The sequence below is a fragment of the Dyella thiooxydans genome (assembly GCF_001641285.1).
In the GTDB taxonomy this organism is placed as follows: Bacteria; Pseudomonadota; Gammaproteobacteria; order Xanthomonadales; family Rhodanobacteraceae; genus Dyella_A; species Dyella_A thiooxydans.
The window spans coordinates 2,312,739-2,426,604 of sequence record NZ_CP014841.1 but is presented as its reverse complement, the minus strand read 5'-3'; the positions used below and the strand labels follow the sequence as shown (position 1 = coordinate 2,426,604).

Annotated in this window: 99 protein-coding genes, 1 tRNA gene and 1 riboswitch (2 of these 101 only partly in view); of the genes, 61 read left to right on the top strand and 39 right to left on the bottom strand. The window is 68.4% G+C overall.

Annotation, left to right across the window (positions count from 1 at the left end):
- From ATSB10_RS11100 to ATSB10_RS11085, 4 genes are all read right to left on the bottom strand, one after another.
- Positions 1 to 1,244, bottom strand: partial view of an LPS-assembly protein LptD gene (locus ATSB10_RS11100; protein WP_063672832.1) — the 5' portion only. Its footprint begins 1,177 nt before the window's first position; the window shows 1,244 of its 2,421 coding nt (coding positions 1-1,244); it begins with the start codon at positions 1,242 to 1,244; the stop codon falls past the left edge of the window.
- A gap of 122 nt (positions 1,245 to 1,366) precedes the next feature.
- Positions 1,367 to 2,287, bottom strand: coding sequence for a histone deacetylase family protein (locus ATSB10_RS11095; RefSeq protein ID WP_063672829.1), 921 nt, complete (start codon positions 2,285 to 2,287; stop codon positions 1,367 to 1,369).
- A 6-nt stretch (positions 2,288 to 2,293) separates the two neighbouring features.
- Positions 2,294 to 2,872 carry a cob(I)yrinic acid a,c-diamide adenosyltransferase gene (locus ATSB10_RS11090; protein WP_063672826.1) on the bottom strand — a complete coding sequence of 193 codons (579 nt, stop codon included), beginning with the start codon at positions 2,870 to 2,872 and terminating at the stop codon, positions 2,294 to 2,296.
- 7 nt (positions 2,873 to 2,879) lie between these two features.
- A complete protein-coding gene (locus tag ATSB10_RS11085) occupies positions 2,880 to 3,473 on the bottom strand; it encodes a hypothetical protein (protein WP_157469196.1) in 594 nt (197 codons plus the stop codon).
- Between the two features lie 130 nt (positions 3,474 to 3,603).
- Here ATSB10_RS11085 and ubiH point away from each other — a divergent pair, with 130 nt between their 5' ends.
- Genes ubiH through ATSB10_RS11070 form a run of 3 tightly spaced genes read left to right on the top strand, consistent with a single transcriptional unit; the run spans position 3,604 to position 6,855 of the window.
- Positions 3,604 to 4,827: a 2-octaprenyl-6-methoxyphenyl hydroxylase gene (ubiH, locus tag ATSB10_RS11080; protein ID WP_063672823.1), complete on the top strand. Its 1,224-nt coding sequence runs from the start codon at positions 3,604 to 3,606 to the stop codon at positions 4,825 to 4,827.
- A complete protein-coding gene (locus tag ATSB10_RS11075; protein WP_063672820.1) occupies positions 4,824 to 6,038 on the top strand; it encodes a UbiH/UbiF/VisC/COQ6 family ubiquinone biosynthesis hydroxylase in 1,215 nt (404 codons plus the stop codon). Before ubiH ends, ATSB10_RS11075 begins: the two co-directional genes overlap by 4 nt.
- A gap of 28 nt (positions 6,039 to 6,066) precedes the next feature.
- A complete protein-coding gene (locus ATSB10_RS11070; protein ID WP_063672817.1) occupies positions 6,067 to 6,855 on the top strand; it encodes a dienelactone hydrolase family protein in 789 nt (262 codons plus the stop codon).
- 42 nt (positions 6,856 to 6,897) lie between these two features.
- Here the strand turns inward: ATSB10_RS11070 and ATSB10_RS11065 are convergent, their stop codons facing one another.
- The 4 genes from ATSB10_RS11065 to ATSB10_RS11050 form a co-directional block, all read right to left on the bottom strand.
- Positions 6,898 to 9,336: a GH92 family glycosyl hydrolase gene (locus tag ATSB10_RS11065; protein ID WP_063672814.1), complete on the bottom strand. Its 2,439-nt coding sequence runs from the start codon at positions 9,334 to 9,336 to the stop codon at positions 6,898 to 6,900.
- A 37-nt stretch (positions 9,337 to 9,373) separates the two neighbouring features.
- Entirely contained in the window at positions 9,374 to 10,816 is a 1,443-nt protein-coding gene (locus tag ATSB10_RS11060; RefSeq protein ID WP_063672811.1) for a glycoside hydrolase family 125 protein, read from the bottom strand.
- Complete coding sequence (locus ATSB10_RS11055; RefSeq protein ID WP_169816714.1) at positions 10,813 to 13,479, bottom strand: beta-mannosidase; 2,667 nt, start codon at positions 13,477 to 13,479, stop codon at positions 10,813 to 10,815. The genes ATSB10_RS11060 and ATSB10_RS11055 overlap by 4 nt, the downstream gene beginning before the upstream one ends.
- Positions 13,480 to 13,583: 104 nt before the next feature.
- Entirely contained in the window at positions 13,584 to 14,576 is a 993-nt protein-coding gene (locus ATSB10_RS11050) for a polyprenyl synthetase family protein (RefSeq protein WP_063674451.1), read from the bottom strand.
- A 145-nt stretch (positions 14,577 to 14,721) separates the two neighbouring features.
- Between ATSB10_RS11050 and ATSB10_RS11045 the strand changes: the two genes are divergently transcribed.
- Both ATSB10_RS11045 and ATSB10_RS11040 read left to right on the top strand, forming a co-directional pair.
- Positions 14,722 to 15,948 (top strand): MFS transporter, encoded by a 1,227-nt coding sequence (locus ATSB10_RS11045; RefSeq protein ID WP_063672809.1) that lies wholly within the window; start codon positions 14,722 to 14,724, stop codon positions 15,946 to 15,948.
- A gap of 40 nt (positions 15,949 to 15,988) precedes the next feature.
- Positions 15,989 to 16,960: a DedA family protein/thiosulfate sulfurtransferase GlpE gene (locus ATSB10_RS11040; RefSeq protein ID WP_063672807.1), complete on the top strand. Its 972-nt coding sequence runs from the start codon at positions 15,989 to 15,991 to the stop codon at positions 16,958 to 16,960.
- Between the two features lie 9 nt (positions 16,961 to 16,969).
- On the opposite strand, the gene ATSB10_RS11035 is transcribed toward ATSB10_RS11040, so the two are convergent.
- On the bottom strand, positions 16,970 to 17,782 hold the full coding sequence (locus ATSB10_RS11035; protein ID WP_157469194.1) for a hypothetical protein: 813 nt from the start codon (positions 17,780 to 17,782) through the stop codon (positions 16,970 to 16,972).
- A gap of 241 nt (positions 17,783 to 18,023) precedes the next feature.
- Between ATSB10_RS11035 and ssb the strand changes: the two genes are divergently transcribed.
- Entirely contained in the window at positions 18,024 to 18,572 is a 549-nt protein-coding gene (gene ssb / locus ATSB10_RS11030; protein WP_063672805.1) for a single-stranded DNA-binding protein, read from the top strand.
- A gap of 70 nt (positions 18,573 to 18,642) precedes the next feature.
- On the opposite strand, the gene ATSB10_RS11025 is transcribed toward ssb, so the two are convergent.
- The 10 genes from ATSB10_RS11025 to ATSB10_RS10980 all read right to left on the bottom strand — a co-directional run bounded on the left by ATSB10_RS11025 (position 18,643) and on the right by ATSB10_RS10980 (position 32,541).
- Positions 18,643 to 19,956: an ABC transporter permease gene (locus ATSB10_RS11025; RefSeq protein ID WP_063672802.1), complete on the bottom strand. Its 1,314-nt coding sequence runs from the start codon at positions 19,954 to 19,956 to the stop codon at positions 18,643 to 18,645.
- Complete coding sequence (locus ATSB10_RS11020) at positions 19,953 to 20,909, bottom strand: ABC transporter ATP-binding protein (protein WP_063672799.1); 957 nt, start codon at positions 20,907 to 20,909, stop codon at positions 19,953 to 19,955. Before ATSB10_RS11020 ends, ATSB10_RS11025 begins: the two co-directional genes overlap by 4 nt.
- Positions 20,910 to 21,156: 247 nt before the next feature.
- Positions 21,157 to 21,783 carry a phosphatase PAP2 family protein gene (locus tag ATSB10_RS11015; protein ID WP_063672796.1) on the bottom strand — a complete coding sequence of 209 codons (627 nt, stop codon included), beginning with the start codon at positions 21,781 to 21,783 and terminating at the stop codon, positions 21,157 to 21,159.
- 124 nt (positions 21,784 to 21,907) lie between these two features.
- A complete protein-coding gene (locus tag ATSB10_RS11010) occupies positions 21,908 to 22,987 on the bottom strand; it encodes an oxidoreductase (protein ID WP_063674449.1) in 1,080 nt (359 codons plus the stop codon).
- Positions 22,988 to 23,324: 337 nt separating this feature from the next.
- On the bottom strand, positions 23,325 to 25,304 hold the full coding sequence (locus ATSB10_RS11005) for a M1 family metallopeptidase (protein ID WP_063672793.1): 1,980 nt from the start codon (positions 25,302 to 25,304) through the stop codon (positions 23,325 to 23,327).
- Positions 25,305 to 25,393: 89 nt separating this feature from the next.
- Positions 25,394 to 27,787: a GH92 family glycosyl hydrolase gene (locus tag ATSB10_RS11000; protein WP_063672790.1), complete on the bottom strand. Its 2,394-nt coding sequence runs from the start codon at positions 27,785 to 27,787 to the stop codon at positions 25,394 to 25,396.
- Between the two features lie 139 nt (positions 27,788 to 27,926).
- The gene (locus ATSB10_RS10995) at positions 27,927 to 29,141 is read right to left on the bottom strand and encodes an AGE family epimerase/isomerase (RefSeq protein WP_063672787.1); all 1,215 of its coding nucleotides are present in this window, start codon (positions 29,139 to 29,141) and stop codon (positions 27,927 to 27,929) included.
- Entirely contained in the window at positions 29,138 to 30,115 is a 978-nt protein-coding gene (locus ATSB10_RS10990; RefSeq protein WP_063672784.1) for a carbohydrate kinase family protein, read from the bottom strand. Before ATSB10_RS10990 ends, ATSB10_RS10995 begins: the two co-directional genes overlap by 4 nt.
- A 10-nt stretch (positions 30,116 to 30,125) precedes the next feature.
- Positions 30,126 to 31,436, bottom strand: coding sequence for an L-fucose:H+ symporter permease (gene fucP / locus ATSB10_RS10985; protein ID WP_063672783.1), 1,311 nt, complete (start codon positions 31,434 to 31,436; stop codon positions 30,126 to 30,128).
- Between the two features lie 49 nt (positions 31,437 to 31,485).
- On the bottom strand, positions 31,486 to 32,541 hold the full coding sequence (locus ATSB10_RS10980) for a LacI family DNA-binding transcriptional regulator (protein ID WP_063672781.1): 1,056 nt from the start codon (positions 32,539 to 32,541) through the stop codon (positions 31,486 to 31,488).
- A gap of 133 nt (positions 32,542 to 32,674) precedes the next feature.
- Here ATSB10_RS10980 and ATSB10_RS10975 point away from each other — a divergent pair, with 133 nt between their 5' ends.
- The 4 genes from ATSB10_RS10975 (at position 32,675) to ATSB10_RS10960 (ending at position 38,943) form a co-directional block, all read left to right on the top strand.
- Positions 32,675 to 34,990 carry a GH92 family glycosyl hydrolase gene (locus tag ATSB10_RS10975; RefSeq protein ID WP_063672780.1) on the top strand — a complete coding sequence of 772 codons (2,316 nt, stop codon included), beginning with the start codon at positions 32,675 to 32,677 and terminating at the stop codon, positions 34,988 to 34,990.
- 88 nt (positions 34,991 to 35,078) lie between these two features.
- A complete protein-coding gene (locus ATSB10_RS10970) occupies positions 35,079 to 36,872 on the top strand; it encodes a sensor histidine kinase (RefSeq protein WP_063674448.1) in 1,794 nt (597 codons plus the stop codon).
- On the top strand, positions 36,869 to 37,315 hold the full coding sequence (locus ATSB10_RS10965) for a response regulator (RefSeq protein ID WP_063672779.1): 447 nt from the start codon (positions 36,869 to 36,871) through the stop codon (positions 37,313 to 37,315). The genes ATSB10_RS10970 and ATSB10_RS10965 overlap by 4 nt, the downstream gene beginning before the upstream one ends.
- A gap of 68 nt (positions 37,316 to 37,383) precedes the next feature.
- Positions 37,384 to 38,943 carry a response regulator gene (locus ATSB10_RS10960; RefSeq protein ID WP_063672778.1) on the top strand — a complete coding sequence of 520 codons (1,560 nt, stop codon included), beginning with the start codon at positions 37,384 to 37,386 and terminating at the stop codon, positions 38,941 to 38,943.
- Positions 38,944 to 38,982: 39 nt separating this feature from the next.
- On the opposite strand, the gene ATSB10_RS10955 is transcribed toward ATSB10_RS10960, so the two are convergent.
- The 5 genes from ATSB10_RS10955 to pgmB all read right to left on the bottom strand — a co-directional run bounded on the left by ATSB10_RS10955 (position 38,983) and on the right by pgmB (position 48,616).
- A complete protein-coding gene (locus ATSB10_RS10955; protein WP_063672776.1) occupies positions 38,983 to 40,392 on the bottom strand; it encodes a sigma-54-dependent transcriptional regulator in 1,410 nt (469 codons plus the stop codon).
- Positions 40,393 to 40,464: 72 nt separating this feature from the next.
- Positions 40,465 to 41,469 (bottom strand): alpha/beta hydrolase, encoded by a 1,005-nt coding sequence (locus ATSB10_RS10950; protein ID WP_236886405.1) that lies wholly within the window; start codon positions 41,467 to 41,469, stop codon positions 40,465 to 40,467.
- A 165-nt stretch (positions 41,470 to 41,634) separates the two neighbouring features.
- Positions 41,635 to 42,900 carry an MFS transporter gene (locus tag ATSB10_RS10945; RefSeq protein ID WP_063672772.1) on the bottom strand — a complete coding sequence of 422 codons (1,266 nt, stop codon included), beginning with the start codon at positions 42,898 to 42,900 and terminating at the stop codon, positions 41,635 to 41,637.
- Positions 42,901 to 42,986: 86 nt separating this feature from the next.
- Positions 42,987 to 45,506 carry a TonB-dependent receptor gene (locus ATSB10_RS10940; RefSeq protein ID WP_063672770.1) on the bottom strand — a complete coding sequence of 840 codons (2,520 nt, stop codon included), beginning with the start codon at positions 45,504 to 45,506 and terminating at the stop codon, positions 42,987 to 42,989.
- A gap of 68 nt (positions 45,507 to 45,574) precedes the next feature.
- Positions 45,575 to 48,616: a beta-phosphoglucomutase gene (gene pgmB / locus ATSB10_RS10935; RefSeq protein WP_063672768.1), complete on the bottom strand. Its 3,042-nt coding sequence runs from the start codon at positions 48,614 to 48,616 to the stop codon at positions 45,575 to 45,577.
- Between the two features lie 364 nt (positions 48,617 to 48,980).
- Here pgmB and ATSB10_RS10930 point away from each other — a divergent pair, with 364 nt between their 5' ends.
- Positions 48,981 to 49,940, top strand: coding sequence for a LacI family DNA-binding transcriptional regulator (locus ATSB10_RS10930; RefSeq protein WP_063672766.1), 960 nt, complete (start codon positions 48,981 to 48,983; stop codon positions 49,938 to 49,940).
- On the opposite strand, the gene ATSB10_RS10925 is transcribed toward ATSB10_RS10930, so the two are convergent.
- Positions 49,933 to 51,570, bottom strand: a complete 1,638-nt coding sequence (locus ATSB10_RS10925; RefSeq protein ID WP_063672764.1) for a sensor histidine kinase — start codon at positions 51,568 to 51,570, stop codon at positions 49,933 to 49,935. The genes ATSB10_RS10930 and ATSB10_RS10925 overlap by 8 nt on opposite strands.
- Positions 51,571 to 51,896: 326 nt before the next feature.
- On the opposite strand from ATSB10_RS10925, the gene sucC reads away from it, so the two are divergent.
- Positions 51,897 to 53,060, top strand: a complete 1,164-nt coding sequence (gene sucC / locus ATSB10_RS10920; protein ID WP_063672762.1) for an ADP-forming succinate--CoA ligase subunit beta — start codon at positions 51,897 to 51,899, stop codon at positions 53,058 to 53,060.
- Between the two features lie 14 nt (positions 53,061 to 53,074).
- Complete coding sequence (gene sucD, locus ATSB10_RS10915; protein WP_063672760.1) at positions 53,075 to 53,947, top strand: succinate--CoA ligase subunit alpha; 873 nt, start codon at positions 53,075 to 53,077, stop codon at positions 53,945 to 53,947.
- Positions 53,948 to 54,140: 193 nt separating this feature from the next.
- Here the strand turns inward: sucD and ATSB10_RS10910 are convergent, their stop codons facing one another.
- The gene (locus tag ATSB10_RS10910) at positions 54,141 to 54,965 is read right to left on the bottom strand and encodes an outer membrane protein assembly factor BamD (RefSeq protein WP_063672758.1); all 825 of its coding nucleotides are present in this window, start codon (positions 54,963 to 54,965) and stop codon (positions 54,141 to 54,143) included.
- 71 nt (positions 54,966 to 55,036) lie between these two features.
- On the opposite strand from ATSB10_RS10910, the gene rluD reads away from it, so the two are divergent.
- Both rluD and pgeF read left to right on the top strand, forming a co-directional pair.
- Positions 55,037 to 56,017, top strand: coding sequence for a 23S rRNA pseudouridine(1911/1915/1917) synthase RluD (gene rluD / locus ATSB10_RS10905; protein WP_063672756.1), 981 nt, complete (start codon positions 55,037 to 55,039; stop codon positions 56,015 to 56,017).
- Complete coding sequence (gene pgeF, locus ATSB10_RS10900) at positions 56,004 to 56,780, top strand: peptidoglycan editing factor PgeF (RefSeq protein ID WP_063672754.1); 777 nt, start codon at positions 56,004 to 56,006, stop codon at positions 56,778 to 56,780. Before rluD ends, pgeF begins: the two co-directional genes overlap by 14 nt.
- A 3-nt stretch (positions 56,781 to 56,783) precedes the next feature.
- On the opposite strand, the gene otsA is transcribed toward pgeF, so the two are convergent.
- From otsA to otsB, 3 genes are read right to left on the bottom strand one after another with little or no spacing between them, the layout of a single operon-like run.
- Positions 56,784 to 58,163: an alpha,alpha-trehalose-phosphate synthase (UDP-forming) gene (otsA, locus tag ATSB10_RS10895; RefSeq protein WP_063672752.1), complete on the bottom strand. Its 1,380-nt coding sequence runs from the start codon at positions 58,161 to 58,163 to the stop codon at positions 56,784 to 56,786.
- Positions 58,160 to 59,965 (bottom strand): glycoside hydrolase family 15 protein, encoded by a 1,806-nt coding sequence (locus ATSB10_RS10890; RefSeq protein WP_063672750.1) that lies wholly within the window; start codon positions 59,963 to 59,965, stop codon positions 58,160 to 58,162. Before ATSB10_RS10890 ends, otsA begins: the two co-directional genes overlap by 4 nt.
- Positions 59,925 to 60,746, bottom strand: coding sequence for a trehalose-phosphatase (otsB, locus tag ATSB10_RS10885; RefSeq protein ID WP_063672748.1), 822 nt, complete (start codon positions 60,744 to 60,746; stop codon positions 59,925 to 59,927). The genes ATSB10_RS10890 and otsB overlap by 41 nt, the downstream gene beginning before the upstream one ends.
- Before the next feature lie 127 nt (positions 60,747 to 60,873).
- Here otsB and clpB point away from each other — a divergent pair, with 127 nt between their 5' ends.
- Positions 60,874 to 63,462, top strand: coding sequence for an ATP-dependent chaperone ClpB (gene clpB / locus ATSB10_RS10880; RefSeq protein ID WP_205631047.1), 2,589 nt, complete (start codon positions 60,874 to 60,876; stop codon positions 63,460 to 63,462).
- Positions 63,463 to 63,531: 69 nt separating this feature from the next.
- Here the strand turns inward: clpB and ATSB10_RS10875 are convergent, their stop codons facing one another.
- Positions 63,532 to 65,937 carry a TonB-dependent receptor plug domain-containing protein gene (locus tag ATSB10_RS10875; RefSeq protein ID WP_063672746.1) on the bottom strand — a complete coding sequence of 802 codons (2,406 nt, stop codon included), beginning with the start codon at positions 65,935 to 65,937 and terminating at the stop codon, positions 63,532 to 63,534.
- A gap of 256 nt (positions 65,938 to 66,193) precedes the next feature.
- Here ATSB10_RS10875 and ATSB10_RS10870 point away from each other — a divergent pair, with 256 nt between their 5' ends.
- The 21 genes from ATSB10_RS10870 (at position 66,194) to ATSB10_RS10770 (ending at position 83,329) form a co-directional block, all read left to right on the top strand.
- Positions 66,194 to 66,466 carry an FmdB family zinc ribbon protein gene (locus ATSB10_RS10870; protein WP_063672744.1) on the top strand — a complete coding sequence of 91 codons (273 nt, stop codon included), beginning with the start codon at positions 66,194 to 66,196 and terminating at the stop codon, positions 66,464 to 66,466.
- Positions 66,467 to 66,533: 67 nt separating this feature from the next.
- Positions 66,534 to 67,124 (top strand): DUF3011 domain-containing protein, encoded by a 591-nt coding sequence (locus ATSB10_RS10865; RefSeq protein ID WP_063672743.1) that lies wholly within the window; start codon positions 66,534 to 66,536, stop codon positions 67,122 to 67,124.
- A 119-nt stretch (positions 67,125 to 67,243) separates the two neighbouring features.
- Positions 67,244 to 69,010, top strand: coding sequence for an aspartate--tRNA ligase (gene aspS, locus ATSB10_RS10860; protein WP_063672742.1), 1,767 nt, complete (start codon positions 67,244 to 67,246; stop codon positions 69,008 to 69,010).
- A gap of 97 nt (positions 69,011 to 69,107) precedes the next feature.
- Entirely contained in the window at positions 69,108 to 69,755 is a 648-nt protein-coding gene (locus ATSB10_RS10855) for an esterase/lipase family protein (RefSeq protein WP_063672740.1), read from the top strand.
- Positions 69,756 to 69,836: 81 nt separating this feature from the next.
- The gene (locus tag ATSB10_RS10850) at positions 69,837 to 70,571 is read left to right on the top strand and encodes a YebC/PmpR family DNA-binding transcriptional regulator (RefSeq protein ID WP_063674446.1); all 735 of its coding nucleotides are present in this window, start codon (positions 69,837 to 69,839) and stop codon (positions 70,569 to 70,571) included.
- A 40-nt stretch (positions 70,572 to 70,611) separates the two neighbouring features.
- Entirely contained in the window at positions 70,612 to 71,133 is a 522-nt protein-coding gene (gene ruvC / locus ATSB10_RS10845; protein WP_063674445.1) for a crossover junction endodeoxyribonuclease RuvC, read from the top strand.
- Entirely contained in the window at positions 71,130 to 71,726 is a 597-nt protein-coding gene (gene ruvA, locus ATSB10_RS10840) for a Holliday junction branch migration protein RuvA (RefSeq protein WP_063672738.1), read from the top strand. The genes ruvC and ruvA overlap by 4 nt, the downstream gene beginning before the upstream one ends.
- 15 nt (positions 71,727 to 71,741) lie before the next feature.
- Positions 71,742 to 73,658, top strand: coding sequence for a potassium transporter Kup (locus ATSB10_RS10835; protein WP_236886404.1), 1,917 nt, complete (start codon positions 71,742 to 71,744; stop codon positions 73,656 to 73,658).
- A 137-nt stretch (positions 73,659 to 73,795) separates the two neighbouring features.
- Entirely contained in the window at positions 73,796 to 74,842 is a 1,047-nt protein-coding gene (ruvB, locus tag ATSB10_RS10830) for a Holliday junction branch migration DNA helicase RuvB (protein ID WP_063672736.1), read from the top strand.
- Between the two features lie 44 nt (positions 74,843 to 74,886).
- Positions 74,887 to 75,288, top strand: coding sequence for a tol-pal system-associated acyl-CoA thioesterase (gene ybgC, locus ATSB10_RS10825; RefSeq protein WP_063672734.1), 402 nt, complete (start codon positions 74,887 to 74,889; stop codon positions 75,286 to 75,288).
- A gap of 33 nt (positions 75,289 to 75,321) precedes the next feature.
- The gene (gene tolQ, locus ATSB10_RS10820) at positions 75,322 to 76,008 is read left to right on the top strand and encodes a protein TolQ (RefSeq protein ID WP_063672732.1); all 687 of its coding nucleotides are present in this window, start codon (positions 75,322 to 75,324) and stop codon (positions 76,006 to 76,008) included.
- Positions 76,009 to 76,021: 13 nt separating this feature from the next.
- A complete protein-coding gene (tolR, locus tag ATSB10_RS10815) occupies positions 76,022 to 76,471 on the top strand; it encodes a protein TolR (protein ID WP_063672730.1) in 450 nt (149 codons plus the stop codon).
- The gene (gene tolA, locus ATSB10_RS10810) at positions 76,458 to 77,399 is read left to right on the top strand and encodes a cell envelope integrity protein TolA (RefSeq protein WP_063672728.1); all 942 of its coding nucleotides are present in this window, start codon (positions 76,458 to 76,460) and stop codon (positions 77,397 to 77,399) included. The genes tolR and tolA overlap by 14 nt, the downstream gene beginning before the upstream one ends.
- 8 nt (positions 77,400 to 77,407) lie before the next feature.
- Positions 77,408 to 78,724 (top strand): Tol-Pal system beta propeller repeat protein TolB, encoded by a 1,317-nt coding sequence (gene tolB / locus ATSB10_RS10805; RefSeq protein ID WP_063672726.1) that lies wholly within the window; start codon positions 77,408 to 77,410, stop codon positions 78,722 to 78,724.
- Between the two features lie 254 nt (positions 78,725 to 78,978).
- Positions 78,979 to 79,488 carry a peptidoglycan-associated lipoprotein Pal gene (gene pal, locus ATSB10_RS10800; RefSeq protein WP_017461508.1) on the top strand — a complete coding sequence of 170 codons (510 nt, stop codon included), beginning with the start codon at positions 78,979 to 78,981 and terminating at the stop codon, positions 79,486 to 79,488.
- Positions 79,488 to 80,342, top strand: coding sequence for a tol-pal system protein YbgF (ybgF, locus tag ATSB10_RS10795; protein ID WP_205631046.1), 855 nt, complete (start codon positions 79,488 to 79,490; stop codon positions 80,340 to 80,342). The genes pal and ybgF overlap by 1 nt, the downstream gene beginning before the upstream one ends.
- A 31-nt stretch (positions 80,343 to 80,373) precedes the next feature.
- A complete protein-coding gene (queE, locus tag ATSB10_RS10790; RefSeq protein WP_063674442.1) occupies positions 80,374 to 81,045 on the top strand; it encodes a 7-carboxy-7-deazaguanine synthase QueE in 672 nt (223 codons plus the stop codon).
- Positions 81,046 to 81,135: 90 nt separating this feature from the next.
- Positions 81,136 to 81,819 (top strand): 7-cyano-7-deazaguanine synthase QueC, encoded by a 684-nt coding sequence (queC, locus tag ATSB10_RS10785; RefSeq protein WP_063672724.1) that lies wholly within the window; start codon positions 81,136 to 81,138, stop codon positions 81,817 to 81,819.
- A 75-nt stretch (positions 81,820 to 81,894) separates the two neighbouring features.
- Positions 81,895 to 81,970 (top strand) — tRNA-Lys (locus ATSB10_RS10780).
- A gap of 21 nt (positions 81,971 to 81,991) precedes the next feature.
- Entirely contained in the window at positions 81,992 to 82,756 is a 765-nt protein-coding gene (locus tag ATSB10_RS10775) for an HAD family hydrolase (protein WP_205631045.1), read from the top strand.
- 9 nt (positions 82,757 to 82,765) lie between these two features.
- Positions 82,766 to 83,329, top strand: a complete 564-nt coding sequence (locus ATSB10_RS10770) for a GNAT family N-acetyltransferase (protein WP_063672720.1) — start codon at positions 82,766 to 82,768, stop codon at positions 83,327 to 83,329.
- Positions 83,330 to 83,331: 2 nt separating this feature from the next.
- Here ATSB10_RS10770 and ATSB10_RS10765 read toward each other — a convergent pair whose 3' ends face one another.
- The 3 genes from ATSB10_RS10765 to ATSB10_RS10755 all read right to left on the bottom strand — a co-directional run bounded on the left by ATSB10_RS10765 (position 83,332) and on the right by ATSB10_RS10755 (position 86,280).
- A complete protein-coding gene (locus ATSB10_RS10765; RefSeq protein ID WP_063672718.1) occupies positions 83,332 to 83,838 on the bottom strand; it encodes a DUF2127 domain-containing protein in 507 nt (168 codons plus the stop codon).
- 139 nt (positions 83,839 to 83,977) lie between these two features.
- Positions 83,978 to 84,205, bottom strand: a complete 228-nt coding sequence (locus ATSB10_RS10760) for a YbdD/YjiX family protein (RefSeq protein WP_063672717.1) — start codon at positions 84,203 to 84,205, stop codon at positions 83,978 to 83,980.
- Positions 84,202 to 86,280, bottom strand: a complete 2,079-nt coding sequence (locus tag ATSB10_RS10755; RefSeq protein ID WP_063672715.1) for a carbon starvation CstA family protein — start codon at positions 86,278 to 86,280, stop codon at positions 84,202 to 84,204. The genes ATSB10_RS10760 and ATSB10_RS10755 overlap by 4 nt, the downstream gene beginning before the upstream one ends.
- Positions 86,281 to 86,448: 168 nt before the next feature.
- On the opposite strand from ATSB10_RS10755, the gene ATSB10_RS10750 reads away from it, so the two are divergent.
- From ATSB10_RS10750 to ATSB10_RS10720, 7 genes are all read left to right on the top strand, one after another.
- Entirely contained in the window at positions 86,449 to 87,267 is an 819-nt protein-coding gene (locus tag ATSB10_RS10750) for a DUF4197 domain-containing protein (RefSeq protein ID WP_063672713.1), read from the top strand.
- A gap of 76 nt (positions 87,268 to 87,343) precedes the next feature.
- Complete coding sequence (gene def, locus ATSB10_RS10745) at positions 87,344 to 87,880, top strand: peptide deformylase (RefSeq protein ID WP_063672711.1); 537 nt, start codon at positions 87,344 to 87,346, stop codon at positions 87,878 to 87,880.
- Between the two features lies 1 nt (position 87,881).
- The gene (locus ATSB10_RS10740) at positions 87,882 to 88,163 is read left to right on the top strand and encodes a DUF427 domain-containing protein (protein WP_063672709.1); all 282 of its coding nucleotides are present in this window, start codon (positions 87,882 to 87,884) and stop codon (positions 88,161 to 88,163) included.
- Between the two features lie 76 nt (positions 88,164 to 88,239).
- Entirely contained in the window at positions 88,240 to 88,992 is a 753-nt protein-coding gene (locus ATSB10_RS10735; RefSeq protein WP_063672707.1) for a queuosine precursor transporter, read from the top strand.
- Positions 88,989 to 90,095, top strand: coding sequence for an acyltransferase family protein (locus ATSB10_RS10730; RefSeq protein WP_063672705.1), 1,107 nt, complete (start codon positions 88,989 to 88,991; stop codon positions 90,093 to 90,095). Before ATSB10_RS10735 ends, ATSB10_RS10730 begins: the two co-directional genes overlap by 4 nt.
- Before the next feature lie 215 nt (positions 90,096 to 90,310).
- The gene (locus ATSB10_RS10725; RefSeq protein ID WP_017461522.1) at positions 90,311 to 90,688 is read left to right on the top strand and encodes a hypothetical protein; all 378 of its coding nucleotides are present in this window, start codon (positions 90,311 to 90,313) and stop codon (positions 90,686 to 90,688) included.
- Positions 90,689 to 91,294: 606 nt separating this feature from the next.
- Complete coding sequence (locus ATSB10_RS10720) at positions 91,295 to 92,320, top strand: hypothetical protein (RefSeq protein WP_083966185.1); 1,026 nt, start codon at positions 91,295 to 91,297, stop codon at positions 92,318 to 92,320.
- A gap of 114 nt (positions 92,321 to 92,434) precedes the next feature.
- Here the strand turns inward: ATSB10_RS10720 and pyrF are convergent, their stop codons facing one another.
- Genes pyrF through ettA form a run of 3 tightly spaced genes read right to left on the bottom strand, consistent with a single transcriptional unit; the run spans position 92,435 to position 95,418 of the window.
- Positions 92,435 to 93,250 carry an orotidine-5'-phosphate decarboxylase gene (gene pyrF / locus ATSB10_RS10715; RefSeq protein ID WP_063672701.1) on the bottom strand — a complete coding sequence of 272 codons (816 nt, stop codon included), beginning with the start codon at positions 93,248 to 93,250 and terminating at the stop codon, positions 92,435 to 92,437.
- Positions 93,251 to 93,278: 28 nt separating this feature from the next.
- Entirely contained in the window at positions 93,279 to 93,755 is a 477-nt protein-coding gene (locus tag ATSB10_RS10710) for a cupin domain-containing protein (protein ID WP_063672700.1), read from the bottom strand.
- A gap of 4 nt (positions 93,756 to 93,759) precedes the next feature.
- Entirely contained in the window at positions 93,760 to 95,418 is a 1,659-nt protein-coding gene (gene ettA / locus ATSB10_RS10705; protein WP_063672699.1) for an energy-dependent translational throttle protein EttA, read from the bottom strand.
- Positions 95,419 to 95,729: 311 nt separating this feature from the next.
- Between ettA and ATSB10_RS10700 the strand changes: the two genes are divergently transcribed.
- The 5 genes from ATSB10_RS10700 to ATSB10_RS10680 all read left to right on the top strand — a co-directional run bounded on the left by ATSB10_RS10700 (position 95,730) and on the right by ATSB10_RS10680 (position 100,586).
- The gene (locus tag ATSB10_RS10700; RefSeq protein ID WP_236886403.1) at positions 95,730 to 96,464 is read left to right on the top strand and encodes a DUF817 domain-containing protein; all 735 of its coding nucleotides are present in this window, start codon (positions 95,730 to 95,732) and stop codon (positions 96,462 to 96,464) included.
- Positions 96,465 to 96,531: 67 nt separating this feature from the next.
- On the top strand, positions 96,532 to 97,800 hold the full coding sequence (gene glyA / locus ATSB10_RS10695) for a serine hydroxymethyltransferase (protein WP_063672697.1): 1,269 nt from the start codon (positions 96,532 to 96,534) through the stop codon (positions 97,798 to 97,800).
- Between the two features lie 96 nt (positions 97,801 to 97,896).
- On the top strand, positions 97,897 to 98,424 hold the full coding sequence (gene nrdR / locus ATSB10_RS10690) for a transcriptional regulator NrdR (protein ID WP_063672695.1): 528 nt from the start codon (positions 97,897 to 97,899) through the stop codon (positions 98,422 to 98,424).
- Positions 98,425 to 98,472: 48 nt separating this feature from the next.
- On the top strand, positions 98,473 to 99,567 hold the full coding sequence (gene ribD, locus ATSB10_RS10685) for a bifunctional diaminohydroxyphosphoribosylaminopyrimidine deaminase/5-amino-6-(5-phosphoribosylamino)uracil reductase RibD (protein ID WP_083966184.1): 1,095 nt from the start codon (positions 98,473 to 98,475) through the stop codon (positions 99,565 to 99,567).
- Complete coding sequence (locus tag ATSB10_RS10680; protein ID WP_083966183.1) at positions 99,564 to 100,586, top strand: Gfo/Idh/MocA family protein; 1,023 nt, start codon at positions 99,564 to 99,566, stop codon at positions 100,584 to 100,586. Before ribD ends, ATSB10_RS10680 begins: the two co-directional genes overlap by 4 nt.
- 42 nt (positions 100,587 to 100,628) lie before the next feature.
- On the opposite strand, the gene ATSB10_RS10675 is transcribed toward ATSB10_RS10680, so the two are convergent.
- Positions 100,629 to 101,639 carry a zinc-dependent alcohol dehydrogenase family protein gene (locus ATSB10_RS10675; protein ID WP_063672693.1) on the bottom strand — a complete coding sequence of 337 codons (1,011 nt, stop codon included), beginning with the start codon at positions 101,637 to 101,639 and terminating at the stop codon, positions 100,629 to 100,631.
- Between the two features lie 104 nt (positions 101,640 to 101,743).
- On the opposite strand from ATSB10_RS10675, the gene ATSB10_RS10670 reads away from it, so the two are divergent.
- From ATSB10_RS10670 to ATSB10_RS10625, 10 genes are all read left to right on the top strand, one after another.
- Positions 101,744 to 102,640 carry a LysR family transcriptional regulator gene (locus ATSB10_RS10670; protein WP_236886402.1) on the top strand — a complete coding sequence of 299 codons (897 nt, stop codon included), beginning with the start codon at positions 101,744 to 101,746 and terminating at the stop codon, positions 102,638 to 102,640.
- 94 nt (positions 102,641 to 102,734) lie between these two features.
- Positions 102,735 to 102,883: riboswitch (FMN riboswitch) on the top strand.
- A gap of 77 nt (positions 102,884 to 102,960) precedes the next feature.
- Entirely contained in the window at positions 102,961 to 103,602 is a 642-nt protein-coding gene (locus ATSB10_RS10665; protein WP_063672690.1) for a riboflavin synthase, read from the top strand.
- A 150-nt stretch (positions 103,603 to 103,752) separates the two neighbouring features.
- Complete coding sequence (gene ribBA / locus ATSB10_RS10660) at positions 103,753 to 104,844, top strand: bifunctional 3,4-dihydroxy-2-butanone-4-phosphate synthase/GTP cyclohydrolase II (protein WP_063672688.1); 1,092 nt, start codon at positions 103,753 to 103,755, stop codon at positions 104,842 to 104,844.
- Positions 104,845 to 105,013: 169 nt separating this feature from the next.
- Positions 105,014 to 105,925, top strand: a complete 912-nt coding sequence (locus ATSB10_RS10655; RefSeq protein WP_063672686.1) for an LD-carboxypeptidase — start codon at positions 105,014 to 105,016, stop codon at positions 105,923 to 105,925.
- 84 nt (positions 105,926 to 106,009) lie between these two features.
- Positions 106,010 to 106,471, top strand: a complete 462-nt coding sequence (ribH, locus tag ATSB10_RS10650; RefSeq protein WP_063672684.1) for a 6,7-dimethyl-8-ribityllumazine synthase — start codon at positions 106,010 to 106,012, stop codon at positions 106,469 to 106,471.
- The gene (nusB, locus tag ATSB10_RS10645; RefSeq protein ID WP_063672682.1) at positions 106,471 to 106,917 is read left to right on the top strand and encodes a transcription antitermination factor NusB; all 447 of its coding nucleotides are present in this window, start codon (positions 106,471 to 106,473) and stop codon (positions 106,915 to 106,917) included. The genes ribH and nusB overlap by 1 nt, the downstream gene beginning before the upstream one ends.
- Positions 106,917 to 107,486: a GNAT family N-acetyltransferase gene (locus ATSB10_RS10640; protein ID WP_063672681.1), complete on the top strand. Its 570-nt coding sequence runs from the start codon at positions 106,917 to 106,919 to the stop codon at positions 107,484 to 107,486. Before nusB ends, ATSB10_RS10640 begins: the two co-directional genes overlap by 1 nt.
- The gene (gene thiL, locus ATSB10_RS10635; protein WP_063672680.1) at positions 107,486 to 108,478 is read left to right on the top strand and encodes a thiamine-phosphate kinase; all 993 of its coding nucleotides are present in this window, start codon (positions 107,486 to 107,488) and stop codon (positions 108,476 to 108,478) included. The genes ATSB10_RS10640 and thiL overlap by 1 nt, the downstream gene beginning before the upstream one ends.
- Entirely contained in the window at positions 108,475 to 108,999 is a 525-nt protein-coding gene (locus tag ATSB10_RS10630; protein WP_063672679.1) for a phosphatidylglycerophosphatase A family protein, read from the top strand. The genes thiL and ATSB10_RS10630 overlap by 4 nt, the downstream gene beginning before the upstream one ends.
- 50 nt (positions 109,000 to 109,049) lie before the next feature.
- Positions 109,050 to 110,018, top strand: coding sequence for a potassium channel beta subunit family protein (locus tag ATSB10_RS10625; protein ID WP_063672678.1), 969 nt, complete (start codon positions 109,050 to 109,052; stop codon positions 110,016 to 110,018).
- Positions 110,019 to 110,038: 20 nt separating this feature from the next.
- Here ATSB10_RS10625 and ATSB10_RS10620 read toward each other — a convergent pair whose 3' ends face one another.
- Both ATSB10_RS10620 and proC read right to left on the bottom strand, forming a co-directional pair.
- On the bottom strand, positions 110,039 to 110,614 hold the full coding sequence (locus tag ATSB10_RS10620; RefSeq protein ID WP_063672677.1) for a YggT family protein: 576 nt from the start codon (positions 110,612 to 110,614) through the stop codon (positions 110,039 to 110,041).
- Between the two features lie 16 nt (positions 110,615 to 110,630).
- Positions 110,631 to 111,449 (bottom strand): pyrroline-5-carboxylate reductase, encoded by an 819-nt coding sequence (proC, locus tag ATSB10_RS10615; protein WP_063672675.1) that lies wholly within the window; start codon positions 111,447 to 111,449, stop codon positions 110,631 to 110,633.
- 264 nt (positions 111,450 to 111,713) lie between these two features.
- Here proC and ATSB10_RS10610 point away from each other — a divergent pair, with 264 nt between their 5' ends.
- On the top strand, positions 111,714 to 112,751 hold the full coding sequence (locus ATSB10_RS10610; protein ID WP_063672673.1) for a type IV pilus twitching motility protein PilT: 1,038 nt from the start codon (positions 111,714 to 111,716) through the stop codon (positions 112,749 to 112,751).
- Between the two features lie 93 nt (positions 112,752 to 112,844).
- On the top strand, positions 112,845 to 113,866 hold the 5' portion of the coding sequence (locus tag ATSB10_RS10605; protein ID WP_017461545.1) for a PilT/PilU family type 4a pilus ATPase. 145 nt of this gene lie beyond the right edge of the window; the window shows 1,022 of its 1,167 coding nt (coding positions 1-1,022); it begins with the start codon at positions 112,845 to 112,847; its stop codon lies beyond the right edge, outside the window.

The window sequence follows — 113,866 nt, the reverse complement described above, 5'->3', positions numbered from 1 at the left end:
TTCAGATAGGGGTCGGTGTTCTGGTAGGCATCCACGCCCAGCGAGGCGCTCCACCAGTTCCCCGATCCGAGAACGTAGGCGTTGGAGGGGATGAAGTTGGTTGCGTTGGTGTAGAGGTCGTTGCTGAAGTCCCGCAGGTAGTTCTTGTCCGACACCCGATTCACGCTGGTGGTGAATACCCAGCCCGGCCACAGGCGGGTGGTGTCGCCGAACTTGTACAGGTAGCGCTGCTTGCCTTGCGTGATCAGTTTCGAGTCCGTCAGGTTCGGGCCATGATCCTTGGGCACGTACTCGAAATCGAGGTGCCCGGTCGTCCCCGGCAGCAGATATCGGAACTGCCCGGCCAGCATCGCTCCGCGCTTGGTGTAGATGCGTGGTTCCAGCGTCGCGTCGTAGTTCGGCGCCAGGTTGAGGTAGTACGGCACGCTGACCATGACGCCGGAGTGGCTGGAGTTGCCGAAAGTTGGAGCGAGGAAGCCGCTCTTGCGTCGGTTGTCGATCGGGAAGCTCAGATAAGGCAGATAGAAGAACGGCACGTTGGCGAAACGCATCACGGCGTTGTGCGCCACACCGACGCCGGTGTCGCGGTTCAAGGTGAGCCGCGAGGCGCTGAACTCCCACAGCCGGTGACCGACATCGCAGGTCGAGTAGGTCACGTCCCGGTAATTGCTGTGCTCGGCGTCGGTCATGACCGCCTTCTTCGCGACTCCGTTGCCGCGCGACTGCAGCAACTGGTAGGTGACGTTGTCGGCGACCCCACGCTTGGCCGTGTTGTTGCCTTTGATGTGGTCGGCGGACAGCAGCTCGCCGGCTTCCTGGTAGCGCACGTTGCCGCGGGCGTCGTAATCGGTGGTCTGGTCGTTGTAGTCGACGCGGTCGGCACGCAGCAGCTGATCGGCGCGCTGCATGCGGACCTCGCCGGTGAACCGGTAGACCGACTGGTTGGAACTGTCCGCGCGCTCGGCGTGGATATCCGTGTTGGCGGTGTCGCGCCCGGAGCTGTCCAGCGGCAGCGTCGGGTCGTAGAACGACAGCAGCGCGTTGGGGCGGCACATCGCGTAGCTGATCGGGCGGGCCGGACAGAGGAACGAGCCGAGCGGGCAGCTGACCTCTTCCGGAGCGCGCATGTTGCCGGGAATCGGCGTCTGGCCGGTGGCAGCGTCCGCCTCGAGCGGTGCGCCGAGCAGGGCGAGGGCGGCAGCGACCGCCAGCAGGCGGCGCGGAGGCAACGGGCGCGGCGTCATCGTCACGATGGCAGTCTTTAGGCGGAAATGACCCGTTAAGCTAGCAGAAACGTCCCGCAGCCGGCAGGCTCGAAGGCGTCGAAAGGGTCTGCGGATTCAGTCGCAGGCCGCCTTTGCCGAGCTCAGTAGAGCAGCGCCTCGACGTGCGCGGCGGCGCTCGCGGCCAACGCACGCAGGTCGTATCCGCCTTCGAGGCTGGACACCAGCCGGCCGCCGGCATGCGCACGGGCCAGTTCGACCAGCTGGTGGGTGATCCACGCGTAGTCCTCGGTGCCCAGTCGCAGGTCCGCGAGCGGGTCGTCACGGTGCGCGTCGAAGCCGGCCGAGACCAGTACCAGCTGCGGCTTGAAGGCGTGCATGCGTGGCAGCAGGTCGTGATGCCAGGTCTCGCGAAACTCCATCGAGCCGGCGCCAGCCGGTAGCGGCGCGTTGAGGATGTTGCCGACGCCGTGTTCGTGCGCGAAGCCGGTCTCCGGATACAGCGGCGACTGGTGGCTGGAGACGAACATCACCCGCGGTTCGCGCTCGAAGATGTCCTGCGTGCCGTTGCCGTGGTGCACGTCGAAGTCGGCGATCAGGACGCGCTGCAGGCCATGGGCAACGACGGCATGCGCGGCCGCCACGGCGATCGAATTGAACAGGCAGAAACCCATCGCCTCGCCGGACGTCGCGTGGTGGCCCGGCGGGCGCACGGCGCAGAACGCACGCGGCACCTGGCCGGAAAGCACTGCGTCCACTGCGGCACAGGTGGCGCCGGCGGCGCGCAGGGCAGCCTCATCGGAGCCGGGCGACATCCAGGTGTCCGGGTCGAGCTGGACCCGCCCTTCTTGCGGTGCGCTGCCCAACACGCGGTCGACGTGCGCGGCGTCGTGAACGCGCAACAGCTGCTCGCGGCTGGCGCGGGGCGCCTCCACGCGGTCTACCGTCGCGAAGCGGTCGGCGTCCAGCGCCTGCAGTACGGCCTTGAGGCGTAGCGGCGACTCGGCATGCCCCGGGCAGGGGTCGTGTCGCAGACAGCTCTCATGGGTATACAGGCGCAGCATGCGCGCTCAATCGTGCGAGGACGCGGAGGGTTTGCGGCGGCGCTCGTGCTGCCACAGCACCTCGCCGTGGCCACTGGCGCGGGCCAGCACCCGGCACAGCACGAAAAGCAGGTCGGAGAGCCGGTTGAGATAGCGCGACGCCTGCGGGCGGATGCTTTCCTCACGGCCCAGCGCCACCACTTCGCGCTCGGCACGGCGGCAGACGGTGCGGGCCAGGTGGCAGCACGAGGCCGCCATGCCGCCGCCGGGCAGGATGAAATCCTTCAGCGGCGGCAGCGGGTCGTTGAAACGGTCCAGCACCTGCTCCAGGCGGGTGATGTCCTGGTCGTCGATCATCGCCATGCCCGGGATGCACAGTTCGCCGCCGAGGTCGAACAGCTCGTGCTGCGTCTGGGTCAGCGCCTCGGCGATGTCCTCGGGTACGCCGTCACAGGCGAGCACCATGCCGATCGTGCTGTTGAGCTCGTCGACGGTGCCGTAGGCGGCGACGCGCAGCGAGTCCTTCGGGACGCGCGAACCATCGCCGAGCCCGGTGCTGCCGTCGTCGCCGGTGCGGGTGTAGATCTTCGAGAGGCGGTTGCCCATCGCGGCGTCAGCCGGCCAGCTTGGTCCGCGAGCTGTCGGCGGTGCGCGCCAGCAGGCTCACCAGCACGTGGAACACCGCGCCGATCGCCACGTACATCGCCGTGGTGGTGAGGAACGGCAGGTACCAGTCGCCCAGGTTGGCGAACCAGCCATTGAGGCTGCGTGCGGCGACGGTGACCGGCGACAGCCAGTAGAAGCTGCCGTTGGACAGCAGGTAGCACACGCCCTCGCTGACCAGCAGCGCCAGCGCGGTCAGGCCCAGGGTGGAGACGCGCAGGCCGGCCTGGTGGCGGGCCAGCCAGCTGCCGCCCAGCCACAGCGCGAAGTAGGACGGCACCAGGAACCAGTAGCCGGCCGAGACGCAGTAATGGCTCCAGAAGCTCAGGCCCTGGCTGGTGATGGCGAAGAAGTCGACCAGCACGGCCAGCGCCATCAGCAGCGGGAACGCCCAGCGTGCGGAACCGCGCAGCCAGAAGCCGGCGAGGAAGAACACGCCCCAGGACGCATCCGGGATCGCGTCGAAATGGTGCAGGCGCGTGGCGGCCATCACCAGGGCAAGAAGACTGAAGATGCCGAGGCGCTGGGTCTGCGTCATGGCCATGTAAGGGCTCCTGGGAATGCGGCGAAAATCGACCCCCTAGTCTAGTCGGCCGTCCGTCGCTTGGCGACCCGGACCGCCGCGACGCGCCGCCGCTGCGGGAACCGCGGGCCGGGCGCGTATCATCTGGCGGATGAACCTGAACGACCCGGCCGCTCCGCGCGGCGTCCTCATCGTCGGCGGCGGCCTGGTCGGCGCCAGTCTGGCGATCGCGCTCGATGCCGCCGGCGTGCCGGCCACCCTGCTCGATGCCGCGCCGCCGCGCCGTGTCGCCCCGGCCAGCTACGACGAACGCAACCTGGCGCTGGCCCGCGCCACCGTCAACGGCTTGCGCGCCCTGGGCGTGTGGCCGCATGCCGAGGGGCGCGCCACGCCGATCGCCCGCATCCAGGTCAGTCGTGCCGGCGAGTTCGGCACCGCCCGGCTGGACGCCGCCCGCCACGGCGTGGACGCGCTGGGCTGGACTCTGCCGGCCCGCGAGCTGGGCGAGGCGCTGGAGCGCCGGCTGGACAGCTGCCGTCAGCTGGTCCGCATGGCGCCGGCCACGCTCGAGGCGCTGGAGACGGTCGACGGCGGCTGGCGGGCCATCGTGCGCACGGCCGAAGGGGCGCAGACGCTGGATGCCGCCCTGGTGGTCGGCGCCGACGGCACCGAGTCCTTCGTGCGCGAGCGGCTGGGTATTGCCGCCGAGCGCCACGACTACGGCCAGAGCCTGTTCGTCTGCACCATCACGCCGGAGCGCGACCCGGCCGGTCGTGCCTTCGAGCGCTTCGGCGACGACGGCCCGATCGCCCTGCTGCCGCTGGCCGAACGCCGCGCCGGCCTGGTGCTGACCGTGCCGGCCGAGCAGGCGGACGCGATTGCCGCGCTGGACGATGCGGCCTATGCGGAGCTCGCCCAGCAGCGCTTCGGCGGCAAGCTGGGGCGACTGTCCCGGCCCGGCCGGCGCCAGCCCTGGGCGATCCGCCGCGTGGCGGCGACGCGGTTGACCGGCCCGCGCGCGGTGCTGGTCGGCAACGCGGCGCAGACGGTGCATCCGATCGGCGCGCAGGGTTTCAACCTGGGCCTGCGCGACGCGCTGACCCTGGCCGAGCTGGTTGCCGAAGCGGCCGATCCCGGCGCGACGGCATTGCTGGAGACGTACGCTGCGCGCCGCGCGCCGGACCGCGAAGGCACCATGACGATGAGCCACGGCCTGGTGCAACTGGCCTGCCTGCCGCAGCCGCTGCTGGCGCCGTTCCGCTCGCTGGCCCTGCTGGCCTACGACCGCGTGCCGCCGCTGCAGCGCCTGCTGGCGCGGCACGGCATGGGTTTCCGTGGTGAGCCGCCGCGCGCGGTGCGGGAGCCGCTGCCATGAGCCGGATGATCGGACGGGAGGAAGGCGCGCGTCGCCGCGGTCCCGCGCTGGACGTGGTGGTGGTGGGTGGCGGCATGGTCGGTGCGGCCACCGCGCTGGCGCTGGGCCGGGCCGGTTTCGCCACCGCCCTGGTCGAGTCGCGCGAGCCCGCGCCGTGGCAGCGCGAACACGAGGTCGACCTGCGCGTGGTCGGCCTGGCCGCCTCCTCGATCCGCCTGCTGGACGAGCTGGGCGTGTGGCCGGCGATCCGCGAAGCACGCGCCTGCGCCTACGAGCGCATGCACGTGTGGGACGCCGCCAGCGGCGCGGCGATCGATTTCGACGCCGGCCGCGAAGGGCTGGCGGCGCTGGGCTACATCGTCGAGAACGCGCTGGTGCAGTCGACGCTGTGGCAGGCGCTGGATGGCGCCGGCGTGCAGCGCGTGTGCCCGGCCGAGGTGGCCGGTTTCGAGGCGCGCGAGGACCGCATCGACGTCGCGCTGGCCGACGGCCGCTCGCTGGCCGCACGCCTGCTGGTCGCCGCCGACGGCGCCGGCTCGCCGCTGCGTACGCTGGCCGGCATCGATACCCGCGGACGCGACTACGCCCAGCGTGGCGTGGTCGCCCACGTGACGACCGAGCAGCCGCATGAGTTCACTGCCTGGCAGCGCTTCCTGCCCGGCGGCCCGCTGGCCCTGTTGCCGCTGGCCGACGGGCGCAGTTCGATCGTCTGGTCGCTGCCCGAGGACGAAGCGGCACGCGCGCTGGCGCTGGACGAAGCAGCCTTCTGCGGCGAGCTGGGCGTGGCGATCGACTTCCGCCTCGGCCGCATCACCGGCAGCAGTGCGCGTGCGGCCTTCCCGCTGCGCCTGCAGCTGGCCGAACGCTACGACGCGCCACGCTTCGTGCTGCTGGGCGACGCGGCGCATGCGGTGCACCCGCTGGCCGGGCAGGGGGTGAACCTCGGCCTGCGCGATGTGATCGAGCTGCGCGACACCCTGCGCGATGCGCGCAGCGCCGGTCGTGACATCGCCGCGCCGCACGTGCTGCGTCGCTACGCGCGTCGCCGGCGCAGCGCCGACACGCTGGATGCCCTGGGCTTCGATACGCTGGGTCGCATCTACGCCTGGCAGGCGCCGCCGCTGGTCGCCGCCCGTGCCCTGGGCGTGCGGCTGATCGACCGTTTCGCTCCGCTCAAGCAGCGGCTGGCCGACCACGCCGCCGGCCGCTGAGTCATCCCTTCCGTCACGGAGTCGTCCCATGCGCCTGCTTCGCTTCGCCTCGCTGCTGCTGCTCACGCTCGGTCCGGTGGTCGCCCACGCGGCGATGGTGCACAGGACGGTGACCTGGACCCGCGAGGGCACCACCTTCAAGAGCGTGCTGGTCTACGACGACGCCATCGCGGCCAAGCGCCCCGGCCTGGTGATGGTGCCGAACTGGTACGGCGTGAACGCGATGGCCGTGAAGAAGGCCGAGATGATCGCCGGCAAGCGCTACGTGATCCTGGTCACCGACCTGTACGGCGAGGGCGTGCGTCCGACCAGCAACGCCGAAGCCGAAGTCGCGACCAAGCCGCTGTATACCCACCGTGCGCTGCTGCGCGAGCGCATGAACGAGGCGCTGGCGCAGCTGAAGGCGCAGGCCAAGGACGCGCCGATCGACCTGAAGCACCTGGCCGCGATCGGCTTCTGCTTCGGCGGTGCGGCGGTGCTCGACCTGGCGCGCAGCGGCGCCGACGTGGCGGCGGTGGTGTCGTTCCACGGTGATCTCACCACCGACAACCCCGCGCTGGCCAAGCAGATCAAGGCCCGCGTGCTGGCGATGAACGGCGCCGACGACACCTGGACCATGAAGGACGCCGATGCCTTCATGAACGAGATGCGCGGCAGCCCGGCCGACTGGCAGTTCGTGGTGCTCGGCCATGCCGTGCACTGCTTCACCGAGACCGACCAGCACAGCCCCGGCTGCATGTACGACGCGGCCGCCGCCGCGCGCAGCTACCGCCTGATGCACGACTGGCTGGACCACGCGTTCGCCGGTACGGATTGAGCGGAAGCTAGAAAGAAGGCGGGCCGAAGCCCGCCTTTTTTCTTACACCGTCATCGACGGCGGGCGGTCCTTCGCGTCGCGGCCGAAGGCCGGGTTCGGCGTGCGTCCCATGGTGAACACCAGGGTGCCACCCTTCGCCAGCTCGGCGTGGCTGATCCAGCTGCGCGTCCACGGCTGGCCATTCCAGGTCACCGATTGGATGTACGGCGCGTCCTGACCGTTGCTCCTGGTCTCGATCACCAGGGTGCGCTCGCCGCCGAGGGCGAGTTCGGCACGGTCCAGCAGCGGGCTGCCGAACACGTAGTTCGTGCTGACCGGGTCCACTGCGTACAGGCCGAGCGCGCCGAGCACGTACCAGGCGCTCATCTGGCCGCAGTCCTCGTTGCCGGCCAGGCCGTCTGGTGCGGCGCGGTACATGGTGTCCAGCAGCATGCGCACACGCGACTGCGTCTTGTGGTGCACGCCGGCGTAGGCGTAGAGATAGGCCACGTGGTGGCTGGGCTCGTTGCCGTGGGCGTACTGGCCGACCATGCCGGCGATGTCCGGCGGGGCGTTGCCGGACAGCGAGGGCGGCGCGTTGAACAGGCCGTCCAGCTTGGCCTCGAACGCCTTGTCGCCGCCGAACAGCGTCATGTAGTCGGCCAGGTCGTGCTGGTTGAGGAAGGTCGCCTGCCAGGCGTTGGACTCGGTGAAGTCACGCCACTTGTCGGAGTGGCCGACGGCATCGGGCGAGAACGGCTCCAGCCACTTTCCGTCGGCGCCGCGCGGCCGCACGAAGCTGACGGATTTGTCGAACACGTTGCGGTAGTTGCGCGAGCGCTGGCGCAGTGCCTTCGCCTCGTCGTGCGCGCCAGCGGCATCGGCGATATGCGACACCGCCCAGTCGTCGTAGCAGTACTCCAGCGTCTTGCTGACCGCCTCCCAGTCCTTGTCGCTGGGGATGTAGCCGAGCCTGCGGTAGTACGGCAGGCCGCGGTAGTCGTCGACCATCGCGCGCTGGCGGAACAGCGGCCAGGCGCGGGCCACGTCGATGCCGGGGAAGCCCTTGGCGATCGCCTCGGCCACCACCGAGGCGGAGTGGTAGCCGATCATGCAGGCGGTCTCCAGGCCCTGCAGCGGCCACACCGGCGGGCCGTCCGGGCTCTCCGCGGCCATGCGGATCAGGCCGTTCACCAGCATCGGCACGCGCTCGGGCTGGACCAGGGTGAACAGCGGATGCAGCGCGCGGTAGGTATCCCACAGCGAGTAGGTGCTGAAGTTGTGCTGGCCGGTTTCGAGCTGGTGGATCTTCAGGTCCATGCCGCGGTAGCGGCCGTCGACGTCGTCGAACAGCGTGGGCGCCAGCATGGTGTGGTAGAGCGAGGTGTAGAACACCTGCTTCACCTCGTCCGATGGCGCGTCGATGCGGATGCGGCCGAGCTCGCGTTCCCAGTCGGCCAGTGCCCGTGCCCGGGTGCCGTCGAAGTCCCAGCCGGGCTGCTCGTGTTCCAGGTTGCGCAGCGCGCCGTCGACGTCGACGCCGGACAGGCCCACCTTCACCAGCAGCGGCGCTCCGCCCACCTCGTCGAAATGCAGCGCCGCTTTGAGGTGCGTGCCGCGGGTTTCGCCGGCGTCGCCTTGCGAGCGGTCGTCGCTGAACAGCTCGGCGCGGGCGAACGGCCGCGAGAGCTTCATGGCGAAATGGATGTGTCGCCCGTTGGCCCACTGGTGCACGCGGCGCGAGCCGACCAGGGTGTCGTGGCCGACCACGCGCAGGGTCGCGTCGCTGACCTTGCAGGGCGTTTTCGGGTCGTCGTGGAAGCCGTGTGCGAGGTCCACCAGCAGGTGGCCCTTGCCCTTGCGATGGAAGGTGTAGCGATGCAGGCCGGTGCGCTCGGTGGCGGTCAGCTCGGCGAGGATGTCGTGGTCCTTCAGCCGCACTTGGTAATAGCCGGGGTGCGCCGATTCCTCGTCACGACTGAAGCGCTGGCGGTAGCCCTTGCCCGGCGTGATCACCGCGTCCAGCGGCAGCTGCTGCGGCTTGCCCGGTGCCGGCGGCAGGTCGTAGCGCGAGTGGTAGTTGATGTCCGGCCGGCCGCGGTCGCCGGGCTCGAGCTCCACCGGTCCCTGGGCCGGCATCACCAGCACGTCGAGCATGTCCGAGGCGCCGGTGCCGGACAGGTGGGTGTGCGAGAAGCCCATGATCGAGCCGTCGCCCTGGTGGTAGCCCGAACAGGCGTCCCACCCGGCGTCGTAGGTGTCGGGACTGAGCTGCACCATGCCGAACGGCACCGAGGCACCGGGATAGGTGTGGCCGTGGCCGCCGGTGCCGACGAACACGTCGACGTAGCGGGCCAGCCCTGCGCCATGCGCCGCGGCGGATGTCGGCGTGTGCAGCGCATCACCCAGCGCGGCCGCCAGTGGCGTCGTGCGCGCCAGTCCGGTGCCGAGCAGGGTGAGGGCGGTGGCGGAACCTTGCAGGAAGCGGCGACGGGTCACCATGGTGCTGTTTCTCCGTGGGCGGGGAGGGTGGGAGGGTTCAGGCCTGGAGCAGTCGGGGGCGCTGTTCGGCCAGCGTGACGATCAACTCGCCGAACAGGCTGTTGGCCCAGGCGAACCAGCTGCGGGTGTACTTGGTCGGATCGTCCTGGTCGAAGGCCTCGTGCATGAAGCCGGTGCCGGCGTGGGTGGTCCTGAGCCAGCGCAGGCACTGGCCTATCTCGGCATCGCTGTCGCTGGTCAGCGCACGCATCGTGATCGACATCGGCCAGATCATCCGCAGGCCCTGGTGCGGGCCACCGATACCCTGCGCGGCCTTGCCGTCGAAGAAGTACGGGTTGCGGTCGCTCCAGGCCAGCGCGCGGGTGCGCCGGTAGCGTGGATCATCGGCAGTGCAGGCGCCGAGATAGGCCAGGCTGGACAGGCTGGGCGAGTTCGCGTCGTCCATGAACACCTGGTTGCCGAAGCCGTCCACTTCGTAAGCCCAGACGTCGTCGTTGCCGGTCAAGCGGCCGTAGCGGTGCAGCGCCTGTTCCACCTCGTCGGCCAGCGCGCGGCAGTCGGCAGTGAAACGCGAGTCGTGGTGGATGGATTCGCTCATCGTCGCCAGCTGGCGCAGCGAAGTGACGGCGAAGAAGTTGGACGGCACAGACAGCGGATACAGGCAGGCGTCGTCGGAGGGACGGAACATCGAATGGATCAGTCCGACCGGCCGGGTCGGATTACCGTAGCCGCTCAGTGGCGGGTTCTCCGAGGCCACTTCGGACATCCGCTGGAAGTGGTACGGACCACGATCGTGCTTGCGCTGTTGCGTACGGAAGGTGGCGAGCACGCCGTGCATTGCCGCGCGCCAGTCGTCGTCGAACGGGGCGGTGTCGCCGCTGGCCTGCCAGTAGCCGTGGGCGAGGCGGATCGGCCAGCACAGCGAGTCGATCTCCCATTTGCGCTCGGCGACGCCGGGGCGCATCTCGGTGTCGTCGTGCAGGGCCCAGCTCAGCGCAGCGCGGCTGCGCGGATCGGGCAGGAAGGCGTTGGCGTAGGGATCGATCGCGATGCAGAGCGCCTGGCGGTGGATCAGGCCGCGGTAGAGCCGCTGCAGGGCCTTGTCCCCGCGCGCTAGCGGCAGGTAGGGCCAGACCTGGGCAGACGAGTCGCGCAGCCACATCGCGTCGATGTCGCCGGTGACGATGAAGGTGTCCGGTCGGCCGTCCAGCGTGTCCAGGTGCACCGTGGTGTCCAGCGTGTTCGGGTAGCAGTTGCCGAACAGCCAGGCCAGTTCCGGATCGCCGATCTTCGCTGTGGTCCGCGCCAGCTGCCGCTCCACCGCGGCGCTGGTGAACAGGCGCTTGGCCGGCGGTGGGCGATGGCTGGCGTAGTGCAGGGTAGTAGCTGCGGCCTGTGCCCGGGCGAAGCCGGTGCCCGAGGCCAGTCCGCCGGCGGCGGCGCCAGCGAGCTTGAGCAGGGTACGGCGGGTCATCGTCATGGCGTGGTTCCATGCGGCAGGGTGGCGTCGACCAGCGAGCGCAGGTGCATCGCGCGGCGCAGCGTGTCGAGCGTATCGCGCGACGTCACGCGCAAGGTGAGGTGTTCGCCGGGCAGCAGGTCGACGTCGTTGTCCGACAGCGTGGCGTCGTGGTCGCCGAAGTCGATCCACACCGCACGGGCAAACCGTCCGGCCTCGAGGTCGAGCAACAGACCTTGGTCGTCCCGTCGCAACGTGGCGTGGATCAGCGGATCGGGCAGGGCAAGATCCACCGCTGGCCGGAAGTACAGCAGATGACGCGACAACACCTTGCCGTCGGCGACCAGCTCGAACACCGCGACCGTGCGGCGCGGGTCGGCGCCGTGCAGCAGCTCGGCATCGGCAATGTCATCGATGCGCGTGCTGGCCAGCGGCGGCAAAGCCACGGCGCGCGTGGTGTCCGAGACCATCGTGCCGTCCATGCCGATCACCCGCGTGCGCAGCTGCGCGGCCAGCGGCGTGCGGCGGTCGGACACCAGGAACACCCCGGTGCGGCCGTCCTGGCGCAGAGGCACCACGCGCACCGGCGCGTAGAACTGCCGCGCGCGGAACTGCAGCGCCTTCCAGCGTCCGTCGACGTCGATGCTCGACCACGACGCGCCCGGCCACACGTCGTTGAGCTGCCAGTACAGCGCGCCCATGCTGCGCGGCATCGCGCTGCGCAGATGGTCCACCGCCAGCGCGATGCCGTCGGCCTGCATCACCTGGCTGAGGTAGGCGAACGACGCGAAATCCTTCGGCTCGCCGTAGCCGCGGCGCACGTACAGCAGGAGTCGCTGATTGCCGTTGCCGTGGTCGAATTTCTGGTGCACGCGCATCACCGGCGAGTCGATCGACATGTCGGCCGGCGTGGCGAAGCGGCGGATGGTGGCCATCACGGGCAGCGACTGCAGCCCGAACTCGGACTGGAAGCGCGGCGTGGTCTTCAGGTAGTCCTCGACCGGCGCCGAGCCGCCCCACACGTTCCACACGTGGGCGTCGCCGCTGTCCGGGCTGTTGGCCGGCGCGCCGCCTTCGCTCTCCGGCGATCCCGGCCAGTACGGCACCTCGGCATCAAGGTCCGTGGCCACCTCGCGCAGGGTGCCGTCGAACAGCGCCTGCATACCCTGCTCGATGCGCGCGCTTTCGGCCGGGCCGATGCGCTGGCGGAACGCCTGCCGGTCGCCCCAGCTCTCCCAACTGGTCTGCACCTCGTTGTTGCCCGACCACAGCACGATCGACGGGTGATTGCGCAGCCGGGTCACCTGCTCGATCGCCTCCTGCTTCACGTTGGCGCGGAAGGCGGCGTCGGGCGGCGGGATCGCCCCGCCGAACATGAAGTCCTGCCAGATCATCAGGCCGCGGCGGTCGGCCATGGCGTAGAACGCGTCGGGTAGGTAATAGCCGCCGCCCCAGACGCGCAGCATGTTCATGTGCGCGTCGCGCGCATCGTCCAGCAGGCGGCGCATGCGGGCGTCGGTGGTGTGCGAGGGCAGCGAGTCGAACGGCACCAGGTTGGCGCCCTTGGCGAATACCGGCACGCCGTTGACGACAAAGGCGAAGCTGCGACCCCAGCGGTCGGGCGTGCGGCGCAGCTCGATCGAACGCAGGCCGATCTCGCGTTGCGCCTGCGCGACCACGCGGCCGCCGACGGTGACTTCGGCCGACACCGCGTAGAGGTTCGGTGCACCGTAGCCGGCCGGCCACCAGCGTTGCGGCTGGGCGATCGTCAGCGGCAGGTCGAGTTGCTGCTCGCCGGCGACCAGCTGCACGTCGCGCGCGGACGAATCCTCGCGGCCGTCCGGTGCGCGCCAGTGCACGGTGAGCCGCGCCGGGCCGGCGGCATCGGCGCGGATCGCGAAGCCGGCGCGCAGCTGTGCCTGGTCGGCATCGACCTGCGTCTGCGCGACATGGAAATCGTCCAGCCGCCAGCCGCTCCAGGCCTCCAGCCGCACCGGCTGCCAGATGCCTTCGGTGACGATGCGCGGGCCCCAGTCCCAGCCGAACTGGTAGGCCGCCTTGCGCACGTAATTGGCCACCTGCCGGCCGGGCGGCTCGTCGCCGAAGGCGGAATCGAACTCGCCGGGTAGGGCATACGGCTGCTTCGCCAGCCAGGGTTGCAGCGCGCTCACCGGAGAATGGAAGGTCACCTCCAGTGTGTGCTCGCCCGCCCGGTCGAGGCCGTCGAGCGGTACGTGCCAGCGCCGGAACATGTTGTCCGCGTGCAGCACCGGCCGGCCATCGAGGGTGACGTCGGTCAGCGTGTCCAGGCCGTCGAACACCAGCGCGAGGTGGCGTTCCCGGCGCAGCGCGGGATCGACGGTGAAGCGCAGACGGTACTGCCAGTCGGCCAGCCCGACCCACTGCACCTTCGCCTCGTTGTCGCGCCAGTCCGGATCGGGCAACTGGCCGTGGGCGAGCAGGGTGGCCTGCACGCTGCCGGGTACGGCGGCGGTCTGCCATTGGGCGGCTTCCGGATGCGCCTTCGCCGCCGGTGAGCCGGGCGCGAGGCGAAGTTCCCAGCCGTGATCCAGACGCCTCGTGCGAAACGCCGTCGGACCGGCCGAAGCCAGCCCGGGCAGCAGTCCCGCTAGCAGTCCCCAGGCGCAGCAGCGAGCGAAAATTTGGATCGATCTGATCTGCATCGGCCAGACCCTGCCACAGATTCGTGTCGCCGGGGGCAAATGGCGTCAAAGAGCCGTTCGGGCCTCGTTTCCAGGCGACCGTGGCGGGGGCGGCCGGTGCCGGATCAGTGCCGGCGTTCGACCGAGTAGTCGGCCAGTGCCAGCAGAGCGTCGCGATGCGGCGAATCGGCCAGTCCGGCCAGCGCGGCGCGGGCAGCGCGGGCGTGCTGCAGGGCGCGCTCGTGGGTGCGCTCCAGCGCGCCGGAATCGCGGATCGCGGCGACGATGCGGTCCAGCGAATCCAGTCCGCCGTGCTCGATCGCGTGGCGCAGCGACTGCGCCTGCTCAAGGTTGGCTTTCTGCAGCGCGTAGATCAGCGGCAGGGTCGGCTTGCCCTCGGCGAGGTCGTCGCCGATGTTCTTGCCCAGCGTGTCGGCGTCGCTGACGTAGTCGAGCAGGTCGTCGGCGATCTGGAAGGCGTAGCCCAGCTCCATGCCGTAGCGGCGCAGCGCGGCCACCTGCTCATCCGGCAGGCTGCCGAGCAGGCCGCCCAGTTCGGTGGCGGCGGCGAACAGCACCGCAGTCTTGCGCTCGATCACCGCCAGGTACGCCGCCTCGTCGACGTCGGCGTTGCCGATGTTGAGCAGCTGCAGCACCTCGCCTTCGGCGATGGTGTTGGTGGTGTCGGCGAGGATGCGCATGATGCGCATGTCGTCCAGTTCGACCATCAGCTGGAACGAGCGCGAGTAGAGGAAGTCGCCGACCAGCACGCTGGCCGCGTTGCCCCACAGCGCGTTGGCGGTCTTGCGGCCGCGGCGCAGGTCGGACTCGTCCACCACGTCGTCGTGCAGGAGCGTGGAGGTGTGGATGAACTCGATGATCGCCGCCAGCTTGGTGTGCTTGTCGCCGCTGTAGCCGGCCGCGCCGGCCGCCAGCACATGCAGCATCGGTCGCAATCTCTTGCCGCCGCCGGCGATGATGTGTTCGGCGATCTGGTTGATCAGCACCACGTCGGATGACAGGCGATGGCGGATCAGCGCATCGACGCGTTGCATGTCGCCGGCGGCCAGTTCGCGCACGCGGGTGAAGTCGTCGGGGCGGGAGGCGTCGGCGGGCATCGGATTCTTTGCGGTCAGGGTGGTCACAAGCGCCCGATTATAGGGCGGGCGCACGATCGCGCGATGGCGCGACACGTCACCACAACGGCCAATCCGGTCACGACTCGTATAATCGCCGGATACCTTCGCCGATCCGGAACCTCCCGTGAGTGCACTTTCCCGACTCGAGCGCCGCAGCGCATTGACCCTGGCCTGCGTGATCAGCCTGCGGCTGTTCGGCCTGTTCCTGATCATGCCGGTGTTCTCGGTGTACGCGCAGACGATGCCCGATGCGTCGGACTGGCTGATCGGCATGGCGCTGGGCGTCTACGGCCTGGGCCAGATGCTGCTGCAGATCCCGCTCGGCATGCTGTCCGATCGCATCGGCCGCAAGCCGGCGATCACCCTCGGCCTGCTGGTGTTCATCGCCGGCGGCCTGGTCGCCGCGGCGTCGCACACCCTGGTGGGCATCGTGATCGGCCGCGCCCTGCAGGGCATGGGCGCAGTGGCCGGTGCCGGTACCGCGCTGGCGGCCGACCTCACCCGCGAGGAGAACCGCTCCAAGGTGATGGGCATCATCGGCGTGTCGATCGGCATGGCCTTCCTGCTCGCGCTGATCCTCGGGCCGCCGCTGGAGGCGATCGACGGTCTGCCCGGCCTGTTCGCCGCCACGTCGCTGCTGGCGCTGTTCGCGCTGATCCTGCTGTGGCTCATCGTGCCGACGCCGGAGCGTTCGAAGGCGCCCGCGGCGAGCAGTTTCGGCGGCGTCGCCTCGATGCTGGGCGACGGCCGGCTGATGGTGCTCAACGGTTCGGTGTTCTTCCTGCACATGCTGCTGACCGCCAGCTTCGTCGGCCTGCCGCTGCTGCTGGTCAACCAGCTGCATCTGCCGGTGCAGAAGCATTGGGAGCTGTATCTGCCGGTGATGGTGATCGCCGCCCTGGTGATGGGCGGGATGATGCACCGGATGAAGGAGGTCGCGCAGAGCCTGCGCATCGTGCAGGCATGCATCGTGGTGATCGGCGTGTCGCTGGTGCTGTTCGCGCTGGGCGGCGATCATCTGATCCTGCTCGGCATCGCCGCGACGCTGTTCTTTTCCGGCTTCAACCTGCTGGAAGCCTCGCTGCCGAGCCTGGTCTCGCGGCTGGCGCCCGCCGAGCTGCGCGGTGCGGCGATGGGCGCCTACTCCACCAGCCAGTTCGTCGGCGCCTTCGTCGGTGGCGCGCTGGGCGGCTTCGCGCTGGGGCGGCTGGGGCCGGCCGGCGTGTTCGCCTGTGCTGCGGCGATGACCCTGCTGTGGCTTCCGCTGGTGGTGGTCGGTGCCCGCCGCATCGCGGCCCGGGCGGTCGCAGCCGAAGCCGATTGCAAGACGGGCCTGTCGACCCAATCATGACGTCCTGCGGCCGGTTGCGGCCGCGCCAGGGACGTCGCGCATGGCTCACGACCTGATTGCGCTGATCGCGCACTACGGCCTGTTCGTGGTGTTCATCAACGTGCTGGCCGAACAGGCCGGCGTGCCGGTGCCGGCGGTGCCGACCCTGGTGGTGGCCGGCGCGTTGGCGGCCGGCGATCGGCTGCCATTGCCCGGCGTGTTGCTGGCGGCGCTGGCGGCCAGCCTGATCAGCGATACCGGCTGGTACCTGGCCGGTCGCCGTTTCGGCGGCGGCGTGATGCGCACGCTGTGCCGCATCTCGCTCTCACCCGATTCCTGCGTGAAACAGTCCGAACTGCGCTTCCAGCGCTGGCGCGGACGCATGCTGCTGGTCGCCAAGTTCGTGCCGGGGCTGTCCACCGTGGCACCGCCGCTGGTCGGCGCGATGGGCCTTCGCCCGGGCGCTTTCCTGCTGCTGGACGGCGTCGGATCGCTGCTGTGGGCGGGCGCGGCGGTGGGCGTGGGCTACGTCTTCGCGCCGCAGATCGACCGGGTGATCGACGCGATCGAGCAGGCCGGCGTGGTCGCCCTGCAGGGTCTGGCCTTCCTGCTGGTGCTCTACATCGCCGTCAAGTGGTGGCAGCGCCACCGCCTGCTGGTTTCGCTGCGGATGGCGCGGATCTCGGTCGAGGAGCTCAACGACGCCATCGCCGCCGGACGCAACCCGGTGGTGGTGGACGTGCGTTCGTCAGCGGCGCGACTGCTGGACGGGCGCGCTATTCCCGGCGCGCTGCTGGCCGACCTGGAGGGTGTGCACCTGGCCCTGGCCGACGTGCCGCGGGACCGCGAGCTGGTGATCTACTGCAGCTGTCCGAACGAGGTCTCGGCGGCCAAGGCCGCCAGCCTGCTGATGTCGCTGGGTTACCGCAACGTGCGCCCGCTGCAGGGAGGGCTGGAGGCCTGGCAGGAGGCAGGTTACCCGGTGGCCACCCTGCCGGCCGAGCACAGCGGAGCGCACGACCGCGTCGCCTGAACCGCCCGCTCAGGGAATCGGGCAGCGGCCGTCCAGCGGTTGGGTCCGTGCCGCTTCGAGCGCCTCGGGCGTGGCCGGGCGCGCGGCGACCGGGTCGAACACGATTCTTGCCCGCACGTTGTCGCCGTTGCTGCCGCGGATATTGGCCAGCCCGACGAACTGCAGCAGTTCGCGGCTCGCGGCGTCGTATGCCACGTCGATGTGCGGCAGCGCGAAACCGATCCAGCTGGCCAGCCCCAGCCGGTAGCGACGGGCCGGCCGCCCCTCGACCACCGCGTCGTCGAGGCGGCGCACCTTGAAGTCGAGCGCGCCCAGCCGGCTGGGGATCAGGAAGGGCACCGTTTCGGCGTCGCCGCGGCCGAGGCGGTCCCAGTGCTGGCGGATGTAGGCGTCGAAGCCGGCGTCGATCACCAGATCGGGCGAATCGGGCAGTTTCGCGCTCCGCTCGGTGGACCCGCCGCCCGGTTGCGTGAACACCACCCGGCCGTCACCGGTCCGGCGCACGCCTTCGCGGTAGCCGCTGCGGCCATCGGTCAGCTCGAAGTCCGGCGCCTGCGACGGACCGTCCTCGCGCAGCCACTTGCGCGCGAACGGTCGCCCGTCGGGGCAGCGATACAGCACCAGTCGGGCGGGCACGCCGTGGTCGGCGTAGAGCCAGTGGCTCTCGGTGTACATCAGGTGGCCGTCGCCGGTGGCGTAGGCCCGGCCCTCGAGCTGGCGGATGCCGCTGCTGTCCGTGGGCGCGGCGCCCACGGCTCGGCCGGTCGAAGCCGCGGCCAGGATCAGGCCCGCGAGCACGGGCAACAGGGAGATGGTCCTCAAGGTCGGCCTCCACGCCGGCGGGAGCGGTCGGCGCAGTGGGATGGGCGCCGGTCATGTTGCTTACGCGTGTCGATAGGCCGCGGATGCGGCGGGAGGGGGGGGGGGGGGCAGGGCACAAGCCGAGCCGCGGCGGTAGGCTCGGGCTATGATAGGGGGCCATTCCGGAGCCGGCCGACACCATCCGGTCATCCACGACCGCCGGCCGGCCTTCCGGGCCGGTCAAGCACAGCGAGGTAGTTCCATGGCACGTGGTATCAACAAGGTCATCCTGGTCGGCAATCTGGGCGCCGATCCCGAAGTGCGTTACACCGGCAGTGGCACCGCCATCGCCACGCTCAGCGTCGCCACCTCCGAGAGCTGGACCGACAAGCAGAGCGGCGAGAAGCAGGAGCGCACCGAGTGGCACCGTGTGAAGCTGTTCGGTCGCCTCGCCGAGATCGCCGGCGAGTACCTGAAGAAGGGCCGGCAGATCTACATCGAAGGCTCGCTGCGCACCGACAAGTACACCGACAAGCAGGGCGTGGAGCGCTACAGCACCGACATCGTTGCCAGCGAGATGCAGATGCTCGGCGGCGGCAGCGAAGGTGGCATGGGCGGCGGTGGCGGTGGTGGCGGCTACCAGCAGCGGGGCCAGGGCGGCGGTGGCCGTTCCGGTGGCGGCGGTGGTGGTTACGGCGGTGGTCGCGGCGGCAACAACAACGACTTCCAGCGTGGCGGCAACGATATGCCCCGGCAGGCGCCTGCTCCGGCGGACACCGGCGGTTTCGACGACGACGACATTCCGTTCTGAAGCGGTCGCTGCTTCAGTCTATCGGTGCAGAAACGGCAGCCTCGGGGCTGCCGTTTTCGTGTCCGGCGCGCTATGCCCGGATCCACCGCCACAGTTCGCCCCAGCTTGGCTTCTTGCCGTACATCAGAATGCCGGTGCGGTAGATGCGCCCGGCCAGCCACACGCAGGCCAGCAGACCCAGCACCATCAGGCCCAGTGACAGCGCCAGTTGCGTGAGTGGCACGGCGGTCATCGACCAGCGGACGGGCATGGTGAACGGAGCGAAGAACGGGATGAAGGACATAGTGGTGCCCAGCATGCCCGAGGGGTTGTTGATCAGCCCGAACATCGACATGAAGCCGACCACGATGCTCATGGTGACGAAGACGGCGTACTGCTGCGCCTCCTGGATGGTGTTGCACATCGCGCCGATCGCTGCGTACAGCGAACCGTAGATCAGGAAGCCCAGCGTGAAGTAGAGCAGGAACACCGCCAGCAACGATGGCGGCATGCTGGGAATGGCGGAATTTCCTGCGGCAGCGCCGATGCCGAATGCGCCGGCCAGATGCGGGCCCTGGCTGCCGAGCACGAGGGCCGTGCCCACCCATATCGCCATTTGGGTCAGGCCGGCCAGTCCCACGCCCAGCACCTTGCCCATCAGCATCTGGAACGGGGTGAGCGAGGAGGTGAGCACCTCCATGATTCGGGAATTCTTTTCCTCGATGACGGAGGTCAGCGTGCGGCTGCCGTAGGACAGTATGGCGATATAGAGGATGAAGCCCATCGCGTAGGCGAGCACGAACGATGCCTTGCCGCTCTGTCCGGTGAGCTTGCCGTCGGTGACCTTGGCGGTGTCCACGTCCGCGGGCGCCATCGCCTTGGCGACCAGCGACTGGTCGACGCCGGCATGCGCCAGTCGCACGCCGGCGAGCGCCTTGGAGATTTCGCGTTGCAGCCGGCCCATGCCATTGGGCGAACTGACGTCATCGCCGTAGTAGTGCAGCTTGCCGCTGGCCAGCGTGTCCGCGTCGAGAACCAGTACGCCGTTCCAGCCATCCGGCTGCGTGTCCCGTGCGAAACCGGCCTTGGCGATCAGGCCGCTTCGTACCTGGTCGAGGTGTTCGGTATCGGTGGTGAACAGGGTCAGCTCGTAGCGTGGCCTGACCTGCGCGCCACCGCCGAAGGTGGCGGTCTCGAGCGCGGTCATGACCGGTTGACCCAGCCCGGCGCCGGAGGCATCCACCACCGCCACGCGGCTGGTGTGGTCGCCGCCGCGCATCAACAGTGCCGGCAGTACCGCCATCGCCACCATGAACACCGGCAACAGCAACGTGGAGATCAGGAAGGCCCGGGTACGCACGCGCTCCACGTACTCGCGGCGGATCACGGCAAAGGTCTTGTTCATGCGGCGGCTCCGGTGGCAACCGGCAGGGGGGCGGCGTCGGGATCGGCGCCGACCTTGGCCACGAAGATGGCGTGCAGCGAAGGCTCCACCACTTCAAAGCGGCGCAGGCCCACGCCGGCGTTGACCAGTGCGGTGAGCAGCTGCTCGGGCTGTGCGCCTTCAGCCATCTTCAGTTCGGCACTGGCACCGTAGTCGTCCATCCGTGCGATCAGCCGCGGATCGGCGAGCACCGCATCGGCGAGCGGCCGATTACCGGAAAACCCCAGTGCGACGTGACGTCCGCCGAAGTCGGCCTTCACCTGCGCCACGGTCCCGTTCGCCACCAGCTTGCCGCGGGCGATGATCGCCACGCGATCGCACATGCGTTCGGCCTGCTCCATGACGTGGGTGGAGAGCAGCACGGTGCGGCCGGCGGCAGCGATCTCCACCACGATGTCCTTCATGACCTGGGCATTGATCGGGTCGAGGCCGGAGAACGGCTCATCGAGAATCACCAGCTCCGGTTCGTGCAGCAGCGCGCCGGCGAACTGAACCTTCTGCTGCATGCCCTTGGAGAGGTCCTCCACCTTCTTCTGCGCCCAGTTGGCGATTTCCAGGCGCTCCAGCCAGACCATTGCGCGACGCCGCGCCTCGGTGCGCGAAATCCCCTTCACTTCACCCAGGAACACCAGGTGATCCAGCACCTTCATCTTTTTGTAGAGACCGCGCTCTTCGGGGAGGTAACCGATGCGTGAGGAGAGGTTGCGGCCGCTGCCGCCGGCACCGAACAGGGCGATGCGTCCTTCGTCGGGTTGCAGGATGCCCATGATGAGGCGGATGGTGGTGGACTTGCCCGCGCCGTTGGGGCCGAGCAGGCCATAGATGCCACCGGACGGTACCTGCAACGAAAGATTGCTCACTGCCGTATGGCCGGCGAACCGCTTGGTTACCGATTCAACGCTGATGCTGGACACGCGCACTGCTCCCTGTTCGCCGGTCTCCCCGACCTGTCGCAGATCAAGCTAGCACGGTGCAAATGGCGCCCCGAAGTGTCGTTTGTCACCTGTCTTCATCGCGGGCAGGAGCGCCGGGACGAGAGCGTGGAACGGGTCGGCCGACCGTGTCGGCCAAGCATGCGCAGACCATCCCGCGAACTTCCGCTCGGTTCCGGTCGCCGCGCATCGCCGCGCGGAGGGCCCCCTCTGGCGGCCTGTCAGGCGCTCAACGGAAGCGGTGGATGAAGCCGACCTGGAAGCCGCCCGGCAGCCAGCTCAGGATCAGCGGCGACTTGCGCTTCGCCGACCAGATGCCGATGCCGGTGCCCAGCGCGGCGCCGACCAGCACGTCGCTCTGCCAGTGGCCGCGGACTTTCATGCGCGCGACGGCGTCATAGGCCGGCAGCAGCGCCAGTGCGTAGACTGCGGGGTGTTCGTCGCCGTAGTTGACGATGAACGGTGTCACCGCCGCGGAGATCGCCGCAACCTCGCCACTGGGGAAGCTCTGCGCGCTCGAACTCTTGAACCACTGGTCGGGGCTGGCCGTGTGCGAGGGCCGCTCGCGGCGGAAGGTGTATTTCATGCCGGTGGCGGCGACGCCGGTGATCACCATCGAATCGACCGAGCGCCAGAAGGTATCGCCGAGCTTGTCGTTGTCGCCGAGCGCCAGCGCGCCGACGCCGACGGTGAGGATGCTGCCGTACATCAGCGCCAGCTGGTTGTTGCGTTTCCAGATGCCGCTGTTGTCGTAGTGCAGGCGGTGGTCGATGCCGAACGGGCCGCCGGCGGCGCGAACCGGCGACGTGACCAGGACCGTGGCGAACAGGCACAAGGCAAGGCAAAGGCGGCGCATGGCGAATCTCCCCGATCATCGCGGGGACGGACCCCGGACGCCCCGAGCCTGCGCGTGCCGGCTTTCGCCCCGCTTACGTGGGCCAGAGCATCCTCCGGACGATTGGGACGAAGCTTGACGAGGGTCAGAATCCGGGACGGTCGAGCGCCTGCCGCTCGACCGGTGTGAGCGGCACGGACACGGCGCGGCCCTCTCGATGGGAGGCGAGGCCGGCCTCGATCACCGCCATGGTCGCCAATGCCTCGATCGCGCGCACCGGCATCGGCGCCTCGCACCGCAGGGCGTCGCGCAGGCCGGCGTAGCAGGCGCGCTGGTCGCCCGGCGCTGGCGCGCGCCGGGTCTCGCGACCCTCGCCATCGATCACGACCAGCGGGTCGGGATCCTCGCCCCAGCCGGCCGAGCCGGGGATCTGCCCGGCCAGCATCTGCGCTTCCTGGCGGTCGGCGCCGGTCTTGACCAGGCTGCCGCGGGTGCCGTGGACGACGAAGCGCCGCGCGCCACCGGCGACCAGCATGCTGGCGTGCACGATCACCTGCCGCACGCCGTAGTCCAGCCGCACGTGTGCCCAGTCGTCGCTCAGGCCGCCGGCGCGCTGGATCGCCAGAGCGGCGTGCACGCGCGCGGGCAGACCGAACAGCTGCAACGCCTGGTCGACCAGGTGGGGGCCGAGGTCGTACCAGATGCCGGCGCCGGGGCCGGCGGACTCGCGCCAGCGGTCGCGCACGGTGGGGCGGTAACGGTCGATGTGCGACTCGAAGTGCACCACCTCGCCGATCGCGCCCTCGTCGATGGCCTGTTTCACCGAGAGGTAGTCGCTATCCCAGCGACGGTTGTGGAACACCGAGAGCTGGCCGGGCGAGGCGTCGGCCAGCGCGACCAGCGCACGCGCCTCGGCCAGGTCCAGCGCCATCGGCTTGTCGATCATCACGTGCCTGCCGGCGCGCAGCGCCGCGCTGGCCAGCGGTGCATGGGTGTCGTTGGGCGTGGCGATCACCACCAGGTCGATGCCGTCGTCGGCGATCAGCGCGTCGGGTGTGGGCAACACGCGCATCCCGGGCAGGTCGGCATGCACCTTGGCCGCGTCGCGCGAGGCGACGGCGACCAGCTCCATGCCGGGTGTGGCGGATATCAGCGGCGCGTGGAAGGTCTTGCCGGCGTAGCCGTAGCCGATCAGGCCGACGCGGATGGGTGGATAGGCTGTCATGGTGAGTCCGGTGTCGAGCGCGCCTCGCATGCCCAAGACGCTGGATCCCGGCTTTCGCCGGGATGACGGTCGTGCAGCTTGAGGGCGAAGTGATCACATGGCTTCGTTAGGCTTTGTCGCATCCAAACATGTAACGCAATAGTTGACGCGCTCCAAAGCAGTCATCCCGGCGAAAGCCGCAGGCGTTCTTCAACGGCGGAAGCCGGTCATCCACCGCCTTGTGCCGCGACGCCCGCCGGTCACCCGTATCTGCGCGTGCGGGCACTGCGCGCTTCCCCCAAAAGACGAAAGCCCGCCAGGGCGGCGGGCTTTCGAACATGCCCGCCGGGTCGCGGACCTACTTCACCGTGATCGTGTCATTGCCGCGATCGGCATCCGGCAGATCGTGCTTCGGGTCGAGCACGACCGAGGTCACCGGCTGGGTGCTATCCACGTGCACGACGTAGCTGGTGTGCTGCATCCAGGTTTCCACCGGAATCCGCACGTCGCGCTTGCTGCCGTCGGCGTAGGTGAGCTCCAGGGTGTTCGGCAGCACCAGCTTGTCGTGGTTGGACACGGTGATGTCCGCGCCGTTCTTCCAGCCGCCAGCGGCCGGCGCGGCCTTGTCCACGCTCATGTCGAACTGCCAGTTGTGTTCGAACCAGCCGCGCCAGAACCAGTTGAGGTCCTCGCCGGTTTCGCTGTCCATGAAGCGGAAAAAGTCCGACGGGCTCGGGTGCCGGTAGGCCCAGGTGGCGATGTAGCGGCGGAACGCCGGGTCGAAGCGCTCCGGGCCGACGATCTGCTCGCGCAGCAGCACCAGGCCGAAGGCGGTCTTGAAGTAGGTGATCGGGTGGCGGTACTTCTCCTTCACTGCGTCGGCATAGGTCATCGGCGGCGGGGCGTCCGGGTCCTTCAGCAGCGCGGCGATCTGGTCGGCCGGGGTGCCCTTGCCGGGTGCGTACTCGCTGTCGCGCTTGGGCGCGTACTTGCCGCCGTCGAAGGCCTCGGCTTCGTAGACGTCGACGAAGGTGTTGAAGCCTTCGTCCATCCACGCGTCACGGCGTTCGTTGCTGCCCACGATCATCGGGAACCAGGTGTGGCCGATCTCGTGGGCGATCAGCATGCGCAGGACGGGGCCGGCGGCCTTCTTGTGGTCGAAGGTAATGCCCGGGTACTCCATGCCACCGGCGGTTCCGGCCTCGTTGATGGCGACCGGATACGGGTACGGGAAGTAGGTCCTGGAGAAGAACTCCACCGACTTCTTCAGGTCCTGGGTGGCCACGCCCCAGGCCTGGTCGCCGGCGCTTTCCACCGGATATGCGGACATCGCCAGGGCGGTCTTGCCGCCGGGCAGGTTGATGCGCGCGGCATCCCAGATGTACGCCCTGGAGGCGCCGAACACCGCGTCGCGCGCATTCCTGATCGCGAAGTGCCAGGTCAGCGTGCCGCCCTGCTTTGGCCGCGAGGCCGGGTCGGTGACCTCCGCCGCGGTGCGGATCATCACCGTGGCGTCGCTGTGGCGGGCCTGGTCCAGTCGCTTGATCTCGGTCGTCGTCAGCACGTCCTGCGGGTTGAGCAGTTCGCCCGAACCGACCACGATCATGTCCGACGGCACGGTGATGCGGTAATCGAAGTTGCCATACTCGAGGTAGAACTCGCTGTTGAGGAAGGGCTGGGTATCCCAGCCGCGCAGGTCGTCGTAGACGCATACGCGCGGGTACCACTGCGCCATCTCGAAGATGTCGCCCTGCCTGTTGGCGTTCCAGTCGGTGCGGCCGCCGAATTCGCCGGGCACGGTGTAATCCCAGGCGATGTGCAGCTTGAGTTTGCCGTCGCGCGCCTTCAGCGGCGCGGGCAGGATCACCTGCATGCGGGTGTCGCTGATCACCCATTTGGCCTTCTGTTTGTGGCCGGATGCGTCTTCCACTTCCACCGAGCGGATGTGCTCGCCGTCGGTGAACTCGGTCGGGAACTTGCCGCCACCGAAGGCGCCGCGGGCGTCCTTCGTGTAGCGGTTCTGCTCCACCTGCAGCCAGATCACGTCGAGTGCGTCGGGGCTGTGGTTGCTGTAGGTGATCGTCTCGCTGCCGGTGAGCTTGCGCGCGACCGGATCGAGCGAGGCCTGGATGGTGTAGTCGGCACGGTTCTGCCAGAACAGCGGGCCGGGTTTGCCGGCGGCGTCGCGCATCGCGTTGGAGGCGTGCGGGTAGGCGAACGGGGCGAAGGTTTCCAGCGGGTTGAACGAGCCGGACGTGGTATTGGCGGCATGCAGCGGCAGTGCCGCGCCGAACAGCATCGCCAGGGCGGCGGCGTGCCGCATCGATGGGATACGCATGGGATGGGGTTCCCCTGGGTTGGCAAGAAGTTGCGGAGGAACGGCGCGTTGCCGCAGCCGTTCTTCCACCTTACGCGATCACTGTCGTGTCAGCTATGCGGCGGCGGGAACGACGGTGGCTCGCCTGCATTGCCTGCGCCCCAGCGCGTGTCGGCCTGGCTGCCGAGCACGTAGTGCAGCGTGCCGCCGTGCTCGACCAGCGCAGCGCTCAGCCACGGCTTGTCGTGCGGTTGGCCGTCCACGGTGAGCGACTGTACGAATGGCGTGTCGACCGAGGCGCCCGGGGCGTCGATGGTCACGTCGCCGCCGCTGCCGTGGATCACCGCATGCGGGAACAGCGGGCTGCCCAGCACCAGCTCGGCGCGGCCGGGAATCTCCGGGTACATGCCGAGCGCGGCCCATACGTACCAGGACGACATCTCGCCGAGGTCGTCGTTGCCGGGGATGCCGTCCGGCGTGTTCTTCCAGATCGTGTCGGTGACGATGCGCACCGCTTCCTGCGTCTTCCATGGCTGGCCGGTGTAGTCGTACAGCCAGGGCGTGGCGACCGAGGGCTCGTTGTCGAGCTCGGCGTGCAGCGGACCGGTGTGGGTCAGTGCCCACTTGCCGTCGGGCGTGTGGAAGAAGGCGTCCAGCCGCCGGGTTGCGGTGGCCTTGCCGCCGAGCGTGTCGAACAGGCCATGGATGTCGTACGGCACCATCCACAGGTAGACCGAGGCGCTGCCTTCGACGAAGCCGTCGTCGGTGTCCGGAGTGAACTTCGGCCAGCTGCCGTCGGCGTTGCGGTTCTGGATGTAGCCGCCTTCCGGCGTCGCGTTCGGGTTGAACAGGTTGCGCCAGTAGCCGGCACGGGTGAGGAACTGTGCACGGCCCTTTTCATCGCCGACCCGGCGGGCCAGCTCGGACAGCGCGAAGTCGGCGGTGGTTTCTTCCAGCGTCTCACCGGCGCCGCCCCAGGCGTGCGACTGGCTGGCGATGTAGTGCAGCTTCAGCCACTGGTCGAGCGAGGGGCGCTCGCCCACGCACTCGACGTTGCAGCCGGCGTCGGAGAGGTCGTGGGCGGTGACCACGGTGGCGGCCTTCTTCAGCGACGCGTAGGCGCCGGCGAGATCGAAGTCGTGGCCGCCGAAGGCGACGATGTCGGCCAGCGCCGGCACCGCGGGGTCGCCGCTCATCACGTGGGTGCCGCCGGAGTTGTGCGTCCAGCGGTCCCACTCGCCGTGGTTCTGCTTCGCCTGGTTGTACAGCGACTGCGCGATGTCGCTGCCGCGCTTCGGGTCCAGCCAGGTCACCAGCTGCAGGTGCGAGCGGTAGATGTCCCAGCCGGAGAAGTTGGCGTACTGCATCTCCTGCGTGCCGGTCACCGAGTGCGTCTTCTGGTCGAAGCCGCGGTACTGGCCGTTGACGTCGCTGTAGACGTTGGGGTGCATCATCACGTGGTACAGCGCGGTGTAGAACGTGGTGCGCTGGTCCGGCGTGCCGCCGTCGATGGCGATGCGGCCGAGATCCTCGTTCCAGGACCGGGTGGCCTCCTCGCGGACGGTGGCGAAGGGGGTGCCCTTCGGGATCTCCGCCTTCAGGTTGGCGCGGGCATTGGCCAGGCTGACGTAGGAAATGCCCACGCGCACGCCGACTCTGGCGCCCCTGTCGCCGAAGTCGATCCACGCGCCCGAGCCCTTGCCGTCGGGGAAGAAGCCCTTCCTGCCATAGGTGGTGCCGCCGCGGGCGGCGCGCGCACCTTTGTGCACGGTGCCGTCCACCCAGGTGCCGCCGGCGCTGAACGGCTGGTCGAACTTGGCGACGAAGTACAGCGTGTAGTAGCTCTTGCGGTCGGCCCTGGCGAGGTAGCCGCAGAAGTTGCCGCTGGTAACCGAGCCGGTCACCGTGCGGGTGGCCGGGTCGACGGCGACGTGTGCGTCGCTGGAGCCGACTTCGGAGTCGGAGGCGCGGATCAGCAGGTGGGCGGGCCTGCCGGCCGGGAAGTCGATGTCGGCCATGCCGCTGCGCATCGCGGCGGTGAGCGCCACCGTGCTGCCATTGGCCAGCTTCACCCGGTAATAGCCGGCCTCGGCGGTCTCGTCGGTGTGGCTGAAGTCGCTGGCGTAGCGGCTGTCGGTGGCGTCGGCGGACGGCGAGCGGGTCACTGCCGTGGTGATCGGCATGAACGGGATATCACCGCTGGCGCCGGCGCAGCCGGTGCCGGACAGATGGGTCAGCGCGAAGCCGCGGATGCGGGGATGGTCGTAGGCATAGCCGCCCGGCGCGGTGGTGCGGTTGTGCTTGCCGCGGGTGGTTTCCGGGCTCCACTGCAGCATGCCGAACGGCCGCATGGCGCCGGGGAAGGTGTTGCCGCCGTGGCTGCTGCCGATCAGCGGATTGACCGCCCCGGCGGGCGAAGGCAGGGCCGTGCCGGCCAGTGCGGACGAGGCCGCCAGCAGCAGGGGGACGAGGACGGACAGGCGGGGAGCAGGGACGCGCGACATGCAGACTCCGGTCGTGAGAGTCCGACGCGGACCGCTCCTGCGATGCCACGCGGGACAGACTGCGGATGCGGACCGGTTCCTGCCCGGCCCGCGCGGGGGAGTGGCGACCGACGGAAGCCGGTCGCCGGGTTTCAATCGATCAGCCGGTCAGCAGCGCCAGCACTTCGTGGCACGCGCCCATGGTGTGGTAGTCGGTCTTGCCGGCCGGGCTCTTCTCGTCGTCGATCTTGCGGTTGTCCTGGGTGAGGATCCGGTACCAGGCGCCGTAGGCGTGGTCGATCATGTGCTGCCAGCTGTAGCGCCAGATCTTCTCGTAGACCTCGCGGTAGCCGGCGTCGCCGGTGCGGTCCTCGAGCAGCGCGGCAGCGGCCAGCGACTCGGCCTGCACCCAGAAGTACTTCTCGCCGTCGCAGACGCTGCCGTCCGGCGCGAAGCCGTAGCAGATGCCGCCGTTCACTTCGTCCCAGGCAGCGGCCAGCGCGCGGTCGAACAGCTCCTTCGCTTTCGGCACCAGCCAGTCCTGCCCGGTGCCGCGCTCGCGCAGCAGCGGATCCATGATCAGCAGCAGCTTGGCCCACTCGGTCTGATGGCCGGGCTGGAAGCCCCACGGCTTGAACAGGTTCTTCGGGTCGTCCTTGTTGAACTCCCAGTCGATGTTCCACGCCGTGTCGTAGTGCTCCCACACCAGGCCGCCGGCCTTGGCCGCCTGGCGGCGGGTCATGTGGTCGGCCAGGGTCAGCGCGCGGTCGAGATAGCGCGGCTCGCGGGTGGCCTGGTAGGCGGCGATCATCGCCTCGCACATGTGCATGTTGGCGTTCTGGCCACGGTAGGGCGAAAAGTGCCAGTCGGCATCCGCCTCGTCGCGGTACAGGCCCGCGTCGGCGTCCCAGTAGCGGGCTTCGAGCAGGTCCCAGGTCTCGTCCATCCAGGCCCGGGCTTCGTCGATGCCGGCCTTCACCGCCGTGGCGTAGGCCAGCAGCATGAAGGCCACGCCGTAGGCCTGGTTGGAGCTGTCCTCCGGCTGGCCGTCGCGGATCGTCCAGTGATAGCCGCCGTTGGCGGGGTTGCGGTGTACCTCGCGCAGGTAGCGCAGGCCGTGCCGGGTGGCGTCGAGGTAGTCCGGGTCGCCGAAGGCCAGCCATGCCATCGCGTAGTTGAAGACGAAGCGCGTGCTGCTGACCAGGTGACGATGGCTGCGGTCGTAGATCGTGCCGTCGTCCCGGAAGTACTGGAAGAAGCCGCCGGCCGGGTCGATCGCGTGCGGGTGGTAGAACGCCATCGTCTGCGCGATGTGGTCGCGCAGGAACGCGGGCGAACGGAAATCGGGGAATGGGGGCGTCGTGGTATCGCTCATGCGTGGGCATCCATGAAGGCACGGGTTTCGGCGTCGGTCGGCATGGCGGTGAACGAACCCTGGCGCGATGCGCACAGGGCGCCGCAGGCCGCCGCGTAGCGCAGCACCTCGTGCAGGTAGGGCAGCTTGCCGACCAGGTGGTCGAGTAGCTCGCCATCGCCATCCAGCTGGGCCAGCCGGCACAGCAGGCCGCCGACGAAGGCGTCCCCGGCCCCCGTGCTGTCGACGGTATCGACCGCGTACGTGGGCAGCTCGCCATCCGCGTCGGGGTGGAACCAGCGCATCGTGCGAGGCCCGTCGGTGACGACGAGCAGGCGGGTGCGTCCGCGCCAGAGGCGATCGAGCGTCGCCTGTTCGCCATCCACCGCCAGCCAGCTCAGCTCCTCGGCGCTGAGCTTCACGACGTCCGTCGCGTGCAGCACCGGCCATACATGGTCCAGCGGGTCGCGTTCCCGCGGCCACAGCGACGGGCGCAGGTTCACGTCGAAGCTCACCAGCGCGCCGGCACGATGCGCGCGCTGCATGCCCTCGAGCGTCACCGCTGCGATCTCCGGCTCGGTGAGGCTGTTGGAGCAGACGTGGAAGATACGCAGGCCCTCGAACGCGCTTTCGCGGAAATGCGACAGCTGGAACAGCAGGTCGGCCGAGGGTGGGCGGTAAAAGCTGAAGCTCCGCTCCCCGTCGGCGTCCAGGCTCACGAACGCCAGCGCCGTGTTCGCCTCGGCGGTACGCGCCACGTCGTCGGTGCAAACGCCGGCGTCCCGCAGATGGGCCATCAGGAAGTCGCCGAAGCGGTCCTCGCCGAGCATGCCGGCGAAGCGTGCTTCACCCCCCAGCCTGGCCACGGCCACGGCCACGTTCGCCGGCGCTCCGCCAGCGAACGGCACGAAATGGCGGGCGAAGCCGCGGTCGTCACGGCCTTCGCCATGAAAATCGATCAGCGCCTCACCGAAGCACAGGATGGGGCGGCTCATGGCGTCCGCCTCACGCGTGCGGGGCCATGGGTGCGTCGTCGCGCACGCGCGAGCCGGAGACGCCGTAGAACACGATATACGCGTAGCACAGCAGCGGCAGGATGAAGGCATGTTGCAGGCCGAAGCGGTCGGCCAGCACACCCTGCACCCACGGCACGATCGCGCCGCCGACGATGGCCATGATCAGCAGGCTCGAGGCCTTGCTGGTCATCGGTCCGAGCCGCTCGATGCCGAGCGCGAAGATGGTCGGAAACATGATCGAGTTGAACAGGCCGACGGCGATCACGCTGTACATCGCCACGTTGCCGTGGCTCATCATGGTGGTCAGTACCAGCAGCATGTTCACCGAGGCGAACGCGGCCAGCAGCTTGCGCGGCGACATCGTCGCCATCAGGCCGGAGCCGATGAAGCGGCCGATCATGGCGCCGCCCCAGTAGTAGGAAACGTACTTGGCCGCTTCCTGTTCGCTCATGTGGCCGATGTCCGGCATCGACAGGTAGTTGACCATGAAGCTGCCCAGCGACACCTCGGCGCCGACGTAGCAGAAGATCGCGATCACGCCGAACAGCACGTGCGGATGGCGCAGTACCTCGGCGAAGCTGTGGCGGTCGTGATCGCCCTTGTCGGTGGCCTCGGTCAGTGCCGGCAGGCGGAAGGCCCACACGAACAGCGCCAGCAGGAACAGCACCACGGCGAGCCCGACGTACGGTCCCTGCACCGCGTGTGCCTGCTGTGCCTGGTAGGCGAGCTGGTCGGCCGGCGCCATGGCGGCGAGTTCCGTCGGCGACTTGACCACGCTGGAAAGAATCAGCATGCCGCCGAACCAGGGGGCGAGGAAGGTGCCGAAGGAATTCAGCGCCTGGGCCAGGGTGAGCCGGCTGGAGCTGGTCTTTTCCGGGCCGAGCAGCGCGACGTACGGGTTGGCCGCCACCTGCAGCACGGTGATGCCGGTGGCCAGCACGAACAGCGCGCCGAGGAACGCCGGGTAGGAGTGCAGTCCGGCGGCGGGCCAGAAGCCCAGTGCGCCGACGCCGGCGATCGCCAGGCCGGCCACGATGCCCTTCTTGTAGCCGAGGCCGGCGACCAGTTTGCCGGCCGGCAGTGCCATCAGGAAGTACGCGCCGAAGAAGGTGAACTGCACCAGCATCACCTGGGCATAACTGAGCTGGAAGATCGACTTCAGGTGCGGGATCAGGATGTCGTTCAGGCAGGTCAGGAAGCCCCACATGAAGAAGATGACGGTGAGCACCATCATCGCCATCGGGTAATCGGTGTAGCGGCCGCTGCCGGACGGCGACGAGGGCGTACGCGGAGAAGACATGGGTGATGCGAGTGCCATGACGGATTCCGTTGGGAGGAAAGAGAGCGGCTCAGGCCGCCAGTGGTGGGCAGCTGCTGTCGCGGACGATCAGCTCGACCGGGACGATCGTGCGTTCGCCGCGCTCCTGCGGGTGCTCCAGGCGGGCCAGCAGCAGGCGGGCGGCCTGGCGACCGCGCTCGCGCGGGGCGGTGGAGATGGTGGTGAGCGAGGGCGAGACCATGGCGGCTTCGCCGATGTTGTCGAAGCCGGTCAGCGCGAAATTGCGGCCGGGCTGCAGGCCTCGCTGGCCAAGGCCGAGCATCAGGCCGAGCGCGACCGCATCGTTGTAGCAGACCGCAGCGGTGGGCGCCGGATCGCTGGCGAACAGGGCATCGCAGGCGCGCGCGGCGTCCAGCCGGGTCGGCGCACTCTCGATCAGGTAGTCCCTGGGTACCTTGAGCCTGGCGCGCTTCATCGCCTTCATGAAACCGGCGCGGCGCTGCTGGCAGGAGCTCGATTGCGCGTGGCCGCCGAAGAAGGCGATGCGGCGGTGTCCCTGCTCGATCAGGTGCATGGTGGCCAGCTCGGCGCCGCGAGCGTTGTCCAGCATCAGCCGGTCCCAGTGGGCGGACTCCGGCAGGTCGCCGCCCAGCTCCCGGTTGAACAGCAGCACCGGCATCTGCGGGCCCAGCGACTCCATCACGCGGGAGACGTCGCTGCCTTCGGCCGGCGACAGGATGATGCCACCGGGGCCGTGCTCGATCAGCGAGCTGAGCACGGCCTGCTGTCGCTCCGGCGACTCGCCGGTGCTGCCGAGCAGGGTGACGAAACCGGCTGCCCCCACTTCCTCGTCGACGCCGGCGGCGAATTCGGCGAAGAACGGATTGGCCAGGTCATTGAGCACCAGCGCGATGCTTGAAGAAGTGCGCTTGCGCAGATTGGCCGCCGCCCGGTTGTAGATATAGCCTTGCCGCTGCAGTTCGGCCTGCACCCGTTCGCGGGTATGGCGGTTCACCAGCGGACTGTTGCGCAGCACCAGCGAGACGGTGGCCCGCGAGACATCGCAGGCAGCGGCGATGTCGATGAGCGTGACCTTGCGGCGAATCGGGGCGTGGGTGCTGGGCATGGGGTGCAATCGGCTGCAAATCGATTCGAATGTACCTGCAACGGCGCGGGTGCGCCCTCCGGCGCTGCAGCATGCGGCGACCGGCACGGGGATGATAGCGTTATTTTTTAGAACGATCTAAATAGGACGTGTCATGGATCACAAATGGGTACTCGCAACGTCGGTCTTCCTGGCCCTGGCATCGACGGCAGCCGTCGCTGAGAGCCCCGCTCCCCCGGGACACGCCACCTCGGTCGACCCGCGCATCGGCACCGGCGGAGCCGGTCATACCTTTCCGGGCGCCACGGTGCCGTTCGGCATGATCCAGCTGTCGCCCGACACGGCCATGCCGGACTTCCACCACGCCTACGCATGGGCCGCCGGCTACCAGTACGGCGATCCGACCATCATGGGCTTCTCGCACACCCACTTCTCCGGTTCCGGCCATTCGGACCTGGGCGACGTGCTGGTGATGCCGATCGCCGGCGACGTGAAGCTCGATCCGGGCGATGCCACCCGGCCCGGCAGCGGCTACCGTTCGCGCTTCAGCCATGCCACCGAGGTGGAGCAGGCCGGCTATTACGCGGTCACCCTGAGCGACTACGGCGTCCGCGCCGAGCTCACCGCCGGCAAGCGCATCGGCTGGCATCGCTACACCTTCCCCAAGGGCAAGCCGGCGCATCTGCTGCTGGACCTTCGCCCCAGCATCTACGACTACGACGGCAAGGTGCTGTGGTCGCGCCTGCGTGTGCGCGACGACGGCACCGTCACCGGCTGCCGGCTGACCAACGGCTGGGCGCGCGGTCGCGAGCTGTGCTTCGCGATGCGCTTCAACCAGCCGATGACCGGCCGCACGCTCTACAACCGCGAGCAGAACGTGCCGTACAAGGGCTTCAAGGGCCCGGGCAACCAGCCGCAGGACCGGAACGACCAGAACGGCCGCGCGCTCGAGGCGGTGTTCGATTTCGGCGCGCTGGGCAAGCCGCTGGAGGTGAAGGTCGCGATCTCCACGGTCAGCGCGGACAACGCCATCGCCAACCTCGACACCGATGGCAAGGGCTGGGACTTCGACGCCCGCCGCCGCGAAGCCACCGCGGCCTGGAACAAGGTATTGGCGACGATCGACATCGATGGCACGCCGGCGCTGAAGACGCAGTTCTACACCGCGCTCTACCACGCCTTCCTGTCGCCCACGCTGAGCATGGACGTCAACGGCCAGTACCGCGGTCCGGACCACCAGGTGCACCAGGCGAAAGACGCCAACGGCAAGTTCGACTTCTACTCCACCTGGTCGCTGTGGGACGTCTACCGGGCCCAACAGCCGCTGATGGTGCTGCTGCGCCCGGACATGAGCACCGACTTCGTGCGCTCGCTGGTCGCCGCGGCCAAGGACAGCCCGTTCGGCATCCTGCCGGTGTGGGCGTACCAGGGACTGGAGACCTGGTGCATGATCGGCTACCACGCCGTGCCGGTGATCGCCGACGCCTACGTCAAGGGCGTGCGCGGCTTCGATGCGCACGAGGCACTGAAGGTCATGGTGGCCAGTGCCACCTACAAGGCCTACGGTGACCTGGCCGACTACATGAAGCTCGGCTACGTGCCGATCGACCATGAGCCGGAAGCCGCCTCCAAGACGCTGGAGTACGCCTACGACGACTGGTCGCTGGCGCAGATGGCCAGGGCGATGGGCGGGTCGGCCACGGCGGCGACCTTCATGAAGCGCTCCACCTATTGGCGCAATGCCTGGGACCCGGTCACCGGTTTCATGCGCGCCAAGCTCAGCAACGGAAAATTCCGTGAGCCGTTCGATCCGACCTTCGCCGGCTACGGCAGCGACTACACCGAGGGCAATGCCTGGCAGTACTCCTGGTACGTGCCGCAGGACGTGCCGGGGCTGATCGAGGCGATGGGTGGCAAGGAAAAGTTCATCGCCAAGCTCGACGCCACCTTCGATGCCAAGGTCGACCCGGCCCACTTCAAGAACGTGGAGGACATCACCGGGCTGATCGGCTGGTACGCGCACGGCAACGAGCCGAGCCACCACATGGCCTACCTCTACGACTACGCCGATGCACCGTGGAAGACCCAGCAACGGCTGAAGCAGATCATGGACACCCAGTACGCGGCCACGCCCCAGGGACTGGCCGGCAACGACGACCTGGGCCAGATGTCCGCCTGGTACGTGTTCACCGCGCTGGGCTTCTATCCGGTGGCGCCGGGCAGCGACGTCTACGCGATCGGCCGGCCGTTCGTGCCGAAGGCGGTGCTGCATCTGGCCGGCGACAAGACCTTCACGATCACTGCGGCACCCTTCGACGGTTTGCATCCGTATGTTGGCGAGATCACCCTCGATGGCCACCCGCTCAGGCAGCCTTTCCTGCACCACGGCGACCTGGTCGCCGGCGGCACCCTGCACTTCACCATGGTGGCCCGCCCGCCTGCCGGCGCGACGGCAGGCGATGCGCGTTGAGCACGCCGCGTCCGCGACCGGTCCGCATGACGCGCGGGCGTGCCAGAATGCCCCGTCCAGCCTGTCGGGGGGCGGTCGGTAGATGCAGATGAGGAACCTGAGCTTCCTGCGCTGGCGGGTCATCGGCCTGCTGCTGTCGGTGGTGGTGATCGTTGCGTTGCCGTATGCGATCACCCGCAATACCTCGAACGATGCGCTGGATGCGTCCCAGTGGGTGACGCATTCCTCGGAGGTGAAGTCGATCACCTACCGCATCGCCTATCTCAGCCGCGATGCCGAGGCGGCCTCCTACCGGATCGTGCTGAGCGGCGATGACGAGACGGCGCAGGGGCGGATCGACGATGCTTCGCATGCGATTTCCAAGCTGATCTGGCAACTGCGCGACCTCACGCGCGACAACCCGGACCAGCAGGCGCTGATCGGTTCGCTGCAGACCACCATCAGCGGCCGCTCCACCCTGATGTGGCAGGCACTCTGGCGCGCCCGCCACAACGACCGACCCGGCGCGGAGAAGGCGCTGCGCGACGCCGGCAAACTGTTCGTGCTCGGCGACATCCTCGACAAGATCGTCAGCACCGAGGACCGGCTGCTGGTGGACCGGCGCAAGGCGGCACAGGCCCAGTCGAGCAACTATCGCCTCGTGCTCGGCATCGGTGCGTTCGCGCAGATGGCGCTGCTGGGCATCATCGTGGTGGTGTCGGAGCGGCAGATCGGCGAACGCCTGCGTGCGGAGGAGCGCGAGAGCCAGGCGGTGCGTCGATCGCGGCAGATCGTGCAGGCGGTGCGCGAGCCGATCGTGCTGCTGGACAAGGAACTCAACACGCTGCTGGTCAACGCCGCGTTCGCCGAGCTGTACGGCATGGACCCGGACGAGACGCAGTCCCTGCCGTTGGCCGAACTGGGTGGGGGTGCCTGGAATGACGGGCCGCTGCTGCAGCGGCTGGGCGACGTCATGCTGCGCGACCGCGAGCTGTGGGACTACGAGCTCAACCAGCGCACCGCGGACGGTGCCGATCGCCGGGTGGTGGTCAATGCGCGCCGCGTTCAGCAGGAAAGCGACGAACCGGCCCTGCTGGTGACGGTGAGCGACATCACAGTGCGCGCGCTGGTGGAAAAGCAGGTCAAGGAGCTCAACCGGCAGCTGGAGGGCAAGGTCGAGCAGATCTCCGACGTGAACCGCGAGCTGGAAGCCTTCAGCTACTCGGTGTCGCACGATCTGCGCGCTCCGCTGCGACACATCGCCGGTTTCGCCGGCAAGCTGGAGCGCCACCTCGGCGAACGACTGGACGACAAGGGGCACCACTACCTCGGCGTGATCTCCGGCTCGGCCCAGCGCATGGCCCAGCTGATCGACGATCTGCTGGTGTTCTCCCGCCTCGGCCGCGGTGCGCTGCGCCTGCAACCGGTGGACATGCAGTCGCTGGTGGACGAGGCCCGCGCCCTGGTCGAGCCGGACACCACCGATCGCCGCGTCGAGTGGAAGGTGGCGCCGTTGCCGGTCGTGGTCGGTGACGAGAACATGCTTCGCATGGTCTGGCAGAACCTGGTCAGCAATGCCGTGAAGTACACCGGCAAGTGCGACGTGGCCCGGATCAGCATCGAGACCACGCGCGCGGCCAACGGCGACTACCAGTTCACGGTGGCGGACAATGGCGCCGGGTTCGACATGGAATACGCCGGCAAGCTGTTCGGTGTGTTCCAGCGGCTGCACCGCGCCTCCGACTTCCCCGGCAACGGCATCGGGCTGGCCAATGTCCGCCGCATCGTGGCGCGTCACGGCGGACGGGTCTGGGCCGAGGGCGAGCCGGGCAAGGGCGCACGCTTCCACTTTTCCCTGCCGGCCTCGGACGCCGGCGACACCCATCGACAGGACCGTTCATGAGCAATCGCCTTATCCGCCCCATCCTGCTGGTCGAGGACAGCCTCGCCGACGCCGAAATGGCGATGGATGCGCTGCGCGAGGCCAACCTGGCCAACCCGGTCATCCACCTCGAGGACGGGGTGGAGTGCCTGGACTATTTCTACGCCCGCGGTGCCTGGGCGACCCGCGAGCGGGCGGAGCCGGCGGTGGTGCTGCTGGACATCAAGATGCCGCGGATGAACGGCCTGGACGTACTCACCCAGATGCGCAGCGACGAGCGCCTGCGGCGGGTCCCGGTGGTTATCCTGTCCTCCTCGCGCGAGGAGAGCGATCTGGCCCGCAGTTGGGACCTGGGCGTGAATGCTTACGTGATCAAGCCGGTCGACGCGGACCAGTTCTTCGAGGCGGTACGCACCCTGGGCCAGTTCTGGGCGGTGCTGAACCAGTCGCCGGCGTTGGACTGACCGCGACGGGGCAAGGTGGCCGCGCTACGCTGCGCGGCAGACAAGGACGCAGATCGGATACAGCTTCCATGCCTCACAGGTTGAATCGGACCCTCTCTCCCATCCGCGTCCTCCAGGTGGAGGACAACGCGCTCGACGCCGAGCTGGTGCTCGGCGAGCTCGAGGCGGACGGTCTTGCCTATTCGGCACGGCTGGTCGACGACGAGGCCAGCTACCTCGAGGCGCTGGAATCGTTCCGGCCGGATATCGTGCTTTCCGACCTGAGCCTGCCGGGCTTCTCCGGTCAGCGCGCGCTGGAACTGCTGCGTGCCCGCGACAGCGATACGCCCTTCATCTTCGTCTCTGCCACGCTGGGCGAGGAGGCGGCGATCGAGGCGCTGCGCAATGGCGCCACCGACTACATTCTCAAGCAGAACCCGGCGCGCATGGCCAGTGCGGTGCGTCGCGCGCTCAGCGAGGCCGAGGCGGAACGTGCCGCCCATCGCGCCGAGGCCGAGCTGATCCGCGCCCAGCGCTTCGAGGCGCTGGCGATGCTGGCCGGCGGTCTCAGCCACGACCTGCGCAACCTGCTGCAGCCGCTGTTGCTGGCCGGCGACAGTCTGCTCGACTACCAGGACGATCCCCGTCTGGCGCGGCTGGGCTCGCTGGTGCGTGACTGCGGCAAGCGCGGGCTGGAAATGGTGCAGTCGATGCTCTCGTTCGCCCGCGGCGCACGCCGTGCCGAGCAGGTGCGGCTGGGCGCACTGACCAATGCTCTGGAACTGCTGCTGCAGGGTTCGGTGCCCCGCGCGGTGGCCATGGATATGACGCTGGACGATCCGGAGCTGACGTTCGAAGGCAATCACACCGAGTTGCAGCAGTGCCTGTTGAACCTTTGCCTGAACGCCATCCAGGCAATGCCGGACGGCGGTCGTCTGCAGATCACATCCAGCCGCTGTGCGCTGCCGGATGACTTCTTCCTGGACGACGAAGAGCCGCAGGAGGGCGAATACCTGCGCCTGACCGTTGCCGATACCGGCCACGGCATGGACGAGGACACGCTGGAGCGCCTGTTCGAGCCGTTCTTCACCACCAAGCAGACCGGCACCGGCCTGGGGCTGCTGTCGTGCAAGCGGATCGTCGCCAGCCACGGCGGTGTGATGCGGGTGGAGAGCGAGCCGGGCGAGGGCACCGCGTTCCACCTCTACCTGCCGCTGGCGCTGCAGGACGAGGCGGACGGAGCCGGAAGCGGCGAAGACTGGCTGCAGGGCGAGGCCGAGCGGGTGCTGGTGGTGATCGAGGAAGCCGCGCAGCTTTCGCTGCTGGCGGACATGCTCGACGCCTATGGTTACCAGGCCCACGGCAGCCAGAGCGGCACCGTGGCGCTGCAGTGGATCGAGGCCCAGGGCCTGCCCGACGTGGTGGTGATGGACGCGGAGATGAACCTGTTCACCGGGGTGCGCACGCTGGCCGCGCTGGTCGACCGTGGCTATGCCGGCCCGGTGCTGTTGCTGGCCCGCCCCGAGGCGCCGCCGCGGCTGGAGGAACTGCCGTCGCTGGAGCACCTGCATGTGGTGGACAAGCCGGTGACCGCGCGCGGCCTGCTGCAGACCCTGCGCCTGGCCCTCAAAAACAGCGAGGCCACCTGAAAGCGGTGGCCTCGCGTGTACCGCATGGCGGCGGGCGGCTCAGTCGATACCCAGCTTCTTGAGCTTGTAGCGCAGCGCGCGGAAGGTGATGCCGAGTTTCTTGGCGGCGGCGGTCTTGTTGTAGCGCGACTCCTCCAGCGCCTTCATGATCGCCGTGCGTTCGAGGTTGCTGATGTAGTCCTCCAGCGCCACGCCGCTGCCTGGAGTGGCCGGTGGCGCGGCTTCGATGGCACCGGCCACGGTAGCCGACGGAGCGGCGATGCCGGCATCGAAGGCCGGTCGCGATGCACGCTGCGGCAGCATCAGGTCGGCGGCGTCGATGCTTTCGCCGTCGCTCATCGCCATCGCACGCTCCAGCACGTTCTCCAGCTCGCGCACGTTGCCGGGGAAGTCGTACTCGTCCAGCGCCTGCTGCGCGGCCGGCAGCAGGCGGCCCGGCGCCATGCCGCTCTTGGCGGCCAGCTGGCGCAGGATGTGCGCGGCCAGCAGCGGCACGTCGCCACGGCGCTCGCGCAGCGGCGGCACACGCAGCTCGATCACGTTGATGCGGTAGAACAGGTCCTGGCGGAACTGGCCCTGGTCGACCAGGGCCGCCAGGTTCTTGTGCGTGGCCGACAGGATGCGCACGTCCACCGGCACTTCCTCGCGGGCACCGATCGGGCGCACCGCCTTCTCCTGGATCGCGCGCAGCAGCTTGACCTGCATGTGCAGCGGCAGCTCGGCCACCTCGTCGAGGAACAGGGTGCCGCCGTTGGCGGCCTGGAACAGGCCTTCCTTGTCGCTGGCCGCACCGGTGAAGCTGCCGCGCTTGTGGCCGAAGAACTCGCTTTCCATCAGCTCGGTGGGAATCGCGCCGCAGTTCACCGGCACGAACGGACCCGAGGCACGCGGGCCCTGCTCGTGGATCAGCCGGGCGACCAGCTCCTTGCCGACGCCGGACTCGCCGGCGATGTACACCGGCGCCTGGTTGCGCGCCAGCTTGCCGATGGTGGCGCGCACCTGCTGCATCACCGCCGAGTCGCCGATCAGCCGGTCGCTGGAGCCGCCACCGGTGCTGGCACCGCCCTCGCCGCGCTTTTCCTCGGCCAGCTTCAGCGCCGTGCGCACCAGCCGCCGCAGCATCTGAATGTCCACCGGCTTGGAGACGAAGTCGAAGGCGCCAGCCTTCAGTGCGCTCACCGCCGCATCGACGTTGCCGTAGGCCGTGATCATGGCCACCGGCGTGTCCGGGTGCTGTTCGGCGATCAGTTCGATCACCTCGTGGCCGGTACCGTCGGGCAGGCGCATGTCGGTGAAGCACAGGTCGTAGCTGCGTTCGGCCAGCGCGCGCTTGGCCTCGCCGACGGTGCCGACCGCGTCCACCTGCAGGTCCATGCGGCCGAGGGTGATGGTGAGCAGTTCGCGGATGTCGCGTTCGTCGTCGACGACCAGGACAGTCTGTAGGCTCATGGGCTCTGGGGATCGTGGGCTGGCGGGCAGGATACTCGCCGCGTCCATCGTCGGCAAAGCAGGCCGGGGCGTTCAGGGCTTCCGGTCTGGGACTGAGTGACCCCGATCCGTGTCGCGCCGGCCCAGGTGCCGGGCGAAGAACCCGGCGATGGTCTGGTAGGCCTGGCGCGATTCCGGCAGCTCGGGATCGGAGAAGAACGAGTGCCACATGCCCTCCCACACGTGCAGCTCCGCCTCGACGCCGGCCTGCTGGAGCAGCGCCTGGCTGCGCACCTCCGAGCTCATCGCCATGTCGCGGGTGCCAGTGATCAGCAGGGTCGGTGGAAACCTGGCCAGCAGCGTCGACGACAGTCCCGGCTGCACCATCGGATCGCGCGGATCGGCGCCCCGGAAATAGGGCAGGTCCCAGAAGCCCAGGCGGTGCGCCGGCACGCCCTGGCCGTTCAGCAGGGGCGCGACCCAGGACGAGTCGCCGGTCAGGTCCAGCAGCGAGCCGCAGAAGGTACCGATCGCACCGGGCACCGGCACCTTGTCCCGGATCAGCCGCGCCACCGATTCGGCGGTGAGGATGCCGCCGGCCGAGCAGCCGTAGATGCCGATGTCCTGTGGCCGGTACTGCTTGAGCAATGCGCGATAGACCGCCTCCACGTCGTCGCTGGCGGCGGGGAAGGTGTGTTCCGGCCCCTGCCGGTAATCCACCGTGATCACCTCGATGCGGCCCACGCTGGCGATCGGGATCGATTCGACCAGGCCGCCGCTGCCGGCGCCCCACAGGAACGCGCCGCCGTGCAGGTTGACCAGTACGCGGTGCCGGTTGGCGGGTGCGACGCCGTCGGCCGGCAGCACCACCTGGGTCCGCACGCCAGCGATCGTTTCGGGGCGGATGGCGACTGGATAAAGCTTGCGCATGCGCGCCACGCGGTCGCTGTTCATGCGGTCGTAGAACGCACGGCTTTCGGCGATGGGGGCGGTGATCGGCGGGGCCTTGGCGCCCTCGGCAAGCATCTTCGGGAAGAACGCGCGGGCCTCGGGCGAGGCGAGCTCCGAATACGGGACCGCAATCGCCGGGGAGGTCACGGTTCCGTCCGGTTGCACCCCGGGAAGCGCACTCGCGGTCTGCGCCGCGCCGGAGGCTGCGCTGGCCAATGAGCTGAACGCGAGTAGCAAAGGGGCGAAAGCGAAGCTGCGCATGCGGACTCCCCGGGCAGGTCGCGCCGGCCGCTGCCGGCGCCAATCATCGGATCACTTGCCGCCGATACCCACGGTCACCGGCGCCAGCACGCCGGCACGCTCGGTTTCCCGGCGGAAGAAAAACAGCGTCACCAGTACCAGGGTCATCGGCACCAGCGAGAAATAGAACGCGTGGATACCGCCAAAGCGGGCGAACACCATCGCGGTGATGCGCGATCCGAGGGTGCCGCCGAGGGCGGAGAAGATCACGATCAGGCCGGTCATCGAGGCATGCAGCGGCTTGGGCAGCGAGCTCAGCGCCACCGAGTTGATCACCGGATAGATCGGCGCCATCAGCAGCCCGATCAGCGGGATCAGGTACGCCGCTGCCGGCGCGCTGAGCCAGCCCACGTCCGGCGTCACGCTGACGCCGCGTGCCATCGGCAGCACCAGCAGCACCAGCGCCGCCATGCCCAGCACGCAGAGATTGAGCAGGCGGTGCCAGCTGACGCGGCGCAGCGCCTGGCCGGCGCCGATCCGGCCCAGCGCGGTGGCGCCGGCGAGGATCGATGCCATCTGGATGCTCATCGCGTTGGGCAGCTTGAGGATCTCGTTGTTGAAGGTCGGCAGCCAGGTGCTGAAGCTCTGCTCGATCAGCACGTAGAGAAAGGCCGAGAGCAGGAACACGTACACCAGCGGGCGCGCCATCAGCTGCAGCATCTGCCCGACGGTGGAGGCTGCCGAGCGCGGGGTCTGGTCGCGGGCCGCCGATTCGTCCAGTGGAGAGGCGGCGAGCAGGGCGATCACCGCGGCGCAGATCACCGCGAGCAGCCAGTACACCCGCAGCCACCGGGTGTCGCCCGGGGCGGCCGGGTCGACGAAGGCGCTGAACAGCCAGCCGCCGGCCAGCACGCCGACCATGAACAGCCCTTCGATGGTGTTGGTCAGGCGCGAGTGTTCGGCCCGATCGGTGGTGAGCAGGCCGATCGAGGAGTACACCGCCACCTTGGCCAGCGCGAACGACACGCCGACGCAGGCGAACAGGAATTCGGTGGTGTGGAAGCCGGGAAACATCGGCATCAGCAGGCAGGCGCCGCCGACGATGGTGAGCGCGCCCATCATCGCCCGGCGGTAGCCGAGCAGGGGAAGGAACGAGGCCACCATGAACGAGGTGATGGCGATCGGCAGGTCCTTGAACAGTTCCAGCAGGCTGGCCTGCGGCTTGTCGATGCCGAAGCTGGCCATCGACTGCAGGATCACCGTGCCGACGCTGTTGAGCAGGATCGCGAAGACCATGTAGATCAGCGCCAGCGCGACGATCATGCGGAATCGGTTCATGCGGTACTCGCGGGCAGTCGACAAAACGACGGTCCGGACCGCGATGCCGCTGCGGCCCGGACCGTTCCGGGGTAACCCTCAGGCCATCAGAACTTGTACTTGACCTGCACGTTGACCTCGCGGCCTTCCAGCGGACGGGCGAGGATCACCCCGTCGGTGCCGGCGGCCGAACCGAAGATACGCGAGTTGCTCTCGGTCAGGCCCAGCTCGTTGGTCATGTTGGTGCCCTGCAGGCGCAGTTCCCAGTTCTTCTGCACGTTGGCGACCACGCCGAAGTCCCAGGTGTCGTAGCTGCCCAGCTGCTGCAGGCCGGACTGGTCCTGGGTGTGCGGGCCGACGTGCGTGTAGGTGACGAAGGCGGTGACGTCGCCCCAGTCGAACGGGATGCGGTAGCTCGGCGTCAGCATGAAGCGCACCTTCGGCTGGCGCTGCAGCTGCTTGCCGTTGACGCTGATGCACTGCGTGGTGCCGCTGGCCAGGTCGGTATAGAGGAAGCAGGAGTTGTTGTGCGAGTAGTGGCCATCGAGGTAGTCGGCCACCACCTGCACCTTGAAGTTCTTGAACGGGGTGACCGCACCGGTCAGGTTGATGCCCTTGGAGTCCGAGCCATACAGCGACTGCGTGCCGACCGGCACGCCCTGGTTGTTGGTCGGCTGGTAGACCAGACCGTCGAACAGGCGGTGGTAGATGCTGATGTCGGCATAGACGATGTCTGACTGGTACTTGAAGCCGCCTTCGATGTTGGTGATCTTCTGCAGCGGCGGCGTGTTGCCGGTGGTGTTGCCCCGAAGCGCGTTGTCGAAGTCGCCGAAGTGCGCACCCTTGTTGGCACGGAAGTACACGCTCATGTTGTCGGCGAGCTCGTAGTTCACGCCGAAGGTCCACGACGGGTGGGTCTTGTTGTAGCTGGTGCGGGCGTAGGTGCCGTCGCATACCGGCACCTTGTTGTCGTACAGCGTGTTGTTGTTGCCGTCGAGGTTCCGCTGGGTCAGGTTGCAGACGTTGTTGACCGCGTCCTCGTTCTCGATGCGGCCGGACAGGTCGAACAGCCACTTGCCCACGCGCCACACGTCGGACAGGTAGAACGCCTTGTTGGTGGCGGTGCCGTGCTGGGCGATGTTGTAGCCGCCGTAGTCGAGAAAGCCCTGGCCGTCGGTCAGGTACATGGTCTGGCCGTTCTGCTGGTAGCTGACCTGGATCGGCCGCGCATTCGGTGTGTTGGTCATCAGCATCTGGTTACCCAGCGCCCACTTGTCGTTCATCGTGTAGTGGGCGAGGTAGATGCCGCCGGTGAGCGTGTTGCCGTCGAAGATCTCCTTGCTCAGGCGGAAGTCGTTGCTCATGTTCTTCAGGTGCTTGTGGATGTACCACCAGCCCTGGTGGATCACGCTCTGGTTCGGGTCGACCATGCCGCCGCCGTTGACGTAGGTGGCGGTGGCCGAGCCGGCCGGCAGGTTGAACGCACCGATGCTCGAGCCGTCGGTGTAGAGCATGTCGCTGAGCGTGCCCGGATTGGTGCCGGAGAACAGCGCGTTGGTGTCGACGTCGCCGCCGTCGAGCAGGAACTTGTCCGACAGTGTCCAGCCGCTGCCCAGGTCGTAGTCGAAGTTGCCGCCGAAGAAGTTGAACTTCGCGCCGCGGCCGTTGGCCAGGTTGGCGTGGGTGCCGCCGCCCGGGTAGCCGGGCAGGTAGACGTGCTGGATCTCCGGACCGTTGTAGGTGTCGGTCAGCGGATCGAAGCCGGGGTAGGCGCTGAACTGGTCGGTGCCGTGCTGGATCAGCGGGATCGGCGTGATGAACTGGTTCTTGTCGTTGAGCGCGCGGGCGTACAGCGTCATGGTGCCGTTGTCGCTGTCGTGGCTGATCGTGGCGGTGAACTGGCCGCCCTTGTCGGCGGAGAACTTCGGATCGCGCACGCCGTCGGAGTCGCGGTAGAAGCCGCCGACGGTGCCATACCAGCTGTTGGCGATCGGGAAGCTGTAGAAGCCGTCGACGCGGCGCAGGTTCTCGCTGCCGTAGGTCACGCCGATGCTGCCGCTGGGCGTATCGGTGCCGGTCTTCAGCATGAAGTTGGCGGTCGCGCCGATCTGGCCGTCACCGAACACCACCGATGGGCCGCCCTGCAGGATTTCCACGCGGTCCACGGTGTCGTCGAGGCGGAAGATCGAAGTGGTCTCGAAGAACGACAGCGTGGGCATGCCGTACAGCGGCGAGCCCATCAGCTGGGTCGAGAAGAACGGCGCGTCGCCGCCGCCCGGGAAGCCGGCGATCTCGATGTTGGCGCCGGTCTGGCCGCCGGTGGATTCCGGCCACAGGCCGGGGGAGATCTTCAGCAGGTCGGCCGTGCTCTTGGGGTTGGCCATCTTGATCTGCTCGGCGTTGGCGCTGACCACCGAGTAGCTGGTGTCGATCTTCTTCAGGCCGCCGGTCGCGGCGTTGCCGGTCACCACGACCTGGTCGAGGGTCTTGGCGGCGCTGGCGTTGGGCTTGGCGCTCTTGGCCGGTTTGCTGGTGGCGGTGGCGTCCTGGGCCGCGGCCATCGCAGGCAGCAGGCAGGCGGCGATCGCCGCGGACAGGGCCAGTCGGGTCAGGTGCTTGTTGTTCATCGGCTTGTACTCCCCACGATGGATCGTTTGTGATGGCGGACGCCCACCCCGGGGCCGCCGGTTCGCCTTCATGTTGTGTAGTGCTTGATATCGAACGCGGCGACGTTCGGGATGCGCGCATCCGCATGCGCCAGCGCGGGCGAGTCGCCCACGGCCACCGCGGCCATCCCGGCCGCGAGGATGCTGTCCACGCCGGCCGCGGCGTCTTCCACGCCGAGGCATTCGTGGGGTTCCACGCCAAGTCCATGGGCGGCGGCGAGGAAGATTTCCGGGTCGGGCTTGGAGCGGGCGATGCGCCCGGCATCGACCACGTGGTCGAACAGGTCGGCGATGCCCATCCGCTCGAGCAGCAATGGCGCGTTGCGGCTGGCCGAGGCCAGGCCCACCTTCAGGCCCGCCGCGCGGGTCGCCGCGATCGCGTCGCGCGCCCCGGGCAGCAGTTGTTCGGGGCCGAAGCGCTCGATCTGTTCCCGGTAATAGCCGTTCTTGCGCTCGGCCAGGGCGAGGCGCTCGTGCTCGGCGTAGCGGCGGTCGGCCCGTTCGAGCAGGATATCGAGCGAGCCGAGCCGGTCGACCCCCTTCATGCGCTCGCCGGTGGCCTCGTCGAACGGCAGGTCGAGCTCCCTCGCCAACTGGCGCCAGGCTGCGTCGTGCACCACCGCGGTGTCGGCGATCACGCCATCGAGGTCGAAGATCACCGCCTTGAGCGGGCGCGGCAGGCGCGCGGGCGTCGCCAGCGGCAGCTCGATCGATCCGCCCGGCGCCAGTTCCTGCAGCGCGCCACCGTGGCGGAAGCGCAGCGGTCGTGCACCGGACAAGGTGTAGCGCACGCCCTGACGGGTCACTTCCACGCGCAGCTGCGCGTCGCGCCAGCGCAGCCCGAAGCGATAGCCGGTCCAGGCGGTCGGCAGGGAAGGAGCAAGGCTGGGCAGGCCGTCGACCACGCGCAGCCCGCCGAATCCCCAGGTCAGCGCGAGCCAGCTGCCGGCCATCGCCGCCATGTGCACGCCGTGCGCGGCGTTGCCATGCAGATCGTCCAGGTCCACCCGCAGGGTGTCCAGGAAGTAACGATAGGCTTCGTCCGGGTAACCGACTTCCCCGGCCATCACGCTGAAGGTGGAGGCCGACAGCGTGGAGTCGTGCAGCGTGACCGACGCGTAGTAGTCGAAGTTGCGCCGCTTGGTGGCACGGTCCACGTTCTCGCCGGCCAGCATCAGCGCGAGCAGGGTGTCGGCCTGCTTGCAGACCTGGTGGCGGTAGATGGTGAGCGGGTGCAGTTCCAGCAGCAGCGGGCGCTTGCCCTCGACCCGCGGGCGCGGCGGCAGGCGCGGCCGGTCGAGGAACGCGTCGTCCTGCGGGAAGATGCCGAGGGCGGGGTCGACCGGCAGGTACATGGCATCGGCCGCGCGCGTCCAGGCGGCGATCTCGTCGGCGCCCAGCCCGATGCGTGCGGCCAGTGCATCGAAATCCGCTGCCCGCTCCTCGGCCATCCAGCGGGCCACTGCCGCCGCATCGCGCAGGTGCTTCTGCGCCATCCGGTTGGTGTAGTGGTTGTTGTCCACCACGGCGGAATACTCGTCCGGTCCGGTCACCGCGTGGATGCAGAACGCACCGCCGCGGCGCAGGTTGAAGTGGCCCACATCCAGCCACACGCGGGCGGTCTCGAACAGTATTTCTGCGCCCTTTTCGATGAGAAAGGCGTGATCGCCGGTCGCATCGGTGTACAGGCGGACCGCCCAAGCCACGGCGGCATTGATGTGGTATTGCGCCGAACCGCTGGGGAAATACGACGAGCACTCGTCGCCACTGATCGTTCGCCAGGCATAGAGCGCGCCGCGCGCGTGGTTCATCTCGCGCGCATGCTGCCGCGCGCGCTCCAGCGTGGCGTGACGGTAGGTCAGCATGCTGCGTGCCAGCTCGGGCGCCACGTTCACCAGGGCCGGCAGCATGAAGGCCTCGGCATCCCAGAAATAGTGGCCTTCGTAGCCTTCGCCGGTCAGTCCCTTGGCGGCGGCGCTGGCGCGGCCATCGCGGCTGCTCGACTGGTAGACGTGGAACAGGTTGAAGCGCAGCGCCTGTTCCACGGAGGGATCGCCGTCGATCGCCAGATCAGCCTGGTCCCACAGCGGAGCCAGCGTGGCGGCCTGGCTCGCCAGCAGGGCATCGAAGCCGGCGTCATGGGCGCGCTGGAGGGCGGCATCCGCGCGGTCGCGCAGGGTGGCCGCATCGATGTCCTCGTGCGGTGCGGTCCACGCGTAGCTGGCGTATTTCTCCAGCGTCACGGGACGGCCTGGCGCCAGCTCGCCCTCGATGATCTGCGCCACGCCGTGCGGGGCATGACCGCCGTAGCGGCAGTGCAGGGCGTCGCCCAGCTGGTGCTGCTGTACGCAGGCGACGCGCACGCCGCTGTGGGTGGTTTCCTGGACCAGCCAGGCGCGGTGCTCGTCGGCGGCCGCGGCCAGCGTGTGGAAGCCGCCGTCCACGTGCGTGCCGATGCGAGGATCGAAGCCCTGCTCGACCGCGTCGCGGCCGGTATCGATGGTGGACTCCAAGCTGATCGGACCGGCGTAATCGCCCGACTGCACGCTGTAGCGGATCGCCAGCAGGCCCGGTTCTTCCAGCAGCACCAGGCGCTCGGCGCGAATATCCAGTGTCGCCCCGGACGGGGCGCGCCAGCGCAGGTGTCGGCGATAGCATCCCGTGCGCAGGTCCAGTTCGCGCTCGAAGGCGAGCCATTCGCCTTCGGACAGCCGCACCGGGACTTCGCCAAGGCGCAGCTGGATCCCGATCGCGTCGGCCACCGGAATGCGGGTGTCGGTGTGGGCGGCGAAGCCGGGAAAGCGTTCGTGGTACCCGATCGGGCTGCGCTCCCAGGCGCCGGCGAGGAAGCTGCCCTGGGTGGCGCCGGGCGCCTCCTCCAGTCCGCCGCGGACGCCGAGCGCGCCGTTGGCCAGTGCGAACAGGCTCTCGTCCTGGGCAAACCCGGCCGGATCGGTGCCATGGCGTACGACGCGCCAGGGATCCGATGTTGCCGTCACCGATGGCCAGGGCTGACCGCCGCGTGGCGTATGCGCCGGTGGCGGCACCGGCGCGGCGTCGAGCTTTTCCAAGCGATACCCCTCTATGGACATTCGGTCGGGCTGCCGTGACGGTCTGGTTCCGACCGGCGGGGCGCGACGATGACAGCTAATGATATCGATATCAAGACATCGATATCATTGGTGCGGCACAGCATGCCGAGGGTTCACCGTTCGTGGTCTTCAAAGGGCTTCGGACTGCCGTTTTCCGGGGATGGGCTGCCGTGTCGATGTGGCCTGGTTGCGGCGGCGCGGCGGATTAGACGCCGCGCCCGCAAATCGCCACACTTGGCCAGGACGCGGCCGGCTCGCCTGGCCCGATCCGGAATCCGGCCCGGAGGCCACATACTTGAGTCGAACCCGCAAAGACCGGCCGGGCCCCACCGGCAGCCTCACCATGGCGGACCTGGCCGAGCTGGCCGGCGTGTCCAAGATCACGGTGTCGCGTGCGCTGGCCGACAGTCCGCTGGTGACGCCGGAGACCCGCGAGCGGATCCAGACGCTGGCGCGCGACCACGGCTACAAGCTCAACGTGAGTGCGCGCAACCTGCGGTTGCGTCGCAGCCACACGGTCGCGGTCATCGTGGAGATGAAGCCGTCCAGCGACCGCACCATGCTCGACCCCTATCCGCTGACCCTGCTCGGTGGCATCGCGCAGGAGCTCACGGCGGCCGGGTACAGCGTGCTGCTGACCACCCGTCAGGGGGCTGCCGCGGCTGCGGTGCAGGCCGCCGACGGGCTGATCCTGCTCGGGCAGGGCGTGCGCCAGGATGCGGTGCGCCGCTTCGACAAGCTGGGGTTGCCGATGGTGGTGTGGGGCGCGCATGGCGACGAGGACGCGCACGCGGTCGTCGGCAGCGACAACCGCATGGGCGGCCGGCTGGTGGCCGAGCACTTCCTGCGCCAGGGGCGGCGCCATCCGGTGTTCGTCGGCAATCCGAGCCACCCGGAGATCTTCGAGCGCCTGAGCGGCTTCGTGGACACGCTGACCGCTCACGGCATCAAGCCGCTGCTGCTGCGGCGGGACGAATTCACCCTCGCGTCGGGCATCGATGCGGTGCACTCGCTGGCGACCCGCAAGGTGCCGTTCGATGCGCTGTTCGCCTGCAGCGACCTGCTCGCGATGGGCGCCATCCGCGCGGTGCAGGAGCTCGGCCGCAAGGTCCCCGATGACTGTTCGGTGGTCGGCTACGACGACATGCCGATGGCCGCGGCGTTCCAGCCGGCGCTGAGCTCGGTCCGGCAGGACTGGCAGGCGGGCGGCAGCCTGCTGGCGCAGAAGATGCTGGCGCTGATCGCCGGCGAGCCGGTGGAATCGCAGGTGTTGCCGGTGAGCCTGGTGGCGCGCGCTACCTGACGCTCTCGTCGGCGATCGCCGGGTCGCCGGTCTGCCGCGCGTGCGCGGGCGTCAACGTGATGCGGAAGCAGCTGCCGCCGCCGGCCACGCGAACGTATTCCAGCGAGGCCTGGTTGGCCTCGGTCATCTGCCGCGCCAGGTACAGGCCGAGGCCGGTGCCGTACTCGTGCGTGGTGTAGAACGGCTCGAAGATCTGCGCCGCCACCTTCGGGGCGATGCCCGGGCCGCGATCGATCACCTCCAGGATCGGCACGCCGTGCTCGCCCGGGCGGGTCACCACCATGACGCGGGCGGGCTCGCCCGGCAGGCGCCCATAGCGCAGGGCGTTCTGCACCAGGTTCCACACCACCTGCTGCAGCTGCTGCGGGTCGGCCACCGCGGCGACGGGAGCGCTGGAGTTGATCACCCGCAGCGAGTCCTCGCCGAGATCGTTGCCCTGGCGATATTCCTCGACGAAGGCATTGGCCCAGTTGCCCAGGTCCAGCGTTTCCGGGCGCGAGCGCTCGCGCCGCGACAACTGCAGGATGTTCTCGATGATCTCGTTCAGCCGCACGCAGTGGTTGTTGATGATCTCCACCATGCGCTGGTCGGTCGGCGGCATGTTGCGCGACTCGGCCAGCAGCTGGGCGGAGTAGCGGATCGCCGCCAGCGGGTTGCGGATCTCGTGGGCGATCGACGCCGACAGTCGGCCCAGCGAGCTGAGCGTGAGCTCCTCGGCACGGCGGGACACCAGCGAGGTGTCGTCGAGGAAGATCAGCACGTGCGAATCGTCGTTCGGTGCCAGGCGGGTGAAGCGCGGCACCACCTCGGGCGTGCCGTCGGCCAGCTGGGTGGCGGTCTCGTCCAGCTTGCCGGAGGTCATCCAGTGGTAGAGCCGGCGCGAAAGCTCCGGCGCCAGTTTGCCCAGGTCGCGCTGGTCGGCCGGTGGGCTGCCCAGCAGCATCCAGCCGGACTCGTTCATCTGGTGGATGTGGTTGGCGTCGTCCACCAGCAGCACGCCGGTCTTCATGCGGCGGATGATCAGCTCGTTCACCTGGGCCAGGTTGGCCAGGTCGATGCTGCGCTGCTCGGCCAGCGCCTCGGTGGCGCGCAGTTGCCGGCCCAGCACGTGGCACAGCGTGGTGGTGGCGAAATAGGCCAGGCCGAACAGCGCGGCCTCGAGCAGCTCATGGCTGTCGATGGGGGTGTTGGGCGAGGTCTCCAGGGTGGTGTGGCCCAGCATGCCCAGCGTGGCCAGGGAGGCGAAGAACAGCGACAGCCGCAGCGGCAGCACCAGTGCGCCGGCGCTCAGGTTCACCGCCAGCATCATCGCGATGCCGATGCGTGCGTCGTGCATGGCGATCACCGCCATCACCGCCACGCCGATGTCGACCACCAGGGTCAGCGATACGGTCACCGGGGCGATCACGGCGAGCCGGCGGGTCAGCAGCAGGATGGCCACGGCAGCGAGCAGGTAGGCGATCACCACGCTCTGCGCCAGGTCCGGGTGGGTCAGCCGGATCCAGCGCATGTCGACCGGGGCGAATGCCAGCGCCACGTACACCACCGCCTGCGCCAGGCGGAAGTAATTGAGGAAGAACAGCTCGTGTCGCGTGGCCGTGGTGGCCCGGCGGGGGGCCGGCGAAGGCATCAGGGCGGGGCTGGACACGGGCGGGTGCACTCCGCGGCGGGGTTTCTGGGCATCTGCGCGCGAGTATAGACGCCCTGCCGGGCCGCGCGCAGCGTGCTCGCGCGACGGCCTGCCCTTTCCATCCGGCCCCGCGCCTGCGAAAATGCCCGGCCATATCGCGCCGTTTTGCGGTGACCGGTCCCCGCGCCCCGGGCGCGCCGGCCGGATGCCACGGCTGCGCTGTGCATGTGCCGGCAGGGCTCCTCCACTGCCGAAGCGACTCTCCCGGATCCCCGCCGCCGCCATGGCGTGGAACCGACACGTCCCCCATTCACTCGAGGTATCGAATGAATTTCCACGAGTACCAGGCCAAAGAGCTGTTCGCGCAGTACGGCATCACCGTACCGCCGGGCAAGGTTGCCAATTCCCCCGATGCTGCTGTCGACGCCGCCAAGGCGCTCGGCGGCACGCAGTGGATGGTCAAGGCGCAGATCCATGCGGGTGGCCGCGGCAAGGCCGGCGGCGTCAAGTTCTGCCGCAGCCTCGACGACGTCCGCGCTGCCGCCAAGGGCATGCTGGGCACCAGGATGGAGACCTACCAGTCCGCCGGCCGCGCGCTGCCGGTGAACCTGGTGCTGGTCACCGACGCCACCGACATCGCCAAGGAGCTGTACCTGTCGGTGCTGGTCGACCGCGACTCCAAGTCGGTCTCGTTCATCGCCTCCAAGCACGGTGGCGTGGACATCGAGCAGGTGGCCAAGGACACCCCGGAAGACATCCACACCATCGTGGTGGACTTCGTCGAGGGCCTGCAGCCGTACCAGTGCCGCCAGCTCGGCTTCGCCATGGACCTCAACGCCAAGCAGGTCGGCCAGCTGACCAAGATCATGCTGGGCCTGTACAAGCTGTTCAACGAGAAGGACCTGTCGCTGGTCGAGCTGAACCCGCTGGCGATCCTCGCCGACGGCACGCTCGCCGCGCTCGACGGCAAGGTCAATTCCGACGACAACGCCGAGTTCCGCCACGCCGACCTGGCCGCCATGCGCGACCTGACCCAGGAAGACGCGGCCGAGGCCGCTGCCGTGCAGCACAACCTCAACTACGTGACCATGGACGGCACCATCGGCTGCATGGTCAACGGCGCGGGCCTGGCCATGGCCACCATGGACGTGATCAAGCTGGCGGGCGGCGAGCCGGCCAACTTCCTCGACGTCGGCGGCGGCGCCACCAAGGAGCGCGTCACCGAGGCGTTCAAGCTGATCCTGTCCTCCGACAAGGTGAAGGCCATCCTGGTCAACATCTTCGGCGGCATCGTGCGCTGCGACCTGATCGCCGAGGGCATCATCGCCGCGGTGAAGGAGGTCGGCCTGACCATCCCCGTGGTGGTGCGCCTGCAGGGCACCAACGTGGATCAGGGCCGCGAGCTGCTGGCCAACTCCGGCCTGGCGATCACGCCGGCCGACGATCTCAACGATGCGGCGCAGAAAGCCGTGGCTGCGGCCAAGGCCTGAGGAGCAATCGAAACATGAGCGTTCTCGTCAACAAGAACACCAAGGTCCTGGTGCAGGGCTTCACCGGCCAGCAGGGCACCTTCCACGCGCAGCAGGCGTTGGACTACGGCACCCAGGTCGTCGGCGGCGTGACCCCGGGCAAGGGCGGTTCCGAGCACATCGGCCTGCCGGTCTTCAACTCGGTCGACGAAGCCGTCAACGAGACCGGCGCCGACGCGTCGGTGATCTTCGTGCCGCCGCCGTTCGCGGCCGACTCGATCCTGGAAGCGATCGACGCCGGTATCCGCGTGATCGTGGCGATCACCGAGGGCATCCCGGTGCTGGACATGCTGCGCGTGAAGAACGTGCTGGCGCAGCATCCGGAAACCGTGCTGATCGGGCCGAACTGCCCCGGCATCATCACTCCGGGCGAGTGCAAGATCGGCATCATGCCGGGCCACATCCACAAGCCGGGCAAGGTCGGTATCGTGTCACGCTCGGGCACCCTGACCTATGAAGCGGTGTTCCAGACCACCAACGAAGGCCTGGGCCAGTCGACCTGCATCGGCATCGGTGGTGACCCGATCAACGGCCTGAACTTCATCGACTGCCTGAAGCTGTTCCAGGACGATCCGCAGACCGAGGGCATCATCATGGTCGGCGAGATCGGCGGTTCGGCCGAGGAAGACGCGGCCGAGTTCATCGCCGAGTACGTGACCAAGCCGGTGGTGTCGTTCATCGCCGGTGCCTCGGCCCCGGCCGGCAAGCGCATGGGCCACGCCGGTGCGATCATCTCCGGCGGCAAGGGCACGGCGGAAGCCAAGTTCGCCGCGCTGGAGAAGGCGGGCGTCACCACGGTGAAGTCCCCGGCCGACCTGGGCAAGACCCTGGCCAAGCTGATGAAGTAAGCCGGTCGCCCACGGGCACCGACGCGAAAAGGCCGCGCATCGCGCGGCCTTTTTGTTTGCCCGTTTCCCGGCGGCGGGCCTTCGCCCCGGGCGAGCCCGCCGCGAGCCGGAGCGACCCGCACCGCCATCGCCCGCGGGCACAAAAAAGCCGGCGATTGCTCGCCGGCCTTTCTGGTCCTCGATGACCCGTCGGTCAGTGGTGGCCGGAGAACGGCACCATCTTGCGCAGCGTGGACGGCGCGTGCGGCCACTTCGGGTCGGTCAGGTACGGGTGGTCCGGATAGTTCAGCGCCAGCACCTTGCGCACCTCGTCGGCCTGCTTCTTCTGGTCCAGCGCCAGGTAGCTGCGCGAAAGGATCGCCAGCGCGTCGCCGACCTGCGGCGCCTGCTGGTAGTGCTCCACCACGTACTGGGCGCGGTCGGCCGAGGCGATGTAGGCCTTGTTGCGCAGGTAGAACTCGGCGACGTTGATCTCGTACTGGGCCAGCACGTTGCGCAGGTAGATCATGCGCTGGCGGGCATCCGCGGCGTAGGCGCTGTCCGGAAAGCGGCGGGTCAGCTCGGTGAAATCGTCGAACGATTTCAGGTTGTAGCCCTGGTCGCGGCGGCTCTCGGCGCCGGAGCGCGAGATGTAGCGCTCGATGATGCCCGAGGTGCGGCCGAAGTTGACCAGGCCGCGAAGGTAATAGGCGTAGTCGACGTGCTTGTTGGTCGGATACGTCTTGATGAAGCGGTTGATCGTCGAATACGCGTCGTCGGGCTGGTTGTCCTTGTATTGCGCGTAGGCCAGTTCCAGCTGCGCCTGCTCGTTGTACTCGCCGGAGGGAAAGCGCGCGATCAGACGCTGATAAGCTTTCGCCGCCGCGGCGTAGTCGCTGTTCTCCAGGTCGCCGTGCGCTTTTGCGTACAGCTGCGGCAGCGGCATCGTGTCGATAGTGGCTCGCTTGCCGTGGAACAGCGAGCAGGCGCTCATCGTGAGGGTGACACCGAACACGACGAGCAGTTTGGAAAGGCGCATGGGCAAGGAATTCAGATGTTTGATCGAAAAGGCATGATAGCCGAAACCGGCCGGACCTCGCGGGGGCGGGCATGACCCTGATCCGCCACGAGGCCGTGGTCCCGCTGGCTGCTGCAGGTCGGAGGTTCGACCAGACGCTGGCCGAGATGTTCCCCGACTACTCCCGCTCCCGCCTGGCGGGCTGGATCAAGGCAGGTGCAGCCACCCTGGACGGCGCCAAGGCGCCGCCGCGGCAGCTGCTCAAGGGCGGCGAGAAGGTTCGTCTGGAGGCCGAACTCGAGGTCGAGGTCAGTTCCGCGCCGGAGGCGATCGCGCTGGACATCGTCCACGAGGACGAGCATCTGCTGGTGCTGAACAAGCCGGCCGGGCTGGTGGTGCATCCCGGCGCGGGCAATCCGACCGGCACGCTGCTGAACGCGCTGCTGCACCACGACCCGGCACTGGCCGAGCTGCCGCGGGGCGGCATCGTTCATCGACTCGACAAGGACACCTCGGGGTTGATGGTGGTGGCCAGGACGCTGGCCACGCATACCGCGCTGGTGGACATGCTGTCCCGCCACGACGTCGAGCGGCAGTACGAGGCGGTGGTGCTGGGTACCCTGGTTGCCGGCGGCACGGTCGACGCGCCGATCGGCCGTCATCTCGGCGACCGCCTGCGCCAGGCCGTGCGAGACGAAGAGGACGGCAAGCGCGCGGTCACCCATTACCGCCTGCGCGAGCGCTTCCGCGCCCACACCCTGATCCAGTGCAACCTGGAAACCGGCCGCACTCACCAGATCCGCGTGCACATGGCGTACATCCATCATCCGCTGGTCGGCGATCCGCTCTACGGCGGCGGCCTGCGCCTGCCGAAGGGTGCCTCCGACGCACTCGTCTTCGCGCTGCGCGGCTTCCGGCGACAGGCCCTGCATGCCGAGCGGCTGGCGTTCGTGCATCCGGCCACCGGCGAGGCTTTGGCGTTCGCGGCGCCGCGTCCGGCCGATTTCGAGGCGCTGATCGGCGCCCTGCGGCAGGATTTCGCCGAGCGCGGACCGGTCGATGACGACTTCTGATCGCCCGCGGGCCCTGGGCTCCGACTGGGTGGTGCCCGGCTGGTCGGTACCCGCGCGGGTGCGTGCCGCGGTGACCACCCGACAAGGTCCGGGAAGCTCCGAGCCTCCCTTCGACCGTTGCAACCTCGGCTTGCGCAGCGGTGACGCGCCCGAGGTCGTCCTGGGCAACCGGGCGGCGGTTGCGGTCACCCTGGCGCTACCGTCGGCCCCATGCTGGTTGCAGCAGGTGCACGGCTGCGAAGTGGCTTTGGTCGGCGCCGCGTCCGTATCCGGCGAGCCGGTCGCCGATGCGGCGGTGACCCGCGAGCCGGGGCGCTCGCTGGCGATCCTCACCGCCGACTGCCTTCCGGTGCTGTTCTGCGACCTCGCCGGCGAAGTGGTCGGCGCCGCCCACGCCGGCTGGCGCGGGCTGGCTGCCGGGGTGCTGGAGCGGACGGTGGCGGCGATGGGCGTGCCTCCTGCCCGGGTCGTCGCGTGGCTCGGGCCCTGCATCGGCGCCCCGAGCTACGAAATCGGCCAGGAAGTCCGCGAGACCTTCCTGGCCCGCGATGCGGATTGCGTCAGCTGCTTTGCGCCGACGCGCCCGGGCCACTGGTTGTGCGACCTGGCCGGCCTGGCGCGGCGCACCCTGCAGGCCGTCGGGGTCGGTCGCATCGATGGTGGCGGCTTCGACACGTTCGCCGATGCGCGCTTCTACTCGTACCGCCGCGACGGCGCCCGCAGCGGGCGCTTCGCCTCGCTGATCTGGCTGGACCAGGCCTGAGCCTCAGCTGGTCAGGCGTTCGAGGAAGGCTTTCGACCAGGCGTCGATATCCTGCTTCTCCAGCACGTCCATCATCGCCCGCCAGCGTTGGCGCCGCTCGCGCAAGGGCATGGTGAGTGCGCGCCCCAGCGCGTCGGCCAGCTCGGCCGGATCGGCCGGGTTCACCAGCAGCGCATCGCCCAGTTCGGCCGCCGCACCGGCGAAACGGGAGAGCACCAGCACGCCGGGATTCTTCGGGTCCTGGCAGGCGACGTATTCCTTGGCCACCAGGTTCATGCCGTCGCGCAACGGGGTGATCAGCGCCACCCGGGCGGTGCGGTAGTAGCCCGTGAGCAGGGAATGCGGGAAGGACTGGTTGACATAGCGGATCGGCACCCAGTCCGGCGCGGCGTATTTGCCGTTGATGTGCCCCGCCAGGCGCTCGAGCTCGCGGCGGATCTGGCGGTACTCCGGCACGCTGCCGCGCGACGGCGGTGCGATCTGCAGGAAGCTGATCCGTCGATGCAGGTCGGGACGGTGCTCGAGCAGGTGGTCATAGGCGCGGAAGCGCTCGGGCAGGCCCTTGGAGTAGTCCAGCCGGTCCACGCCGATGATCAGCGCGCGATCCTGCAGGCTGGTCTCGAGCTGGGCGATTTCGTCCAGGTGGGTTGCCTCGCGAGCGCTCTGCACGACCTGGGCGGTATCGATGCTGATCGGGAACACCGCCGCGCGGAAACTGCGCCCGTCCGGTCCGCGCAGACGCCCGCCGGGGCGCATGGCGCCGCCGATCTCGTGCAGGAAGTAGTCCTCCAGCGCGCGCAGGTCGCGCGCGGTGTGCAGGCCGACCAGGTCATAGGCGGACAGCGTCTCGAACAGCGCCTGGTGGCGCGGCAGTCCGATCAGCAGCGCCGCCGCGGGCAGCGGGGTGTGCAGGAAGAAGCCGATGCGGTTCTTCACCCCACGGGCGCGCAGCCGGGCGGCCAGCGGGATCAGGTGGTAGTCGTGGACCCAGATCACGTCGTCCGGTTCGAGCATCTGCACGAGATGGTCGGCGAACAACGCATTCACCCGCAGGTATCCCTCCAGTTGCTCGCGCCGGTAGTCGACCAGGTCGGGGCGGTAATGCAGCAGCGGCCACAGCGCGCGGTTGGCGAAGCCGGCATAGAACTGGTCGTGGTCGAGGCGGGACAGGTCCAGGGTGACGTATTCCACCGTGTCGTCGCGCACGCGGCGCAGGCGGCCGGTGTCGCTGCCGATCTTGCCGCTCCAGCCGAACCACAGACCGCCGCGCTCGCGCATCGCCGCACGCATCGCCGAGGCGAGGCCGCCGGTGGCGGTCTGTTTCGGCAGCGCGACCCGGTTGGAGACCACGACCAGTCGCCCCTGGGCCTTGGCGCCGGTCACAGTGCATCCTCCCAGCGACGGGACAGGCGCATCGCCGCCTGGATCAGGCCGACCATCGAATAGGTCTGCGGAAAATTGCCCCAGTGCTCGCCCGATGCCGGCGCCAGATCCTCCGAGAGCAGGCCGAGCGGGTTGCGGCGTGCCAGCAGCAGTTCGAACATCTCCCGCGCGCGTTGCCGGCGACCGGTCGCGGCGAGCGCCTCGATGTACCAGAAGGTGCAGATGGTGAAGCTGGTCTCCGGTGTGCCGAAGTCGTCCGGTGCGATGTAGCGGAACAAGTAGTCGCCCCGCCCGAGCGCCGCGCCGATTGCGTCGACCGTCGCCACGAAGCGCGGATCCATCGGATCGACGAAGCCGATGTCGGCGAGCAGCAGCAGGCTGGCGTCGAGATGTTCACCGTCGAAGGCATCGACGAAATGGCCCAGGCGCTCGTTCCAGCTGCGTGCCAGGATGCGTTCGCGCAAGGCCACGGCATGGTCGTGCCAATGGCGGGCGCGGTCGTCCAGGCCCAGCTCGGTGGCGATGTGGGCGAGCCGGTCGCAGGCCGCCCAGCACATCGCCGCGGAATAGGTGTGTACGGCGGCGCGGCCGCGGAATTCCCACAGTCCGGCGTCCGGTTCCTCGGCCATGCGCACCGCCAGCTGTCCCATGCGCTCCAGGCGCTCGAACGTGCGGGTGTCACCCCTCTGCTCGATGCGCCGGTCGAAGAACAGTTGTGCCGAGGCCAGCACCACCGAGCCGTAGACGTCGTTCTGGCGCTGACGCCAGGCGTCGTTGCCGACCCGCACCGGCCCCATGCCGCGATAGCCGGCCAGGTGCGGCTCGATCCGCTCATGCAGCTCGCGTTCGAAGGTGATGCCGAACACGGGCCCCACCTCGTCGTCGCGGTCGGTGGCGATCAGGTTGAACACGTAGCGGATGTAGTTCTCCATCGTACGGGTGGCGCCGAGCCGGTTGAGCGCACGCACGGTGAAGGCGGCATCGCGCAGCCAGCAGTAGCGGTAGTCCCAGTTGCGTTCGGTGCCGGGCGCTTCGGGAATCGAGGTGGTGAGTGCGGCGACGATGGCACCGGTGGCTTCGTACTGGCACAGCTTGAGCGTGATCGCGGCGCGGATCACCGCGTCCTGCCACTCATAGGGGATCGACAGGTAGCGCACCCAGTCCAACCAGTACTCGCGCGTGCGCTTCAGGGCCAGCGACACGAAATCGGCCGGACTGTCGTGCAGGGTCTCGTCGGGACCGAACACGAAGTGTGCCGCCCGGTCGAGCCCGAACGGCAGGGCTCGCTCGATCATCGGCACCGGCACGTCGCTGGTCAGTCGCAGGGTAGTGTCGGCCAGCCGGTAGCGCAGGTGATTGCTGCCGCCGGTGGCCTGCGGTACCTCGGCGCCATAGCGATTCCGCGGGCGCATCAGCACGCGCACGCGCGGCGAGCCGTGCAATGGACGCACACGCCGCACCAGCATGACCGGATGGAACATCCGCCCGTGGGTACGGTAGCGGGGTGCGAAATCGGTAATCTCGATGGCGCCGCCATGGTGGTCGTGCAGGCGGGTGATCAGCACGGCGGTATTCGGGTCGTACTGCTGCCCGCTGCAGGCCAGGTCGAGCAGTTCGATGCCCCAGTCGCCGCCGCCGCCGCGAGGCGAGAGCAGGGCACAGAAGGCCGGGTCGGCATCGAACGTAGGCAGGCAGGACCAGACGATGCTCCCGCGTCGATCGATCAGGGCGGCGACGGTACCGTTGCCGATCACGCCGAGCTCAAGATGGGCCGGAGGAGTCTCCTTCGGGTCGGAGGGCATGGGACGGGGCTCCTTGCTGGATCGCGTCGAGGACGCAACTCAGCCAATGCTGCACGGCAGCAGGACTAGGAAGCGTGAAGCGGGCGGCGGTCGGCGTCCGGTTGCCGACGCGGATCGCCAGTCCGCCGCGCCGCCCGACGACCTCGAAGGCGTGCTCGTCGGTGAGATCGTCGCCGAGGTAGACCGGTCGGCGGCCGCAAAAGGGGGGGCGTTCGAGCAGTTCGCTCACGGCGCGTCCCTTGTCCATGCCCTCCGGCTTGATCTCGGTCACCAGGTTGCCGGCCTGCAGCTCATACCCTTCCAGCGAATCGGCCAGTTCGGCCGCGGCGGCGAGGAGGGTGTCGTAACGATCCGGCTGGCGACGACAGTGCAGGGCAATCGCGGCACCCTTGTCTTCCAGTTGGACGCCATCCAGCGTCCGGACCAGTTGTCGGGCGCGCCGCCGGAGGAGTTCCCGGGCGGCCGGATCCACCGGCAGGTCGCGGCGGGAGCCATCGGCGTGGCGAAGCTGCAGACCGTGCAGACCGGCCGCGGCCCAGGGTTGGTTGAACAGCCGGTCCAGATCGGCCAGCGCGCGGCCGCTGATCAGGGCCAGTGCGCCGTGGACCGCCCGGTGCGCGGCCTGCAGCCGGCGGCTCAACCCGGTTTCGACGGCGACGGCCGCAGGGTCGTCGTGAAACTCCAGCAGAGTGCCGTCGACGTCGAGGAACAGCGCCCAACGTTCGCCCATGGTGGGCATGGGCGGGGTGGGCAGGTCGGAGGGAGGAAGGCCGGCGCTCATGGATCGGGCAGCGTAGCCGGGAGCATGTGAAGACCAGGCGCATCGCTTGAATCGGCGGGCCCTGTCCGCATCTTCCGGGCCAGTGGCGGCACGGCCGCCAAACAATTTTCTGGAGGGGGATCACCTCATGCGGATGGACAAACTCACCTCGCGTTTCCAGCAGGCGCTGGCCGACGCGCAGTCGCTGGCGGTCGGCCGCGACAACAACATGCTCGAGCCGGCGCACGTGATGGCGGCACTGCTCGACCAGCAGGGCGGTTCGACCGCGCCGTTGCTGGCCCAGGCGCAGGTCAACGTGCCGGCGCTGCGCCAGCGCGTGGGCGAGATCCTCGCGCGGCTGCCGCAGGTCAGTGGGCAGGAAGGCAACATCAACGTCGGCAATGACTTGTCGCGCCTGCTCAACCTCACCGACAAGCTCGCACAGCAGCGCGGCGACCAGTTCATCGCCAGCGAGCTGTTCGTGCTGGCGGCGCTGGAGGACAAGGGCGAGCTGGGCGCGGCCCTGAAGGCGGCCGGTGCGACCAAGGCCAACCTCGAGGCGGCGATCGAGAAAGTGCGTGGCGGCGAAAAGGTGCAGAGCGAGAACGCCGAGGACCAGCGCCAGGCGCTGGAGAAGTACTGCATCGACCTCACCTCTCGCGCCGAGAGCGGCAAGCTCGATCCGGTGATCGGTCGCGACGAGGAGATCCGCCGCACCATCCAGGTGCTGCAGCGGCGCACCAAGAACAACCCGGTGCTGATCGGCGAGCCCGGCGTGGGCAAGACCGCGATCGTCGAAGGCCTGGCCCAGCGCATCGTCAAGGGTGAGGTGCCCGAGGGCCTGCGTGACCGCCGCGTGCTGGCGCTGGACATGGGCGCGCTGATCGCCGGCGCCAAGTTCCGCGGCGAGTTCGAGGAGCGCCTGAAGGCGGTGCTCAACGACCTGGCCAAGAACGAGGGCCAGATCATCCTGTTCATCGACGAGCTGCACACCATGGTCGGCGCAGGCAAGGCCGATGGCGCGATGGATGCCGGAAACATGCTCAAGCCCGCACTGGCGCGCGGCGAGCTGCACTGCATCGGCGCCACCACGCTGGACGAGTACCGCAAGTACATCGAGAAGGATGCCGCGCTGGAACGCCGCTTCCAGAAGGTGTTCGTGGGCGAGCCGAGCGTGGAGGACACCATCGCGATCCTGCGAGGCCTGAAGGAGCGCTACGCGGTACACCACGGCGTGGAGATCACCGACCCGGCGATCGTCGCCGCGGCCACGCTGTCCAACCGCTACATTCCGGACCGCCAGCTGCCGGACAAGGCGATCGACCTGATGGACGAGGCGGCCAGCCGCATCCGCATGGAGATCGACTCCAAGCCGGAGGAGCTCGATCGCCTCGAGCGCCGGCTGATCCAGCTGAAGATCCAGCGCGAGATGCTGAAGAAGGAGAAGGACGACGCCTCGAAGCAGCGCCTTGCCGACCTGGAGGCCGACATCGAGAAGCTCGAGCGCGAGTTCTCCGACCTCAACGAGGTCTGGAAGTCCGAGAAGGCCGCGCTGCAGGGCGCGACCAAGGTGAAGGAGCAGATCGAGGCCGCGCGCGTCGAGCTGGAGGCCGCCCAGCGCCGGCAGGACTACGCCAAGATGAGCGAGATCCAGTACGGCCGCCTGCCGGAGCTGGAGAAGCAGCTGGCCGCGGCGCAGGCCGCCGAGCAGCAGGGCGAGTTCAAGCTGGTGCAGGACCGCGTCACCGCCGAGGAGATCGCCGAGGTGGTCTCGCGCTGGACCGGCATCCCGGTCTCCAAGATGCTGGAGGGCGAGCGCGAGAAGCTGCTGAAGATGGAGGATGCGCTGCACACCCGCGTGGTCGGCCAGGAGGAGGCGATCAAGGTGGTTGCCGATTCGGTACGACGTTCCCGCGCCGGCCTGTCCGATCCGAACCGGCCCAGTGGCTCGTTCCTGTTCCTCGGTCCCACCGGCGTGGGCAAGACCGAGCTGTGCAAGGCGCTGGCCGAATTCCTGTTCGACTCGGCCGACGCGATGGTGCGCATCGACATGAGCGAGTTCATGGAGAAGCACGCGGTGTCGCGGCTGGTCGGTGCGCCTCCGGGCTACGTCGGCTACGAAGAGGGCGGCTACCTCACCGAGGCGGTGCGTCGTCGGCCGTACAGCGTGATCCTGCTGGACGAGGTGGAGAAGGCGCATCCGGACGTGTTCAACATCCTGCTGCAGGTGCTCGACGACGGTCGTCTCACCGACGGCCAGGGCCGCACGGTGGACTTCCGCAACACGGTCATCGTGATGACCTCCAACCTCGGTTCGCACCAGATCCAGGAGCTGGCCGGCGACGACAGCCCGGAGGCCTATACGCAGATGAAGGCCGCCGTGATGGGTGTGGTGCAGGCGCACTTCCGGCCGGAGTTCATCAACCGGCTGGACGACATCGTGGTGTTCCACCCGCTGACCAAGCCGCAGATCCGCCAGATCGCGCGGATCCAGCTGCGCAGCCTGGAGAAGCGGCTGGCCGAGCGGCAGTTGTCGCTGACCATCAGCGAAAAGGCGCTGGATCTGCTGGGCAACGTCGGTTTCGATCCCGTGTACGGCGCACGACCGCTGAAGCGGGCGATCCAGCAGCAGGTGGAGAATCCGCTGTCGCGGCAGATCCTGGAGGGACACTTCCCGCCGGGAGCCACCGTGGCGGTGGACGCCGAAGGCGGCCAGTTGGTGTTCCGCAAGGTCTGATTACCGGACCGTCGCCCCAAGAAAAAGCCCGCCGTGAGGCGGGCTTTTTCGTTTCCTGCGCGGCGTGACTTACCAGTGGTAGGCCACGGTCGCGTAGTAGTACGAGCCGCTGAAGCCGAACGGCGAGGAGTTCGGGTACGGCAGGATGATGTTGAAGGCGCTGGTGCGGGGCTGGTTCTTGTCGGGGTACTGGTTGGTCACGTTGTTGCCACCGATGGTGAAGCTCCAGTCGTTCCAGTTGTAGCTGGCCGAAAGGTCCAGCAGCACGGCGGAGCCGTAGGTCTGGTCGCCGCTCGGATTGGTGGCGAAGGTGGTCCATTCGCCGTAACGGGTCAGCTGTCCATGCAGGCTCCAGTTGCCCATGGTCCAGTCGCCAGCGACGAAGGCCTTGGTCTTGGGTGTGCCCTTGGTGATGCGGCCCTGTTCGGATCGGTCGATGACGGTCAGGGTCAGGCCCGCCAGGCCCAGCTGCGGCGGATTCGGCGCGATCGAGCGGATCGTGGTCTTGTTCCAGTTGATGCCGCCGGTGAGCTTCAGCGAGGAGCTCTGCAGTTCAATGGGGTAGGTGGATACCAGGTCCGCACCGCGGGTGCGGGTGTTCACCGCATTGGTAAAGAAGCGACCGCCGCTGACGAACGGAATCCCCACCGAGGTGAGGTAGTCCTGCACCGCGGTACCGACCAGGTTGCCGCTCAGGATGATGCGGTTGTCGATGTCGATCTGGTACAGGTCCAGGGTGGTGTACAGGCCGCTGTCCGGCGTCAGCACCAGGCCCACGCTGTAGTTGCGCGACTTCTCCGGCTTGAGGTTCTGGGCGCCCAGCGCCTGCGCCGCCGGGTCGCTCACCGGGAAGGTGCGGATGGTGTACGGCACCAGCACGCCGTTGCCCTGGTTGACGAAGTTGATCGCCGTCGAGGAGTAGTACTCCTGCTGCAGCGATGGCGCACGGAAGCCGTTGGACACAGTGCCGCGCACGGCCACGGTGTCGGTGAACGCGTAGCGGCCCGACAGCTTCGCCGACGTCGTGCTGCCGAAGTCGCTGTAGTGCTCGTAGCGCGCCGCCAGGCCAGCGGAGAACTTGTAGGTCAGGTCGGTCTCGAGGTCGATGTAGGCCGCATCGCTGTTGCGGCTGTGGGTGCCTGCGTCGCCAGGCTGGTAGCCGGGGAAGACCTGGGCGCCGGCGCCGGCGTAGGAGGCGGCATCGCCCTGCTTGATGGTGAACGATTCGTGCCGATGTTCGAGACCCCAGGCCACGGTCAGCGGGCTCTCGAGACCGCTGACATTGAAGTCACGGCTGAAGTCCCCGTTGAAGCTGTCCTGCCGGTTGCTCAGCGTGCCGATGTAGAAGCCGGTCGGCGAGTTTGGATCGAGCGAGTAGTTGTAGGTGTCGGCGGTGTGCAGCTTCCAGTGATTGCCGCCGGTATTGGCGCTCAGGTCGTAGTTCCAGCCCGCCACCTTGCCGCGCACGCCGAGCACTTCGGAGTCGTCGCGGATGGCGCTGTTCTCGATCGGCAGGTAGCCATTCGGGTACTGCGCCAGTGCGCCGGGGTGGCTGCCCGAGTAGGTCGACAGCGAGCGGAAGAAGCCGCCGGAGCTGACGTTGCGCTTGTTGAACAGGGTGAAGGCGTACAGCTGGGCCGCCGGGCTCAGGTCGTACTGGGCGTTGATCGCCGCCTGCTTGGAGCGGGTCAGCGGCAGGCCGTAATGGAAGGTGACGGTGTTGTAGGTCGGGTCGGACGGATAGCGCATGTCCGGACCGGCGCGGTTGGTCGGGTCCTGGTGGCTGGCATTGGCGCTCAGGTGCACCCAGCCCTTGTCGCCGAGCTTGAAGCCGCCATCGGCACCGCCCTGCCAGGTCTTGCCGTCGCCGGTGTCGTAGCGGCCGCCGGTCAGGCTGGCCGAGCCGTGTTGCGCGCCACCCTTGAGGATGATGTTGATGACGCCCGCGATGGCGTCGGAACCGTACTGGGCGGCCGCACCGTCGCGCAGCACTTCGACGTGGTCGATGGCGTTGATCGGGATCGCATTGATGTCCACTGGCGACGAGCCGCGCCCGAGTGAACCGTTGACGTTGACGATGGCGGTCGGGTGCTGACGCTTGCCGTTGATGAGTACCAGCGTCTGGTCGGGCGAAAGGCCCCGCAGCTGCGCCGGTTGGGTCGCGTCGGTGGCGTCGGTGACCGAGGGCTGCGGGAAGTTGAACGACGGCAGCAGCGTGCGCAGCGCGCTCGCAAGATTGGGGGCGCCGGTGTTCTGCAGGTCCTTCGGGGTCAGCACGTCGATCGGCGCCAGCGAGGTGGACTCGGTGCGGTCGAACGAGCGGGTGCCGGTGACCACCACGGTCTGCAGTTCGGTGGTTTTCTTCTTGGCGGCGTCCTGGCTGGTGGAGGCGTCCTGCGCGACGGCTACCTGCGACAAGGCAAGCAGCGTGGCGGCAGCGAGAGCGGTGCGGGTCAGCGTGGGTCGTGAAAGCATGATGTTTCTCCCCGGGTCGACGGGTCGCGTGTGGGGCGCGACGGTTATCCCTGTAGCAGTGGGCCGGATCGCGTGAGATGTTGCGATGCGGCATGATTCCCTGTCTTCGGAAGCTAGGCAGCGGACGCCGTTCTGTCAACCTGACGTTAGTAATATGTAACAAAGGTGTCCCTTGGACCGTCGGGCGCCGTGCTTGAAAATCCCCGGTGCGCCGCCATAGACCGGCGCCATCGAGGTTCCCTGGAGATTCCGATCCATGCCCATCTACGCGTTTGCCTGCAAGGCATGCGGTCATGCATTCGACCGCCTGCAGAAGCTTTCCGATGCCGATCCGACCGTCTGCCCGGCCTGCGGCGCCGAGCAGGTGCAGCGCCAGGTCACCGCGCCGTCGTTCCGGCTGGCTGGCAGCGGCTGGTACGAGACCGACTTCAAGAAGGACGGCGACAAGAAGCGCAACCTCGCCGGGGATGTGGCCGGCCCAGCCCCAGCGGCTCCGGCGGCCCCGGCGCCTTCGTCCAGCAGCGACTGACCACGGTTCAAACCCCGTTGGGGCGGGCGGCTATAGGGTTCGGCTACCTGACTTCGAAGGGGTTTTCATGCGGATTTCTCCCGCCGCTCTCGGCGTTCTGGCCATCGCGATCCTGTCCCTCTCTTTCCCTGGCCCGGTGGAAGCCCGGCAGGGCTGGAACGATCCGGTCCGCTGCAACAGCCAGGACGGACACTACGCCCGCTGTGTCATGCCCTGGCGAAATGCCCGCCTGCTCCGCCAGGAGTCCAAGGCAGCCTGTATCCGAGGGCAGAGCTGGGGTGTCGATCGCGGCGTGTTGTGGGTCGATCGCGGCTGCCGCGGTCTCTTTGTGGCCGCCGACCGCGGGTACGGCGACCGCGATGATGGTGGCTGGCGCGATGGCGATGACCGCGACCGCTGGCACCATCGTGACGACGATGACCGCGGCGGCTGGCGTCCGGGGCGCGATTGGGATCGCGACATCCGTCTGCAGTGCGACAGCAATGGCCGCCACTACCAGATGTGCCGGGTCGACACGGGGCGGCACGGCCGGGCCAGGCTGGTGCGGCAGCTCTCCAGCTCCCGTTGTACCGAGGGCTACAGTTGGGGCTACAACCGCGCGGGCGTGTGGGTCGACCATGGTTGCCGCGGCCAGTTCGTGGTGGAGCGGCGCTGGTGAGGCGGTCGCGGAGCGGGTCCCGACCCGCTCCGCCGTCGGCGGCTTGCGTCGGCTGCGGTGCTACCATTGCCGGTCTTTTCCCTGCCCATCCCGCGATCGCGGCCCGGAGTTCCAAGCGCATGCGCACCCACTACTGCGGACTCATCGACGAGTCCCTGGTCGGCCAGACCGTCACCCTGTGCGGCTGGGTCAACAAGACCCGCCTGCAAAGCCACGTCGCCTTCATCGACCTGCGTGACCACGAAGGTCTCGCTCAGGTGGTGGTGGAGCGCGAGAACGCCGACGCCTTCGCCGTGGCCGGCGAGGTGGGCTACGAGTACTGCCTGCGCGTGACCGGCACGATCCGCGCGCGGCTCTCGGTCAACGACAAGCTGAAGACCGGCACGGTGGAACTGCTGGCCGAGAAGGTGGAGGTTCTGAACGCGGCGAAGGACCTGCCGTTCGCGCTGCACGAGAACCCGAACGAGGACATGCGGATGACCTACCGCTACCTCGACCTGCGCCGGCCCGAGATGCAGGCGATGATGCGCAAGCGCATCAAGCTGGTGCAGGCGTTGCGCCGCTACCTCGACGATCGCGGCTTCCAGGATATCGAGACGCCAATCCTGACCAAGGCCACGCCGGAAGGCGCGCGCGACTACCTGGTGCCCAGTCGCGTGCATCCGGGCCAGTTCTACGCGCTGCCGCAGTCGCCGCAGCTGTTCAAGCAGATCCTGATGATGGCCGGCTTCGACCGCTACTACCAGATCGCCCGCTGCTTCCGCGACGAGGACCTGCGCGCCGACCGCCAGCCGGAATTCACCCAGCTCGACCTGGAGTTCGCCTTCGTCGAAGAGCACGACGTGCAGGACTTCGTGGAGGAGCTGATCCGCCACGTGTTCAAGGAAGTGCAGGGCGTCGAACTGGACGCCGCCTTCCCGCGCATGACCTGGGAAGAGGCGATGCGCCGCTTCGGCTCGGACAAGCCGGACCTGCGCATCGCGCTGGAGCTGGTGGACGTGGCCGAGGCGCTCAAGCACGTCGAGTTCAAGGTGTTCGCTGAGCCGGCCAACGATCCGGCCGGCCGCGTGGCCGCGCTGCGCGTGCCGGAGGCGGCCTCGCTATCGCGCAAGGAGATCGACACGCTGACCGAGTTCGTCGCCCGCTACGGCGCCAAGGGTCTGGCCTGGATCAAGGTGGACGACCTGGCCAAGGGGCGCGAGGGCATCAATTCGCCGGTGGCGAAGTTCCTCGACGACGCGGCGCTGGACGGTCTGCTCAAGGCCACCGGCGCGCAGACCGGCGACATCGTGTTCGTCGGCGCCGGCAAATGGAAGACGGTCACCGACTTCATGGGTGCGCTGCGCCTGAAGGTCGGCAAGGATCGCGGCCTGGTGGAGAATAGCTGGAAGCCGCTGTGGGTCACCGACTTCCCGATGTTCGAATACGACGAGGAGGAAAAGCGCTTCGTCGCCCTGCATCACCCGTTCACCGCGCCCAAGGTCGACGACATCGCCGACCTCAAGGCGAATGCGGCGATCGCGGTGAGCCGCGGTTACGACATGGTGCTCAACGGCAACGAGATCGGCGGCGGCTCGATCCGCATCCATCGTCCGGAGATGCAGAGCGCGGTGTTCGAGCTGCTCGGCATCGGCGCGGAAGAGGCCGAGATGAAGTTCGGCTTCCTGCTCAAGGCGCTGAAGTTCGGCGCGCCGCCGCACGGCGGCCTGGCGTTCGGCATCGACCGCATCGCCGCCCTGATGGCCGGTACCGACTCGATCCGCGACGTGATCGCCTTCCCCAAGACCACCAGCGCGCAGGACTTGATGACCGATGCGCCGTCGCCGGTGGGCGAGGCGCAGCTGAAGGAACTGCACGTGCGCACGGCCGTCGAGCCGTCGGCCTGAAGCGCGATGCTGTCGGCGGAAGGCCGGGGGCGGTGCCGGCAGAATGCACCGCTCCGCCCGGTGGGCTGGGCCTTCTCTTTCCGGTTGATCGATGCCCATGACTGATCAAATCATCCTGTTGCACGGTCTGTGGATGCGCGGTTTCGCGCTGGCCATGCTGCACCGGCGGATGATGGAGTCCGGATTCCGGGTGCACCGCTTCGACTACCTCAGCGTGGCGGCGACGCAGGAACACATCCTCGAGCGCCTGCATGCCCGCATGCGCGACATCGGCGAGAGCGGCGGCGCGGTGCACCTGGTAGGACACAGCCTGGGCGGGCTGCTCGCGCTGAAGGCCTGCCATGGTGCCCGCGGATTGCCGCCGGGGCGCGTGGTGTGCTTGGGGTCCCCCCTGCGCGGCAGCGCCGCAGCGCGCGAGTTCGCGCGGTTCGGTCGTGGCGGTGAGGTGCTGCTGGGCCACAACCGCGACCTGATCGAGAAGGGCTTCGAGCGCTGGGATGCCGAGCGCGAGGTGGGCGTGATCGCCGGCCGGTCGCCGATCGGGCTGGGCTCCGTGCTGACCCATATCGAGGGCGACCACGACGGTACGGTCGCGGTCGCCGAGACCCGGTTGGCGGGCCTGGCCGACCACTGCGTGGTGGACACCAACCACACCGGGCTGCTGTTTTCGGCCGATGTGGCGCGCCTGACCGCCCGGTTCCTGCGCGAGGGGCATTTCGCCGCAGCCGTCGTGCCGGCGGGCTGAGTCCGCGGCGGTGCCCTTCCACCGCCCGCGGGGGGATGGAGTAAAATTCGGCGCTTGTCCACAGTCAGGTTGCGCAACGCCATGGGTAGAGGCCCGTCCATCGAAGGTCGCAAGAACGCCGAAGACGCCAAGCGCGCGAAGGTGTTCACCAAGCTGATCCGCGAAATCACCGTCGCCACCCGTGCCGGTGTCGCCGACCCGTCCGGCAACCCGCGCCTGCGCGCCGCGGTCGACAAGGCGCTCTCGGCCAACATGCCCAAGGACACCATCGAGCGCGCGATCAAGCGCGGCTCGGGCGCCGATGGCGGCGCGGCGATGGAGGAGCTGCGCTACGAGGGCTATGGCCCGGCCGGCGTTGCGCTGATCATCGAGTGCTTCACCGACAACCCCACCCGCACCGTGGCCGATGTACGCCACGCGTTGACGCGTCACGGCGGCAACCTGGGCACCAGTGGCTCGGTGGCGTTCCAGTTCACCCATTGCGGCGAGATCGTGTTCGCCACCGGTGGCGACGAGGCGGCCGAGGAAAAGGTGCTCGAGGCGGCGCTGGAGGCGGGAGCCGACGACGTGGTGAACGAGCACGGCGAGAGCACGGTGATCTGCGCGCCGGAAAACTTCGAGGCGGTGCAGCAGGCGCTCGCCGCGGCCGGGCTGGAGTCCGACCATGCCGGCGTCGGGATGCGTCCGAACAATCGCGTGGCGGTGCCCGCCGACGCGCAGGAAACCATGCAGGACCTGCTCGAGCGGTTGGGCGCGCTGGACGACGTCAGCGAGGTCTACCACAACGCGATCCTGCCGACCGAGGCGACGGATTGATCCGGCGACGGCCCCGGCGCCGCGTCGGCGCGTGCAGCGCATGACCCGCATTCTCGGCATCGATCCCGGCAGCCAGCGCACCGGCGTCGGGATCATCGATGTCGACGCGCAGGGCAAGCTGTGCCACGTGTTCCACGGTGCGCTGGTGGTGGGCAACGAGGCGTCGTTTCCATTGCGCCTGAAACGCATCTTTGACGAGCTGTGTGACATCATCGCCGCCCATCGTCCGTCCGAATGCGGGATCGAGCGCGTGTTCATGGCACGCAACGCCGATTCGGCGTTGAAGCTCGGGCAGGCGAGAGGTGCCGCGATCTGTGCGGTGGTCAGCCAGGGGATCGCGGTGCACGAATACGCAGCAACCGAAGTGAAGCAGTCGGTGGTCGGCAGTGGCCGTGGCGACAAGACCCAGGTCCAGCATATGATCGGCGTCCTGCTCGGGCTCAAGGGGCCGCTGCAGGCCGATGCCGCCGATGCACTGGCGATCGCCGTGACCCACGCGCACACCCGCTCAAGCCTGGCCCGCGTCGGCATACCGCGCACGGCCTGGAGGCGCGGACGATGATCGGTCGCCTGCGTGGCACCCTGGTGTCCAAACAACCGCCGTCGCTGCTCATCGATGTCGGTGGCGTGGGCTACGAGGTCGAGGCGCCGATGTCGACGATCTTCGACCTGCCGGCCACCGGCAAGGAAGTGACCCTGCTCACCCACCATGCGGTGAAGGAAGACAGCGTCGCCCTCTACGCCTTCCTGCACGAGTCGGAGCGCGCCCTGTTCCGCAGTCTGCTGAAGGTCAGCGGCATCGGCGCGAAAATCGCGCTGGCGGTGCTGTCCGGCGTATCCACCGCGGACTTTGCCCGGCTGGTGCAGGCCGGCGACGTGGTGGCGCTGACCAAGATCCCCGGCATCGGCAAGAAGACCGCCGAACGTATCGTGGTGGAACTGCGTGACCGGGTGGAGGGACTGGACCAGGTCCGGCTGCCCGGCCAGCCCGCCACCGGCACTCCGCTGGACGCGACCGGCGAGGCCACGGTCGCGCTGCAGCAGCTTGGCTACAAGCCGGCCGAGGTCACGCGCCTGGTGCAGAAGGTCGCGGCCGACGGCGACAGCGCCGAGGCCATCATCCGCAAGGCGCTGCGCGCCGCCCTGGGCGGCTAGGCAGCCGGGAGTTCCATGAGCCAGCCAACGCAAGTCACGCAACAGGACGGATCCGCCGAGGGCGGCGGGCACGGCAGCGTCTCGACGCTGATCCTGGGCGCCATCGGCGTGGTGTTCGGCGACATCGGCACCAGTCCGCTGTACACCATGCACGAGACCTTCCTGCCCGAGCACGGACTGCATCCGCGACCGGCGACGGTGCTGGGCATCCTCTCGCTGGTCACCTGGTCGCTGATCATCGTGGTGGCGCTGAAGTACGTGAGCCTGGTGATGCGCGCCGACAACAAGGGCGAGGGCGGCATCATGGCGCTTATGGCGCTGGCGCAGCGGGCGGTGGGCCAGTCGGCGCGCATGCGCAAGCTGGTCGTGCTGATGGCACTGCTCGGTGCGGCGCTGTTCTTCGGTGATGGCGTGATCACGCCATCCATCTCCGTGCTGTCGGCGGTGGAGGGTCTGGAGGTGGCGGCGCCGGGACTGGCCCACTGGGTGGTGCCGGTCACCGTGGTGGTGCTGCTGGGCCTGTTCTGGATGCAGCGGCACGGTACCGCCAAGGTCGGCACGGTGTTCGGTCCGGTCATGGTGCTGTGGTTCCTCAGCCTGGGCACCATCGGCGTGTGGAACATCCTCAAGGCGCCGGGCGTGCTGTACGCGCTCAACCCCTGGTACGCCGTGCAGTTCTTCATGACCCACGGCATGGCCTCGGCGCTGGCACTGGGCTCGGTGGTGCTTTGCGTGACCGGCGCCGAGGCGCTGTACACCGACATGGGCCACTTCGGCCGCTTCCCGATCCGCGCGGCCTGGTTCTTCTTCGTGATGCCGGCGCTGCTGCTGAACTACTACGGGCAGGGCGGCCTGCTGCTGGTCGATCCGACCACGATCGACAACCCGTTCTATCACGCCGTGCCGGACTGGGCGCTCTACCCGATGATCGGGTTGGCGACCGCCTCCACCGTGATCGCTTCGCAGGCAGTGATCTCCGGCGCCTTCACCGTGACCCGGCAGGCGATCCAGCTCGGCTTCGTGCCGCGCATGCAGGTGGTGCACACCTCGCGCGAGGCGATCGGACAGATCTTTCTGCCGTGGGTGAACCGGGCGCTGATGGTGGCGGTGATCGCCACGGTCGTGAGCTTCCAGTCTTCCAATGCCCTTGCCGGCGCCTACGGCATCGCGGTGACCGGCACGATGGCGATCGACACCGTGCTGGTGATGATCGTGGCCCGCCGCATGTGGCACTGGAACCGGGCGCTGGTCATCGTGGCCGCGATCGCGCTGCTGTCGGTGGACCTGAGCTATTTCGGTGCCAACACGCTGAAGATCCTGCAGGGCGGCTGGTTCCCGCTGGTGCTCGGCCTGGTGATGTTCGTGCTGATGACCACCTGGCGCCGCGGTCGCGATCTGGTCGTGCGCGAAATCAAGCAGAGCGGACTGGCGCTCAAGCCGTTCATCGCCAACATCACCGAGCATCCGCCGCTGCGCGTCCCGGGGACGGCGGTGTTCCTCACCGCCAATCAGGAGGCGGTGCCGCACGCGCTGTTGCACAACCTCAAACACAACAAGGTGTTGCACGAGCGCAACGTGCTGCTGACCGTCGAGACGCTGGAGACGCCGGTGGCCGAGGCCGATGAGCGGATCCAGCTGGAAGAGCTGGGCGGTGGCTTCTATCTGCTGATCCTTCGCTTCGGCTTCGCCGAGGACCCGAACATCCCGCTGGCGCTGGGGCAATGCTCGCGCAGCGGCCTGCCGTTCGACCTGATGGACACCACGTTCTTCCTGTCGCGCGAGAGCATCGTGGCGGGTGCGCGCCGGCCGGGCATGGCACTGTGGCGCGACAAGCTGTTCGCCTTCATGGCGCGCAACGCGTTGCCCGCCACGGCGTTCTTCCAGATTCCCGGCAACCGCCTGATCGAGCTGGGTGCGCAGGTCGAGATCTGAGCGGCCGGAGCGGGCCGGCACGATCGCGGGGTAGGAGCGCACCCTGTGCGTGACGGTGCCGGATGCAGTCTCGGGCGAAGGCCATCGCGCACAGGGTGCGCTCCTACAGGTGCGCCGCCGCCTGCCATAATGCCGGCATGACCGACCGCATCGTGACCGCCGCCGCCCAACTCGACGACGAGGCGCTGGAGGCGTCCATCCGCCCGAAGCGCCTGGCCGAGTACCTCGGCCAGGCGCCGGTGCGCGAGCAGCTGTCGATCTATATCGAGGCGGCGAAGAAGCGCGGCGGGGCGCTCGACCATGTGCTGATCTTCGGGCCGCCCGGATTGGGCAAGACCACCCTCAGCCATGTCATCGCCAACGAACTGGGGGTCAGCGTGAGGACCACCTCCGGCCCGGTGCTGGAACGCGCCGGCGATCTGGCCGCACTGCTCACCAACCTCGAGCCGCACGACGTGCTGTTCGTGGACGAGATCCACCGCCTGTCGCCGGTGGTCGAGGAGGTGCTCTATCCGGCGATGGAGGACTTCCAGATCGACATCATGATCGGCGAGGGCCCGGCCGCCCGCTCGATCAAGCTGGACCTGCCGCCGTTCACCCTGATCGGCGCCACCACCCGGGCCGGCATGCTCACCGCCCCGCTGCGCGACCGCTTCGGCATCGTGCAGCGGCTGGAGTTCTATACGGCCGAGGAACTCACCGACATCGTGCGGCGGGCGGCCCGGATCCTGGGCATCCCCTGCGAGCTGGAGGGCGCACAGGAGATCGCCCGCCGTTCGCGCGGCACCCCCCGCATTGCCAACCGACTGCTGCGCCGGGTGCGGGACTATGCCGAGGTGCGGGCAGGCGGAGCGATCACCCAGGAGGCGGCGCAGGCTGCGCTGGGCATGCTCAAGGTCGATCCGCAGGGTTTTGATGAACTCGACCGCCGCCTGCTGGCGCTGATCATCGAGAACTTCGACGGCGGCCCGGTGGGCGTGGAGTCGCTGGCGGCGGCGCTGAGCGAGGATCGCGGCACCCTCGAGGACGTGGTCGAGCCGTATCTGATCCAGCAGGGTTACCTGGTGCGCACGGCCCGCGGACGCATGGTCAGTGCCAAGGGCTGGCGCCATCTTGGTCTGGCCCCGCCGCCGCGCCAGGCGCTGGCCCCCGAACTGTTCACCCCTGACCCGGACGAGCGCTGACCCGGCGCGGCGTCCGGCCTGCCCCTTCGCAAGAGAGTCCGACGATGCCCCCCTTCGAATGGCCGGTACGCGTGTATTGGGAAGACACCGACGCCGGCGGCGTGGTCTACCACGCCAGCTACCTGCGCTTCATGGAGCGTGCCCGCAGCGAGTGGCTGCGCAGCCTCGGGGTGGCCCAGTCCGAGTTCAAGGCGCGGACCGGCCTGGCCTTCCTGGTCCGCTCGATGAAGCTGGACTTCCTCAAGGCTGCCCTGCTGGATGATGAATTGCTCGTGACGGTCGAAGTCAAAGAGCGTCGCGCAGCCAGTATCCTGTTCGGTCAGGTCATCCGGCGTCGCGACGGAACCCGCTTGATCGAGGCCGAGGTGCGCGTCGCCTGCGTCGATGTCGAGCGGATGGTGCCGGTACGGATACCGGACGACGCCATCCCCGGCCTGACCCCCTAGATTCCCTTATCCCTGCGGAGAACTCCCCAAGCCATGAACGGTGGACTGAACATTTTCACGCTGGTCGCGGACGCGAGCTGGCCGGTCAAGTTCGTCATGCTGGTGCTGCTGGCGTTCTCCTTCATGTCCTGGGTGATCATCATCCGCAAGTACACGCAGATGAAAGCCGCGACCGAGAGCGCCGAGGAGTTCGAGGAGCGCTTCTGGTCCGGTGGCGACCTGGCCGGCCTGTTCCGCGAGGTGAGCGGGCGTGGCGCCGACAACGGCGGCATGGAGACCATCTTCGAGTCCGGCTTCCGCGAGTTCGCGCGCCAGCGCCAGCGCAAGACCCACGACATGCGCGTGGTGATGGAAGGTACCGAGCGGGCCATGCGCGTGGCCGGCACCCGCGAGATCGGCCTGCTCGAGCGCAACCTCGAGTTCCTCGCCAACGTCGGCTCGATCGCGCCCTACGTCGGCCTGTTCGGCACGGTGTGGGGCATCATGGGCGCGTTCCAGGGCCTGGGCGAGATGAAGGACGTGACCATCGCCGCCGTCGCGCCGCACATCTCCGAGGCGCTGATTGCCACCGCGATGGGCCTGTTCGCGGCGATCCCGGCGGTGTGGGCGTACAACCGCTACGCCAACCGGGTCGAGCGGATCGCCTCGCGCTACGAAGTGTTCCAGGAGGAGTTCTCCTCGGTCCTGCAGCGCCAGATCCAGTCCGACGACATCCGCTGAGGGGCCGCCTGCCATGCGTCCCACCCACCGCAAGCGGCACAAGCTCAAGTCCGAGATCAACGTCGTTCCCTACATCGACGTGATGCTGGTGCTGCTGATCATCTTCATGGTCACCACGCCGATGCTCAACGCGAACGTCGACGTGAACCTGCCGCAGGCCAACGCCCGTTCGCTGAAGGACAAGAAGGACCCGGTCATCATCTCCGTGGGGGCCGACGGCAAGCTGTTCCTCACCCTGGGCGACGCCAGGAAGGAGCCGATCGACGAGCAGGGCCTGAAGACCAAGGTTGGTGCCTTCGTCAAGGCGAACCCCGAGGTCAGCGTGCTGGTGGCCGGCGACCGCGACGGCAAGTACGACGGCGTCTACCAGGTGCTGGCCGACCTGCAGCAGGCCGGGGTGGCCAAGGTCGGCCTGATGAGCCAGCCGCCGCAGGGGACGAGCGCGTCCGATGGACGAAAGTAAGCGCACGCCCCTGGCCGTGGTGCTGGCGGCCCTGCTGCACCTTGGCATCCTGGCGTTCCTCTACCTGGCGATCCTGCCCTGCTCGACCTACGAGAAGTGGTTCGAGCTGCTGCACCTGCCGGCCGGGTGGAACCCGATCGCCTGCGCCAAGCCGCTGGAGCTGCCGGGCCAGCCGATCGAGGCGGTGCTGATCGGCCCGACCGGCGCGCCGCCGCCCAAACCGACCAAGGCGCGTCCGGTCCCCGATTCGGTGCCACCGCCCCCGGCCGTGCCGCCACCGACCCCGACGGTGCAGGCGCCGCAGGTCAAGACGCTGCCGCCGCCGCCGGAGCATCCGGACGTGGTCGACCAGGAGAAGGTCGTCGCCGAGGCGCTGCAGAAGGCCGAGGACGCCAAGAAGGAGCAGGAGGAGCGCCAGCGCCAGCGCCAGGCCGAGCTGGACGCCCAGGCGGCCAGGAAGAAGGAAGAGGAAAAGAAGAAGATCGACGAGCTGTTCGCCAAACTGGACAAGGCGTCGGCGGCCACGCGCCAGGCAGACAACAGGAAGCGCCAGGCGGAACAGCAGCTCAAGGATCTGCAGAACACCAGGGACGACGGCCTGCCGGACGTGCCGGCGGCGACCCAGCGGCAGACCGGCACCAACGGCAAGGACGACAGCCTGCTGGCCAAGTATCAAGCAGCGATTCAGAACGCGGTCACGCAGAACTGGCTGCGGCCGGATAACATGCCGAGCGCTCCGTGTGTCGTTCATATCACCCAGCTGCCCGGCGGCGACGTCATGAGCGCCAAGGTCGACAGCAGCTGCCCGTACGACGACGCCGGACGCCGATCGGTGGAAAACGCGGTACTTCGCGCGCAACCCTTGCCCTACAAGGGATTCGAGAGCGTGTTCCAGCGTGATCTCACCTTCACCTTCAGGCCGCAATGATGAGGCTCATGCGTAAACACAAGCTGCTGTTCGCCCTCGCTGCGCTGGTTCTTGCGACCCTGGTCGGCCCCCGGGCCTCCGCCCAGTCCCTCAATGTCGACATCGTCGGTGGCGTCAAGACGGCCACCCCGATCGCCGTGGTGCCGTTCGCCCAGGACGGCGGTACGCCGCTGCCGACCGACATCGCCGAGGTGATGCGCAACGATTTCAACCGTTCGGGCAAGTTCCGCGCGCTGGCCAAGAGCGAGATCGTCGAATTCCCCTCCAAGGGTTCGGACATCCATTTCGCCACCTGGAAGCTGCTCAAGCAGGACTACATCACCGTCGGCCACATCAGCGACGCCGGCAGCGGCCTGGTCCGGGTCGACTACGAGCTGTGGGACGTGAACAAGCAGCAGAGCCTGCTGTCGCAGTCGATGACCGCACCGGTCGGCGACCTGCGTGGCGTGGCCCACCAGATCGCCGACCAGATCTACGAAAAGATCACCGGCGTGCGCGGCGCGTTCTGGACCCGCATCGCCTACATCACCGCGGTCGGGCTCGGCAACCACACCACCTATTCGCTGATCGTGGCCGACTCGGACGGGTACAACCCGCAGGTGGTCGCCCGCTCGCGCGAATCCCTGCTGTCCCCCACCTGGTCGCCGGACGGCAAGAAGATCGCCTACGTCTCGTTCGAGAGCGGCAACTCCAACATCTACGTGCAGGACATCACCACCGGAGCCCGGCAGCTGGTCGAGGCGCACCGCAAGGGCATCAACGGTGCGCCGGCCTGGTCGCCGGACGGGACCAAGCTGGCGGTGTCGCTTTCCTACGTGGGCAACCCCGAGATCTTCGTGCTGGACCTGGCGACCCACAAGGAAACCCGGCTGACCAACAACCTGGCGATCGATACCGAGCCGAAGTGGTCGCCGGACGGCCAGTCCATCTACTTCACCTCCGACCGCTCGGGCCGGCCGCAGATCTACAAGATGCCCGCCACCGGCGGTGCACCCGAGCGCGTGACGTTCCAGGGGCAGTACAACGCCGAGGCGAACATCAGCTACGACGGCAAGCAGATCGCCATGGTGCAGGGCAACGGGAACGTGTATCGTATTGCTGTCATGGACAATAGTCTGGGCGGGCAAGTGCGCTTCCTGTCGCCGGGTCCCATCGACGAATCGCCCAGCTTTGCCCCCAATGCAAGCATGCTGCTGTATGCCGCGACCGAAGGTCCCCGTGGCGTGCTCTACGCCGTGTCGGCCGACGGCATGGTCCGGCAGCGACTGGTGCTGGCCGACGGCGATGTCCGTGAACCCGCCTGGGGCCCGTTCCGGCAGCGCTGAGGTTCTACAGGCGCGGCAGCTCATCGCCGCGCCGGCAGCCCACGGAGTGGGCCCGCGAGGACATCTGCGGGCGTCCTCTCGGTTTTTGGGTTGCCGGGTGTCTGACGGCAACCCGTGGTCGAGGGGGCGAGGCAACCCGCCATTTCGACTTCTGCTTTTAGTCAAAAGAACAGCCGGACCACCGGCGCATGCTGTCTCGAAACCGTAATCGTCATTGACTGTCGGAAAACAACCCGTTTCTAAGGAACGTCACCATGAATAAGACCGTTCGCGTTGCCCTGGTCGCCCTGCTTTGCGTGGGTGCGGCTGCCTGCTCCAAGAAGCAGGAAGTGAAGCAGCCTGCTCCGCAGCCGGAGCCGGCCCCCGTGACCCAGCCGGCGCCGAGCGACGGCAAGTACACCCCGGCCGATCTCGACACCGATGCCTGCCTGCGTCAGCGCGTCGTGTACTTCGATTTCGACAAGAGCGAGATCAAGCCGGAGTTCCAGCAGATCATGGCCTGCCACGCCAAGTACCTGCAGGACCGTCCGGAAGCGCACGTCCGTCTCGAAGGCAACACCGACGAGCGCGGCACCCGCGAGTACAACCTGGGCCTGGGCGAGCGCCGCGGCAATGCCGTGTCCGACGCGCTGCAGGCGGCCGGCGGTTCGGCCAGCCAGATCGAAGTGATCTCGTACGGCAAGGAAAAGCCGGTGTGCCGTGAGCACAACGAGGACTGCTGGAGCAAGAACCGTCGCGTCGAGATCGTCTACACGGCGAAGTGATGAAGACGCGTCTGGCTCATCGTCTCGTAGCCAGCGTGGGCATGGCGGGCGCGTTTGCGTCCGCCATGCTGTTGGCCGGTCCCGCGTCCGCACAGGATTCCCGCCTCAGCCTCGCCGAGCGTGTCACGCGGCTCGAGCAGCAGGCACAGAATCAGGACAAGGGTGGCATCGGGCTGGTCAACCAGGTGCAGGCGCTGCAATCGCAGTTGCAACAGCAGCAGGGTCAGATCGAGGAGCTGCAGCATCAGTTGCAGATGCTCGACGACAAGAGCAAGGCACAGTACGTGGATCTGGATTCCCGCCTCGGCCGCCTCGAGGGCGGAGCCGCCGCGGGGACCAAGGCCGCTCCGGCAGCCGCCGGTACCGCAGCGGGCGTGCCGACCCAGGCCGCAGGTACTGCGGCGAGCGCGCCCGGTACGGCCGCAGGTACCACGCCGGCACCGACGCCGGCCACGGCAGACGAGCAGTCTGCCTACGACACGGCCTTCAACGCGCTGCGCGGTGGCGACTATGCCGCGGCGTCGCGAGGGTTCCGCGATTTCATCCAGCAGCACCCGGACAGCGCCCTGGCGCCGAATGCCTGGTACTGGCTGGGCGAGTCCTATTACGTGACCACCAACTATTCGGTGGCCCTGGAAGCGTTCAAGCGTCTGCTGGCGCAGTTTCCGCAGAGCGAAAAGGCGCCGGATGCGCTGCTCAAGGTCGGATACACCCAGTATGAGCTCAAGCAGGTCGACGCCGCCAAGGCGACCCTGCAGGACGTGCTGAAGAAGTATCCCGGCAGCAAGGCCGCCAGCCTGGCGCAGGAACGCCTGAACCGGATCCAGCTGCAGTCCGCGCAGTCGGCGAACTGAGGCCGGCCCGGTGAGCGAGAGCGATACGGGCGTGGCTGCGGTCCGCCCGGCGGGGCAGGCGGCCGACCGGCTGCGCATCACCGAGATCTTCCATTCGATCCAAGGCGAGGCCGATGCGATCGGCTGGCGCACGGTGTTCGTTCGCCTGACCGGGTGCCCGCTGCGCTGCGTGTGGTGCGACACCGAGTATTCGTTCCACGGCGGCGACTGGCATACAGTCGACGACATCCTGGCCGAGGTGGCCAGCCACGGCGCGCGCCATGTCTGTGTGACCGGTGGGGAGCCGCTGGCGCAGAAGCGTTGCATCCCCCTGTTGGCGCGCCTTTGCGATGCCGGATACGAGGTGTCCCTTGAGACCTCGGGGGCGCTGGATGTTTCGGCGGTCGATCCGCGCGTGCGCAAGGTGATGGACCTGAAGGCGCCCGACTCCGGCGAGAGCGCCCGCAACCTCTGGGCGAACCTTGCGCACCTGCTGCCGCACGACCAGGTGAAGATCGTCATCGCCAGCCGCGCCGACTACGAGTGGGCGCGCGGCGTGGTGGCCGAGCACGGCATCGATCGGCGCTGCATGGTGCTGTTCTCGCCTGTGCACGGTGCAGTGCAGCCGCGCGAGCTGGCCCAGTGGATCATCGAGGACCGCGTGCCCGTGCGTTTCCAGTTGCAGCTGCACAAGCTGCTGTGGAACGACGCGCCGGGCCACTGAGTCCGGACGGCATCGAAGCATCCGCGCGCCGGCCTGTGCTGCCGGTGGCGCGCCCCGACCGGTGACCGGTCGTCTGCAGGAAGGCAACACATGTCTGACAACACGCTTCCCCGGGCCGTCGTGCTCGTCTCCGGCGGCATGGATTCGGCCGTCACCATCGCCATCGCGCGCGAGCAGGGGTACCAGGTGCACGCGCTCAGCGTAGCCTACGGCCAGCGGCACAGTTCCGAACTCGAAGCATCCGCGCGGGTTGCGCGGATGCTCGGCGCGGTCGAGCACAAGACCGTGCACGTCGACCTGCGCAGCATTGGCGGTTCGGCGCTGACTGCCGATATCGACGTGCCACTGGACCAGGAGAGCACCGGCATCCCGGTGACCTATGTACCGGCGCGCAACACCATCATGCTGTCGATCGCGCTGGGCTGGGCCGAAGTGCTCGGCAGCCGGGACATCTGGTGTGGCGTGAACGCGGTGGACTATTCCGGTTATCCCGACTGCCGCCCGGCCTTCATCGAAGCTTTCGAAAAGCTCGCCAACGTAGCGACCAAGGCCGGTGTCGAGGGCCAGGGCCTGCGCGTCCATGCACCGCTGATGAGCATGAGCAAGGCCGATATCGCGCGGGAGGGGCAGCGGCTCGGCGTGGACTTCGCCGAAACGGTGAGCTGCTACCAGGCCGATGCCCAGGGGCGTGCGTGCGGTCACTGCGACGCCTGCCGCCTGCGTGCCCAGGGATTCCGTGACGCCGGTCTGCCGGATCCGACGCGTTACGTCTGAGCCGATTTGCTTGTGTGCCTGGTTCGCACTGCTTAAAATGAAGGGCTTGCGTGCCTGCACGCGAGTCCGCTTCACGGGCCGTTAGCTCAGTTGGTAGAGCAGTAGACTTTTAATCTATTGGTCCCGAGTTCGAGTCTCGGACGGCCCACCATCGACGAAACGCCCGGCCGGCATGGCCGGGCGTTTTTTTGTACAGCCGCCATGGAACAATGGCGGCTTCCGCCATCACGTCACCACTGCCATGAATCCATCGCCGCACCCCATCGATCTGGTGGTTTTCGACTGCGACGGCGTGCTGGTCGACAGCGAGAGCATCACTGGCCGCGTGTTTGCAGGCATGCTGCGTGAGCTTGGTGCCGACGTCGACGACCACGAACTGGCCGGGCTCTGCGTCGGCCGCAGTACCGCCGATTCCCTTGGCATAGCCGCTGACCTCCTTGGGCGGCCGCTGCCGCCGGACTTCGCGGCACGCTATGGCGAGCGCAGCCGCGCGGCCCTGGCTGAGGAGGTCACGCTGATGCCCGGCGTCGGCGCGATGCTCGACGCGATCGATCTTCCATGCGCCATCGCCTCCAATGGACTGAGGATGAAGATGGCGATCACCTTGCGGGTGACGGGGCTGCTCGAGCGCTTCGGGGATCGCTGGTTCGGCATCGACGATGTCGAGCATGGCAAGCCGTCTCCGGACATCTATCTGCTGGCCGCGAGCACCCTCCGGGCGAGGCCCGAACACTGCGTGGTGGTGGAGGATTCGCCCACCGGTATCGCTGCCGGACGCGCGGCCGGGATGACCGTGCTCGGCTACGCGGGTGGCATGTCGTCGGAGCGGCTCCTGGAAGCAGGCGCGCACTGCGTGTTCGACGACATGGCCCATCTTCCGGCGTTGCTCGATGCATTGCGCCGGGCTACACCCATGGCAACCGCTGCGGTCGGCTGAGGAGGTCGCGTGTCGCCGTTTCCCCCATTCATTCAGCGACATGGCCGGATCGCGCTTCGTCCGCTGAGCGATGCGGACGTCGACGCCCTGCTGGCTATCTTCGGCGACCCGGAGGTGGTGCGTTACTGGAGCGGGTCACCCTGGTCGGGACCGGAAGATGCCCACCGGATGCTCGCCGCCGACCGCGCGGCATTCGATGCCGGCGGTGCGATCCGTCTGGGCGTGTCCCTGCGCGACGAGAACCGGGTGATCGGCACGGTTTCCCTGTTCAACCGCAGCGAGTCGAACCGGCGCGCGGAAATCGGATACGCATTGGCGCGGTCCGCGTGGGGCCGGGGGCTGATGCACGAGGCACTCGCGCAATGGCTGGACTGGGCATTCGGCCCGCTCGGCCTGCATCGGCTGGAGGCCGACGTCGATCCGGAAAACGTGGCATCGAGGCGGAGCCTGGAGCGGCTGGGATTCCGTCAGGAGGGGTTGCTGCGCGAGCGCTGGATCGTTGGTGGCGAGGTGGCCGACACCGCCTTCTATGGCCTGCTGGCGCGGGAATGGCAGGCGCGGACGCAGCGCTGAGCTCAAGCTCGCCGCCGGTGCGGCTGCATCGCGATGCGCGCCAGGTAGACCACGATCACCACGTTGCCGACGAGCACGCCCAGCTTGATCCAGCTGGCCTCCCGGAAGAGCTCGTACAGCTCTACCGGAATCAGCGAGCCGGTCGCGATCACGGTGAACCACTCGGCCCAGTGCTTGCGCAGCCACAGCCCGATCCCCTCGGTCATGAACAGTGCGGCGTAGGCCAGGGCGATCACGCCGATCGCCACGAATCGACCGGGACCCAGTTGCGTGATGGCGTCGATCAGGTGCTGGCGCAGGCCCCCGGTGTCGCCCATCGACAGGTGCTCCAGCCAGTCCAGCAGTTCGTCGATGGCGCGCTGCCGATGCAGCTGGAAGGCGCCGGCACCGGCCAGCACCAGCGCCAGCGCCTGCACGATCTTGTAGGTCGCGATCAGTCGCAGGCCGAAGCGATGCTTCGACTCGGGCGTGTCGTCGTCGGGGTTGCGTGGGGAGGTAAGCCGGGACATGGGGAAGCCGGATTGTGGCCGTCCATTGTCGCGGGCCGGCCCGTTGCGTGCTACCCGCCGAAAGACGGGTGACCGCGGGAGGGAAAAAGGGCCGCGCCGTTCCCGGCGCAGCCCATGGGAGCAAGATGTCAGCCGGCGGTCAGCAGCAGCGTCCACCGGTGCCCTTGTAGCGGGCGGCTTGCCGCTCGCGGAAGAATTCCTCGTAGCTGGGGATCTTCCGTTCCGGGTGGTGGCGTTTCAGATGTTGTACGTAGACGTCGTAATCCGGCACGCCACAGCATAGCCGCGCGGTCTGCACGGCCCATTTCCACACCGCCCGGCCGGCGGTGCGGAATGCGTGGCGTGGCGTGGCATGCGCGGCGATCATGACTGCGCCACGCTGCTCAGGGCGACATAGGGCTCCTCGTGCGCCGTCGGCCGATCCATCTGCCTCGCCCGGGCGATGGCGCGCAGGGCGAACAGCGCCATGGCCACCACCAGCGCCATGAACAGGCCGGTCAGCACCATGTCGACATGGTTGTTGCTGACGATGCGATGCATCGCCTCCATGTCCTTGGCCGGGGCGATCAGCTTGCCTTCGGCAATGCCCTGGGCGTACTTGTTGGCCGCGGCGGTGAAGCTGATCGGTCCCACCAGCTTCTCGTAGCCCGCGGTCAGCGTGCAGACGATCAGCCAGATTGCCGGGATGCCCGGCGCCCACATGTAGCGCTGGCGCTTGAGCTTCACCACCACCACGGTGCACAGCATCAGGGCGATCGCCGCCAGCATCTGGTTGGCGATGCCGAACAGGGGCCACAACGTGTTGATGCCGCCCAGCGGATCGACCGCACCCTGGTACAGGAAGTAACCCCACAGCGCCACGCAGATCGCGGTGGCCAGCAGGTTGCCGGTCCACGACTCGGTCTGCTGCAGCGGCTTGTGGATGAGGCCGGCGATCTCCTGGATCATGAAGCGGCCAACGCGGGTGCCGGCGTCCACCGTGGTGAGGATGAACAGGGCCTCGAACAGGATCGCGTAGTGGTACCAGAACCCCATCATGCCCTCGCCGGGGATGATGCCGTGCAGCAGCTGGGCCATGCCCACGGCGAGCGTCGGCGCACCGCCTGCGCGGCTGAGGATCGAGTTCTCGCCGATGTCCTTGGCGGTCTGGGCGAGCTGGTCGGGCGTGACCACGAAGCCCCACTGGCTGATCGTGGTGGCGGCGTGCTCCACGGTGGTGCCGATCAGCGCACTGGGCGAGTTCATCGCGAAGTACACGCCCGGGTGCAGCGAGGCGGCGGCGACCAGCGCCATGATCGCCACGAAGGCCTCCATCAGCATGCCGCCGTAGCCGACCAGTTGCGCCTGGCCTTCGTTGGCCAGCAGCTTCGGCGTGGTGCCGGAGGAGATGATCGAATGCCAGCCGGACACCGCGCCGCAGGCGATGGTGATGAACAGGAACGGGAACAGGTTGCCGGCGAACACCGGACCGGTGCCGTCGATGTACTTGGTCACCGCCGGCAGCTGCAGCATCGGTGCGGCGAGGAAGATCGCCAGCGCCAGCAGGGCGATGGTGCCGATCTTGAGGAAGGTCGACAGGTAGTCACGCGGTGCCAGCAGCAGCCACACCGGCAGCACCGAGGCAAAGAAGCCGTAGCAGATCAGCATCCACGCCAGGTGCCTGGCATCGAAGTCGAACATCGGTCCCCACACCGGCGAGTCGTACACCGCCTTGCCGAGCCAGATCGAACCGAGCAGCAGCACCACGCCGATCAACGACACCTCCAGGATGCGGCCCGGGCGGAACCAGCGCAGGTAGCCGCCCATCAGCAGCGCGATCGGGATCGTGCAGGCGACGGTGAAGGTGCCCCACGGGCTGTGCGTGAGCGCCTTGACCACCACCAGCGCCAGCACCGCCAGCACGATCATCATCAGTACCAGCACGCCGAACATCGCCACGATGCCCGGCAATGGCCCAAGCTCGTCGCGCAGCATGTTGCCGAGCGAGCGGCCGTCGCGGCGGATCGACAGGCCGAGGATCATGAAGTCCTGTACGGCGCCGGCGAACACCACGCCGAACAGGATCCACAGCGTGCCGGGCAGGTAACCCATCTGTGCGGCCAAGACCGGTCCGACCAGCGGACCGGCGCCGGCGATCGCGGCGAAGTGATGGCCGAAGACCACCCACTTGTCGGTGGGGACGTAGTCCAGTCCGTCGTTGCGCAGCACGGCAGGTGTTGCACGGCTGGGATCGAGCTGCAGCACCCTGTTGTTGATGAAGGTGCCGTAGAAGCGGTAGCCGATCACGAATACCGCGATGGCAGCGGCGACCAGCCAGATCGCGTTGATCGGCTCGCCCCGGCGAAGCGCGACGACGCCCAGGCAGAAGGCGCCGACGATGGCGATCGCCGCCCAGAGGATTTTTCCTGCGGGACTGGATGGAGATGACGCAGTGGCATTCATTCGGGGTTCCTCCGCTGGAGATACCCAAGGGTCCGCCGCCGGGAAGGGGGGGTCAATGCCCTGGAGCGCCTTGCCCCATTAGCCATTGGTCGAATGGTTGTCATGGCTGGCATGTGTCCCGGGACACCGGATTACACTGCGCGCATCGACGTCAAGCGGGAGCAACCCATGCGTGAAGTTTTCCGTCGCCACGCGCTCTGCGTGGCCCTCGCTGCAAGCGTCCTGGCGCCCGGCTCCGCGGCGGCCGCCGGCCACAACCAGTTCAAGGATCTGCTCGACAAGGCGAAGCAGGCCGCCAAGGCGCAGGTCAACGGCGACGCGCAGGGCAGCAAGCTGCCCGGTAGCGATATCGCGGCAGGACTCAAGGAGGCGCTGGCCAAGGGCACCACCAAGGCGATCAATTCACTGGGGCGCGAAGGCGGGTTCTCGAACAACGCCAAGGTGCGCATTCCGCTGCCGGGCAAGCTGGAGCAGGCGGGCAAGCTCGCTCGCGAACTGGGCCAGGGCGCCAAGGTGGATGCCTTCGAGCTCAGCCTCAATCGTGCCGCCGAGAAGGCCGTGCCGCAGGTGGCCGACATCTTCGGCAACGCGATCCGCAAGATGACCCTGCAGGACGCCCGCGGCATCCTCAGCGGCGGCGATCATGCAGCCACGGATTTCTTCCGTCGCGTGGCCGGTGACGATCTGGCGGCGCGGATCCGGCCGATCGTGGCCGAGGCGACCGACAAGGTCGGCGTGACCAGGAAGTACAAGGCCTTCATGTCCGGCAGCAGCGGCGGCGCCCTGGGCAACGCGCTGGGCTCGCTCGGCGCGCTGGGAGGCGGCCACGCCAGCAAAGAGAGCGGCTCGCTCGATCTCGATGACTACGTCACCCGCAAGACCATGGATGGTCTGTTCACGGAGATCGGCGACGAGGAGCAGTCGATCCGGCAGAACCCGGCGGCGCGTACGACCGACCTGCTGCGCAAGGTATTCGGCGGCGGCTGAGTCGCCGATGCGGCGCCCTTGAACCGGCGCCGCTCGGCCTCATCCCAACCGGATCCCCGTGACGAAGGAGAAACGGATGATCCGCGAGATCCTCAGGATGGGCGACGAGCGATTGCTGCGTGTGGCACCGCCCGTCCCCGACGCGATGATCGGCAGCGGCGAGTTGGATGCGCTGATCGCCGACATGTTCGAGACCATGCACGAGGCCGGCGGCGTCGGACTGGCCGCGCCGCAGATCGGCGTCGACCTGCAACTGGTGATCTTCGGCTTCGATCATGCCGAGCGTTACCCCGATGCGCCGGCGGTGCCGCGCACGATCCTGCTCAACCCGATGATCACGCCGCTCTCGCAGGACATGGAAGAGGGCTGGGAGGGGTGTCTCTCGGTGCCCGGCATGCGCGGGGTGGTCAGTCGCTACAGCCTGATCCGGTACCAGGGCCTCGACCCGCAGGGGGCGCCGATCGATCGACGCGCCGAGGGCTTCCACGCACGCGTCGTGCAGCACGAGTGCGACCACCTGATCGGTCGCCTGTATCCCTCGCGTATTACCGACTTCAATCGCTTCGGCTTCACCGACGTGCTGTTCCCGGGACAGGACATGGGAGACGACTGAGATGCGCGCGATCTGGCAGGACACGGTGCTCGCCGAGAGCGACGACACCATCGTGGTCGAGGGCAACCACTATTTCCCGGCAACGGCGTTGCGGCGCGAGTACTTCCGTGACAGCGACCGGCACTCGGTTTGCCCGTGGAAGGGCACCGCCAGCTATTACGACGTGGCAGTGGGCGACCGCCTTAATCCGGCGGCGGCCTGGTACTACCCCGATCCGAAGGACGCCGCCCGCGCCATCGCCGGGCGCGTCGCCTTCTGGAAGGGCGTGCAGGTCGTCGACTGAGCCGCCGCATCCGGGCCTGACGCGCCGTCGTATCGACGCGCGGGTATGCTGCCCGCTTCGTCCGCCGGGGATCACCATGCACTCTCCTGACCGAACCGCGCCCCTGCGCGGCTTCCGCTACTACGACCTGCTGGTCGGCGGCATGGTCGCCGTACTGCTGTGTTCCAACCTGATCGGGCCGGCCAAGGTCTGTACGGTCACGTTACCGGTCGTCGGCGCGCTGACCTTCGGCGCGGGCAACCTGTTTTTCCCGATCGGCTACATCTTCGGCGACGTGCTGACCGAGGTGTACGGCTACGCGCGCGCGCGGCGGGCGATCTGGGCCGGTTTCGGCGCGATGCTGTTCGCCACCTTCATGACCCAGGTGATCCTGCGCATGCCGGCCAGTCCGGCCGAGCCATTCAACGCGCAGCTGCAGCCGGCGCTGGAGGTGGTGTTCGGCGGCACCTGGCGGATCGCGGCCGCCTCGTTGCTGGCCTACTGGATCGGCGATTTCGCCAATTCCTTCGTGATGGCCAAGATGAAGCTGGTCACGCGCGGGCGCTGGCTGTGGACGCGGACCATCGGCTCGACCCTGGTCGGGCAGGGCGTGGACAGCCTCACGTTCTACCCGATCGCCTTCATCGGCATCTGGGAAGGCCAGACCATCGCCAAGGTGATCGCGTTCAACTGGCTGATGAAGGTCACGGTCGAAGTGGTGTTCACCCCGCTGACCTACGCCGTGGTGGGCTTCCTCAAGCGCCATGAAGGCGTGGATACCTTGGATGAGGACACGCACTTCAATCCTTTCAGCCTGAAGGACGAGGGCGAGCTGCGGCGCTACGGATGAGTGCGGTCCCGACGCGTCATCACGGCATCGATCGCCTTCGCGGCCTGGCGATCGTGCTGGTGGTGCTGCATCACATCGGGCTGCGCATCCCGCTGCGCGAGACCGTGCTGGCCGACTGGCTACCCCGGCGCGTGCTGGGCGCGCTCAACTACAACGGCTACGAAGCGGTGTTCGTGTTCTTCGTGGTCAGCGGCTTCCTGATCGCCGGTAATGCGCTGGACCGCTGGGGCGACCTGGCGCGGATCGATCTGCGCGCGTTCTATGCGCGGCGCGCCTCGCGGATTCTGCCGCTGCTGCTCTTGCTGGTCGCGGTGCTGGCGCTGCTGCATGGACTGGGTGTGGCGGACTACGTGATCCATCGCCCGGGACAGTCCCTGGCCGGCGCGGTGGCCTCGGCGCTCGGGCTCTGCCTGAATTGGTACGAGGGGCGCACCGGCTACCTCCCGGGCAGCTGGGATGTGTTGTGGTCGTTGTCGATCGAGGAGGCGTTCTACCTCGGCTTCCCGCTGGTCTGCCTGCTGACGCGCCGGCGACGCGTGCTGGTTCCGCTGCTGTTGTTGCTCGCGGTATCGCTGCCATGGTCGCTGGCGGCGCTCGATGGCAATGAGATCTGGAAGGAGAAGGCCTACCTGCCCGGCATGGCCGCGATCGCGACGGGCGTGCTCGGGGCGTTGTGGGTTCACGGTCGGCCGCCGCGGGCCTGGATGGCGCGGCTCATGCGCTGGTCGGGAGCGGGGGGGCTCGCCTTCGTCATGTTGGCGATGCCGTGGCTGTGGCGATGGCTGCACGACGGCGTGATGCTCGTGCTGGTTGCCGCGACGGGAGCGCTGCTGGTGGGGATGCGTAGCTCACCGCATCCGTCACGCCCGGTCAGGGGCTGGCGCTGGCTGGAGCGCTGGGGCCGGCTGAGCTACGAGATCTATCTTTCGCACATGTTCGTGGTGTTCGCGACGGTGCGCCTGTGGCGGTTCGCCGGAGCGGATCCGCGCAGCGGGGTGATCTGGTATCTGCCGGCTTTGGCGGGCAGTCTGGCGCTCGGCTGGGGCCTGGCCAGGTTCTTTACCCAGCCGTGCGAACGCTGGTGGCGCAGGCGCCAGCTTTAGCGACGCCCGGAAAACGCTCAAGTTTCCCCGCGGGCAGTCGATATGCCCGGCATGAAGACGTGCAGGACCCGTCCGGATGCGCTTTCGTACGGGGCTATCCGTCATTTCCCGGTGCCGGATACCCGCTCCGGTGACATGGCCCGTTCCCTGCATACCCGGTGCAACGCCAATGGTCGCGACGCGATCTTGACGCCCGCGGAGAGAACGTTGCGACCATGAATCACTTCGGCAAGCCACCATCGGGTCCTTCGGCCAACACGGTCGACTGGAGCGATCCCAAGCTCCAGTCGCTGCTGAGCAAGACCGAAGGATGGAGTCTGGACAACCGCGGCGTATCCGACCCGATTCCCTGCGAGCTCCACGTGGGCTGGGGGGCGGGTACCGGGCGGCCGGGCAGTCTGGTTCATGAGCAGCCGGGCGTACTTGTCGTGGTGAGTCAGGCGATCATTCCCAAAGGCGAGCAGGTGCGGGTGGACCGGTTCCAGCACGGGGGCCTGCGGTCGACCTGGGGCGCGGTGGTCGACAGCCGCGAGGGCCGTCGCGAAGAGGATCGTTCCCGGGGGCTCCAGGTGTACTGGGTGCATACCCGCTGAAGCACTTCCCCGGTCGTGATCGCTGCGGCGGGGTGCGCCAGACGTCCGCGGCCGGGTCTGGATCAGGCCTGGTTCGAAGGGCGCTTCACACTGGCCGCATTCGTGTGCCGATGGCGCTGCTTTTCGATCAGGCCGGTGACGGAAATTTGAGCTGCATCGCACTTCCGACGCGTAATAAATTGCGTTTCATACGAGATAAAGCAGCTCTTTTGTCGGAGCCGCAAGATAATGCGAGCGCATGATTTTGCAAGCCTCTGCGGCGGAACGCTTTTTGTCCTGGCGGCGCCACGGGTGGCTACGTAGATCCCTGATACTAGGGAAAAAATTCCCATTGTGCGGGGCGGTGTCATTCGATTAGTTTCCGCGTGCCTGGTTTTCCTGGGGAGGAAAACCAGGCCTCGTCGCGATGTCTTTTGTCGCGCCGGAGTTTGTTTGCGTACCCGTGATGCGCTTCGTAGGCCAACACGTCTCAGTTCGCTTTCAACTCAATCCATGCGGGGAGAATTTATGTCCAGACTCAACAGTCGGTGGCTCGCTGTCGCGGCCGCCTCGGCGCTTCTCGGCCTCTCGGCCGGCGCGATCGCCGGCCCATCCCAGGACGACGGGATGAACCCTTATTCGCCCGCCTACGGTCACTCGTACCGTCATGGCGTGGTGGCAACCCGGGAAGCACACAGCCAGATGCGCGCCTGGGCGGCACTGCACGCAGCCAGGGGTGCGCGCACCACGTCATCGGGCAAGGCCCTGAGCTATGGCGGAGGCGTCGACGGCATTGGCGTCACCAGCGGCACTCCCAAGGTCTACCTGGTCGTCTACGGCAGCCAGTGGGGCACCGCCGGGACCGATGCCAACGGCAACATGACCCTGTCGGGTGACTCGGTCGGTGCGGTGCCGTACCTCGAGAGCCTGTTCAAGGGCCTGGGCACTGGCGGCGAATCGTGGTCGGGCACGATGACCCAATACTGCGACGGTTCGCTGGTCTCCACGGGAGCGACCTCCTGTCCGTCGGGGGCTCCGCACATCGGCTATCCGACGGGCGGCGCCTTTGCCGGCATCTGGTACGACAACTCGGTGGCTTCGCCGTCGAGCGCCACCGGTGCCCAGCTGGCGCAGGAAGCGATCAAGGCGGCGCAGCATTTCGGCAACACCACGGCGGCGTCGAACCGTTACGTGCAGTACGTGATCCTGTCGCCGACCGGTACCCATCCGGATGGCTTCAACACCTCCAACGGCCAGTTCTGTGCGTGGCACGACTGGAATGGCGACTGGAGCGTGAGCTCGCCGGTCGGCGATGTGGCGTTCACCAACATGCCGTACGTGTACGACATGGGCACCAGCTGCGGGCAGAACTTCGTCAACAGTGGCGCCAGCGGCAAGCTGGATGGCTTCTCGATCGTCGAAGGCCACGAGTACGCCGAGACGGTGACCGACCAGAACCCTGCCGGCGGCTGGACCAACCGGAACCGCCGCAGCAGCAGCTACGGCCAGGAGAACGGTGACGAGTGCGCCTGGATCTCGTCCGGCCAGGGCAAGTCGGCCGACGTGGTGATGGCCAACGGCACCTACGCCATGCAGAGCACCTGGTCGAACGACACCAACGAGTGCGACATCGCGCATCCGGTCGTGCAGTAAGAGCTCCGGTATCGCTGGAAACAAAAGGGCCGCGGCGCAAGCCGCGGCCCCTTCCCTTTGACCGCCTGGCGGGACCGCTCGATGGCGGAAACGATCGACGTCCTACCTGGGCGATCAGTGGCGCAGCGCGTTGATGCTGTCGCGCAGCTCCTGTGCCGCCGCCCGTGCCGCCGAGGCGAAATCCTCGCCGCTTCCGGCGTACAGGATGCCGCGCGAGGAGTTGATCATCAGGCCGGTGTGATTGGCAGTGAGTCCGTGCTTCAGCACCGCGGCCACGTCGCCGCCCTGGGCGCCGATGCCCGGCACCAGCAGGGGCATGTCGCCGACGCGCGTGCGGACCTGGCCCAGTTCCTCCGGCCAGGTGGCGCCGCAGACCAGGGCGCAGTTGCCGTGGCCGTTCCAGTCGCGGGCGACCGTCTCCGCCACGCGCAGGTAAAGCGGTTCGCCGCCGCAGTCCAGCGCCTGGAAATCCGCGCCGCCCGGGTTGGAGGTGCGGCAGAGCAGGATCACGCCCTTGTCGGCGCGCTCCAGGAACGGTGCGATCGAGTCACGGCCCATGTACGGATTGAGCGTCACCGCATCGGCGCCGAAGCGCTCGAACGCCTCGGTGACGTAATGCTGCGCGGTGGAGCCGATGTCGCCACGCTTGGCGTCGAGGATCACCGGCACCCCGGGGTGCCTGGCGTGGACGTGGGCGATCAGCCGTTCCAGCGTGTCTTCGGCGCGCAGTGCGGCGAAGTGGGCGATCTGCGGCTTGAACGCGCACGCGAGGTCGGCGGTGGCGTCGACGATCGCCGCGCAGAATTCGAACACCGCGTCGGGCCGCCCCTTCAGATGCGCCGGCAGCTTGCCCAGCTCGGGATCGAGGCCGACGCAGACCAGCGAGTCGTGTCGCTGCCAGGCGTCGGCGAGGGTCTGCATGAAACGCATCGCGGGTTCCTTTTTCGGAGGGCGGCCGTCAGTACGGCGTGCCATCCTTGTGCAGGTAGGTCCAGCGCCCGTCGAGGGTGGCGCCCTTGAGATCGACGTCCGGGTAATCGACCGTCTCGCCGGCGCAGCGCGCGCCGATCTCCAGGTAGAGCACCTCGGCGTCGCTGCGGTTGACCAGCGCGTGGCCGTCGCCGGTGCCGGCCTTGAAGCCGGCGCACATGCCCGGCTTGAGCAGCGTCTCGCCGGCATCGGTGAGCAGGGTCGGCGTGCCCTCGAGGATGTAGACGAACTCGTCCTCGAGCTGGTGCGCATGGCGCAGTGCCGAGCGCGCACCTGGCCCCAGGCGGGCCAGGTTGACGCCGAAGGCGGTCAGGCCGAACACGTCGCCCAGCTTGCGCCTGAGCCGCTCGCCCATCTGCGCGGCGAACGGCGCGGGGTAACCCGAGCCGGTGCGCACGGGGGCGTCACCGGCATCGATCGCGACGGGAGGCTTGGCGTCGCTCATCGCCTCAGGCCAGCTTCTTGTACTTCACGCGGTGCGGGCCGGCATCGTCGCCGAGGCGGCGCTTCTTGTCCGCTTCGTACTCGTTGTAGTTGCCGGGGAAGAACTCCACGTGCGAGTCGCCCTCGAAGGCGATGATGTGGGTGGCAATGCGGTCCAGGAACCAGCGGTCATGCGAGATGACCACCGCGCAGCCGGGGAACTCCAGCAGCGCGTCTTCCAGTGCGCGCAGGGTTTCCACGTCCAGGTCGTTGGACGGCTCGTCGAGCAGCAGCACGTTGCCGCCCTGCAGCAGGGTCTTGGCCATGTGCAGGCGGCCGCGCTCGCCGCCGGACAGGTTGCCGACGATCTTCTGCTGGTCGGTGCCCTTGAAGTTGAAGCGGCCGATGTAGGCGCGCGACTGGATCTCGAAGTTGCCTATGGTGAGGATGTCCGAGCCGCCGGACACTTCCTGCCACACGTTGTTCTTCGCATCGAGCGCGTCGCGCGACTGGTCGACGTAGGCCAGCTTGACGGTATGGCCGAGCTTCACCTCGCCGGAATCGGGCTGCTCCTTGCCCATGATCATCTTCATCAGGGTGGACTTGCCCGCGCCGTTCGGGCCGATCACGCCGACGATGGCGCCCGGCGGGATCTTGAACGAGAGGTCCTCGATCAGCACGCGGTCGCCGAACGACTTGGTGACGTTCTTGAACTCGATCACCTCCTGGCCCAGGCGCTCGCCCGGCGGGATGAAGATCTCGTTGGTCTCGTTGCGGCGCTGGTACTCGACCGAGTTCAGCTCCTCGAAGCGGTTCAGGCGCGCCTTGCCCTTGGACTGGCGGCCCTTGGCGGCCGAGCGCACCCACTCCAGCTCCTTCTGGATCGCCTTCTGGCGCGACTTCTCCTGCTGGGCTTCCTGCTTCAGGCGCTCGTCCTTCTGCACCAGCCACTCGGTGTAGTTGCCCTTCCACGGAATGCCGCGGCCGCGGTCCAGCTCGAGGATCCACTCGGCGGCGTTGTCGAGGAAGTAGCGGTCATGGGTCACCGCCACCACGGTACCGGGGTAGTCCTGCAGGAACTTCTCCAGCCAGTCCACCGACTCGGCGTCCAGATGGTTGGTCGGCTCGTCCAGCAGCAGCATGTCCGGCTTGGACAGCAGCAGTCGGCACAGCGCCACGCGGCGCTTCTCGCCGCCGGACAGCGGGCCGATCTTGGCGTCCCACGGCGGCAGCCGCAGCGCGTCGGCGGCTACTTCCAGCTGGCGCTCCAGCGCGTGGGCGTCGTTGGCGGCCAGCAGGTTCTCCAGCTTTTCCTGCTCCTTCGCCAGCGCGTCGAAATCGGCGCCCTCCTCGGCGTAGGCGGCGTACACCTCCTCCAGCCGCTTCTGCGCGTCGAGCACCTCGGACACGCCTTCCTCGACCGCCTCGCGCACGGTCTTCTCCGGATCCAGCTCCGGCTCCTGCGCCAGGTAGCCGACCTTGATGCCCGGCTGCGGACGGGCCTCGCCCTGGAAGTCCTTGTCCACGCCGGCCATGATCCTGAGCACCGTCGACTTGCCCGCACCGTTGAGGCCCAGCAGGCCGATCTTGGCGCCGGGGAAGAAGCTGAGCGAGATGTCCTTGATGATCTGGCGCTTCGGGGGAACGATCTTGCTCACCCCGTTCATGGTGTAGATGTACTGCATGCTGGCTCCCGAAAGGCGGTCCGCAAGCCGCGTTCGCGCGCGGCCCGGCAAGTGAGGAACAAAGGGGAAAAGGCCTCCGATTATCGCCGATCGGCCTTTGCACTGCCATGGCAAGGCCCGCGGAGCCGCCCGGCGGCCCGTCACGCTGCAGGTTTTCCGCAGGGTGGACAGCGATGGCCCCGAAGATGGAGGCGTTCGCGCGCCGGACAAGGCCAGTGCCCGGGTGGCGGAGGCTCGACCTAAGGCTCGCCCGGCGGGCAGCCCGATTCGGCCGGATCGGGACATTCGGCTACGAATTCCTGTGTTTCGGCTTGAAGCAGGCCTCGGCCTGCCTGTTCGGCGGGCTGATGGTGGGCCTGCTGGCGGCCAGCTGGCGCTGGTATCCGGATCATGCGGCGCTGTCGCGTTACGACTTCCTGACCCTGTCGGCGGTGGCGATCCAGCTTGGCCTGTTGGCCAGCGGGCTGGAAAGCCGGGAGGAGGCCCGGGTGATCGTGCTGTTCCACGCGGTCGGCACGGCGATGGAGCTGTTCAAGACCGCGGTGGGTTCGTGGAGCTATCCCGGCCCGTCGCTGTTGCACATCGGTGGCGTACCGCTGTTCACCGGCTTCATGTACGCCTCGGTGGGCAGCTACATCGCCCGCGCCTGGCGGCTGTTCGACTTCCGTTTTACCCGGCACCCGCCGTTTGGCGCCACGGTGGCGCTGGCGGTGGCGATCTACGTGAACTTCTTCAGCCACCACTTCCTGCCGGATGCCCGTTGGCTGCTGTTTGCCGCGCTGGCGTGGCTGTTCGGGCCGACCTGGGTGCACTTCCGCATCCGCCGCCGGCACCGACGGATGCCGCTGCTGCTGGGCTTCGTGCTGGTGGCGCTGTTCATCTGGCTGGCCGAGAACGTGGGGACCTACACCCATGCCTGGCTGTACCCGGCGCAGCGGGCCGGTTGGCACCCGGTGCCGCTGGCCAAGCTGGGATCCTGGCTGCTGCTGATGGTGATCAGCTACGTGATGGTCTCGGCGGTCCACCGCCGAGGGGCGGGCCGGTAGCTGCAAACCGGCGCCGGCGCTACACTTTCGGGTCTTGTCCACCCCCTGATCCGCCGAGGCCCCCCGAATGTTCCCGAAGGACTGCATGATCGCCGGTTACGACCCCGAGCTGGCCCAGGCCATCGCCGATGAAGGCCAGCGCCAGGAAGACCACGTCGAGCTGATCGCCTCGGAGAACTACGCCAGCCCGCGGGTGATGGAAGCGCAGGGCTCCAAGCTCACCAACAAGTACGCCGAGGGCTACCCGGGCAAGCGCTACTACGGCGGCTGCGAATACGTCGACGTGGCCGAGAAGCTGGCGATCGACCGCGTGAAGCAGCTGTTCGGCGCCGACTACGCCAACGTGCAGCCGCACTCCGGTTCGCAGGCCAACCAGGCGGTCTACTTCGCCCTGCTGCAGCCGGGCGACAAGATTCTCGGCATGAGCCTGGCCCATGGCGGTCATCTCACCCACGGCGCGAAGGTCAACCTGTCCGGCAAGATCCTCGACGCCGTGCAGTACGGCGTGGACGCCAACGGCATCGTCGACATGGACGAGGTCGAGCGCCTCGCCGTCGAGCACCAGCCGAAGATGATCGTGGCCGGCTTCAGTGCCTACTCGCAGGTGCTGGACTGGGCGCGCTTCCGCGCCATCGCCGACAAGGTGGGCGCGTACCTGTTCGTGGACATGGCGCACATCGCCGGCCTGGTCGCCGCGGGCGTCTACCCGAGCCCGCTGCCGCACGCGCACGTGGTCACCTCCACCACCCACAAGACCCTGCGCGGTCCGCGCGGCGGCATCATCGTCGCCAGCAACCAGGGCATGGGCGAGGCCGCCGAGGAGATCACCAAGAAGCTGCAGTCGATCGTCTTCCCCGGCATCCAGGGCGGTCCGCTGATGCACGTGATCGCCGCCAAGGCGGTGGCCTTCAAGGAGGCGCTGGAACCCGAGTTCAAGGCCTACCAGACCCAGGTGGTGAAGAACGCGCAGGCGATGGCCAAGACCATCATCGCGCGCGGCTACAAGATCGTCTCCGGCGGCACCGAGAACCACCTGATGCTGATCGACATGATCGGCAAGGGCGTCACCGGCAAGGACGCGGAAGCGGCGCTGGGCAAGGCGCACATCACGGTCAACAAGAACGCCGTGCCGAACGACCCGCAGAAGCCGTTCGTCACCTCCGGCCTGCGCGTGGGCACCCCCGCCGTCACCACCCGCGGCTACCTCGAGGCGGACTGCGTGGACCTGGCCAACTGGATCTGCGACGTGCTCGACGCACCGACCGACGAGGCGGTGATCGCCGCCGTGCGCGCCAAGGTCGAGGCGCAGTGCAAGAAGTTCCCAGTCTACGGTTGAGCGAGAAGCGAGTGAAGAGGAGTGAGAAGTGAGAGAAAGACCGGCTTGAGGATTTCCTCTCACTCCTCACTTCTCAACTCTCACTCCTGATCCCCTATGCATTGTCCTTTCTGCCAGCACGAAGACACCCGCGTGATCGACTCGCGCCTCGCCGACGACGGTGCCACCGTGCGCCGCCGTCGCGAGTGCCCGCAGTGCGGCGAACGCTTCAACACCTTCGAGACCGCCGAGCTGAAGTTGCCGGCGATCGTGAAGAGCGGCGAGCGGCGCGAGGCATTCGACGAGCGCAAGCTGCGCACCAGCTTCGAGCGCGCGCTGCAGAAGCGCCCGGTGGCCAGCCACGACGTGGACAATTCGGTGCGCGAGATCATCAACGACCTGCGCCGCAGCGGTGAACGCGAGGTGCCTTCGCGCCATATCGGCGAGCTGGTGATGCGCGAGCTGGGCAAGCTCGACCAGGTCGCCTACGTGCGATTCGCCTCGGTCTACCGCCGGTTCGAGGACGTGCAGGCGTTCCGCGAGGAAATCGAGAAGCTCGAACGCGACCTGCCCGAACTGGAAAAGCTGCAGCTGTCGCTGCTCGGCGCCGACCCGTCGCGCAAGCCGCGCAAGGGCGAGAAGTAGCCGCCCGGGCGGTATGCTGCCGGCCGGATCCGCCGCCACCGACCCGCCATGCCGTTCTCCGCCATCGACCACGCCCACATGGCCCGCGCGCTCGCGCTGGCCGAGCGCGGGCTCTCCACCACCCAGCCCAATCCGCGCGTCGGCTGCGTCATCGCCCACGGTGGTGAGGTAGTGGGCGAGGGCTGGCACCAGCGCGCAGGCGGCCCGCATGCCGAGGTGTTCGCGCTGCGCGATGCGGGCGAGCGGGCACGAGGCGCCACCGCCTACGTCACGCTGGAGCCCTGCGGCCTGCACGGGCGCACGCCGCCGTGCGCGGATGCGCTGATCGCCGCCGGTATTGCCCGCGTGGTGATCGCCGCCGAGGACACCTCGCAGGCCGAGGGCGCCGGACTGGCGCGGTTGCGCGGCGCCGGCATCGTGGTGGAGACGGGGCTGATGCGCGAGCCGGCGCGTGCGCTCAATCCCGGCTTCTTCAGCCGCGTCGAGCGCAGTCGGCCGTATGTGCGGGTAAAGCTGGCGATGAGCCTGGACGGGCGCACCGCGCTGGCCAACGGCGCCTCGCAGTGGATCACCGGCGAGGCGGCCCGCGCCGACGGCCAGCGCTGGCGCGCGCGCAGTTCGGCGATCCTGGCCGGTAGCGGTACCGTGCTGGCGGACAACCCACGGCTGACCGTGCGCCTGCCCGCCGGGGAGGACTTCACGCCGCCGCTGCGCGTGCTGCTGGACCGCGATCTGCGCATCCCCGCGCGCTTCCACGTGATGGACGGCAGCGCGCCGACCCTGCTGCTGCATGACCGGGTGATTCCGTCGCCGGTGCCGGTGCCCGAGGGCGTCGAGCATGCCGGGGTGGCGGTCGACGCCAACGGGCGGCTGGCGCTGGATGAGATCCTCGCCCTGCTGGCGGCCCGCGGCGTCAACGAACTGCACGTCGAGGCCGGTCCGCGCCTGGGCGGTGCGCTTTTCACGGCGGGGCTGGCCGACGAGCTGCTGCTCTACGTCGCACCCACCTTCCTCGGCGACCGGGGTCGTCCGCTGATGGAACTGCCGCCACTGACCGAGATGACGGATCGCTGGCAGCTGGAGGTGTTCGACCAGCGCAGCATCGGTCCCGACTGGCGCCTGCGCCTGCGGAGCGTGGCATGAGCTTCGCGCCGATGGACGTGGTGCGCTGGGGCATCATCGGCTGCGGCAACGTCACCGAGGTGAAGAGCGGGCCGGCGCTGCAGCGCGCGTCCCATTCCTCGCTGGTGGCGGTGATGCGCCGCGACGGCGCCAAGGCGCGCGACTACGCGCAGCGCCACGGCGTGCCGACGTGGTACGACGACGCGCAGGCGCTGGTCGACGATCCGGCCGTCAACGCGGTCTACGTCGCCACGCCGCCCTCGACCCACAAGGCCTACGCGCTGATGGCGATCGCCGCCGGCAAGCCGGTCTACGTGGAGAAGCCGATGGCGATGGACGCGGCCGAGTGCCAGGCGATCATCGACGCGGGCCGGGCGGCTGGCGTGCCGGTGTTCGTCGCCTACTACCGCCGCGCCCTGCCGCGCTTCCGCCGCGTGCGCACGCTGCTGGAGTCCGGCGCGATCGGCGCGCCGCGCTCGGTGCATGTGTCGCTGCACCAGCCGTTGCACGCGCGCTATGCCGACCCAGCCGCATCGCACTGGCATGTGCAGCCGGCGATCTCCGGCGGTGGCCTGTTCATGGACCTGGGCTGCCACACGCTCGACCTGCTGGACTGGCTGTTCGGCCCGATCGTGACCTCGAAGGGGCTGGCCACCAACCAGCTCGGCGCCTATGCCGCCGAGGACAGCGTGGCGATGGGTTATGCCTTCGCCAGCGGCCTGGTCGGCACCGGTCTGTGGCAGTTCGGCAGCTTCCGTTACGAGGACCGCATCGAGATCACCGGCGACCGGGGGCGGCTCGCCTTCGCCACCTTCGGCGACGGGCCGATCGAGCTCGAGACCGCGCAGGGCAGCGAAAGCTTCGTCGAGGCCAACCCGCCGCACATCCAGCAGCCGCTGATCGAGACCATCGTGGCCGAACTGCGCGGCGAGGCGGGGGCCTGCCCGTCCACTCCGGAAGCGGCCCTGCGCACCGCTTGGGCGATGGATCAGGTGCTGGCCGACTGGCGCCGCGCGACCGGGCAGGCGATCGGCCGGTAGACGCGACGGGCGTCGCCCTGGCCGTCCCGCCCGGGTTCTGCGTCAGCGCTCGAAGTCGATCACGACCTTGCCGAAGTGCTGCCCGGAGGCCATGAACTCCATCGCCTCGCGCAGCTGGTCGAAGCCAAAGACGCGGTCGACCACCGGCTCCAGACGGCCCTGCTCGATCGCCGCGACCATGCGCTCGTGCTGCTCCAGCGGTGCCACCGAGAGTCCCTGGATGCGCAGCCGCTTCAGCACGGCCTGGGTGAGGCGGATGGACGCCTCGTCGCCGCCCATGAAGCCGACCACGCCGATGAAGCCGTGCATGGCGGCGGCGTCGATCGACTGCGCCAGGGTCGCCGCGCCGACGGTCTCGATCACGGCATCCACGCCCAAGCCGCCGGTCGCTTCGCGAACCAGCGGACTCCACTGCGGGTGCCGGCGGTAGTTGATCACGATGTCGGCGCCCAGTCCCTGCGCGCGTTCCAGCTTCTCGTCGCTGGACGACAGCACGATCGTCCGCGCGCCGCGCAGGCGGGCCAGCTGCAGGGCGAACAGCGACACGCCACCGGTGCCGAGGATCAGCACCGATTGCCCGCTGGTCAGCTGTGCCAGGTCCAGTGCCTGCCAGGCGGTCAGTGCGGCGATCGGCAGCGTGGCGGCCTGGCGGTGGTCGAGATTCCGCGGTGCGCGGGCGAGAGCGTAGGCGTCGAAGCAGGCCAGGTCACGCATCACGCCGTCGTCGGGGCCGCCGGGTTCGGCGCCGACCCATTCCGGGCGGATCGCGCCGGCCAGCCAGCGCGCCTTGTACAGCGTGGTGACGCGGTCGCCGGGCCGGAAACGCTGCACGTTCTCGCCGACCGCCACCACCGTGCCCGCGCCGTCGGACACAGGCACCAGCGGCAGTTCCACCCCGCGGTAGAGCTCGCCGCGGGCCACGAGCAGGTCGCGGTAGTTGAGTGCGGCGGCCTGCATCTTCACCAGCACCTGGCCGGGGCCTGGCTGTGGCTCCGGCAGCTCGGTGCGTTGCAGGTGGTCCAGCCCGAAGGCGTTCAGTCGATAGGCACGCATGGCGTTGCTCCTGAGGAGGGGAGGCGGCATGGTGGGCTGGCAGGCGCTGGGTGATAATCCGCCATCCATGCACTTCATTTGTTCGAAAAATGAATGAATCATTCGTGCTGACACCGACCCGCGTGCGCGAGCTACGCGCCTTTGCCGCGTCGGCCCGGTTGCTCAACTTCTCGAAGGCGGCGCGCGAGGTGGGATGCACGCCCTCGGTGCTCAGCCGGCGGATCGCCTCGCTCGAGGCAGCGGTGGGCGCCCGGCTGTTCCTGCGCACCACGCGGCGCGTGGCGCTGACGGCGCGCGGCGAGCAGCTGCTGGTGCACTGCGATCGGCTGGACGCCGTGCTCGGCGAGCTGGCGGAGGAACTGCAGCCGCAGCAGGGAGGGCTGCAGGGGAGGCTGCGCATCCACCTGCCGCGCAACTACGGCATCCAGCGCATCGCGGCGCTGCTCGCGCGCTTCATGGTGGCTCATCCTGCGGTGCGCATCGATGCGACCTACGACGACGCCTATGCCGACCTGGTCGCGTCCCGGGTCGATCTCGCGGTGCGGGCCGGTCGGCTGGTCGATTCGCAACTGGTCGCCCGCCGCGTCGGCACGATGCGCCGCTACCTGTGCGCGACGCCGGCCTACCTCGAGCATGCGCCGCCGCTGCGCGATCCCGCCGACCTGAAGGACCACCGCTGCCTGGCCTTCAGCGGCCTGCGTACCGGCACGCTGTGGCAGTTCACCCGGCAGCGCCAGCGGCGCTCGGTGCGGATCGATCCCGTCATGCAGAGCAACGACTCCAAGGCGATCCGCGATGCCGTGCTGGCCGGCGTGGGCATCGGCGTCCAGGGCGACTACATGGGCGATCCGCTGATCGTCTCGGGCGATCTGGTCGAAGTGCTTCCGGACTGGCAGCTGAGCCAATCGCCGATCCATCTGGTCTGGCTGCCCGGCGCCGATCGCGTGCCGGCGGTGCGGACCCTCATCGATTTCCTGGCCCGCGAGCTGGGCGGTTGCTGAGACGCGCTGTTCGCCACGACTGACGCCGCCGGGCGGGGCGCTGCGGGGCTTGGTGCTAGAATCCGCGGGCCGGTTCGCCGGCAAGACAATTCAGCGACGTCTTCAGGGCGGGGCGAAACTCCCCACCGGCGGTAGGTGCCTTCGGGCACGAGCCCGCGAGCGCTCGCGACGCCCGTCGCGAGGTCAGCAGATCCGGTCCAAGTCCGGAGCCGACGGTCACAGTCCGGATGAAAGAAGACGGCCAGTGCGGCGCCTCCTGTGGGCGACGCGCCTGCCTCATGCCTTGGGGCGTTCTCGCTTGTGCTTGAGGAGAACGTTTCGTGTTTACCGGAATCATCCAGAGCGTGGGCCGCATCGTGCGGCTGGAGCCCCGTGGCGGCGACGTGCGACTGCACGTGGATACCGCCGACCTCGACCTCGCCGACGTGCAGCTGGGCGACTCGATCGCCGTCTCCGGCGTGTGCCTCACCGCGGTGACGCTGGAAGCGCGCGGCTTCAGCGCGGACGTCTCCAACGAGACGTTGTCGCTGACCACGCTCGGTCGGCACAAGGCCGGCGATCCGGTGAACCTGGAGAAGGCGCTGCGGCTGGCCGACCGGCTCGGCGGCCACCTGGTCTCCGGTCACGTCGATGGCGTCGGCAAGGTCGTCTCGATCACCCCGGACGGCCGCTCGCAGCGCTGGACCTTCGAGGTGCCGCAGGCGCTGGCGCGCTACATCGCCGCCAAGGGCTCGGTGTGCATCGACGGCACCAGCCTGACCGTGAACGAGGTGAGCGGGGCGCGCTTCGGCGTGAACCTGATCCCGCATACGGTCGAGCACACGGCTTTCCACGCGCGCCGGGTCGGCGACGCGGTGAACATCGAGGTGGACGTGATCGCGCGCTACGTCGAGCGGCTGATCGGTGGCTCCCAGGCGTCCGGCATCGACGTCAACTTCCTCAAGCAGCACGGTTTTGCCTGAGGGCCGAGGAGCGAGGAGTGAGTGGAGAGGAGTGAGAAGTGAGAGAAAGCATGGGTGCGCTCCGGCTTTGCCCTCTCTCACTCCTCACTTCTCACTCCTCACTACTCGCTCCTCGCCCCCGCTCAATCCCCATTTCCAAGGTTCCGCCCCATGAGCTTCAACACCATCCCCGAGATCCTCGAAGACATCCGCGCCGGCCGCATGGTCGTGATCCTCGACGACGAGGACCGCGAGAACGAGGGCGACATCGTCATGGCCGCGCAGATGGTGCGGCCGGAGGACGTCAACTTCATGGTGCGCGAGGCGCGCGGCCTGCTGTGCCTCACGCTCACCGAGCAGCGCACGCGCCAGCTCGGCCTCAAGCCGATGGTCAGCGACAACACCTCGCCTTACCACACCAACTTCACCGTCTCGATCGAGGCGGCCGAGGGCGTCACCACCGGCATCTCGGCGCATGACCGCGCGCGCACCATCCAGGTGGCGGTGAAGTCCGACGCGAAGCCGCAGGACCTGTCCCAGCCCGGCCACGTGTTCCCTCTCACCGCCCAGCCGGGCGGCGTGCTCACCCGCGCCGGCCACACCGAGGCGGGCTGCGACCTGGCCGCGCTGGCCGGGCTGGAGCCGGCCTCGGTGCTGATCGAGATCCTGCACGAGGACGGCTCGATGGCGCGTCGCCCCGAGCTGGAGGTCTTCGCGCAGAAGCACGGCCTGAAGATCGGCACCATCGCCGACCTGATCCGCTACCGGCTGGAAACCGAGAAGACCGTCGAGCGCGTGCACGAGGAGGACGTCGACACCGAGTTCGGCGCGTTCCGGCTGATCGCCTACCGCGACGCGATCCGCCGCGGCCTGCACTTCGCCCTGGTCAAGGGCACGGTGGACGACGGTGCCCCGGTGCTCTCGCGCGTGCACGTACGCAACACCTTGTCCGACGTGCTGCATCTGACCCGCGACGACCTCGGCCTCACGGTCACCGCCGCGCTGCGCCGGATCGGTGACGAGGGTCGCGGCGTGCTGCTGGTGCTGTCCGGCGAGGACACCCCAGAGGCGCTGCTGGCGCGACTCAAGGGCCAGCCGGCCACGATCAGCGCCGAGGACGCGCAGCACAACCAGTGGCGACAGCTCGGGCTGGGCGCGCAGATCATGGCGGACCTTGGCGTGCACCGGCTGAGGGTGATCGGCACGCCGCGCAAGCTGGTCGGCCTGGGCGGCTTCGGGCTGGAAGTGGTCGAGTACGTGTGAGCGAGAAGTGAGTGGAGAGGAGTGAGGAGTGAGGAGTGAGAGAAGGCAGACTCGCGACGTCGTCCGACACCACACGGTGGACCGCTGCCGGCCCTCTCCCTGACACTCCGCATGCCCATGCTCCACTCTCACTTCTCACTCCTCTTCCCTCACTCCTAGCCTCAAAGCCATGCCCCGCATCCGCCTGATCGCCCCCTCCGGCTACGCCGCCGACCCCGCCGCGATGACCCGCGGCGTGGCGCGCCTGCGCGCGGCCGGCTACGCGGTGGAGAACGAGGCGGTGCTGGGGCGGGCGATGCTGCGCTTCGCCGGCAGCGATGCCGAGCGCGTGGCGGACCTCAACGCGCTGGCCGATGCGGACACCTTGCCGGACATCGCCCTGGTCACCCGTGGCGGCTACGGCGCGGCGCGACTGCTTGAGCACCTCCATTACGACGCACTGCGCGAGCGGCTGGGCGGCAGCGCGCTGGCGATGGTCGGGCACAGCGACTTCACCGCAATCCAGCTGGCGCTGCATGCGCGCTGCGGGCTGGCCACGTTTTCCGGCCCGCTGCTGGCCGACCTGGGCGCCGAACGGGAGGACGCCGCCACCCTGGCGCAGTTTCGCCGCGTGCTGTCCGCGCCGTCGGCCGAGGTGACCTGGGCCTGCACGGGCGATGCTCTGATGGAGGTCGAGGGCACGCTGTGGGGCGGCAACCTGGCCGTGCTGTGCAGCCTGCTCGGCACGCCGTATTTCCCGCGGATCGACGACGGCATCCTGTTCATCGAGGACGTCGGCGAGCCGCCGTTCCGGATCGAGCGGCTGCTCTACCAGCTGTACCTGTCCGGCGTGCTCGGCCGCCAGCGGGCGCTGCTGCTGGGGCGCTTCAGCGATTGCCGGCCGGGTCCGCGCGACAACGGCTACACCCTGGACGCCGCGTTCGACCAGCTGCGTGCCGTGGCCGGCATTCCGGTGATCGACGGCCTGCCGCACGGCCACGGCACCGGCCAGCTGACCCTGCCGTTCGGTGCGCCGGCACGCCTGCGGGTTGACGGCCCGGCCGCCCGGCTGGGCTTTACCGGCTATCCCCATCACGGCTGAGCCACCCCGCTGCGAGCGGGGGGCGCTGCAAACCCGTAAAATGCGCGGTCTGCCCCGGGCCGCGCGCCCACCGAGGACGACTGCATGAAAACCATCGAAGGCAACTTCGCCACGCCCAAGGGCCGCTTCGCCATCGTCGCGGGCCGCTTCAACGGCTTCGTGGTGGAGCCGCTGGTGGCCGGCGCGCGCGACGCGCTGGTGCGCCATTGCGTGAAGGACGACAACATCGAGCTGATCCGCGTGCCCGGCGCCTGGGAAATCCCGTTCGCTGCGCAGAAGGCCGCCGCCTCCGGCAAGTACGCCGCGGTGATCGCGCTGGGCGCGGTGATCCGTGGGGCCACCCCGCACTTCGACTACGTCGCCGGCGAATGCGCCAAGGGCCTGGCCAAGGCGGGCATGGATACCGGCGTGCCGGTCGCCTTCGGCGTGCTGACCACCGACTCCATCGAGCAGGCCATCGAGCGCTCCGGCACCAAGGCGGGCAACAAGGGCGCCGACGCGGCGCTGGCCGCGCTGGAGATGGTCAACCTGTACGGGCAGCTGTGATGGCCGCGCAGGGTTCGGGCATCGACGCCAGCGCGCGCTCGCGTGCGCGCCGGCGTGCCCTGCAGGCGCTGTACGCCTGGCAGATCTCGGGCAGCCACATGAACGCGGTGATCGAGCAGTTCCGTCACGAGCAGGACATGGAGGTGGCCGACCTCGAGTACTTCGAGGATCTGCTGCACGGCGTGGAGGCCAACGTCGAGCAGCTCGACGCCAGCCTGCGCCCGCACCTGGACCGCGAGGTGGCGCAGGTCGATCCGATCGAGCGCGCTGCGCTGCGCCTGGCCGCCTACGAGCTGGCGCATCGCCCGGACGTGCCGTACCGCGTGGTGATCAACGAGGCGATCGAGGTCACCAAGCGTTTCGGCGCCGATCACGGCCACAGCTACGTCAACGGCGTGCTGGACAAGCTGGCCGCGCAGCTGCGCGCGGTGGAGAAGCGCGGCTGATGCGTGGCGTGCTCGTGCTCGGCTCGGCTCCGTCGGCGCCGCTGCTCGAGACGCCGCGCCTGCGACTGCGCCAGCACCGGATCGACGATCTGGAGGCGCTCCACGCGATCTGGTCCGATCCGGCCGTCTACCGCTGCATCGGCGGCAAGCCGGCGACCCGGCAGGACGTCTGGTTCCGCCTGCTGCGTTACGGCGGCATGTGGCCGATGCTCGGCTACGGCTACTGGGCGATCGAGGACAAGGCGACCGGATGGTTCATCGGGGACCTCGGCTACGCCGACTTCCAGCGCGACATCGAGCCGGCGCTGGACGGCATGCCCGAACTCGGCTGGGTGATGGCACCGGCCTTCCACGGTCGCGGTTATGCCAGCGAGGCGCTGGCGGCGGTCACCGCGTGGGGCGATGCGCACTTCGGTCCGCATCGTGACGTCTGCATCATTTCGCCGGACAACCCCGCCTCGATCCGCGTGGCGGAAAAGGGCGGCTTCCGGCACTGGTACGACACCATGTTCAACGACGCGCCGATCGGCGTGTTCGCGCGCGACGTGCCGGCCCCGGGCGCGCGCTGATGGAATTCCGCCTGATCGACCGCCTGCAGGCGCTGACCGCGCAGGCGCGCGACGACGTGCGGCTGGGGATCGGCGATGACGCCGCGCTGCTGGCCGTGCCGGCCGGACAGGAGCTGGCGGTGGCGATCGACACCCTGGTCGAAGGGGTGCATTTCCCGCGCGGCACGGCGCCGGCTGATATCGGCTGGAAGGCGCTGGCGGTCAACCTCTCCGATCTGGCCGCGATGGGCGCCACACCGGCCTGGGCGCTGCTCGCCCTGACCCTGCCGGCCCAGCCCGCCGACGCGCAGCAGGACCTGGTCGACGGGCTCGCCGAGGGCTTCTCGCAGCTCGCACGCATGCATCGCGTGGCGCTGGTCGGGGGCGATACCACGCGTGGGCCGTTCGCGTTGTCGGTGGCGGTGCACGGCTTCGTGCCGCCGGGGCAGGCGTTGCGACGCGACGGCGCGCGCGCGGGCGACCTGGTGTTCGTCACCGGTACGCTGGGTGATGCGGCCGCTGGCCTGCAACGGCTGGCTTCGGCTGCGGATTCCGACGAGGAGAAGCGCCGCGCCGGGTTGCGGGCCAGGCTGAATCGCCCCGAGCCACGGGTCGCCGCCGGCCTCGCCCTGCGTGGTCGGGCCAGTGCCTGCATCGATGTGTCCGATGGCCTGCTTGCCGACCTGGCTCACGTCTGCACGGCCAGCGGCGTGGGTGCCGAGGTCGACGCGGCCCTGCTGCCGCTGTCCTCCGCCTTGCTGGGCTGTTGCGATGCGGCTGAAGCCTGCGATTTCGCCTTGTCCGGCGGGGACGACTACGAACTGTGCTTTGCCGTGCCACCGGCGCGGGCCGGTGAGGTGCAGGCCGACCTGGCCCGGCTCGGCTGCGGTGCCACCCGCATCGGTCGCATCGTCGAAGGTACCGGCGTGCGCGTGCGCGGGATCGATGGCCAGTGGCTGATGCCCACCCGTACCGGCTGGGACCATTTTCCGGACGAGACCGCCCGCCCATGATCGCCCTGGATCGCAAGACCCTCACGCCGGCGCAGCGCCGCGAGCTCATCGCCTCACCCGCCGGCTGGATCGCCTGCGGCTTCGGCTCCGGCCTGGTGCCGAAGGCGCAAGGCACGGCCGGCTCGTTGCTGGCGATCCTGCCGTGGCTGTGGATGCGGCAGTGGCCGCTTTCCGTCTACGCCTGGGTGGTCGTCGTCGTGTTCGTGGTGGGCATCTGGGCCTGCAACGTGGCCGGCCGCAAGCTGGGCGTGGACGACCACCGCGCGCTGGTGATCGATGAGTTCGTCGGCCAGTGGATCACGCTCGCGCCGGCGCTGCTGGCACCGTGGTGGCTGGTGCTGGCCGGCTTCGCCCTGTTCCGCCTGTTCGACGTGGCCAAGCCGTGGCCGATCGGCTGGCTCGATCGCCGGCTCAAGGGTGGCCTCGGCGTGATGGTGGACGATGTGGTCGCCGGCCTGTTCGCCGCCGCGGCGCTGTGGCTGCTGGTGCGCACGGCCGGCATCCCGCTGCCGTGGCGTTGACGCCGCCGGTGGCATCCTTGGTGGCCTGATCGCCGCAACGGAGACACGTCATGCAATACCGCCGCATGGGCTGCACCGGCCTGAAACTGTCCGCATTCTCGTTTGGCGCCTGGGTCACCTTCGGTCGCCAGGTCGGCCGCTCGCAGGCGCGCGAGCTGCTGGCGCTGGCCCACGACCGCGGCGTGAATTTCTTCGACAACGCCGAAACCTACAATGCCGGTGACGCCGAGGAGCTGATGGGCGACGTGCTGGCCGACCTGCGCTTCCCACGCGACAGCTACTGCGTGTCGAGCAAGGTGTACTTCGGCGCGACGACGGATCCGAAGCCGACCCAGCGCGGCCTGTCGCGCAAGCACGTGATCGAGGCCTGTCATCAGGCACTGGCGCGGCTGAAGGTGGACTACCTGGACCTGTACTTCTGCCACCGTCCGGACCCGGAGACGCCGATCGACGAGACCGTGGCGGCGATGGACCTGCTGGTGCGCCAGGGCAAGGTGCTGTACTGGGGTACCAGCGAGTGGCCGGCCGAGGCGATCGAACAGGCCCATCGCATCGCGCGGGCGCAGCACATGGCCGAGCCGGTGGTCGAGCAGCCGCAGTACAACCTGCTGCATCGCGAGCGGGTCGAGCAGGAATACGCGTCGCTGTACGAGAAGTACGGCATGGGTACCACCATCTGGTCGCCGCTGGCCTCGGGCCTGCTCACCGGCAAGTATCGCGACGGCGTGCCCGACGACGCCCGGTTGAACCAGCCGGGCTACGAGTGGCTGCGCGACGAACTGCTGGACAAGGGACGCGGCCGGGTGGCGCGGGCGCAGCGGATCGAGCCGATCGCGCAGGAGCTGGGCGTGTCGATGGCCCAGCTGGCGCTGGCCTGGTGCCTGGCCAACCCGCACGTCTCCACCGTGCTGCTGGGTGCTAGCAAGCCGGAGCAGCTGACGCACAACCTCGACGCGCTGGATCTGCTGCCTGGCCTCGATGAGGAGACCCGCCGGCGGATCGAGGCGGCGGTGGCCTGAGCGCCTTCCGGGGGGGGGCGTCAGCCGCCCAGTGCCAGCGCCGTGCCGAGATCGATCAGCGGCCGGGCTAAAAGGATCCGGGCCACGATCAGCACCAGCATCACCACCATCGGCGAGAAATCGAGCGTGCCGGCGGTGAGCTTGCCGCGCAGCGGCCGCAGCAGCGGCTCCACGATGGCCGCGGCCAAGCGCATCAGCGGCTGGTACGGATCGACCTGCAGCATGCTCAGCAGCGACCAGCCGAAGATCAGCACCAGGTAGAACAGCAGCACGAAGTCGATCAGGTCGGCGGCGCCCAGCAGCAGCAGGCCGGCGATGTGCGGCGCCACACCCATCAGGGCGAACAGGGCCGCGCGTTCCAGCACCATCACCAGCCACGCCAGCAGCATGGCGGCGAGGTTGATCCGTCGCCAGTTCGGGATCACCCGGCGGACCGGCGCCAGCACCGGGTTGGTCGCCTTGTACAGGAACTGGCTGAGCGGGTTGTGGAAGTCGGCACGGGACGCCTCGGCCAGCAGGCGCAGCACGAACAGCGTGGCCACCAGGCTGAAAGCCAGCTGGAGGATCACCGAGAGGGCGTTGAGCAGGTAGGTCACTTGGGTCGTTCCGGGCTCAGGTCTTGTCCAGTTCCGCCGCCAGCTCGCCGCCACGACGGGTAGCGGCGGCCACGGCATGCGCCACGATACCGGCGAGATTGTCCCGCGCGAAGCTCTCCAGCGCCGCCTGGGTGGTGCCGTTCGGCGAGGTGACCCGGCGCCGCAGCTCGGCCGGGGACTCGCCGCTTTCGGTCAGCATGCGTCCGGCCCCCAGGCAGGTCTGCGCGGCCAGCGCGCGGGCGGTGTCGCGGTCCATGCCCTGGGCCACCGCGGCATCCTCCAGCGCCTCGACCAGGGCGAAGAAGTAGGCCGGGGCCGAGCCGGCGATGCCGGTCACCGTGTCCATCAGCGCCTCGTCGTCGACCCAGCGGGTCAGGCCGGCGGCGTCCAGGATGTGTTGCGCCTGCGCGCGCTGCGGCGGACTGACCCGGGCATTGGCGCACAAGCCGGTGGCGCCGGCGCCGATCAGGGCGGGGGTGTTGGGCATGCAGCGCACGATCGGCAGGGCGCCGAACCAGCGCTCGAGCTGGTCGATCCGCACGCCGGCGGCGATCGAGATCAGCAGCGGGCGCTGGCGCTGGAACACTTCGCGCAGCTCCTCGCGGATCGCCGGCATGATCTGCGGCTTGACCGCCAGCAGCACCACCTCGGCGTCGGCGGCGGCCAGCCGGTTCTCGGCATAGGCCGCCACCCCGAACTCGCGCGCCAGCGCCTGGCGCCCCTCGGCCTGCGGGTCGGAGACGGCGATCGAGGAGGCGGCCACGCCGGTCCGGATCAGGCCGCCGATGAGGCTGCGGGCCATGTTGCCGCCACCGATGAAGGCGATGCGTGTCATGTTCGCTCCTTTGCAGATCGTCAGCCGGTTACCTTAGCGCACCTGTCCGTGCATGCGTTGCAAAACCGCCGTCCGGGGCTGGTCGCGGCGGCCACGCGGCGAGTAGTATCGAGCCGCTGCGGATGGGGGAAGTCCGGGGTTGCTTCAGGCTGTCGGCGCTGCGCGGCAAATGGCTGCGAGGAGCGTCCGGGGCATGAGGCCGCCGCATCGTCCACCCTGTACTGCTGTCATTCCAGACGATCGGTTTTGAGGGGGAAACACCCGATGGATATCGCCGAACTGCTCGCCTTCTCGGTGAAGAACAAGGCATCTGACCTGCACCTGTCGGCGGGCCTGCCGCCGATGATCCGGGTCGACGGCGACGTGCGCCGCATCAACATCCCGGCGCTCGAGCACAAGCAGGTGCACTCGCTGATCTACGACATCATGTCGGACAAGCAGCGCCGCGATTACGAAGAGTTCTACGAGACCGACTTCTCGTTCGAGATTCCCGGCCTGGCGCGTTTCCGCGTCAATGCGTTCAACCAGAATCGCGGCGCCGGCGCGGTGTTCCGTACGATTCCCTCCGAGGTGCTGACGCTGGAGGACCTCGGTTGCCCGAAGATCTTCCGCGAGCTGATCGAGCAGCCGCAGGGCCTGATCCTGGTGACCGGGCCGACCGGCTCGGGCAAGTCCACCACGCTGGCGGCGATGGTCGACCACATCAACAAGACCGAATACGGGCACATGCTCACGATCGAGGACCCGATCGAGTTCGTGCACACCTCGCAGAAGTGCCTGGTCAACCAGCGCGAGGTGCATCGCGACACGCACGGCTTCAACGAGGCGCTGCGCTCGGCGCTGCGCGAGGATCCGGACTACATCCTGGTCGGCGAGCTGCGCGACCTGGAGACCATCCGCTTGGCGCTGACCGCCGCGGAAACCGGTCACCTGGTGTTCGGCACGCTGCACACCAGTTCGGCGGCCAAGACGGTGGACCGCATCATCGACGTGTTCCCCGCCGGCGAAAAGCCGATGGTGCGTTCGATGCTTTCCGAGTCGCTGCGCGCGGTGATCTCGCAGTCGCTGATGAAGAAGGTCGGCGGCGGCCGCATCGCGGCGCACGAGATCATGGTGGGCATCCCGGCCATCCGCAACCTGATCCGCGAGGACAAGGTCGCGCAGATGTATTCGTCGATCCAGACCGGCCAGCAGTACGGCATGCAGACGCTCGACCAGAACCTGCAGGACCTGGTCAAGCGTGGCCTGGTGGCGCGCCAGGAGGCGATGACCTACGCCAAGAACAAGGACATCTTCAAGTAAGCCGGCGACGGCCGGCTGGCGCCCGTCGCGCCACTGCCGCCGCCTGCACAAGCGTCCGCACCGAGCCCTATCGTCTCCCGGAGGAGACCCGCCATGAGCGACTTCGACTTCACCTCGTTCCTCAAGCTGATGGTCCACAAGAAGGCCTCGGACCTGTTCATCACGGCCGGCGTGGCCCCCTCGATGAAGGTGCAGGGGCGGATCGTGCCGATCACCCAGAGTCCGCTCAGCCCGCAGCAGTCGCGCGACATGGTGCTGAACATCATGACGCCCTCGCAGCGCGAGGAGTTCGAGAAATCCCACGAGTGCCAGTTCGCCATCTCGGCGCAGGGCGTGGGCCGCTTCCGCGTGTCGTGCTTCTACCAGCGCAACTGCGTGGGCATGGTGCTGCGCCGGATCGAGTCGAAGATCCCGACCATCGAGGAGCTGACGCTGCCGCCGGTGATCAAGCAGCTGGCGATGACCAAGCGCGGCATCATCATCTTCGTCGGCGGTACCGGTACCGGCAAGTCGACGTCGCTGGCGTCGATGATCGGCTACCGCAACCAGAACTCGACCGGGCACATCATCACCATCGAGGACCCGATCGAGTACGTGCACAAGCACGAGGGCTGCATCATCACCCAGCGCGAGATCGGCATCGACACCGATAGCTGGGACAACGCGCTGAAGAACACCCTGCGCCAGGCGCCGGACGTGATCATGATCGGCGAGGTGCGCACCCGCGAGACGATGGAGCACGCGATCAACTTCTCCGAGACCGGCCACCTGTGCCTGTGCACCCTGCATGCGAACAACGCCAATCAGGCGATGGACCGCATCCTGCACTTCTTCCCGGAGGATCGCCGGCAGCAGCTGTTCATGGACCTGTCGCTGAACCTCAAGGGTATCGTCGCGCAGCAGCTGATCCCGACCCCGGACGGCAAGGCGCGCCGGGTGGCGGTGGAAGTGCTGCTGGGCACGCCGCTGGTGCAGGACTACATCCGCCAGGGCGAGGTGCACAAGCTCAAGGAAGTGATGAAGGAGTCCACCAACCTAGGCATGCGCACCTTCGACCAGAGCCTGGTCGAGCTGTACCACGCCGGCGAGATCTCCTACGAGGACGCGCTGCGCCA

Coding starts and splice junctions, on each gene's coding strand:
- ATSB10_RS11095 (WP_063672829.1), bottom strand. CDS start 2,287: ATGCTGCGCCTGTATACCCATGAGAGCTGTCTGCGACACGACCCCTGC.
- ATSB10_RS11090 (WP_063672826.1), bottom strand. CDS start 2,872: ATGGGCAACCGCCTCTCGAAGATCTACACCCGCACCGGCGACGACGGC.
- ATSB10_RS11085 (WP_157469196.1), bottom strand. CDS start 3,473: ATGGCCATGACGCAGACCCAGCGCCTCGGCATCTTCAGTCTTCTTGCC.
- ubiH (WP_063672823.1), top strand. CDS start 3,604: ATGAACCTGAACGACCCGGCCGCTCCGCGCGGCGTCCTCATCGTCGGC.
- ATSB10_RS11075 (WP_063672820.1), top strand. CDS start 4,824: ATGAGCCGGATGATCGGACGGGAGGAAGGCGCGCGTCGCCGCGGTCCC.
- ATSB10_RS11070 (WP_063672817.1), top strand. CDS start 6,067: ATGCGCCTGCTTCGCTTCGCCTCGCTGCTGCTGCTCACGCTCGGTCCG.
- ATSB10_RS11065 (WP_063672814.1), bottom strand. CDS start 9,336: ATGGTGACCCGTCGCCGCTTCCTGCAAGGTTCCGCCACCGCCCTCACC.
- ATSB10_RS11060 (WP_063672811.1), bottom strand. CDS start 10,816: ATGACGATGACCCGCCGTACCCTGCTCAAGCTCGCTGGCGCCGCCGCC.
- ATSB10_RS11055 (WP_169816714.1), bottom strand. CDS start 13,479: ATGCAGATCAGATCGATCCAAATTTTCGCTCGCTGCTGCGCCTGGGGA.
- ATSB10_RS11050 (WP_063674451.1), bottom strand. CDS start 14,576: ATGCCCGCCGACGCCTCCCGCCCCGACGACTTCACCCGCGTGCGCGAA.
- ATSB10_RS11040 (WP_063672807.1), top strand. CDS start 15,989: ATGGCTCACGACCTGATTGCGCTGATCGCGCACTACGGCCTGTTCGTG.
- ssb (WP_063672805.1), top strand. CDS start 18,024: ATGGCACGTGGTATCAACAAGGTCATCCTGGTCGGCAATCTGGGCGCC.
- ATSB10_RS11025 (WP_063672802.1), bottom strand. CDS start 19,956: ATGAACAAGACCTTTGCCGTGATCCGCCGCGAGTACGTGGAGCGCGTG.
- ATSB10_RS11015 (WP_063672796.1), bottom strand. CDS start 21,783: ATGCGCCGCCTTTGCCTTGCCTTGTGCCTGTTCGCCACGGTCCTGGTC.
- ATSB10_RS11010 (WP_063674449.1), bottom strand. CDS start 22,987: ATGACAGCCTATCCACCCATCCGCGTCGGCCTGATCGGCTACGGCTAC.
- ATSB10_RS11005 (WP_063672793.1), bottom strand. CDS start 25,304: ATGCGTATCCCATCGATGCGGCACGCCGCCGCCCTGGCGATGCTGTTC.
- ATSB10_RS11000 (WP_063672790.1), bottom strand. CDS start 27,787: ATGTCGCGCGTCCCTGCTCCCCGCCTGTCCGTCCTCGTCCCCCTGCTG.
- ATSB10_RS10995 (WP_063672787.1), bottom strand. CDS start 29,141: ATGAGCGATACCACGACGCCCCCATTCCCCGATTTCCGTTCGCCCGCG.
- ATSB10_RS10990 (WP_063672784.1), bottom strand. CDS start 30,115: ATGAGCCGCCCCATCCTGTGCTTCGGTGAGGCGCTGATCGATTTTCAT.
- fucP (WP_063672783.1), bottom strand. CDS start 31,436: ATGTCTTCTCCGCGTACGCCCTCGTCGCCGTCCGGCAGCGGCCGCTAC.
- ATSB10_RS10980 (WP_063672781.1), bottom strand. CDS start 32,541: ATGCCCAGCACCCACGCCCCGATTCGCCGCAAGGTCACGCTCATCGAC.
- ATSB10_RS10975 (WP_063672780.1), top strand. CDS start 32,675: ATGGATCACAAATGGGTACTCGCAACGTCGGTCTTCCTGGCCCTGGCA.
- ATSB10_RS10970 (WP_063674448.1), top strand. CDS start 35,079: ATGAGGAACCTGAGCTTCCTGCGCTGGCGGGTCATCGGCCTGCTGCTG.
- ATSB10_RS10965 (WP_063672779.1), top strand. CDS start 36,869: ATGAGCAATCGCCTTATCCGCCCCATCCTGCTGGTCGAGGACAGCCTC.
- ATSB10_RS10960 (WP_063672778.1), top strand. CDS start 37,384: ATGCCTCACAGGTTGAATCGGACCCTCTCTCCCATCCGCGTCCTCCAG.
- ATSB10_RS10955 (WP_063672776.1), bottom strand. CDS start 40,392: ATGAGCCTACAGACTGTCCTGGTCGTCGACGACGAACGCGACATCCGC.
- ATSB10_RS10945 (WP_063672772.1), bottom strand. CDS start 42,900: ATGAACCGATTCCGCATGATCGTCGCGCTGGCGCTGATCTACATGGTC.
- ATSB10_RS10940 (WP_063672770.1), bottom strand. CDS start 45,506: ATGAACAACAAGCACCTGACCCGACTGGCCCTGTCCGCGGCGATCGCC.
- ATSB10_RS10930 (WP_063672766.1), top strand. CDS start 48,981: ATGGCGGACCTGGCCGAGCTGGCCGGCGTGTCCAAGATCACGGTGTCG.
- ATSB10_RS10925 (WP_063672764.1), bottom strand. CDS start 51,570: ATGCCTTCGCCGGCCCCCCGCCGGGCCACCACGGCCACGCGACACGAG.
- sucC (WP_063672762.1), top strand. CDS start 51,897: ATGAATTTCCACGAGTACCAGGCCAAAGAGCTGTTCGCGCAGTACGGC.
- sucD (WP_063672760.1), top strand. CDS start 53,075: ATGAGCGTTCTCGTCAACAAGAACACCAAGGTCCTGGTGCAGGGCTTC.
- ATSB10_RS10910 (WP_063672758.1), bottom strand. CDS start 54,965: ATGCGCCTTTCCAAACTGCTCGTCGTGTTCGGTGTCACCCTCACGATG.
- rluD (WP_063672756.1), top strand. CDS start 55,037: ATGACCCTGATCCGCCACGAGGCCGTGGTCCCGCTGGCTGCTGCAGGT.
- pgeF (WP_063672754.1), top strand. CDS start 56,004: ATGACGACTTCTGATCGCCCGCGGGCCCTGGGCTCCGACTGGGTGGTG.
- ATSB10_RS10890 (WP_063672750.1), bottom strand. CDS start 59,965: ATGCCCTCCGACCCGAAGGAGACTCCTCCGGCCCATCTTGAGCTCGGC.
- otsB (WP_063672748.1), bottom strand. CDS start 60,746: ATGAGCGCCGGCCTTCCTCCCTCCGACCTGCCCACCCCGCCCATGCCC.
- clpB (WP_205631047.1), top strand. CDS start 60,874: ATGCGGATGGACAAACTCACCTCGCGTTTCCAGCAGGCGCTGGCCGAC.
- ATSB10_RS10875 (WP_063672746.1), bottom strand. CDS start 65,937: ATGCTTTCACGACCCACGCTGACCCGCACCGCTCTCGCTGCCGCCACG.
- ATSB10_RS10870 (WP_063672744.1), top strand. CDS start 66,194: ATGCCCATCTACGCGTTTGCCTGCAAGGCATGCGGTCATGCATTCGAC.
- ATSB10_RS10865 (WP_063672743.1), top strand. CDS start 66,534: ATGCGGATTTCTCCCGCCGCTCTCGGCGTTCTGGCCATCGCGATCCTG.
- aspS (WP_063672742.1), top strand. CDS start 67,244: ATGCGCACCCACTACTGCGGACTCATCGACGAGTCCCTGGTCGGCCAG.
- ATSB10_RS10855 (WP_063672740.1), top strand. CDS start 69,108: ATGACTGATCAAATCATCCTGTTGCACGGTCTGTGGATGCGCGGTTTC.
- ATSB10_RS10850 (WP_063674446.1), top strand. CDS start 69,837: ATGGGTAGAGGCCCGTCCATCGAAGGTCGCAAGAACGCCGAAGACGCC.
- ruvC (WP_063674445.1), top strand. CDS start 70,612: ATGACCCGCATTCTCGGCATCGATCCCGGCAGCCAGCGCACCGGCGTC.
- ruvA (WP_063672738.1), top strand. CDS start 71,130: ATGATCGGTCGCCTGCGTGGCACCCTGGTGTCCAAACAACCGCCGTCG.
- ATSB10_RS10835 (WP_236886404.1), top strand. CDS start 71,742: ATGAGCCAGCCAACGCAAGTCACGCAACAGGACGGATCCGCCGAGGGC.
- ruvB (WP_063672736.1), top strand. CDS start 73,796: ATGACCGACCGCATCGTGACCGCCGCCGCCCAACTCGACGACGAGGCG.
- ybgC (WP_063672734.1), top strand. CDS start 74,887: ATGCCCCCCTTCGAATGGCCGGTACGCGTGTATTGGGAAGACACCGAC.
- tolQ (WP_063672732.1), top strand. CDS start 75,322: ATGAACGGTGGACTGAACATTTTCACGCTGGTCGCGGACGCGAGCTGG.
- tolR (WP_063672730.1), top strand. CDS start 76,022: ATGCGTCCCACCCACCGCAAGCGGCACAAGCTCAAGTCCGAGATCAAC.
- tolA (WP_063672728.1), top strand. CDS start 76,458: ATGGACGAAAGTAAGCGCACGCCCCTGGCCGTGGTGCTGGCGGCCCTG.
- tolB (WP_063672726.1), top strand. CDS start 77,408: ATGCGTAAACACAAGCTGCTGTTCGCCCTCGCTGCGCTGGTTCTTGCG.
- pal (WP_017461508.1), top strand. CDS start 78,979: ATGAATAAGACCGTTCGCGTTGCCCTGGTCGCCCTGCTTTGCGTGGGT.
- ybgF (WP_205631046.1), top strand. CDS start 79,488: ATGAAGACGCGTCTGGCTCATCGTCTCGTAGCCAGCGTGGGCATGGCG.
- queC (WP_063672724.1), top strand. CDS start 81,136: ATGTCTGACAACACGCTTCCCCGGGCCGTCGTGCTCGTCTCCGGCGGC.
- ATSB10_RS10775 (WP_205631045.1), top strand. CDS start 81,992: ATGGCCGGGCGTTTTTTTGTACAGCCGCCATGGAACAATGGCGGCTTC.
- ATSB10_RS10765 (WP_063672718.1), bottom strand. CDS start 83,838: ATGTCCCGGCTTACCTCCCCACGCAACCCCGACGACGACACGCCCGAG.
- ATSB10_RS10760 (WP_063672717.1), bottom strand. CDS start 84,205: ATGATCGCCGCGCATGCCACGCCACGCCACGCATTCCGCACCGCCGGC.
- ATSB10_RS10755 (WP_063672715.1), bottom strand. CDS start 86,280: ATGAATGCCACTGCGTCATCTCCATCCAGTCCCGCAGGAAAAATCCTC.
- ATSB10_RS10750 (WP_063672713.1), top strand. CDS start 86,449: ATGCGTGAAGTTTTCCGTCGCCACGCGCTCTGCGTGGCCCTCGCTGCA.
- def (WP_063672711.1), top strand. CDS start 87,344: ATGATCCGCGAGATCCTCAGGATGGGCGACGAGCGATTGCTGCGTGTG.
- ATSB10_RS10740 (WP_063672709.1), top strand. CDS start 87,882: ATGCGCGCGATCTGGCAGGACACGGTGCTCGCCGAGAGCGACGACACC.
- ATSB10_RS10735 (WP_063672707.1), top strand. CDS start 88,240: ATGCACTCTCCTGACCGAACCGCGCCCCTGCGCGGCTTCCGCTACTAC.
- ATSB10_RS10730 (WP_063672705.1), top strand. CDS start 88,989: ATGAGTGCGGTCCCGACGCGTCATCACGGCATCGATCGCCTTCGCGGC.
- ATSB10_RS10725 (WP_017461522.1), top strand. CDS start 90,311: ATGAATCACTTCGGCAAGCCACCATCGGGTCCTTCGGCCAACACGGTC.
- ATSB10_RS10720 (WP_083966185.1), top strand. CDS start 91,295: ATGAACCCTTATTCGCCCGCCTACGGTCACTCGTACCGTCATGGCGTG.
- pyrF (WP_063672701.1), bottom strand. CDS start 93,250: ATGCGTTTCATGCAGACCCTCGCCGACGCCTGGCAGCGACACGACTCG.
- ATSB10_RS10710 (WP_063672700.1), bottom strand. CDS start 93,755: ATGAGCGACGCCAAGCCTCCCGTCGCGATCGATGCCGGTGACGCCCCC.
- ettA (WP_063672699.1), bottom strand. CDS start 95,418: ATGCAGTACATCTACACCATGAACGGGGTGAGCAAGATCGTTCCCCCG.
- glyA (WP_063672697.1), top strand. CDS start 96,532: ATGTTCCCGAAGGACTGCATGATCGCCGGTTACGACCCCGAGCTGGCC.
- nrdR (WP_063672695.1), top strand. CDS start 97,897: ATGCATTGTCCTTTCTGCCAGCACGAAGACACCCGCGTGATCGACTCG.
- ribD (WP_083966184.1), top strand. CDS start 98,473: ATGCCGTTCTCCGCCATCGACCACGCCCACATGGCCCGCGCGCTCGCG.
- ATSB10_RS10680 (WP_083966183.1), top strand. CDS start 99,564: ATGAGCTTCGCGCCGATGGACGTGGTGCGCTGGGGCATCATCGGCTGC.
- ATSB10_RS10675 (WP_063672693.1), bottom strand. CDS start 101,639: ATGCGTGCCTATCGACTGAACGCCTTCGGGCTGGACCACCTGCAACGC.
- ribBA (WP_063672688.1), top strand. CDS start 103,753: ATGAGCTTCAACACCATCCCCGAGATCCTCGAAGACATCCGCGCCGGC.
- ATSB10_RS10655 (WP_063672686.1), top strand. CDS start 105,014: ATGCCCCGCATCCGCCTGATCGCCCCCTCCGGCTACGCCGCCGACCCC.
- ribH (WP_063672684.1), top strand. CDS start 106,010: ATGAAAACCATCGAAGGCAACTTCGCCACGCCCAAGGGCCGCTTCGCC.
- nusB (WP_063672682.1), top strand. CDS start 106,471: ATGGCCGCGCAGGGTTCGGGCATCGACGCCAGCGCGCGCTCGCGTGCG.
- ATSB10_RS10640 (WP_063672681.1), top strand. CDS start 106,917: ATGCGTGGCGTGCTCGTGCTCGGCTCGGCTCCGTCGGCGCCGCTGCTC.
- thiL (WP_063672680.1), top strand. CDS start 107,486: ATGGAATTCCGCCTGATCGACCGCCTGCAGGCGCTGACCGCGCAGGCG.
- ATSB10_RS10630 (WP_063672679.1), top strand. CDS start 108,475: ATGATCGCCCTGGATCGCAAGACCCTCACGCCGGCGCAGCGCCGCGAG.
- ATSB10_RS10625 (WP_063672678.1), top strand. CDS start 109,050: ATGCAATACCGCCGCATGGGCTGCACCGGCCTGAAACTGTCCGCATTC.
- proC (WP_063672675.1), bottom strand. CDS start 111,449: ATGACACGCATCGCCTTCATCGGTGGCGGCAACATGGCCCGCAGCCTC.
- ATSB10_RS10610 (WP_063672673.1), top strand. CDS start 111,714: ATGGATATCGCCGAACTGCTCGCCTTCTCGGTGAAGAACAAGGCATCT.